This window comes from Bacillus infantis NRRL B-14911, assembly GCF_000473245.1.
GTDB classification, from domain to species: domain Bacteria; phylum Bacillota; class Bacilli; order Bacillales; family Cytobacillaceae; genus Bacillus_AB; species Bacillus_AB infantis.
Map to the genome: position 1 here is coordinate 4,719,244 of NC_022524.1, position 114,699 is coordinate 4,833,942.

Below are 114,699 nucleotides of genomic sequence, written 5' to 3' on the forward strand. Positions count from 1 at the left end.
ACATTGTCAAAGGGGTTTACTATTTTCGGTGACTCTGCATCTCTTTTGCCAGCATTAAATCGTTCTCTATACTGGGAGGTAAAAACGATGAGTCATTCTCGAAGAAAGGCAGCACTTGTAACAGGTGCAAGCAGTGAAAATGAAATTGGTACAGCAATTTGCCGCAAGCTGGCTTCACAGGATATGGATATATTTTTTACACACTGGCATTCTGATGCTGAGTGGATTGAACAATTTCAGCAGGATATTGCTGATATTGGTGTACGCTGCGAGGCACTAAAGGTGGATCTGACAGATGCAAATGCGGCATTGGCCATCTATGAAGAAGCTGCAGGCCGACTGGGCTCTCCGTCCATCTTGGTTAACAATGCCGCTCATTCTGTTAATAATGATTATAAATCGTTAGATGCAAGCACACTTGACCTTCATTACTCGGTCAATATGAGGTCCACCTTTCTTCTGTGTGCTGAGTTTGCCCGCCGGTTTAAAGACTCAGGTTCACCGTCTGGCCGCATCATCAACATGACATCCGGTCAGGATATAGCCCCAATGCCAGGGGAACTGGCTTATGCAGCGACCAAAGGCGCCATTTCTGCTTTTACGAGATCATTAGCACAGGAGCTTGCACCGCTTCGGATTACCGTTAATGCTATCAATCCAGGTCCAACCGATTCGACGTGGATGACAGACGGTATCAGAAATCACCTCCTGCCTAAATTTCCAATGGGCCGGATTGGCACACCGGATGATACTGCACGTCTTGCTGCCTTCCTGGCAAGCGAAGATGCTGAATGGATCACCGGCCAGATTATCCATTCGGAAGGCGGGTTTATGAGGGGATGATCCTGCAGCTCAAAAAAGGTGCCTGCCCCCCTGTTCCGGGCAATGGCACCTCTTTTTTATCAATCCTTCGCCAAGTCCCTGCGATTTGCTGCCAATGGCGGCTGCTCCATCCATTCGTTTTCAATCATCAGATTTACTCCATCCTCAGATAGCTTGAGGACCTCTCCAGTAAACCGCTCATAATCAATAACCAGATCGCTTCTATTGCTCTCTGAAATGGCTATTCCATAGTTGCCGATTCCGGCATAAATCATCAGGCCAAAGTGGAACATCATTAATTTATCTGAAAATGGCGACTCGGTTGATTCGGTTACTTCCTGGTCAAAGCCCATGGGGACAGGCAATGAACACATCTCCAAGTAGCGGCTCAGAACCTTTATATGTTTCCGGGAAACTTCTTTTCCTCTTAATATATATTTCCGGACCTTATCTGATTTGGCCACCTGGCTGAAGGCTGAAGCCATACAGGTTCCTAAATGATTCGTCTGGATATTTGCATGAAGATTCGTCACCTCTGACCCGGTGAGGGATTCCCTCCTCCCCAGCCCTTCCAGAATAAAGGACTGCTTATGAACAAACTCCGTTTTTTCCGGATATGGAATGCTTGGCGGGCGCACACTCAGTCCCTTTTTCAATAATAGCTCATTGGCCTCGGTCTTTAATTCGATTGTTGAGGTTAAGCACTTGGAATAGAATGAATGAATATCAGACCGCCATGTATTCTGCAGCACCCGGCCATAAGTGGCAAGACCGCCCTTTGCCATATTGTGTATGTAGCGCAAATAAAAAACGTCGGAAAACAATCGCTTCGCCTCTAAATTCACATCTTCCTCCGTAAATCCCTGCGGAATCCGGATGCCTTCTTCTGTAAAGATCCCTCTTATGATCTCCACATGCTGCTGTGACAAATCCAAAGCATGGGAACCAAGCTTTTGGATATCTTCATCTTCAATATGACGAAGAAAATACTTTAATACACAAACCGCCATACTGTCTGCCATGAAAGAAGCCCATAAATAACTCAATTCTGCGGCGGTTAGCTTCATATGATTATGATGAGTCTCCATGCCTTTTCCTCCTATTTAAGTCCATAAGGGTTATTATCTCCTGAATAAGGAGAAATATGTTTGAACACATACCTAAGGGCTAGGGGGAACAGTTCCCTTGTCCTTCCTTCTAAAAGCAAGCTCCTCCCAAGTATAAAAGACTTGGAGCCAGACACCATCTCACTTTGAAATTCATAGCCTACTAACGTAATCTGCCCTCTAGGAGTGATGTACATGTACTTTCATGATCCTTATTCTCACCGTTTCATCGTTGGCCATAGGCATAGTGTAAGATATCCATATCCCCATCATGCTGTCAGGCAAAAGACTTTTTCCAAAGAAGAAGCAGCTGCCATCGCTTTGCTGCTGGGAATCGATTTTACTAAGAGCAGGTTTGATTTAAATGAATTTTGGCTTGGTGTAAATACAGAGCTTGAGCACGGTAAGATCTCCAGCCAAACGAATGTAACAGGTGATGACCCTCTCATCACAGGAAAAATTGCCCTCGCACACCTTAACGAGTTTCCTGATTACTACAAACGGCTAAAGGTGCTGGAGAAAGAAGCGAAGGCTTATTGGAATAAATGAGGTGCATTCCCCCACTTTCTTAAGTATCTTGGGACAGCGGGACAGGTCGCCTCACTCTTTTCTTCTATACACAGCTAAAACAAGAATAATCACCGCGCCGGCCGCAAAGCCTGCCAGGACACCCAGTGGAAATTCCCCGTTTATAAGATATACAATGAGTCCTCCAACTAAAGCCCCCACTATGATAAATATCAATCGCAAAGACATGGTTTTCACCCTTGCACCCTCCTTATTAAAAAAATGCCTGACTCCATAAGCACAGCTTGTATGCGTTTGGAGTCAGGCACCTTTTTTTTAATGCTTATTCAACAATCCAGCCAATAACCCTTTACCCAAAGCGCCTTTCCTGGCTCTTCCTTCATTCTTCCACCAGTAGGCCCTCTCCGGATTCTTAAGGACTTCCTTCACTTCGCTCTGATGCTCAACAACCGGTGCAGAACCGCGAAGCGATCTTCCTGCCGTCTCCCTGACAAACAGGGTGACCACAATGATGCCGAACAGGCACATGCCCATCAGGTAATAAGCTGGCACCATATTATTGCCGGTTACGCTCACCAGCCATGCGACCAGCAGCGGTGTTGTGCCTCCGAACAGCGACGTTGCTGTATTATACGTGATTGCCAGTGCCCCGTAGCGCACTTTCGTATAAAATAACGACGGGAGTGTTGCCGGCAGTGAGCCCTGCATAGTCGTCAGCAGCAGGCCGAGGATCAGCAATCCAAGGAAAGCGCCCATGGTGCTGCCCGATCGGACGAGCATGAAAGCAGGGATGCTCAGGACAACCGCGCCAATCAGGCCGGCTTTCAGAATGCGGTTCCGTCCGAATTTGTCGCTCAAATGCCCCATTGCCAATACCATCGGGATCATGACGATCATCACAAGAACAAGCATCAGGAGCCCTTTCCCTTCACTGTACCCGAGCTCTTCTGACATATAAGACGGCATATAAGTCAGAACGGTATAACTCATAACATTGTAGAAAATAACAATCGCCGTACAAGTCAATAATGCTCTCCAATGTCCGGCAAAAATCTCTTTTAGCGTAACACTTTCATTCTTTTTCTCTTCAATCGATTCATTCATCGCCTCAAAAGCCGGCGTTTCACCTAAATGATTACGGAAATAGAAGCCGATGATTCCAAGCGGAGCGGCAATGAAGAACGGAATTCTCCAGCCCCATGCCGTCATCGCCTCGCTGCCAAGCATAAAGGTCAGCAGCGTAACAAGGCCGGCGCCGGCAATAAAGCCGACCAGTGTTCCAACCTCAAGGCCGCTGGCCATGAAGCTGCGTTTTTTATCAGGAGTTGTTTCGGTTATGTAGGTCATAGCCCCGGCATATTCCCCGCCGGTTGAAAAACCTTGCACAAGCCTTGCTGATAATAGTAAAATTTGAGCTGTGATCCCAATCGCTGCAAAGCCCGGGATCAAGCCGATGCTGAGCGTGGAAGCCGCCATCAGGATCATCGTAATGGCCAGCACATTCTTCCTGCCTATCCGGTCACCAAGCATCCCGAAGAACATACCGCCGAGCGGACGAGCAATAAATGCCACCGCAAACGTGGCAAACGCGTATATTAATTGAAAAGATGGGTCAATCTCCGGAAAAAACACCCTGCCCATCGTAACTGCCAAAAATGAATAGATACCAAAATCAAACCACTCCATCGCATTCCCGATGGATGTCCCCATCATGGACTTCTTCGCCATCGAACTGTCCACAACAGTAATATCTTTTGCCTCTAGTGTCTCTCGCTGTTTCTTCACATTTCCCCCTCCTAAATACTATCTAACTAACTAGCTTAGTTGGTTTTTCCCTTTATTTGGGGGTTAAAACATAAAGCAAGAAATCCGTTGTGGGCGCCGTGGATTGAAGTAGTTAATAATTAATAAAAAGGACAAACGACTGGGTTCATCCTCGGCTCAATTTAAGAACTTTTTTAAAGAAAAGCCTATTATTAATCCTGGAGCAGCACATAACATCGGAAACCAAACTGAGCCCAATAATACACCGAATAATTTCGCATCTGCTGAATACATAATTCCTACTGTAACTAAATACGCTGAGGACACAAACGGAAGATAGGAGTAAGGTTCTCTCCCCCCTCCTGCCCCTTTAAAGGCATCCCACATTGCGAAAAAGTATAGGCATGGGTAAAACATAAGCCAGGAATAATTGGTTTCCGCTATTGCACCTTCTATATTGCCAATAAAACTTAAACGGATTATCTCATTGAAGTTAGCCATCACATTGATCAAAACTTCTAATGCTATAAGTAAAAAACCTTTTACAAGCTGCCCGTTTAATACTTGGGCAAAACCGGGCAAGGCTATACTCCATAATATACTCTCGACGACTTTATCTTTCTTATTCATTTATCTTCTATTTTTTGCCAGGTCTTCATGATCTGTTGCTAGAGGAGGCTGTTCCATCCACCCATTTTCTATTAATATGTTCATGCCGTCTTCAGCTAACACTCCAATTCCTGTTATCATTCTTGCGTAATCAGCTGCAAGATCCCTTCGCTGGCTGATTGCCATTGCCTCGCCATAATAACCGATGGCAGAAGAGATGAGCGATGCTATATGATACATCATAAGCTTATCGGAAAAAGGAGGGATCGTTGAATCGGTTACCTCAGACTCAAATGTCCTGGGAACATGCAGGTTATCTTCAGTCATCATGGAAGATAAGATTTTAAAGTGGTCGTTGCAGAGCGCCCTCGCCCTTTCCATGAACTTTTTAACATCTTTCGATCTGGCAACTTGACTGAATCCTAATTCCAGAACAATCTTTGTCATGGTTTTCTGCAGATTGAGATAGGTACCGCTTACTTCCACTGCACTTATAGGTCTTCGTTTTCCTAACCAGCCTGTCATAAAACTTTGCTTCTTAACGAATTCGACTTTCTGATGGTTGTTAAAAGCAGGCGGTTTGCTGATTATCCCTTTATCTACAAGGGTCTTGGTAGCCCGGTCATACAATTCCAAGGTTTCAGAAATCACACCAATAAAATATTTCCGCTGCTCCTCTGCCACAATATTGCCGATTGCCCCTGCGTATCTGGTCAATCCATGAACAGCCATAATATGCAGATAAACAATCATATAGGTGTCTGTAAATAAAGCGGGTGCTTCCACTGTAACATCTTCATCAGTAAAACCCTTAGGTGTTGGATAATTTTCTTTTTTAAGAAATCCTTCAACCTTTTGCATATGCCTTTCCGTTAATTCAAGGGCATACTGCAGTACCTGAGTAATGTCTTTATCTTGTACATGATTAAGAAAATAACGAAACACACAGTGAGATAAGCTGTCATTTATATATTGACTCCAAAGGTTTGCCAGTTCCGATGAACTTAGTCTCGTGCTATGATCACTGGTTTCCACAGTCCATACCCCCTGCAAGATTTTATCTAAGGTAGTTTATCCCTATGAAAAATGTCTATACATGAACATCCCTTGAAACAGCTTCTTCAATATCCTCATCGAATCAGTAAAAACGGGCTCTTAAACGAGAATTGTTACCATTATCCAGACGTTTTTGGGGATCATACTCTCCACCAAATAAAAGAGGCTGATACATTCAAAGTATCAGCCCTATTTTACCCAGTTGGTAGAACAAGTAAGAAGTTGGTAGATTATTGAGTCAAATGGTTAAATTAATCTCATAGTTGGTAGATTACTGGGCCAATTAATCGAATTCCTGGCTTTGACACTCTGGAAGGGCCTTAAATTGGTCAGGCACCGCCCTTTTCTTACTCCAACTGGCGTTTAAATACCTTACTGGCAATAAAATAAGCAATGATCATAATGCCAAGGCACCAGGCAAGTGCTGTCCAGATACCGCTGCCGACAGCCCCATTATAGAAGAGGGCACGAACTGAATTGACGATGGAAGTCACTGGCTGGTTCTCAGCAAATACCCGAACAACTTTAGGCATGGTTTCAGTGGGAACAAAAGCCGAACTGATAAATGGGAGAAATATCAACGGGTAGGAGTATGCTGTAGCCCCTTCCATTGAATCGGCAGTCAACCCCGGAATTACCGCCAGCCATGTCAGCGCCAGCGTAAACAGCAGGAGAATCCCACCCGCCGCGAGCCAATCGAAGATATTAGCATCCGGACGAAAGCCCATTATGAATGCGACGAGGATTACCACCACAATAGCAAGTGCATTGGAAACAAGCGAGGTCAGCACATGAGCCCACAATATAGATGAGCGCTTAATGGGCATGGTAACGAAACGGGCCATCAGCCCGCTCTTTACATCATTAAAGAGCCTCAAGGATGTGTAAGCGACGCCGGACGCGATCGTGATCAGCAAGATTCCAGGCAGTAAATAATTCACGTAGTTCTCCGTGCCCGTTTCAATAGCACCGCCAAATACGTAAACAAACAGCAGCATCATCGTAATCGGCGTAATGGCTACCGTGACGATTGTGTCCGGGCTGCGCAAGATATTGCGCATTAATCGTCCCAGCAGTACCCCAGTTTTATTTTTCATTTCCATCTCCTCCTTTTTTGCCGATAATTGCAAGGAATATCTCCTCTAATGTCGGCTGCTTCTCAATGTATTCTACTTTTGCCTGCGGAAACATCTCCTTGAGTTCAACAAGGGTGCCCGTGGTGATGATCTTCCCGTCATGCAGGATGGCAATGCGGTCGGCCAGCTGTTCGGCTTCCTCCAGGTACTGGGTCGTCAGTAATATAGTCGTACCATTGCCGGCTAGCTCTTTGACAATATTCCAGACTTCAATCCGGGCTTCAGGATCAAGCCCTGTGGTAGGTTCGTCGAGAAAAATGACTTCTGGCTTCCCAATCAGGCTCATGGCGAGATCGAGCCGGCGCTTCATCCCGCCTGAATACTTTTCTGCCCGGCGGCTGGCCGCTTCTGTCAGACTGAATCGGGAAAGCAGATTGTCGGAGACTTCAGCTGGATTGGATACTCCCCGGAGCTTGGCAATCATCATTAAATTTTCCCGCCCGGTCAGCATGCCGTCTATTGCGGCGAACTGCCCGGTCAGACTGATACTCTGGCGGACGTGCTCCGGCTGGCGCTGAACATCAAAACCACCAATAACTGCTTTACCATCATCTGCCTTCAATAACGTCGAGAGAATATTTACAGTAGTTGTTTTGCCCGCCCCATTGGAACCCAACAATGCAAAGATCTCGCCGCGCCTCACCTCAAATTCCACCCCCTTTAAAACTTCCTTGTCTTTGAAGGATTTTGTTAACCCTCTTACAGAAATCGCTTTATGGTTCATATAGATTCCTCCTTTTTATTTGCAGCAAAAACCGATGTCCGAGAAACAATCTGTTTTCTGCCTTCGGACAAAAAGACACAGGGCTTTGATCACATAATCTTATTCGCTACTCTGTTATACCGATTATCAGTATTACTTACTACCCACTTAAAAAAATACTGAATAGCAGCAGTCAATCAGACCTGGCTATTCAGCAGGTTTCTAATTCAATTGTTAGATTATTGCCTATCCGCGGCCGATGGTATCATTCAGCTTCTTACGATATTTGTCATTCCAGGTTTTCTCATCCTTCACCAGCTCATCACAGAAAGCAGCAACATCCTCGCCCGTCAGATCAGTGACTTTCTTGCCTTCCGCTGCCCCTTCCTCAAAAAGGTCCAGGATGCCGGTGAAGATGCGATTCGTGCCTTTCCAATCAGTCGGACCGCCTCCAGCCGTCCACATATATTTCTGGATCGCTTTATACGCGGCAGAGTACTCGCTTGGAAGTGCCTTCGCACGCGCCTCCATCGCTTTCCATTCCCGCTTGTCATCCAGGCTGCCGATGATTTTTTCAAAAATACTCATTTCGCATTCTCCTTTTTGATTTGTTTAGTTTTCAGTTCGTCAATTTTGCCCGAGACAAAGGCCCATTTTTCCCAAAAGGCTTTGAGTTTTTCCCGGCCAGCTGCGTTTAGGGTGTAGAACTTTCTCGGCGGTCCCACAGTGGAGGGCTTTTTCTCGATATCCACCAGATTGTTTTTCTCCAGCCGCATGGTAATGGTGTACACAGTCCCTTCAACCACATCAGTGAAGCCGAGCTGCCGGAGCTGCTGCGTGATTTCATAACCATATGTTTCGCCGCGGCTGATGATCTCAAGCACACAGCCCTCAAGCACTCCTTTCAGCATTTCCGTGATATTTTCCAATTCTTTTACCCCCGTCTATATCTCACTTGTATATTTAGTACTCTGTATAACCGGTATTCAGTAATACTTATTACTAACTATATAGTAATACCGAGTAGCGTTGTCTGTCAAGTACGTTAAAGCTGTTTGCTGCCCATTTTTGCAAAAAAGAAAAAAGCCGCCTTGCTGGCAGCTGATCGAGAATACTTTATTCATTTAAGGATGCAAATCTTTGTTGCGGATATCGACATCAATTAGAAAACAGCATCCACTGCCCTTCGGAAACAACTTCTACTGCTCCGTCAACCACTTTGATGGCCGTTTGATCATCCATTGCATAAGCTGACCCCTTCATCCCGGCGGCCCATTTCTCTGCGGCAGCCATGGTGTTTCCCGGAAGCATCTCGTGGTCCAGATGCGGAAACATTGCAAATTCGACCAGTCCAAGCGCGGCATCACCACCGTCGGGCGGAGTCCAGCCTACAAAGTATTCCCCGATGTTAGGTGCCATCACCATGCTTCCGGCACTCATCCCAACATAGACTGACTGCAGGGACGGCAAAAGGTCTGCCAGTCCTGACTGCTGCATCCAGTGGCTAAGGTAGAGGGCGTCCCCTCCTGACACCAGCAGGACGTCCGTCTCCCTGACAAGCGGCACCCAGCGGTCTTCATCGATGCTTGGGAGAGCTGTGAGCTCCAGCACACCGATCGACTTCCAGCCCAGATCGACCATGGAATTACCGGGACTTCCGCTGATGAACTCCCAGGCTTTGACACCGGGGCCGACCCAGGGGTGCCCATACATGGCGGTTGGGATGCATAAGGCCGTTGAGTCAGCGACCGGTTTGCCCAGCATATCGACAAGTGCATCGTTTATGCTCTTATTATTAACGCCGCCAGAAGTAAGCAGAAACTTCATAACATCGCTCCTTGCGGTTTAATTTCAGGAAACCCCCCACCATTAGTAGTCCTTAGCCGCAGCAGAAATCTGCCACATCACACCAAATTTATCACTAACCTGCCCATATAAAGGGCTCCAAAAAGTCTCCTGGAGCGGCATGTCCACTTTCCCGCCATCCTGAAGCTTAGCGAATATCCCCTTCGTCTGCTCTAATTCATCTACGATAAGAGCAATCGTCACCTGGGAACCAATTTGGTAAGGCTGGCCAGGAAATGTGTCAGAAAGCATTAAATCCATATTCCCTGCCTTCAGGTGAGCGTTCAGTACTCGGTCCTTTACTTCAGGCGGGGAAGGGAATTCCGGGTTGTCAGGCATATCGCCAAACGTCTGGACGGAAACCACTTCTGCATTTAAAGCATCTTTGTAAAAACTCACTGCCTCTTGACCATTCCCGTTCATTACTAAGTACGGATACATCGACTTAATCATCCTCACACCTCTTCACCTAAATTTAATTGGCAGAATCACCATTCTTATATTTCAATAGGCTGCTGAAAATACCTTCCTAAAAATTGTTCATTTTAAGAAAGGTATTTCTCCCAAAGCAAATGCTCTATATCTTCCACTCCGCTCACTTCTTTCCTGAACCATTCCATATTTCCAGCAAACTTCGACGAACAAGAAAATTCAATTCTTGCTGCACGATTTCCCTGGATACATCTGATTGTCCCTCTGTAACCGGGCGGCTCCTTCAGACTTTCCTTGTATGTCCCGACACAGGTTACCATTTCATATTGATAGTCGATAGCAAGTGAATCAAAATACTTCTTAGATACAACCTCTTTTATTTGCCTGTATGTAAACTCATCCAATCCCCATCGGATTACACTGTCACCATCAGGAAGCTCTACCTTCAATTTAAGGTATCTTCCAATGTGGTCCTTTGACACATCAAGAATCTGAAAGTTATCTAAGTTCATAAGCAGGGCCGTACCTCCTTCTGCATAATGATTGTTTAAATGGGAAAAATATACTTTCTACTTATTTATTGTCAGCCCAGCCATTGCTGATTGTATGCCACGATTCCAAGTATCGCCCCAACACCTGCACCCAATGCTAAACCGATCCCTGCCCACATAACTTCTGTTTTCTTTTTATTAGGATCCAACCCAACTTCCTATCTTTATTTACTTTAGGTAAAAATCAGAATACATTTTCACCAGAACTATAGCGGAGGTGTATCTTACGCATCAAGCCATAACTGAATATATTCCTGGATGATCCGATTCTTATCCCAATTCTTTTGGAAAAAAGGAAAGATTTCATTTTGATAGACAGCCAAGCCAAATAATGGCGCAATTCTTTGAACGTTCAGGTACTCTTTGCGCAGGTCTTCCTCTAAACCCCACTCTGCCCAGCAGCTTAAGTACGCTTCAAGCAATTCATCCGCGAACTCTTCAGAAAAAAGTTCGGCTGCCTCATTTAAAAACACAGTGACGCTTAAGAAAGGATGTGACAAAGAGCTGTCTGACCAGTCATAGATAATGGGCAGCCCTTCCTCCAGTATGACGTTTCCTCCAAAAAAGTCTCCGTGCTCCAGCGACAATGGCACCAGCGGAGTTTGTAGCATGCTGCAAATCAAGTTTGCTTCAGAGGTACTTTCCGCCAGCCTTGAAAATTGGCCATCTGAAATGGTGCCGTCTTTTAAAAGTGATTCAACAGCCGTCCTTAGCCCGCTAATCACAACAGAGGCAAGCGGACGAACAGGGATACCTGCTTCCCTAAGCCGCCCTGCCTCTTTGACAGACAGCTTTTGAACCCCGGCCAGGGCAAGGAGCGCCTCCCTCCAATCCTGCTCTTTTCCAGCTCTGCCTAGAAGCTCTCCCTGTATCTCCTTTATAAGCAGCCAGCCTTCGCTGTCATCTGCAGCAATTACGGCCGGAATATATTTTATGCCGGCTTCCCAAAGAAATGTGCTGACGTTCACTTCATGCCTGAAGATCTTTGGCACCGCTTTAAAATAATAATTTTCCTCACCGGTGATTATTTTAAAAAGAACTGAACGTTCCCAGCTTCTGATCTGCTGGAAGTCTATTCTCTCAGTCCGCAGCTTGTTTCTGACCCACCGCTCCATTCCCTCCCGCCAGTCCGGAGAAAACCATGGTACAGAGCGGTCTGCCTGGAGGCTCTTCCATTCGTTTAAAAAATGAGCGTCCTTTGCAGAAAGCAGACTGGCTGCTTCGTGATAAGAAGCCCAGTAAATATCATTTTCCAAGCCTGATTCAAGGATGGACACTGAGTAGACCCTCATACCCCCTTCATCATGGACACACTGCAGGACATTGGCCTTAACCCCAAACTTCTCCTGTAAAAAAGCAGCAATCTCCCCCGTCTCTGCCAGATGTGTCCGGTTAGGACTGAAGCAGGGCAAGGCGAGCCCATGTTTAAAGGTTTCGAGCAATAACCGATCCTGCCAGAAGGCAATTATTTTGTATTGCATATGTTCACTCCCTGCATTTATCGAGCCAAGGGGACAGGTCCCTTGGCCCAGATCCACTAAAAGAAGGATTTTCCCAGCTTTCAGTACCATCTACAAACCTGGGACAGGCCCCTAATTTAGAGTGCTTTTTGAAAAAAGGCTACTTCTCTTGAACCGTTTTATCAGTACTATCGTGTATTTTTTTCAGCGTATTATTGATGTTATTCAGGCTCAACAATATAAAACCAAGCATGATAAAAGTTACAATCTCCCGCGTGAAAAAAGACACAACTCCTAAAATCACGAAATATAAACTATACAACCAGTTGCTCATTAGAAAGCCTCCTCATTTTTGAGCCGAGGGGACAGGTCCCTTGGCTCATCCCACAGACCTGCACCATATCTCCTATTGTAATGATTCCTCAGCTTATTAAAGACGCTGCTCCTCAATCAAATCAATATTCCTCTTATGTATGGCATAATCCTGAATTTGCTTTCCTATGTCTGCATAGAGCTGAATATCTCCAAGCCGCGATAATGCTATCCACTTTACGCCCGTCTGATTAGGGTCTGGCTGTTCTGGAAGCCTTGCAGCCGAGCCGCTCAGTTTAGTACATTCAAACATCATCGCCAGGGTATGGACTGGCCCATATTTTTCGCCATTCAAATGCGGTGCATATTCATAGACAAAGGCCAATGGGCCGACCTCCACTTCTATGCACGCTTCTTCTTTAGCTTCTCTTTTAACAGCATCTGTTATAGTCTCGCCAGGCTCCACACCTCCTGCAGGAAAATCATACAAGATACCCCTGTTTGGATCGCTATATTCTGTCAGCAGAATTTTGTCCTGCTCGATAATGACTGCACCTGCTTTAACTCTTATATGATAGGACAATCTCTCTGTCTCCTTCCCTTAAACTACCGCACTTCCCCTTGAAAGACATAGGGAGCTGACTGACCCAGCAAATACCTGATCCCATTTTTATGATATGGCATCATTTCATCAGCAGTTTCTAAACTTACCCATCTTACTTCTGCTATCGTTTCAGTATCTTGTATACTGATCTCGCCGCTTATGACTCTTGCTTTGAATGTAATGAAAACGGCATGATGATCATGATTTTTCATCATCGCTTCATTTACAGAAATTATGTCATCAACCTCAATCGTCAGGCCTGTTTCTTCTTTTGCTTCCCGAATAGCTGCCTGTGATAAGGTTTCCCCTGCTTCAACCGAACCGCCCGGCAGAGACCAATTATCATATTTAAAATTCCTAACAACCAATACCTTCTCCTGTTTTTCATCAAAGATAAGTGAATAGACTACATCTACTCTTTTCATGAACACACTCCTTTTTTCTGCCTTACATACCTTCTCTAACACGCAGAACAATTCCTTTTTTTACCAGCTGGCTCCTCTTTCTGGATAAAAGCACAAAGTATGTTATACTTATTATCAATTATTTAAATATGTTGGGAACTACGAGACTTTACTTAGTCACCTCCCCCCATAGTGGAAGGAGGCTGAGACTATATGTCTTTAGATCACATGAGAACAATGTTAACTACCATACAGGAATACCCTAACTGTGAAATTTCATTAACTTTCAATGATGACAACCAGCAGCCGGTATTGTATGTATGCTATAAAGAAAACCTATTTGAAGTCACACATGCCCATACACAGGCTGTTGACACATTTTATACGATAGAATCAACACTCAAAGCGATTGACAAAGAATTGAATTCTGAATTGCAAAAAAACCTCTGATTCAGAGGTTTTTTTGTTTGCCTGCGGGTCGGATAGCCAGTTTTCCTTGTACCCGCCCTTTATAAATGGAACAGTAAAACTGTCCCATTATCTCTTTTTTATATACCCAAAACAATGAAAGCCCTGCCTCTCTTTCATCCTTACGGCTCCGTGTCCGTGCCAGTGTGAATCAGGATTTGCCAAAAACTTTAGGGACAATTTTATCGAGTTGTATGGAGATACTTTATCGTAGAAATATGAATGATTGAAATGGATGACGGCAGAAATAACAAAAGAGGTTAATTTTCTAATGGTGAGTTGGAGAAGTTGAGTGTCTTGGCAGCCTTACTTTGGTTAAGGATATTTTAAGGCTGCTTTAACAGAAACTTTTTATTTGGTTTTCAGTGATTCCTTTCATTAATCCCAGTTCACTGATCAAAATTTCATGTGCGTTATTCAACATTTGTCTTTCGCTTGTGTTAAGTGCTTTTTCTTTCTTCATACGCATTAAATCGCGTACAACTTCCGTACATTCCTGAATTTTCCCTGTTTTTATTTTATCCGTATTCACTTTAAATCGCTGCTTCCAGGGCAGTAATCTATCTGTTTCCCCATTCTGGAAAATATTCATAAGTTGCTTTAATGCAATGATGTCAGTAACAGGACGTATACCTGAATTCACTATCTTACCTGCAGGAATCATAACTTCCATATTGCCGACCAACATTTTTATGACATAATATTGTTGTTTTTCCCCTAAAACTTCCTTTTCTTCTATCGCTTTAATGATCCCTACCCCATGCATCGGATAAACAACATTATCGTCAATTTGAAACAAATAATCCCCTCCATATCGCAACTTCCTTAATCTTAACACACATGTATATTTTAATCAAATTTTTAATAATACCACAAATTATTTTTCACTGTCAATAACTTACCCTTCTAAAATTAAAAAAAGCCAAGGGGACAGGTCCCTTGGCCCATTCCTTTAAAACAGGGACAGCAGACCTGCCCTTATGCCTATAAGCAGGGAGCAGCTTTTACTCAAACTGTATACTTAAATAAAAGCTCTCCATTCTGAGGATCTATTTCGTTCATATCCTCAAAACCGATACTTTTGTATAAACGATAAGCTGTCCTGTTTTCTTCTTTGATACTTAAGTAGATAACATTTACATCATATTGTCTTGAAGCGATATCAATCAGTTTTAACATCGCCAATTTCCCCAGGCCTTTGCCCTGATATCTTTCATCGATCATGATTCTGTCAATCCATGTATCTTTGTTGGGTCCAAAAGAGCCGTACATGGCAAAACCAATCACTTCTTCATCACTATATATAACCACTGGCTGCCATTCACTGTATGTACCTGCTTCTTCCAAACACTCATCAACAGTTTCAATGAATTTTTCCTGTCCGGGCTTTAGTTTGATCTTCCTGACTTCACATTCATTGGAAGCATCCATTTTTCTGATATGCACAATACTCATGAGTTAAGCTGAACCTCCACTCTTGGTAAAAAAAGCTCCCCTGGCTGCTGCTTAAATTCCGTTATTACAATAACATTTTGAGTGAAAGAAAAATGGTTAAAAGTGATATGGCTGTAATAGCATAAGCAAACGTGGATTTTTTGTTGTCTTTGAAGGCCTGGATGCCCAGAATGATCAGATTTAACGACAGTAAGATATAGGCGATGTATATCAGCTCTCTGTATCTATCATTGCTCAATGCGAATAAGACTAATAACACCCCTGGAAAAACGAGCATGGCCCTTAATTTTTTCTCCATCGTATCTCCCCCTCTTAAGATGCCCTTACTATAATATACCAATATTGACCAGACACCTGTACCTTTTCTGAAACAAGAAAAGCCGCCTGGATGGCAGCTGCTTCTGCTTTCAAGTATTCAGACCGGATCAAAATGACTGTATGTAAAGAAGTGTGATTCGTCACATATTCCTCTCGCTATATTTGACACCAATGCCATCTAACCATTCTCTAAGCTTCATTCTGGGCATATATTCTTTTAATGTATAGATAAACGTGTCATTTTCACTTTCAAACTCCAGCTGTTCGGGCTTGCCATTATCAAGGACGATGACAACCTGATTAATATCATTCCAGAGAGTTACTTCTTCTTTAAATCCCTCCAGCGGTGCAGTGTGAATCCCTGTAGAATCAATATAGGTGTATGTATGAAGGGCACCAAATATAAGCATAAATGCAATCAATATGGCAAGCCCACCAATAGCCTTTATCCACAACTTCTCAAGCAAGAAAAGCAGAACACCTGCTGTTATAAGCAGACCGCCCACTATATTCACCATATAGGCTTTACTCGGCGTATCCTGAAAATAAACAGTATCCGGGAATATATTTATTTTTTGATAAAACATCAAGACTAAAAAGCCCAGAGGAAGCCAACCTAATGCAAAGATTAACCCTAAAGTAAATATCTTCGGCCTGTTTGAAAATTTAATTTCCAACTATATCCCCCCTAAAAATGAAAATCGCAGACAGAAAAGCTCCCGTCCTAACATGGCGATTAGTATGTATGGGCTCTTATATATGAATATACGAATGAGGCAAGGCCAAAGTAACAGTATTTGGTAAAAACAGTCGAGTTTACGTTAGTAGTTTAACTGGCTGCCATAGTAAAGAATGTTAGCCTATACATGAAAGGTGTGTTATGGTTTTAATGAAGGACAAGAAACTTTTCTTAGTCACTCTTTATTAAGGGGGCGAAATTTGAAAAAAATCAATGTATTCTTAGATGACTATAGGAAACCGCCGGATGGATTCGTATATGTGAATACAATTGTGGAATGTTTAGAACTTCTCCGCACCTATGAAATTGGCCATTTATCACTGGACCATGACCTGGAAAGCAAAAGAGAAAACGGTATGCTTCTGGTCAATATTATGGTCAGGGAAAAACTCTCTGCAGACCATATAACCGTTCATTCAGCAAATGCGGTTGGCGGAAAAGCTATGTATAAATGCCTTAAGCTGGCACAAAGCAGCCATATTTACTCCTATGACACGACCCTCTCTTTAAGACCCCTGCCCTTGGATTCCTATACTCCCATGATGCTGAAACATTACCAGTAATATAGATTGGCCAAGGGATATGATTCTCTTGGCTTATTATTTTTTCCAGATATTTATGGCATAAAATTCCCAGACATTACATCATTTCAAGCAATAACGTAATGAGGAGAGACTGTCCAAAACAGATGACTATGTCATTTTGCCAATACGTTTTAGCAAACAAGCTCCAGTTGCCGCCAACTAAACTAAACAGCCTTGCAAACATGAAGGTGAAGATCCATATGCTCATGAATGTAATGAGTAAACCCATTCTATCCCTCCTATAGGTCGCGGATTGCAGTTGGTTTTGAAGATTGCACCAGCTGTCTTAATCTCTTACATCTACAATCTGCTCCCTCATCTGAACGATCCGGTAATACCCCCTGCAGAACACTGCGCCTTTCGGCTTGATTGCTATTAAGAAAGAATTAATGATATCTGCAGCTGAAATGATGAAATTAATCCAGCTTACAAATAAGAGAAGCGTTTGCATTTCTCTTGCTACGAAAAGAGCCACTATGGCTGGCACCACTGACAACCCTATAAACGGCAGGCTCATAAAGACCAGGAATCTTTTTTTTGATAGTATGGTATTGGTATTCAGCCAAAAAAATGTTCCGCTGAATGTCAGGCTTATATCACCTTCTTTATATACGGTGATAATGTGCAGAAGTTCATGAACAATAAAGACAGCAATTCCAATTAGAATGAGCATATAAAGGGGTAATTCAGTAAACAGCCCTCCCATGAGGCCAGGCACCAAAAACATAACAATCTGAAGTAAATAAGCAAATTTCATAAAATGTTCCCGGAACCAGCTGTTCTGTATGAAAGGGGTCCATTCAGAGGAGTTCATATGTAATTGGGGCAAGTGGCGGAACCAATGAATCATAGGGGTGCTCCTTTAATTTTTCAGGTTGTCTTCGCAAAAAAAGAGGGTCAATATAGCCTTCCTGCCAAGTTATAAGGATCCATTTCCCAAGTCTCATAAGGAACGATATTCTTCGCTTTCATCGCATCCAGTGTCCGTGATTTCATGTGAGGCCGGGTTATGTATTGGCCAATATTATGTTCATTTAAAAGCACAAACCTGGCTTCGCTTATCTCTTCAGGCGGGATTTTGATATCCCCTTTGATGTGCCATGCTTTAAAAACAACAGATAATATCTGCTTGGTCGAATTATAATAAACACCTGTGATGCCAACGGGCTTGATATGCAGTCCGGTTTCCTCAAGAACTTCCCTTACGACTGCCTGATCAAGCGGCTCCCCAAGCTCCACCTGGCCCCCGGGCATTTCCCAGGTATCCTTTCTCCATTGGACCTTAACCAGCAGCACTTCATTCTTTTCGTTTTCAATAAGCGCCGAAACCGCAATAATGTGTTTAGGTATTGTGTGCATATCAGGTGCTCCTATAGTTGATTTATATATAGATTCTGGAAGGAGTATGATAATTCCTTTTTTATCCAAAAGGATGTTTATGTAAAAAAGAAAAAGCTGCATCAATGCAAAAAAGACGGCAATCCTTCCTGGTACTGCACCTTTATAAAACTAGAACAGCCGCCTTGGCTGGCAGCTGTTCTAAAAACCGCTTAAGAGCAACCCTCAAATGTCTTACTACTCCTTACCAAGCGACAATAGGCTTTTTAAATTATCATCTATAAATTTATTATCGCGACTGTTGATTCCGCGCCCTGCAAAATGGCCCCACATTGACTCGATAGGCTTATAAACAGCATTGGGTAAAAGGCTTGCTTCGTATTTATTATCGGCTGCTGTACAGAATAGGTCTGTGCTTCCTGGCATGACGCAGGCAAGCGCTTTAATGCTTCGGAGTGCCAGGTCAAAGTCTCCATTATAAGCTGGATTTGCACTAATATCTGCATACTGCCCCGTCCATAGCATCGCCAGAACATTATGCGGATCCATCTTCATAAAGCTGTCTTCCCATACGCCAGCTATAAAATCCTCCAATGAGTCAAACCCCATCTCACGATAAAGTGCCTCTCTGTAATATGCCTGTGATAATCCCCACCCTCCATATACATGGCCAGCAGCCCGCATTTCTGCAGAAGTCAGCTCGTTTAGTTTACTAGAATCAAAGCCAACTGCGGCCATGAGCGAAGCTTTCATCCCGTCCAGGACCATAAACGTATGCGGCCAAGTTTTTGCACTTCCGCAGAATGGTGCAATTCGTTCCACCATATCAGGGTAGCTTGCGCCCCACTGGTAAGACTGAAGGCCTCCCATTGACCATCCAAGCACAAGAGCAATTTTTTGTATGCCAAATTTCTCGGTGACCAGCCGATGCTGCAATGTAACATTGTCATAAATGGTTACCTGCGGAAAAGAAGACCGGTCAAACGGTGCCGGCGTATTGCTGGGAGAAGAAGATAATCCATTTCCCAGCAGGTTTGGAACAATAATGAAATATTTCCGCGGATCCAGAGCCATGCCCTCTCCTATCAGCCATTCATTCTGAACATGCTGGTCGCCAAAAGCAGTTGGATAGACAATGACATTGTCTTTCTTTTCATTTAATTCCCCGTAAGTTTTATACGCAAGAAATGCGTTCGGCAGCGTAACTCCTGATTGCAGGGTCACGTCCCCCAAATTATAAATTTCATAATCCATTATCTTTCCGCTCCCTTCACTATGAAACCCCAATATTTTTGAAAAGGATTTCTTGTGGCTAGTATAATCCTGTGATAACCTCAAGAAAAGTGAACGAAATTCACAGTAGTGTTCAAAAATATTGAAAGTAAAAGGAGGCAGTAAGATGGAATTGCGCCAATTGAACACATTCCGTACGGTTGCTTCAACATTGAATTTCAGCCGTGCTGCTGAAACACTGAACTACGTCCCCTCCAATGTTACGATGCAGATAAAAGCATTGGAGGACGAGTTGGGTGTCCGCCTTTTTGACAGGCTGGGCAAGCAGCTGGTTCTCACCACTGCAGGAGAAAAATTTTTGACTCATATCCAAAGCGTCCTGGAAAAACTGGATGAAGCCCGTAGTGCCGTTCACGACAATGAAAATCTAACAGGTACGCTTACGATAAGTGCAAACGAGGTACTTTGCGCCTATCGGCTTCCCGTTGTCTTCCAGCTGTTTCGTTCACGATATCCGGGAGTCCGCATCATCTTCCGCTCCGTTTCCAACCTTGAGCTCAAGCAAACACTCTTCGATGGTGCAGCAGATGTCGTCTTTATGCTGGATGAAACCATCCTCTCAACAGGACTTGAAGTGGAGCCTTTGGCGGAAGAGACATTCCTATTCCTCGTCGAACCGAATCATCGTCTTGCGAAACAGTCTGTCCTGCAGGAAGAAGATTTTCATGGCGAAGTGTTTCTGGTTAATGAAAAGGGCTGTACCTACCGGAATATGTTCGACCGGTCATTTGAGAAAAAAGGCATTGATAGTATTACATATCTGGAATTTCAAAATGCCGAAGCTATTAAACAATGCGCTATCACAGGACTCGGCATAGCCTTTCTTCCTGAAGTCACGGTAAAGGCAGAGATTGAACGCGGAGATCTTGTAGCCCTTCCATGGGAAGTTCCCGGCCTGCACGTGTATACACAGATGCTCTGGCATAAAGACAAATGGCTTTCGCCCATCATACAAGCTTTCATAGAAGCTGTAAGGGAAGTCATGCCACTAAAGCCGGATAGTGAAACTGTTTAACCATAAAAAGCATAAGGAAGGCAGCAGTCCGCCTTCCTTATGCTCTGCATAGGTTTTTGCATGAACGAGACACCCTGCTTCTATTCCTCAGTCAGCCTGTCCCCTCACTCAAACACCTGCCGCAGTTCAATCTGCCCTTCCCCATATCCCTGCGGGTCCGGCATCTTCTTGGCCCAATCAATGGCTTCTTCCTTCGACTTCACATCAATCAGAATGAACCCGGCAATCAGTTCATTCGTCTCTGCAAACGGACCTTCTGTTATCACCGGCTCTTCCCCCGGTTTCGGATATGAGATGCGCATTCCATCTGAACTAGGATACAGTCCTTTCGCCATAACCCTTACGCCTGCCTTAACTAATTCCTCATTGTACTTCGTCATGGCTTCCATGAGTTCAGGGCTGGGAAGATTACGTCCTTCCGAATTCTTTGAGGCTTTGACAATGAGCATGAATAGCATAGAATTTCCTCCTTCTTTCCTCAATTTTATATCTGTTTTTAATTTCAACTCCATTAAAACCTAACTATTCATCCAGCTCCCCTGCAGCTTCCGCACATAGACCATCTGCCCAATATGGTACGCATTGTGTGTGGACAGATTCCCAATGATAGCCCACCATTCCGCCGATTCAGGGAAACCTTCCACTTCACTTTCTAGCTTTTCCTGGGAGAGAAGATTCTGCCACTGCAAGAGAACCTCTAATAGCCGCTCCTTTAAATCACTGAAGGTTATATTTTCCGGCAATACAAAGCTTTCATCATTTCTGCCAATGGGCGGAACTGCATTGACATGACCCTTTTTATATCTCTTTTGCCAGGTTTCATTCCAATAAAGAAGATGCTGAACCATTTCGGCAATGCTGTTGCTCTCCTCATTGGGCTTCCAAAAGGCATCTTCCTCTGATAAGTCTGCAACTGACTCTGAAAAGGGAACATACCAGCTCGGATCATTCGCATTTGCAGACAGCTGGTCGGCCAGCACATCCATAGCATGAGCCATACTTTCCACACTCCTTTGATAAGATAATGACTTATTCGCTGCGATTACCGGACTTCCTGCCTGATTGATAAAATGAGACTAAAACAGAAGCCCGCTCAGAACACCACGCATTAAATCCCAATAAAATACATAAACAGGAATGTACATAGGAAATAAATGTTAATATATTGAAAAAGGAGGTGGGTGAATGCCTTTATGGATTATACTGCTGGCAATTGGAGCCTTTTTCTTTGGTCTGGGAAAATTGATTGATTTTCACTACAGCAGGACAGGTCGCAAAATAAATACCTCAGCGTTAAAGGAAAGTACGAAGGATAATTTAGGCGGAAGCATTTATTTTCAATAAAAGCCGAGAGCCAGTATAGACATCACACCATTAAGAAAGAATTACGAAGAAAACCAATGTCCTCTCTGAGTCATAGTTACTTTGAAGGTCCGAAAGATACTTGGAGAGGAAATCTCTGTGGTAAGAAGAGAGGCTCAACGATGACTCGTTTATCAGATAACATCCTTTATCTTTTTCACGCTTATGAAAAGCAACAAGAGATCGAGCTATATTAATACTGTAAGAAAACCCCAATATATAACCCTTTGCTTCAGGCATATTACTCATTTTAATTTCCTCAAAAACTTCCATTATGATTAATTGTTCAACCGGCTCCCCTAACTCCAGTTAGGCTGGGCATATAAAAAAACCCTTATTTTTTCAAACCAAATATTTCTTATTAAAATTAACAGTTATGGACCGATAGTACCTTTAGGATATTTCTAAAATTGAGATTGAATAAGGAGAAGGTACATTTGGGAAGAATGAAAAAATTCGAATTTAAATTAGGGACAAAAATAAACCTAATTGTCATATCCATCATATTTGTTTTATCTGCAGTTATTGGATTTGTTGTAAAACAAGAGGTTACAAAGGGAGTCCAAGAATTTGCAACCGAGAAAGCAAAAGGAGATCTGAGGTTAGCTTATAGGTATATCAATAATATACATCCTGGAGATTGGGAAGTTCGGGGAAATAAACTTTATAAAGGTTCTGCTTTATTAAATGATAACTACGAAATAGTAGATGAGATTGCGGAAGATACAGGAGATACCGTCACAATATTCCTCGGTGATACCCGTATAACGACAAATGTAATGATAGATGGCGAACGTGCCATTGGCACAAGAGCGTCCCCTGAAGTGGTTAATACTGTGATTAAAAATAAGACAAATTACTACGGCCAGGCAAATGTAGCCGGCAATACGTATCAAACAGCTTATATGCCTTTACAGGCTGCTTCAGGGGAAGTCGTCGGAATTTTCTATGTTGGTGCCTCTGAAGAAAAAATAAATGAAATACTTTCTTCTGTTTTGTCAAAGCTCCTATTTGCTTTATTGGTTATGGCTGTTTTAGCTTCTATAATCGTCTATTGGTTTACCCATAAGATGAAAAAGAGACTTGCCAATATTGCAAATGCCCTTGAAATGGCGGGCAAAGGCGAGTTTACTGCGAAGATTAATGACCGCTCAAGAGATGAACTGGGCTCTTTATCTGCAAGCTACAACCAGATGTCTGAAAATCTTAAAACGATGGTTCATGAGGTTATTTTTACAACTGAACAGCTGGCATCTTCATCTGAACAGCTGACTGCAAGCTCTGAACAAACAAGTATCGCAACAGAGACCATAACAGAATCGATTCAGCAAGTAGCTAACGGCGCGGAACATTCTACAACAAGTGTGCAAGAGAGCTCATTGGCTCTGGATGAAGTCGCTAAAGGAATTCACTCCATTGCCGAAAATGCTTCTGTGGTTTCCGAAGTAAGTGTTCGGGCAGTTGAAAAAGCCAAAGAAGGCGGAGTGTTTGTCAGCAATACGGTTAAGCAGATCAATCGAATTAATCGCTCTGTTGCAGCTAGTGGAGAAATCATAAAATCACTAGAACACAGATCTCAGGAAATAGAAGAAATAACGAAAGCAATCACAGATATTGCGAATCAAACTAATTTACTGGCATTAAACGCAGCAATAGAAGCAGCCAGAGCTGGGGAGCATGGGAAAGGATTTGCCGTAGTAGCAGATGAAGTCAGGAAACTGGCGGAACAATCCCAGCAATCTTCCTCACAGATTTCAGCGCTCATTAAGACGATACAAGAAGACATGGAGCAGTCCAACGGGTCTATAGAACAGGTTTCTGTTTATGTAAAAGAAGGATTAGCCATTGTTAACCAGACAAGTGATAACTTCAAGGAAATTCTTGATTATATGGGAAGATTAACAGAAGAAACCAACGATATGGCAGCCACTTCTGAACAAATATCGGCAAGTACACAAGAAGTATCAGCAACAGTGGCTGGCATAATTAACATATCAGAAAAAACCTCGATGCATTCACAGAATGTAGCAGCGTCAGCAGAGGAACAACTTGCATCAATGGAAGAAATAGCTGCATCCGCCTCAGCACTGTCTAATCTGGCGGACGATTTGAAAGAGTTAGTCAGCAAATTTAAAATCTAACTCCTTTACGATATAAACCTGCAGCGAAATAGGTACCTGACCCCACATTTGGTAAAGCCATAAAATATGCGGGGTCTACCACTATTCCTCAACAGAAATTAAAGATTCATTCAGCACCAATAGTGGGATTAGTCCCAGATCCTGATTCTCGGGACCCCTGCGGTTCTTAAATAATCTAATAACTGCCCAGTATGAACGGATTCGTGATAAGCTACCCGCAATAGCATGTCACCTAAGTCTCTTATGTACCCTGACTCTGAGCGGTCAATTTTAACATTTTCCAAGTCTTCCTCAGAAAATGATTTTATATTATCTATAAATTCTCTTCTGTGAGTTTCTGCAAAATCCAATTCATTTTGTACCGATATGAACGGGCGGTTTTCGTACGGTGAATCATAAGCGGTTAAACTTCCTCTATTTTTGATAGCCAAGTGATAGTAGTGTTCACTTTCTAATACGTGCCGAATCATTTCCAGACAACTCAATGCTTCATTATCAGGCTTCCAAAAGAGTTTCTCATCAGGAATAGTAGTCCAGACTTTAATGCTTCTTCTTCTGACTTCGTTTAAGTTTAAAATGACTAAATCGATTGAATTCATACAAAATCCTCCTCACATTTTTATCAATTATACACGAATACACGTTCGTGTTGGAGAAAAAGAAGAAATCTTTAGATAACTAATGAGAATATTTAAATGGAGTTTCATTGTAGCTATCTCTGTAAGGAACTGCTTCAGCCAAATTGACGGCCACAGCATTTTTAGCAGCAAAATAAAGGACCCTAATATTGAAGCTAGGGTCCTGATTGTTTTTATTATTCTGGCCGCTCAATCGTAAAAACTTCCCCAATCCTGGCATAATCATTCCCAGCCAGTCTGCTGACGGCAGCAAGCCCCTTCTGGTCGATACGTCCCTTGTCATATAGATCTTCTTCTATATGGAATTGTACAACCTTGCCGATGATAAAGTCGGTACCAGGTAAGTCTGTACCGCCTAACTCCAGGGCATGTTCCAGCACGCACTCCATCCGGATTTTTGCTTCCTTTACGCCAGGTACTGCTATTTTTTCGCTTGCCTCTGCTGTAAAACCTGCTGCCTCTATTTCGCTCTGGTCAGGAGGAAGGCTGGCCGCTGTCTGATTGACCTTTTCGACATTGAGCTCATCAACGATGTGAACCACAAATTCCTTTGACTCGAGAATGTTTCTGGCTGTATCCTTCTGCCTTCCCTGCGCACGCTGGATGGATAGGGATATCATGGGCGGGTTGGCCGAGACAATGTTGAAATAGCTGAATGGTGCACCGTTCACCACACCATCCTTTGAGAGGGTAGTCACAAAAGCAATGGGCCTCGGGATGATGCTGCCGATGAGAAATTTGTAATTTTCTCTTTCCGGCAGGCTGGCAGGATCGATGGAAAGCATTTGAATCATTCCTTTGCAAGTTAATCTAATTCTCTTACACTAATCGGGATTAGACTATGTTCTAACTGCTCTCTGAACTGCTCATACTTCTCGGGAAGCATCAGCTTCTCTCCCATTGTAGCCTGTGATTCATCATGTGCAAAGCCTGGAGGATCTGTCGCTATCTCAAATAAAATTTCTCCATGCTCCCTGAAGTAAATCGCGTTAAAATAATTTCGGTCTTTTACTGGGGTGACAGCATATCCTTTCTCAGCAATATAATTTCTCCAGCTCAGCTGATCTTCGTCATCACTTGCCCGCCAGGCGATATGGTGCACCGTTCCGACACCCATCTGGCCGCGGCCGGCCGGAGTCAATTTCAGGTCGATGATATTGCCGATATCAGCGGAAGAGCGGAAGCGGGCAATATCCTCTTCCACACCAACTCTTTCAAGCCCCATAACATTCTCCAGGAGGTCAGCAGTTTTTGCAGGCTCCGCCGATAACAGCGTCGCGCCCCCAAAGCCCTTGATCGCCACTTCAGGAGTAATGCCGCCGAATTCCCATGCGTTCGCTTCCCCTTCTTCTCTTTCCACAATTTCAAGATGCAGCCCATGAGGGTCATCAAATGCCAAGTATTGCTCACCAAAGCGCTCGATTTTCGTAAAAGGAACTTCAAACTTCTGGAGCCTCTCTGCCCAGAACCTCATGGCACCCTTTGGAACCATATATGATGTCACACCAACCTGACCATCCCCAATAACCCCTTGGCGGGCACCGGCCCATGGGAAGAAGGTGATGATAGTCCCAGGTTTCCCGCCTTCATCTCCAAAATAAAGATGATATGTGCCCGGATCGTCAAAATTCACTGTCTGTTTGACCAGGCGCAAGCCCAGCACCCCTGCGTAAAAATCTAGATTCTCCTGCGGATGCCCTACAATCGCCGTAATATGATGAATACCCATTATCTCTTTTTTCATATATATTCTCCTTTCGTTTTGAGCCAGTGGGACAGGTCCCTCGTCCCACTTGGGCCAAGGTACCTGTCCCCTTGGCTCTGCCGCCGTATAACTTCTGAGCACATCGACCAATCGGCTTGACAGGATCTGCTCAACCTTTATACCCTTTTTTATATTTAGAATATATACAGGTGCATTAAGCTGCACCTGTATATAATAGGCTCTGCCGCTTAGCGGATTGTGGAAAGAGCTGTGGACCAAGGGATCAGTTGATCCAGCATTTGATTGACTGAATCCTCTTGTACTTCTTTTGGTTTGAACTGATTGCCATTTTCAAAGTCTGTGAATAAAGACAGTGCCGGATGTACGCGGACGTCAGCTACTGACAATTCACCCAGAATGCCGCGCAAGTGTTCTGCAGCTCGCGCCCCGCCTACTGAACCGTAAGAAACGATTCCGGCTGCTTTATTGTTCCACTCAACACGCAGGTAATCCAGTGCATTTTTCAGTGCGCCTGTGATAGAGTGGTTGTATTCCTGCACAATGAAAATGAATCCGTCCTGGGCGGCAACGATTTCTGACCATGCAGCAGCCCCAGAAGCATCTGCGCCCGCTTCGCCAAGCAATGGAAGCTTGTAGTCAGCGATATCAATGATGGTATAGTTCGCGTCACCGCGCTTGTCAGCTACTTCTTTCACCCACGCACCTACTTGCGGGCTTACCCGTCCTTCACGTGTAGAACCTAGAATGATACCAATGTTTAATTTTGTCATTGTTTCTTCCTCCTCTTTTTTTGTTCCAAATAGTTTATTTAGAAAACCCATAGAATAGCTCCCCTTCCAACATATCTCCAGAGCCTGGGGGACAGGTACCTCGGCTCATTTGGGCCAATATGTCTGTCCCCTTGGCTCAACATATCTCGAATTCGAGATATGTTTTCAAAAAAAAATTAAATGCGTTCTGCCCTGCAGCCGATTTTTTTCATTAAATCAATCGTTTGATTGACTTCATCCGCACTTAACTCATCAAACACTTCACCCATTTTGCTTTCATGCCGGGGAAAGACATGATCCATCAAAGCCTTCCCCTCAGCTGTCAGCACCGCATATATGACCCGGCGGTCTTCTGGGCACCCCTGGCGCCTCACATAATTTTTCTGCTCTAATTTATCCACCACGTAGGTAATGCTGCTGCTCGAGATCAAAACTTTCCTGCCAATCATCTGAATAGGCTGATCACCCTTATGGTATAAGAGCTCAAGAACAGAGAATTCCGTAGGATTCAAGTCGTAGTTGGCTGCATCTTTGCGAATCGCTTCTTGTATAGCTTGGGAAGCACGTAGTATGACCGTTACAGCTTTCAACTTATCATTCATACGTTTTTCTCCTTAACCGGCAGCTCTTCCATTTCAACTCTTAATTATGCTGCTGGATTTACTTCTAGTTCCACTTTGATTTTAATATCCTTGCCTACAAGTACGCCTCCAGTTTCAAGTGCTGCGTTCCAAGTCAGGCCGAATTCTTCACGGTTGATTTTTGCTGCTGCTTCAAAGCCGTATACTTCAACGCCCCAAGGGTTTGTTCCTTTGCCGCCGTATTCTACATCAAAAGTGACCGGCTTTGTCACGCCCTTGATAGTTAAATCGCCTGTTACTTTAAAATCATCGCCGTCTTTTACGATGTTTGTTGATTTGAAATCAATCGTCGGGTAGTTTTCAACATCAAAGAAATCAGCTGACTTCAGGTGGTTCTCACGGTCCTCGCTGCGTGTATTAATGCTTGCAACATCGAATGTGAATGCGATTGAAGCTGTTGTCAGATCTGTTAAATCTGCTGCTTCCACATCTGCTGTATAAGAATCAAAAGAACCCTTCACCTTTGAAACCATCATGTGCTTCACTTCAAAACCTACTGCTGAATGCGATTGATCTACTGTCCACTTTGCCATTTAAAATCTCCTCCAAAATATAATTTTTATTTATCTCGAATTCGAGACATGTTGTCAAAAAAATAAGCTGCGATGTTTATTCCGAAATAAATTATCTTTAATTCGAGATAAATTTATCATATATTGGGAATGGAAGTCAACAACTATTTAAAAGATTTTTTTTTGAGCCATGGGGACAGGTACCTTGGCCCATTTTTAAGGAGAGAGCCAAGGGACCTGTCCCCTTGGCCCACTGTTAGCGCTGAGAAGGCCAGGTTCCTTGCATCTTCCTTAATTGAATAATCTGCCCGGTATGGTAAGCATCGTGCAGCATGATGTCTAAGAGTTTTTCTTCAAGGTCATTTTGTTCAAGCCTTTCAGGCGTAATCCGGATGATTGCTTTCCTTACGCTGTGATGGGCCAGTTCTGCCCGTTCTATGACTGCTTTCCATACCTTTTCATCATTTACTTGGCCGGTGAGAGCAAAAGTTTCATCACCATCAAGATTTCGAGTCCACTCCCGTCCCGCTAGATTCGCCGCAAGTCTCTCTTTGTAATAGATAAGATGGTTTACATTCTCCCATATGGATTTTACCGCAGCCCCTTCCGGCTTCCAGCTGGCCTGTTCAGCGGATAGCCCTTCTATGGCAGGCTTCAATGGCGCATACCAGTTCTCCTTGTTGAAGGTAGTATCAAGCATCCTTAACAGAAATTCAGTTCGGTTCATTCCTGTCCTCCTTTTAAAGGCTGATTCAGTATAGAATTTCACCAAAACGTTAATAAGTCCTGCTTAAATAGCAGACAAGGCGAAAGGTCACTTCCCTTGCTCCTCTTCATTTTCTTTTTTCTTTTCTGACATCAAGTAAGCAAATGTCACCCCTACCGCAATAAGGGAAGCAATCACAGAATAGCGGAATATAGTAAAGAAGTATTCTGCGTATGGCGTTTCGATAGTTGAAGTGTATCCCTCCAAATTGGTTCTTTCATCTACCCTTTTCATAAAAGCCACCAATATAAAAAATGGAATAATAAATGAATAGATTCCTGTTTTCACTAAGATTTTTTCCATGGAAATCCCCTCTCTTTTGTTCTTTATTTCTCCCTAAGCTGACCATCCGGCACCCCGGCCGGCATAAAATTGTGATCACCTTTTGGCCCAGCAGCAGCCATGAACTTTAAGGCAGGCTGCTTCTTAATCCGGCTGCCTGCTTTCAATCTCAACATTCTGTTCAGCAAGCAGCGAATAAAAGGCGCTTCTCTTCACATTAAATTCACTTTGCAGGTCAAATTTATGTGTCCCGGCATCTTTTATATGAAACTCTAATCTATAGGGAACTCCGTGTTTGCTTATTTGTGTGACTTTTTGAATGCTGTCCCATTCAAAGTTCTGTTCGCGGGCAAAAGGCGCCTTTACCTTTAACCCCTCCTCGGTCAGATAAGAATGGGTTTGAAAAGACTGCCAAAGGAAGAAGACTGCAATCGCAGATAAGAGGATATTGGATAGAATCAGCAGAGGCTAAAACTTTGAATCGGCTATACTTAAAAGTAAAGCCAGAATAACAAAGAGGATGGAAGATCCGATGATAAACAGGAGATATGCTGTCTTAGGTATACTGAAAAACAGATGATAATCAGGCTGAAAATAAAACTTCTGAATTGCATTAACGCCTAAAACACTGATTGGCAAACAACTGACGGCTAATATCAGGCCGAGAGCAAAAAACTTCGGCTTTAAATCTTTTCCTTGTATAACTTCCAAAAAAACCACCCGCCTTTTTTCTTTTGACTAATTTATACGGACACAAGCTCTAAAGGTTTCCAATTTTTGGGTCATTTATTTTTCGGTATAAAAAAAAGCCGCCTTGCTGGCAGCAAATGGACAACCCGTAATTTCACCTTTTTTCGCTATCATAATTGCAATCGTCACCCATTGTTCTTCCTTGATTACCAAACAGGCCAATAGCAACAGCTACCCCGATTTCTACAGCATTATCTCTGCTAACCAGCTTATACACTCGCCCGTAAACCTGTTGGGACCTAATGGCCAATCGAATGCAGGATCTGTCTAATATTCATAAGCTCCAACGCAATCATTACACTGGATAAGGCGATAACTGCCAAACAAATTACTTTTATGAGATTGTAAAGTTTATCACTCAATAAATTCTCTCCCTTCTTTAGACTAGATGCCACATGGATAGGGTTTCTCGGTTCTCAGCAAAATGGGCCACGGGACCTGTCCCCTTGGCTCATTAATACATATCCTTCTGAGTAAAGTTCCAGAATGCCACAGCCAGGCAGGCAGCCGTCCATACGGCAAGGATGATCAATGAAAATGGCAGTGTCATTCCTTCTATCGGCGGTGCCTGGCCTTCCAGATAGTTGATCAGATCAAAGTTCAGGTTCACCAGATACTTGGAGCTTGTCCAGCTCGACCCGATGGAACTCAACAGGGTGCCGGCGATTAACACCGCCATCATCGCGCCTATTCCAGTCGCTGTGTTTTTCACGAGCACAGAGATCATGAGGCTGATGGTTCCAACCACAGCAGTTACCACCCAGGCAAGCCCGACTGTCATGAGCAAGTACTCCCACATCGGCAGGGTATGGATGAATTCTGTTGAAAATTCGCCAGTGGCCGAAACCTGGAATCCGGTTAATATTGGGGCTGTCCATCCGTCATAGCCAAGTATGAGTCCTGACACGGCATAACAGACAATCACCGTTGCCGCCATAAGCAGTGATGTATACAGCAAAACGGTCAGCCATTTGGCCATCAGGATTTTCCACCGTCTGACAGGCCGGGACAGCAAGGTTTTGATGGTGCCGTCATTGTACTCCCCGCTCACGATATCAGCCATGATGATAATAATGAATAATGGCAGGACAAGTGTAAGTCCCTGTGAGAAGAAGATTCGTATAAACGTAGGGGCCCCGGGATAGTTCGGGTTGATATCATTGTCGAGATAATATTGCTTTTGCTTGAGGTCAAATTCCAGGAACTCCCTGAACTCGTCCTGGATTCCGCTTGATGCCAGCCGGTTTTGCCGGTCGACAATCTCCTGCTGCAGGTCCACCCTCCAGTCCAGAGTGCCCTGCTTTTCAATTTTCTCCTGTATCTCCCGGTATTGTGCGTATGTAAACATGGAGACCAGAATGATCAAAATAAGTATGACAACCGGCAAGCGTTTTTTGGAGGCGATTTTCATTACTTCATTGCGGACCAGGCCCGCCATATTCGGATTAGACAATATGATCGCCTCCTGTCAAACTAATAAATAGGTCTTCCAATGTCTGCACTTTTCTTTCGATTGTCCATACCTCAATACCAGCTTTCAATAAGGCTTCATTCAGAATGAAAGTTTTACTTTCGTCCATAAGCGTGTGGATTGTATGGTCATCGTACAGCTCTGCAGCCTGGACATGGGGAGACTCATTCAAAATGGCGAGCGCCCGGAAAGAATCACTGACTCTCCAGTCCACACCTGATGACAGGGAATTGACCAGATCGCTTACGCTGCCGGTCTTTACAATCTTCCCGTGGCTCATTATCGCCACACGATCGGCCAGCAGTTCAATCTCACTTAAAATATGACTCGATACAAGAACGGAAAGACCTGTTTCATCGACCAGCTTCCTGATGAATGTGCGAAGATCTTTTATTCCCATAGGGTCCAAGCCATTTGTAGGCTCATCCAGTATAAGCACATCAGGACGGCCTAACAGGGCTTGTGCAATTCCCAGGCGCTGCCGCATACCCAGCGAATAGGTCCGCACCTGATCATCAACCCTTGCTGTCAGATCAACCAGGTCAATGACTTCCTGTATCCGTTCTTCATCGACTCCAGGCAGCATCCGCGCAAAGATCTGCAGGTTTTCGCGGCCGCTTAAATACTTATACAGCTCAGGATTTTCGACGATGGAACCGAGGCGCTGCATCGCCTTCACAAATTGCTTTCCGACATCAAAGCCGCAGATCTCAACCTTCCCGGACGTTGGCTTGATGAGTCCGACAAGCATCCGGATGGTAGTCGTTTTTCCGGCGCCATTTGGACCCAGGAACCCAAATACTTCCCCCGGATAAATCTCAAATGATATTTGATCAATAATCGTCTTCTTTCCTATGATTTTCGTTACATTTTCCAATCTAACAGTTGGTTTTACGCTCATAGCATCACCCTAAGTTCTATTTTAGCGAAAAAATCAGGCAGTGACTCTTTTGAATACTCAATAAAGGAAAAGATTGATACAATCAAGATAGAAGGAGAGGTCAAACGATGAAAAAATGGAAATGGCCGCTGTTTATCACACTATCCCTTGGCTTGACAGTTCTGTTTGGCTACGGCCTTGTCAGCGCCTATATGGATATTACCAATCCTCCCCAGGCGCAGATATTGGCGAAATCAGAAGAAGCGCCTGCTACCCCGGGCGACACTTATATTGCACTCGGAGATTCATTAACAAGAGGTGTTGGCTCATCAAAAGGTGAAGGCTTTGTCTCGCTGACCGGGAATCAGCTCAAAGAGAATAACCTCGTTGAACGCTATCAGAACCTTGGCATAAGAGGCGCCAGAATCGAGGACCTGCTGGAGCAGCTGGAACAAAAGGAAGTCCAGAGAACGCTTAAAGAGGCCAAAATCATTACTATTACAATCGGGGGAAACAACCTGTTTAACAGCGGGGAAATCTTCAGCAATTATTCAGAAGAGACCGCGCTCGGCATCCTGGAAACCGAAATCCCCAACCTGGAAAAAGTCTTTAAAAACATTCGCGAAATCAATCCCGATGCCGTCACCCTCTATACGGGGCTGTATAATCCATTCAAGCAATCACCAGACGGAGAATCATTCGATTCTATCATACAAAAATGGAATGAATCAGCCCGCACACTGGGCTTGAAATACGGCATTCAAGTCGTCGATACCTTCAATCTCGTCATTGATGCCAAACGCGACCTGTCCAGCGATGTCTTCCATCCGAATGACACTACTTATCAGCAGATAGCAGATAGTACGTATCTTATCATTGAAAAAAGCATTGTTGAATGAGCCAGGGGGACAGGTCCCATGGCCCAGCTTCACAAAGGGCCAAGGGACCTGTCCCCTTGGTTTTTTATTAACTCTATAGATTGTAAATCTCCGTAGCCTGCGGTTGGGAAAAGTTCAACCAGCCTTATTAGCAATTCTTTTGTTGATAGATCTTTATGTTTATAAAATACTTTACTACTGCATTGTCACGTTCAGCATTTCTGAGTATATGTTTATCGCTTGATACATAACCGGAATAAGTTCGCCAGATGGTTTAGTATGCCGGATTAGCACCTCATTGTATGCCGAATAATATGGACCTAAATTCAGTTCAATCTGATCGACCTTAAATTCATCCTCACGGAAACAACAGGGCCACAGGGACAGGTCCCGCGGCTCAAATGAAAAAAGATCCAAGGGACCTGTCCCCTTGGCTCATGTTTTAGGAAATGTAAATCCTTCACCGAACACATCCCGCACATCATGCACCACGACGAAGGCTTTTTCATCGATCTGCTGGATCATCTTCTTGAGAAGGAAGAGCTCCTGCTTGTTTATGACCACGTAGAGTATGTCCTTGGATTCTTTGGAGTAGTGGCCCCGTGCATTAATGATGGTGGCTCCCCGGTCCATTTCGGCGCTGACTCTTTCAGCAATGCTCTCAGTATAGGGGGAGATGATGGTGACGGCTTTCCGGGTGTCAAAGCCGTCGATTAGATAATCAAGAATTTTGGTGCTGATGTAGATGGAGATCCCGGTGTACATGGTATTCTCAATCCCAATGACAAAGGCCGATCCGAGAACAACGAGAATGTCGAACACGAACATGGTCGTGCTCACGGCCCAGCCGAATCGCTGGTTGAGCATGCGGGCAACAATGGTCGACCCGCCCGTCGTACCGCCGGATCGGAGCACGATTCCAAGGCCGATGCCAATGAATACACCAGCGAATACCGTACCCAGCATGATATCCAGCGAGCGCCCCATATCTTCTGTGAAGTGCAGGAATACAGATGTAAAGAAGATGGCAAGCAAGGTGTACCACGTCACCCGCTTATTAAGCACTTTATAGCCGATGGCAAGCAGAATCCCGTTCATCACAAAGTTCGTGTAGCCCGGGGACCAGTCCAATACATAAAAGAGGGTCATGGAGATCCCCGTCACGCCGCCCTCGCCCAGCTCATTTGGGATTGCGAACAGATTCACCCCAAGTGCAAAGAACAGGGATCCGATAATAATCAAGATAATTTCTTTTGCTGTCGAGTTCATACGATCACTCCGTTCCTTTAGAATACCAGAATACTATAGCATAAAGGAAAGGCCGCGGTGGAGCCAAGGGGACAGGTCCCTTGGCCCATCCTCAAAAAGAGCCAAGGGACCTGTCCCCCTGGCTCTTCTTATTTTGGTGTTCAAGTAATATACTGTTATCACAAATCTAAAATAAGAGGTGTATCCGTATGAGTGACAAAAAAGCTGTCTTAGATCACGGACCTTTTTTTCATGGCACGAAAGCAGCCTTAAAAATTGGAGATTTATTAGAACCGCAGCACATATCAAATTACCAGGATAAAAAATCAAATTATATATACTTTACTGCAACATTGGATGCTGCCAAATGGGGCGCTGAATTAGCAGCATCCTCTTCAAAAGAAAGAATTTATATTGTAGAACCATTAGGTGAGTTTGAAAATGATCCAAACTTAACTGACAAAAGATTTCCCGGCAATCCGACTCGCTCTTACAGGTCTAAATCCCCTTTGAAAATAACAGCAGAACTAAGCACATGGGAAAGACATTCCGACGAAGAAATAAATCATATGCTAGCCTCTTTAAAAAAGCTGCGTGAACAAGGAAAAGCTGTTATTTACGATTAAAACAAAGGCCACGGGGACAGGTCCCGTGGCCAAGCTTCAAAAAGAGCCATGGGGTCTGTCCCCGTGGTTCTCCACCATAAAGGTAATAACGACAAATAATAAAAATGCCAGCAGGAGCAGTGTGCCGCCCACGATGAAAAAGACCATGACAAATGTTTCATTCAGCTGAAAGGGATTTAAGTTGTACATCCACATGCCTGCGGTCAATCCCAATGCTCCCGCCATTCCCAGCATACTATGGATGGCTACCAGCTTTTTATATTTAATCTTATAAGCTTTATAGAATATTCCCCATGCGAATACGGAAAGCCAGCCGACCAGCAGAATGTGCGCATGGACCGGCCTGAGGGCATAATCCATCTGACCTGCCATATGAGACCCCAAATAAGTGCCAATGACGCCAAAGATGGCAGCAAATCGAATTAACCGCAGACTCCAGATTTGTTCCATTTTCCTCTCCCCCACTATGCTTTTTTATATAACTGGAAGGGTGATTGTGAAAACCGTCCCCTCACCAGGCTTGCTCGCAACACTGATTTTCCCATCATGCAGGTCGATGATCTGCTTGACGATCGAGAGACCGAGGCCGGTCCCTCCTTTCTTCCTCGCTGAATCAACACGATAAAAACGGTCAAAGATCTGATCCATCTCTTTCTCCGACATCCCTGCCCCCGTGTCTTTAAATGTAATCACAAGGTCTGTTTCTCTTTTCTCCAAACCAATCCACATGCTGTCTCCCGGACTGCTGTACTTGATGGCATTGGTCATGAGATTATCCCATACATTCGTCATCAGCTCGGCATCATATTTGAATACACAATGTTCGAGATTATACGAGACTTCTATTTCTTTTTCCTCTATCAGCCATTGATACCTGCGGATTGCCTGTTTAATCTGCTTATCTGCCCGCACCTCTGATACCTTCATAGGGTACGCGTTTTGATCCAAAGAGGTCATAATCAATAATTGTTTGGTCAAATGAGAAAGCCGCTTTGATTCATCATTGATGATCTCCAAATACTGTACCCGTTCAGTCTCATTCACATCTAACTTCAAAAGTTCGGCATATCCCTGAATATTCATAAGCGGTGACTGGAAATCATGGGATACATTGCTGATGAAGGATTTCCGGGCTTCATCATTATGCTGTAATTGCCTCTGCATGGTGGTGAAGCTTTGTGCAAGCTGGCCAATTTCATCCCGGCGATTGATCGTCAGGTCATAATGGAAGTTTTCACGGGTCAACTCTTTGACCGCCTCTGTCAGCTGTGTAATCGGCTGGATCAGATGCTTGGCAAACCAAATCATTCCGATGATGCTGACGACCGAAACAGCCAGAATGAACCAGGCAAGAATCATATGGATATCAGAGAAAAGCAGTTTGTTATTTGGGCGGATAAACAATGCGAACTGCTGGCCATCAGAAGTAAACGGCACCCCGACCGTATTCCCTACATCATTAGAAAAGTGGCCCATCATAAAGGATTGGCTGGAATCGTCACTCATCCCGTGATAAATCTCTTTTTTATCCAATACTTTCCGGGCTTCCCCTGGAAGATCTGTCTTCGAAAACGCCTCTCCAAAAAACTGTTTTTCCCCTTCCTCATTCAACACGAGCACTTGATATCCCAGCTTCCCTACCGATTCCAAATAGGATATCAGGGCAGTTTGGTGGCCTGGCATTCCTTCGATGCTCGAGACGATCTCCTCTGCAATCTCGACATTCTGGCTGTCGATCTTCTGCTTGGTCGTGGCCGTGTATACCCAGTTTGCCAGGAAGAAACCGGTGATAATACTGATAGCCAGGATCGAGAGGGCAGCAGCGACAAACTTCCGGTACAGCGTCCTCATCCGATAGCCTCCAGCTTATAGCCAATCCCTCTCACGGTTTGAATCTCAACCGTCGCCCCATGTTTCCTGAGGCGATCCCGGATCCGATTGATATGGGTATTCAGTGTTTGTTCGCTTCCTTCATAATCAATTCCCCATACCTGCTCAATCAATAAGGCCCGCGGGGCAATCTTTGGAATGCGGGAAGCAAGAATGCTCAGCAATTCAAATTCTTTCAGCGGAAAAAGAATCGTCTCCTGATTGATCATCACCTCAAAGTTCTTGCGATCCAGCACCATATTCCCCGCCTTGATCACTGTTTCCATTGCCCGCTCCATCCTCCGCAGGACAACAGCTACACGATACAACAGCTCCTTCACCTCGAAGGGCTTAACAATATAATCTTCCGATCCGGACAAGAAGCCCCGCTCCTTATCATCCAGCTGTCCCTTTGCCGTCAAAAGAATCACAGGTATATCATAATCCTCTGACAAAATCTTCGTCAGTTCGAACCCGTCCATTCCCGGCATCATCACATCGACCACCGCTAAATCAACGTTCATCCCTTCTAATATCTTCAAAGCTTCTTCTCCATCATTCGCTTTGACTACCTGGTACCCTTTCCGGCTCAAATGGATGGAAACAAGCTTTTGAATATAGACATCATCATCTACAACCATGATTTTCATGAACGGACCTCCTATTGGCGAATACGGCGGACTGCCTTCGCCATTGTGCTATTGATTATTATGAGAGGTCTGATGATCTTTCTCAAATGCTAATATCAAAGCTGGCAGCAGCACTCCCCGAACCAGGAAAGTATCCATCAGGATACCGACTGCGACCATGAAGCCAAATACGAATAAATCAGCAATCGGCATCGTTGTCAGGGCCGCAAAGGTGGCAGCCAGGATAATACCAGCAGATGAAATCACTCCGCCCGTATTGGTCATGGCAATTTCCAGGGCCTTTTTTACACCATGGGCCTTTCTTTCCTCCATAAAACGGGAAACAAGAATGATATTATAATCCACTCCCAATGCCACCAGGAAGATAAAGGCATAAACAGGCACGCGGGTGCTTATCGCATCGAAACCGAACAGAACATCTACCAGGAAGCTTCCAAGACCCAATGCAGAAACATATGACAGCAGGATAGTCCCCACCATATAAATAGGCATTTTAATAGAACGGGTAAGGGCTATTAGGAGACCCAGAATTAAGACCGTTTCAAGGATCATGATCATCACAATATCTTTATTATTTACATTTCTCTCATCAACCAGCTTTGCCGTAACTCCTCCATAATACGCTTCCCCGTCAATAGAAAGATTCCGGAGCATTTCTGGTGATGACTCCTGGAGATTCTCCATAAAATCAATTGCCTCTCTTGAATAGGGATTCATCGATAAAGCCACACTCAACTTTAAAGCATTGCCATCCTCAGTTTGTCCATCCTTCCGGACTGATGCGATGCCGTCCAGACTTTCCAATTCTGCTTTGATTTCGTCCGTCTTTTCCTTCGACAGGGACTCACTGCTTTCAATGAGCAAAGTAGAAGGAGCAAGCTCTCCCTTATCAAACTGGGACTCCACAATTTCATATCCGACTCGGGACGGCAAATCTTCAGGGAACTTCTTCACTGTATCGAATTCAAACTCAATGTTCATCACATTGATTGCTGTCACAACCAGGAAAATCCCTGTCAAACCGCCGCTAATCCATGGTTTTCTGACCACCAGCCTTGCAATCGATTTCCAAAACGTGTGTTTCAGACCCTTTTTATCCCCATATTTCGGCACCTTCGGCCAAAACGCCTTACGTCCAAATAGGGTAAATAACGCAGGTACAAGCGTAATGGAAGCAAGCATAATAAAGAACATGGCCAGCCCGAATACCGGGGCAAAGTTCTGATAATCACGGAAATTAGCGAAAAATAAGACCAGCATGGCGGCCATCACTGTACCGCCCGCGAAAAAGACTGGCTCACCCGTAGCGCGCATGGCATTTTTCATCGCCGTATATTTACTCTCCACTTCATTAAGCCCTTCACGATAACGGGAAAACACAAATAAAGAATAATCAATAACAGCCGCGAAGAGCAGGATGCTCATAATGGAAGTCGTCGAGTTATTGATTTCCAGCCCGGCAGCCCCCATCAGTGCAACACTCTGATTTACCACCTGGTAGACGATGATCGTAGCCAGAAGCGGGATGAACGCCAGCAGCGGCGAACGATAAATGACAATCAGCAGCACCAATACAATCACAATCGTTGCTAGCAGCAACACGACATCTGCCTGTTCAAACAGCTTCGTTGTATCTCCTGCAATTCCCGCTGGCCCTGTAATATAGAATTTTGTGCTTTCTAATGTATCCGCAATTTCATTGCCGATTTTTGATGCTCTATCGTTAATTTCTGAATAATCCTTGCTTCCAAGACCTTTTTCCAATTCCATCGGGACAATTACCGTTGATTCATCTACGGAAATGAACCCTTCCAATGCCTGGGGAGGAAGCTTGCTGATATCAACGATTCGATCAATCCCTTTAATATCTTCTGCAAGAATTCCTTTCACAATCTCATTGACTTCATCTAATTGAATATCACCGGATTTATTATGAAAAACTAGGATTCCTGGGGTTCCCTGCTCATTTGGAAATAACTCCTCTATCTTATTCTCAGCAATTATCGATGCCGCCTCATCAGGGAGTGATTGAAAATTACTCACTTTATAGTCGCCAAGCTTTGGCCCGGCACTTAAAGCTATCATCAGCACCAGCCAGACTATGATTGTGATCCACATCCCCCGTTTTGTTGATACCCAGTCTGTAATAGGGGTCAGCCATCTTTTCATTACATAGCCTCCTTTTTATTATTTGCTCCCCATTATAAATTTCTAATATAAATTCAATATCAACTTTTGTTTACAAAAAAGGCGCCTGGCCCCTCATACTTCAAAGAGGGACCAGGCACCTTTTTATAAAATTACTCTTCAAGCTAAATACGGAGATCGAAACTCCTCAACAAACAGCCCCGCCTCCAGGACATTCCTCCGGGCTTGGGGGCAATCCTTATTCGTACCAATAAACATATAATAGTCATAACCAAAATGAACAAAAAACTCTTTTCTGAAGCTTAATTTACACCAGACAGCTTCCCTCAAGGTTAACCTCGCCATTTCCGTGATTTCTTCTTTCCGGACGGCTTTCCCTATCCAGATATCTGAGAGGAAAAGCAGTTTCTCCTGGACCGCTGCCGCTTCCGTCCACATCTCAAGAGCATTAACATAAAGTCTGTCCACGCCCGCCTCATCCATAAAAGCAGTGATGGCTTGAATGTAGTTTGTTTCAGTACGCAAGTATTCCTCTTCACCGACCTTGGTGCCTACCTCTGAAAAGCTAGTCCATTCGCTGTCATCGAGATAATTGCCGTATGCATCCCTTTTTTGAGGATCATATTTTGTCACTCTATAATAATTCACTATGCACCTTCCTAACGTTGGGGTATGGGGAAAGTGCCAAGGGTTCAGGTCCCCTGGCCCTACTTCAAAAAGTGAGCCAAGGGACCTGTCCCCCTGGCTCCTTCAATCTTGTATGGTGATGCCGGGACATCGCTTTTTTAACTCAGCAATAAACTCCCTTTTCTCTTTTGGCGAAATTTTTATGCTTCCGAAGGCTGTTGTTTTGTTGAAAATTTCAAGGGCATCCCTCGATGACAGTATTCTGTAGCCAGTGAAAATATCATTTGCAGGAGATACCTTTATTATATTTTCGTAAGAAATCCTGCTTCTAAACGGCCCGCCTTTTATAAATAAGCAATCTTTATAGAAAATATATTTAACCGAAAAAGCAGTCCATAAAATAAAACCCGTCACTATCAGGAATGTTGAAGCAAGTATCAGAACCGCTGGCAATTGAGTGCCGCCTTCAATGAATAATGGGAAGAATGAGACAAAAGCAATCACGAGCACCGCAGCCAGAATTAAATTAGTAAAGTAAGCATCTATTTTTGAATGAAAAACCATAAAAAGCACCTCCCATAAATAAATATCTTATTATATACGTTTTAATAAAATGAAAGTTTCAGACTTGGTGGGTGACCCAAGAGGCCGGGGGGAGAGGCCGGGGGGACAGGTCCAGTGGCCCAGCCTTAAAAGTGAGCCAAGGGACCTGTCCCCTTGGCCCAAGGAGGCAGCGGGCCCACCCGGCAGCCCAGCCCACCCCCGGCCCCTATCTTCCATCCGCCACGATATGGATGTCTATGTTGGATGTTTCTCTCATGATCATGTTGACGATGGATCCTTTTTTGATTTCCTCCCATCGGGTCCTGGCTGACTGGCCTAAGAGTATTTGGGTGACATTCAGTTTTTTTGCTACTTCAATGATGACAGCTGCAGGTTTTCTGCTGCGTTTCTCTTCTAATATTATTGTCGCGTTAAACTGTTCTGCGAGCATTTGCCATTCTTTTATTTTCTGCTCATTAACCGGACTGCTATCACTGCGTTTTTCTGCGGTTACATTCAGGATGTATAGTTCAGCTTTCATCCTATGGGCCATCCGCCAGCCCCGCCTTATTAATTTTTCGGCAGTGGGGCCGTATTGGACGCAGACAAGTATTTTCTCGTTCACACCGATAGGGCCGTTTTCGAGGCTGCCGCTGATCTGCTCGATCCTTTCATCAACATCGTTGGCAATCTCCCTTAGAGACAATTCACGCAGGGCTGATAGATTATTAATCGTAAAGAAATGGGACAGGCTTTGTTCGATTTTCTCTGGTGCATAAATCTTTCCGTCCGAGAGTCTCTTCCGCAATGTTTCCGGCGGGATATCAATCAGCTGAATTTCATAGGCCTTTTGCACAAAGGTGTCCGGGACCCGCTCTCTTACCTTAACCCCTGTAATTTGCTGGACGATATCATTGACGCTCTCGAGATGCTGAATATTCACGGCAGAAAAAACATCAATCCCGGCATCGAGGATAAGGGAAACATCCATATACCTTTTTGGATTTTCAGATCCGGGGATGTTAGCATGAGCCAGCTCATCGACAATGACAAGATCTGGTTTCCGTTCTATGATGGCCTCTACATTCAGTTCATAAAACTTCTTCCCCTTATAGGGAATAATTTTTATAGGAACCTGTTCAAGGTCTTTGATTTGCTCCTCAGTCTCTATACGGCCATGGGTCTCTATGAAGCCAATGACCACATCTTTGCCCTCTTTCTTCAAATCTGAAGCATCTTGCAGCATTTTATAAGATTTGCCGACTCCAGGGGCTGCCCCTACATATAATTTAAGTTTTCCGCGGCTGGATTCAGTGATTTCATGAAGAATCTCTTCAGGTGTTCTTCTTCTAAAATAAGGATGATTTTGTTTCATTCCCGTCACCTCGATTCAAGATCCGCATACGCAAAAGGCACCCTAACCAATATGATTAGGGAGCTTTTTCACTACTGCAATAATTTTTCCAAATCCAGATTCAGCATCAGGACATTGACACGTTCTTCTCCAAACAAGCCCAGCTCTTTGCCTTGAGTGTTTTCTTTGATCAATTTTGTTAACTGGTCTTTTGATAGCCCAGTTTCATCCATAATTCTATTAACCTGGGCCAGCGCTCCCTCTACTGAGATATGGGGATCAAGCCCTGAACCTGAGTCAGTAACCAGATCGACCGGCACCTCACTGATTGGCGTATCAGGGTTAGCTGTTTTCCAGGCTTCTATTGATTCTTCCACCCGCTGGAGCAGATCCCCATTAGAAGGGGCATAGTTATTGGAACCGGATCCTGCCCCGTTATATTCAATAGCTGATACCCTTCCATGGAAGTATTTCGGATCTGTAAAATTTTGTCCGATCAATTCAGATCCAACCACTTCATTTTGTTCGTTATAAATCAAGCTCCCATCTGCTTGATCCGGCATGATGGCCTGTGCCATTCCAGTTGTCGCAATAGGATATATCAGGCCGGCGAGGATCATGATGGTAAAGCTGGACCTGATGATTGGACCCGCAATCTTTTGTTTGTTTTCCATCAGTAGCTTCCTTCTTTCATATAAAATTTAGATAAAAATTGAGACGAGCATATCTATTAGCTTGATTCCGATGAACGGTACAAGGACACCGCCCAGTCCATATATGGTTAAGTTTCGTTTCAATAAGCTGTTGGAGCTCATCGGTTTGTATGCGACCCCTTTCATAGCAAGAGGAATCAACAATGGAATGATGACTGCATTGAAGATCAAGGCCGAAAGGATGGCAGACAATGGCGTTGACAGCCCCATGATGTTCAAAGCAGACATCTCGGGAATGGCCAGCATGAACATGGCCGGGATGATGGCAAAATATTTCGCGATATCATTGGCGATACTGAACGTCGTCAGTGCTCCGCGGGTCATAAGCAATTGCTTTCCTATGGAAACCACTTCAATGATCTTGGTTGGATTGGAATCGAGATCCACCATATTGGCGGCTTCTTTGGCTGCTGTTGTACCGCTGTTCATCGCAAGGCCCACATCTGCCTGGGCCAGCGCAGGTGCATCATTGGTGCCGTCGCCTGTCATGGCCACTAGCTTCCCTTGGGATTGCTCATACTTTATCACTTCAATCTTATCTTCCGGTTTACACTCAGCGATGAACTCATCCACACCCGCTTCCTTCGCTATGGTGGCAGTGGTCAGAGGATTATCGCCAGTTGCCATGATTGTTTTAATGCCCATCTTCCGTAGCTGGTCAAAGCGTTCTTTCATTCCAGGCTTCACTGTGTCCTTCAGATAAATCAGGCCAAAGATTTTTCCTTCCATCGCAACGGCCAAAGGTGTACCGCCTTCACGGGCAATTTCCTTTGCTTCTTCATCCAGATCAGCCGGAATCTTTCCTCCCTGGGCCCTTACCCAGCTTTTGACTGAATCGACTGCCCCTTTCCTCACCTGGCGGCCATCCTTCAGATCGATCCCGCTCATTCTGGTCTCTGCCCTGAACTCAATGACCTGGCCTTCTGCAGCCACCGAACCATCGAGTCTGCTGCCTTTTTCCTTCAGCAATTCTATGGTGGAGCGCCCTTCAGGTGTTTCATCATGCAGGGAGCTGATCCCTGTCCAGTAGTGGAGCTCTTCTAAAGAAGCATCTCCCACTGGGATGAAATTGCTCGCCATCCGGTTCCCAAATGTAATCGTACCTGTCTTATCCAGAATAATTGTATTGATGTCCCCTGCAGCTTCTACTGCTTTCCCTGACATGGCAAGAACATTGAACTGGGTAACACGGTCCATCCCCGCAATGCCGATTGCCGACAGCAGTCCCCCGATCGTCGTCGGGATCAGGCAGACAAGCAGTGAAATCAGTACAGGTATTGCAAGCGAGAACCCAAGGTAATTCGTGAAAAATGGAAGTGTGACAACCACGATCATGAAAATTAACGTCAAGCTTGTGAGCACAGTGTTCAAAGCAATTTCGTTAGGCGTTTTCTGGCGTTCTGCTCCTTCTACTAATGAAATCATCCGATCTAAGAAAGACTCGCCAGGATTGCTGGTGATTTTCACTATAATCTGGTCACTGACCACCCTTGTTCCGCCCGTAACAGAATTGAAATCACCGCCAGCTTCCTTGATGACAGGAGCCGATTCACCCGTGATGGCTGATTCATCCACAGACGCCAGGCCTTCGATGACCTCACCGTCGCCGGGAATCATTTCACCCTGTGAAACCACGACTATGTCGCCTTTCTTGAGAGATGTTGAAGCCGTTTTTACTGTTTTTCCATTGGCTTGCAAAAGGTTTGCTGTAATTTCCTGTTTCGATTTTTTCAAAGAATCAGCCTGCGCTTTTCCGCGTCCTTCAGCGAGTGCTTCAGCAAAATTTGCAGATAATACAGTAAACAGTAGGATCAGGGCCACGGTGATATTGAACCACGGTTCAACCTCGCTTCTGCCAAAGGCATCAGGCGTAAAGCATAAGATCAGTGTAATGATGAAACCGATCTCCACCACGAACATAATCGGATTCTTCACCATTTTTCTCGGGTCAAGCTTCGTAAAAGACTCCTTAAGCGCCTGAACCACCATCGCTTTATCCATCATTTTATTTTCATCCTTATTGTCTTTATGGTTAGGCTGCTGGGGAACATGGGGCTGAAAAGATTTTTTGTCCTCTTTGCCATGCAGCCCTGCAGCTTGATTTGCTTCTTTTAACACATGATTAGCCATGATTATTCACTCCCACCTACAATGTCAGATATTCTGCGACTGGCCCCAATACAAGTGCCGGGAAGAATGTCAGTGCACCTACAATAAAGAAAGTACCGACCAGAATCACTCCGAAAAGAGGGGTATCTGTGCGGAAAGTCCCGATTGTCTCGGGAACAATCTTCTTCGATGATAGTGAACCAGCGACAGCCAGCATGGTGACAAGCCCAAAGAATCTTCCTGCATACATGACGATGCCTGTTGAAATATTCCAAAATGGTGTTGCATCCCCAAGCCCTTCAAAACCGGATCCGTTATTGGCAGCGGAAGAGGTATATTCATACACAACCTGTGAGATTCCATGGAAGCCGCTGTTTGAGATGGCTCCGGCACCAAGCGGCGTATACAAGGCAATTGCAGATGCACCCAGTATCAAAAGAGGATGCATAAGCATTGTTAAGGCGATGAGCTTCATTTCCCGCCCTTCTATTTTCTTGCCCAGGAATTCAGGTGTACGGCCCACCATCAGCCCTGAGAGGAATACGGCAATCATGGCATACATGATTACATTGATGAATCCTGCTCCAACCCCGCCGAATACTGTATTTAAGAGCATGTTGGAAAGGGCCAGCATTCCGCCTATAGGTGTCAGCGTATCATGCATCGTGTTGACGGCACCTGTTTCAGAGGCTGTTGTGACAAGCGCATAGAAGATGGATTGGCCTGTGCCGAACCGGACTTCCTTCCCTTCCATGCTGCCTTGATCTGTATTAATTCCCAGTGCATTCAATGCAGGATTGCCTTGATATTCATAGAACAGGGCAGTGCCAAGGAATACAGTGAAGACCATCAGCATTGATACAAACAAGACACGTCCCTGTTTGGCATTTCCGAGCATTTTTCCATATGCAAACGGCAAAGCAGTCGGCAATAGGAACATCAGCAATATTTGAATGATGTTGCTGATAGCATTCGGATTTTCAAACGGATGAGCTGAATTGACTCCAAAAAAACCGCCGCCATTATTGCCAAGTTCTTTGATGGATAAAAATGTCCCGACAGGTCCGCGCGCGATCTCCTGGGCAGTCCCCTCGATCGTATTGACTGTTACAGTAGGCTCCAATGTCTGCGGAACCCCCAATGCGACCAGAATTAATCCTGACACAATGGCGATTGGCATCAAAACACGCGTAATCGCTCTGAATAAATCAACAAGGAAGTTTCCAATTTCTTTTCCAGACAGCGCCCTGACAAATGCGATGGCAGCTGCCAAAGCCGTTCCCGGCGCCGCAAACATCATAAACAGAATTCCAATCATCTGCCCGAGATAGGAAAGGCCCGACTCACCGCTGTAATGCTGCAGATTGGTGTTGGTCATAAAGCTGATGGCTGTGTTAAAGGCCAAGGTTGGATCCATGCCAGGATTCCCGCTCGGATTCAAAGGCAGGATGCCCTGCAGCCGGAAAACCATATAGACTAGGAGAATCATAAATCCATTGGCTAAAACAAGCGTCATGGCATACTGCTTCCATGTTTGGTTTATCTTTTTGATACCGCTGATTTTAAAGAGAATGTTTTCGATCGGGCCGAACACTTTATCCAGCCCTGTTTGGCTATAATCAAAAGCCTTTGCCAGATAGATGCCGGCAGGCTTTGCTATCAGAATCACCGCCGCCATAGTGACAATGATTGAAAGAATCGTCGTAATCACCTTTTTTTACCCCCAAGTAGTTAAAATTTCTCCGGATTAAGTAATACATAGAATAAGTACAATGTAGTAAACGCCGTAATGCCAAGCAGCAGAACCATTATTTATTTTCACTTCCTTGCTCTACGGCTTCAGCGGACCAACTGGCAAGTCCGAGCATTAAAGCCGGCAGGATGATGAAAAGGCTGACCATGATAATGTCCGACATTTTGATAACCTCCTGATTTCTAACTTAATAGACATGAAATATTGCTGCTTTTGGAATACACCACATATTTTGCTCCATATGTGCAATAAAGGCGCATTGGATAGCCATGAACCGTGGCAGCGACAATGATAGGTGCACAAGTGCTGTTCCTGATGACCTTCAGCAGGGTGCATGTTTCTGCAATCTCACTTTCAAAGACAATCACCTTCATGAACCGTCCCTGGAGAATCAAGTACTCATCTTTGAGGCCGAACTCCACCACACGCTGATGGCCCCTGCTTTTTAAAGCTCTGATCACTTGAGGATCAGATGAAACAAGGCAGCATGAATGCGAATCGCTCAAATGGCTTTGTACCCGCAGGAGCACTTCTTCATTTGGAATGCAGACAAGTATGGCATCCTCTGTTTGAGGCAGTGTCAACACAGTTACCTCCCTTCTTTTTTAAAGCCCTGATTTACTCGTTGCTCAGAGATCATCAAAAAGCATTATCATGCCTGAAAAGTTGTGAAAGCGTTTGTTCTCAGCTGAAATACTGGAAATAAAAACCATATTCTGAATACAAAAAGAGACCAATGATTACTTCTCCCCCAATATGAATCCAAGAGCACAGATCATCCGCATCTTTGTCCAGATGCAAAAAACTGCATAGAAAAATCTCTTGTTCATTTGGAGAAAAAGCACCCATTGGTCTACTTAACACCCAGCCGGCTGGCATCAGCCCTCTATGTGTTCTGTCTTCCATGTTCACTTTTTCAAGATAGGCATAATAAAAAGACCTTCTTATCACTCAAGCTGCCCTGTCCGTTGTTTGACACAACAAAAAGGGCCCCCTGAAAAGGCGGTCTCTATGACCTCCTTCGCTTTAGCCGACGAAGTTAGCTGACGGGTAGGATGGCGAAAGAGTTTGAATCTCATCCCTTCTGCAATAGCAGAATTAACCCCTGTTGATTGGTTCCTCCGTTCTCGTTTCCGAGACTAGGCCGAATATTGAGTTGTTTGATTGCTGTTTACGAAAGCAATCGTACTCCTGCTCAAGGAAAATGTAAATCTTAAAAAAATGCCATATTTGGCTGTTTTTTTTGATATTGAGGATTTTTCTTTAGTTTTTCTCTTAAATGCTGACTAATTAGCTGTTTTTCGATGTTTTTTGAAATTCATATTTTTATTGACTTTAGCAGTGCCTCTCACTAACATAAACCTTGAAATTCGCTATAACTTTGAAAATCTCAGGGAGGAACTGGAATTGCAATCTTCTAAACGACGATTAGAGGCTGAATTAAGTGAAGCATTCATCAAGCTGCAAAGGGAGCTGATCGGCCGCGGGCCGCAGGAGACCAGGACATATATTGTGGAGGATATGGTCATTGCCAGATTCAAAGGTGTCCTGACCGTGGAAGAAAAGCACCTGGTTGAACATGAAACCGGCAGGCAGCTTGTCAAAAAGATGCGGCAGGTTCTAAGAGAAATGTACAGCACGAACATTGAGGAGATAGTCGAAAAACATACCAAATGCAAAGTCCTTTCAAGCCACAGTGACATCAGCACCAAAATGGGAGAACGCATGGAAGTGTTTGTGCTCGATAGAAACCTGGAAAAATGCCTTGAGTAAAAAAGTTGTATTTCTTTAAAAAAGAGAGCATTTTCGAGAAAAGTGGATTTTTCTAAAGAAATTCAATCCTAATTTCTTATTTTCCGGGTTTTTCCTTTATGCGAGTGGAGATTATCATAAATCCTAATTCTGACCTGATCCGCTGAATCCATACAGAACGGAGGACCCAACTGATTATTCCAGAATAATTATGGGGTGAAGCCGAAAGGCCGGGGGACTTCTGCCTTCCGAACCCGTCAGCTAACTTCGTAAGCGTTGCAGGAGAGAGGAGCGATATCCATCCAGCCTGATTACAATTAAATAGCACTGAAACGCTGAATCTTATTGAGCGGGGGAACCAACTTTTGACTGCATGCTGCAGTCTTGGGGTGAAGCCATGAATGGCAGGGAGACTCTTACCTTCCTAATCCGACAGCTAACTCCGTAAGCGTTGTTTAAGAGAGTGATCGTTGCCATACAAGCACACGTTTGTTTACCTGTGCCTAAGCTGCGGAGAATACTCTCCGCAGCTTTTTTAATTTTAGTAAAAGGGGATCGTGCCGATGACTCAGGTATCAGAGCAAAACAAAAATTATATTAAAATAAAAGAAGCCCAGAAAAAATATCATATAGAACTTCTTCATCTTCAATTTGTTGATTTAGAAGGAGCCCTTAAGCATGTGACCATTACCTTTGATCAGCTGGACGATGCCTTAGAGGGGAAAATCATGTTCGATGGCTCCTCCATACAAGGTTTCAGCCCTATCAACCAATCAGACTTATACCTTAAGCCGGACATAAACACTTTTTCCGTCATTCCATGGTCGATAGAAGAAGGATATAGTGAAGCCAGGCTTTTGTGCAGCGTGGCCAATCCTGATGGCACCCCATTCGAGGGTGACCCCCGCAATGTACTGAAGAGGACGGTAGAGAAAGCGGCAAGCTATGATTATTCAATCAGCATCGGTCCGGAACTGGAATTCTTTTTATTTGGGATGGATGAGAGTGGCAATCCTACGACAGTTCCTCAGGATAGCGGAGGATATTTCGAACCGGCCCATGACCTGGGTGAAAAAGTCCGCCTGGAAATCTACCGGACCTTAAAGGCCATGGGATTCAAGATTGAGGCCTCCCACCATGAGGTCGCAATGGGCCAGCATGAAATTAACTTTAAGTTCATGGATGTCCTGGCATCAGCCGACAATGCCACCACATATAAATGGATCGTGAAAAATATCGCCAAAAACTTCAACCTGCACGCCTCCTTCATGCCGAAGCCAGTCCAGGGATTGAACGGTTCCGGCATGCATGTGAATATTTCACTGTTTAAAGACGGGCAGAATGTATTTTTTAACGAAAATGATCCAAACGGACTCTCGGAAGATACTTATTATTTCATAAACGGCCTGATGAAAAACATTGCGACTCTTACAGCCATCACCAATCCGACAGTCAATTCCTATAAGAGGCTTGTCCCGGGGTTTGAAGCGCCTTGCTATATGGCCTGGTCCACATGCAACCGGTCGACCCTGATCAGAATTCCCTCATCACGGGGAGCCGCAACCAGAGTGGAAGCACGCCATCCCGATCCATGTGCAAACCCTTACCTGGCTTTTTCGGTGATTGCAGAAGCAGGGCTGGAAGGAATCCGATTAAAGCAAAGGCCTGCCGATCCCATTAATGAAGACATATACAGCATGCCCGAATCCAAAAGAGAATTACTCCGGATCAGCCACTTACCGGACAATCTGGAAACAGCACTCGATTTATTGGCAGACAGCCCTCTCGCAAGAAAAATTCTCGGCGATCACATTTTCAGGAAGTTCATTTCTCTAAAAAGAGCTGAGTGGAAGGAATACCGGAACACAGTGCACGACTGGGAGCTTAAGAGGTATCAGATGAAGTTTTGAAGATGTGGGGCCGGGGGGTCAGACCCCTTGGCCCAGTCTCAAAAAGAGCCAGGGGGTCTGGCCCCGTGGCTCTTTTTATGTAAAAAATTGGTGATTACGAGACTCCAATTGATTAAAATAAAAGATAGATTGAGAGCGGGGAGGAATCTGATATTAAATCGCTGATTGGGAGAATAATCTCAGCAACAGGCATACTGTTTTTCATTTCTTTGCCACTTACCATCTTTTTGGTCCTATTTTTGACTGTTATGTCCACAGACGCAGATGAAAAAGGGGCTATAACATTTAGCCTCCTGCTGCCGGCTGCCTATATCATCCTTGTTTTAATTTACATAGTCCTAGTTTCCCTTAAGCAATTTCTTTGGAACAAGTATCAGATAGGACAGAGAATACTTAATAACTGGGAAAAGTACAAAATTGTGATTATTATAGCAGGCATTATTTTAATCATGCTATTCCGCGGTCCTCTGATCGCTATTCTTAGTATATGGTTCATTGATTGGGTTTCTGAAAAAATGAAGAATTGGAAAGCATCTACGGTCTGGTTCTTTGCCCTTGCTCCATTCATATTGCTTATTATTTATATTTTATTGATTGTAGGCATGGTTGGTTAAAAAGGCCGGGGGGTCAGACCCCTTGGCTCTTCGTCCTATCTTCCCAATACATTCCGCTGATCCTTCCTGACGGCTAAAAATAAAGCTGCAAACCAACCTATCAAACTCCACCCTAAGAATATATTTATGAAGTATATTACTACTCTGTTAGACTTATTTTTTCTCTTGGCTATGATGCTAGGGATAAAATAAAAAACTACCCCAATAAGTAAAGGTATAATTTCCATTAAAACTCTTCCCCTTCAGTTTGTTTGAGTCCGCAGATACCGTGGGGACAGGCCCCTTGGCTCAACTTCAAAATGAGCCAAGGGGCCTGTCCCCCTGGTTCTTACCCAGCAGCTATTACAATATAAACTCCATTTTTCTGCTCTTCGTTGTCATCCCAATAGACCTGTAAAATTCAATGGCAGATGCATTTTCCTCAGATACTCCCAGTTCAATACTATCAACTTGGAGGCTTCTCCCAAGATCGAAAATGTATTCAGTAAGTTTTTTTCCGATACCTTTCTTTCTTTGTGCTTCAGCAACACATAAACTCTTTATATATAATATCTTCCTCGCCTTAACAAAAGTATTTTCCTTTACTTCTTCTTCCTTTGCCACTGTAACACCGACAATTTTATTAGATATCACAGCCACAAAAATATGGTGTTTTCCATCGATTAATTGGCTTTGAAAAAAACCCCTTTCGACTGGAGCCAAATTTTCTTTGTACAAATCGGGTCTTACATCAACATGGAATTCATGAACCTGTCTAAATAAAGGCAGCAATGACTCATAATCACTTTGATTGGCATTTCGAATTTGTATATCCATATTTCTCTACCTTTCATTGATTTTCTAAAGGTAACCAGCCCTATTGTTGTTTAAGAAAAGCCACTTGGGATTTCGCAGCTGTTCGGAGATATATGCACTCTTAGGGCGGGTTTGAACAGGCCCCTCGGTTCTTATCTATGCCCCTCTTTACGCGCCTGTATATATCCATAATAACCACAGGTGCCATTCTGGGATAAGTCTTTCACTTCAAAACCGCAGGTCTCATAGAATTTGAAATTGTTTGCTGAAGTATGTGCAAACCAATCTCCATGAGGAAGCTTCTGTACACATAGTTCAACAAGTTTTTTTCCTATGCCCCTTCCGCGATATTCTGATAGAACAGCCAAATCCATTATATTTGCAACCATGATCTGGTCAGAAATCACTCGTACCATTGCAATTATTCTGTTCTGATCCCAAACTGTAAATGCCCAGGTTGAGTTTTGGAATATCAAAGTAAACTTCTCTTTCTGCCAGGATGGCGTATTCCTTGCCCATCCGGCATCTTCAAAGAGAGCTTCAACTCCATCAGCTGGAACACCCTCAGTACCTTCCCGAATTACCAATCCATTGAAATATTGATACATATGTATTCCCCCTTTATAAGGCTTAACCTGATTTATTCTCGATGCTGTCTGAAATTCCCTTTATTTTTAAGTGCGCCAGGGGGACAGACCCCTTGGCCCACTCTCAAAAAGAGCCAAGGGACCTGTCCCCCTGGCTCACAATGGAAATGAATTGCCACAATGTGTAAAATACAGAAAAAGAGATTAAAAGGAGTTTTTCTATGAGACTATTAGTGCGCGGTGAGAGAGCAAAGCTTGATGACTTTAGTTCTTCTAAACAGCTGGAGGTTGCAGTTGAGGTTCAGTCCGGGATGGAGGTTGATGTTACATGCTTCGGCCTGGATGGAGATAAGAAGCTTTCGGATGACAGATATATGATTTTTTATAATCAGCTTCAGTCACCAGCCGGTGAGATCAGCATGAAGGCCCACAGCAGCGGCTCGGGTACATATGAAATCAATCTGGACAAGCTGCATCCGTCCGTAAAGAATCTAGTTTTTACGTCGGCAATCGACGGAGAAGGTACCATGTCGTTGGTTTCATCCGGTACCCTCACTGTGAAAGCGGACGGACAGCCCATTTTGCAGTACAGCTTCACAGGCAGCGATTTTCAAAATGAAAAAGCAATCATAATTGGCGAATTATACTTGAAGGATATTTGGCGGATAGCCTCGGTGGGAAAAGGCTTTGATGGAGGCCTGGCAGCACTCCTTCAGCATTTTGGCGGAGAAGTGGCCGAAGACGAAAGCGGCCCGGCACAGCAGTCTGCTCCAGGAATAGCACCAGCCCAGCCCCAATTACAACAAACAGCGCAAACCCAGCCTGCTCCGACACAGCAGCCGGCCAACAGCAAAAAAGTCATGCTGGAAAAGAAGATGGAGCAGAAGGCGCCAAAAATTCTCGACCTTTCGAAAAAAGTGAAGGTGTCCCTCGAAAAGGCAGGCCTTCAGGATCATAGCGCCAAGGTGGCATTATGCCTTGATATTTCCGGCTCCATGGCAGGCCTGTACCGTTCAGGGAAGATCCAGGAATTTGCCGAGCGGATTTTGGCACTTGGCACAAGGTTCGATGACGATGGCTCGATTGATATCTTCCTGTTCGGCCAAAATGCCCATCATGCCGATGAGCTGACCATTGATAATTTTGATGGCTTTGTAAAAAGGCTGAACCAGGCTTATCCGCTAGAAGGCGGTACTTATTACGGGAAGGTAATGAAAGAAATTCGCCAGCATTATTTCGGATCTGCGGGAAAACGCTCCAGTCCGGAAGCCCGTAATATGCCTGTATACGTCATGTTTGTAACTGATGGGGCTACCTTTGATGAACGTGAAACGCGGAATCACATCCAGAACTCCTCCTACGAACCGATTTTCTGGCAATTCATGGCCATCGGCAAATCCAACCGCGACGCAAGTAAAAAGAAAGGAAGGCGCGGATTCTTCAAGGCCATGTTCCAATCTGATTTCACCTTCCTCGAAGAACTGGACAACATGGACGGCCGCTACCTCGACAACGCCGACTTCTTCAGCGTCGAAGACCCGAAGGCGATAGCGGAAGAAGAGCTTTATGACTTGCTGATGCAGGAGTATCCGGAATGGGTGAAGAAGGCCAGGAGCGGGGGGTTGATTCGATGAGCCAGGGGGACAGGTCCCTTGGCTCATCTCTCGAAAAGACGTTAATTTTCAGTGCCTTACAAAAAGTTCCTGATCCCACATACTTGTAAGCTTAAGCACATGCCGGGATCAGGCACCTTTTCCAATTGTGCCTATTCAGGAGATTATATTTGTATCCTGTTTATTGAATTATTAATAAAGTATGCCGGCAATACTACAGCAAAAATAAAATTACTATCTAGAAGAGCCACAGGGACAGGTCCCATGGCCCAGTTTCAAAAAGAGCCAAGGGACCTGTCCCCATGGCTCAAAGCTTTCCCGCTATTCCTCAATCCCTTTTCTGCCAAGCACAATTTCTTTCATTTCCTCTGTCCCAAAAGCACCCAAATTCAATACATTTTCATCCGGCCAATAAACGAAGTTAAAAGACGAACCATCCATAAGGTGGATCCTCAAAAACACTCTATTATCACTGTTAATTTTCTTGTGAGCTTTATCATAACCTGCATATTTCAGTGAAAGGAATTCTTCAACGAAATCAACTGTTTCCTGCTCTGTAAAATCAGATACATGACTCCCATCATAGTCGCTTTCAAGGCTCATCTTCTTCACCTTGCCTTCTATATCTAATAGTTCTGAGATTGTCTTCGCTTTCTTGTTTTCACTGACTTGATAAACTTTATTGCCCGCAAGCACTCTGAAATCAGATCTGTACCCGGCAATTTCAAAAATTTCTGTCCCAACAGGAAGAAATGCAGCATCACCATTTCTCAGCTTATGATTGGAACAGGCGTTGTCTGCTAACATATACCTGACTTCGCCTATTTTTTGCCCTTTTTCCGGAGCTTCTCCTTCCGATAACCCTTCATCTTCACCCTCGTATTTAATGCCATTTATCATCACTACATCTACCCAGGATATCTCTGCATCCGGACATCCGCCGACTGCATTCTTGAAGCTAGAACACGCAGATAATACGAAAACCAGTAAAATGAACAAAACGCTAAGCTTTTTGGCCAAACAACCACCCCTTTAACGATACGTTGCCTTTATTAATACAGAAAAACCTACCGCATCCCCTTTAGTCTGAATACAAACTTTCACCATCAACTTTTAATATTGTAAAATAAGGAACCAGCAGTGAACCTAAAAAGGCCAGCAGAATTCCACCGCCGAGGTCTAAATAAATGTTGTCAAAGGGAGCTATGATACCGGCAAAAATAGTCAATGGCCCTATTACAAAAAAAGTATTTACCAGCCTTCCCCCCAATGTTACATAGTTTTCAGAGCCACAGTTGTCACATATTACTGGCTGGTTTACTTCTCTCCATAAAATACGATATTTTTTCCGCCAGTTGAATGGAGCATGGCATTTCTTACAGTTTTGCAAATAGCTAACACCCATTCTTTAACCTCCACTATCCATCTGCAATTCCTTCTGAGCGCTCGAAGCTGTTGTGAGCCAGGGGGTCAGGTCCCATGGCCTGACTTGAGCCAAGGGGACAGGTCCCTAGACCCAACCTCAAAAAGAGCCAAGGGACCTGTCCCCTTGGCTCTTATCTATGCGAGTCATGAATAGGATTGAACAGATCTTCTTCGGCATTCCTGACAACGGAGAAATGCTCTACATTGTAATGGCCATGCAAGGTCTTGTTATGGTGCTTGATGATCTGTTCGGCCGGCAGCACGTCACTGTCCGCTGTTGAATGGCCATCCCCCACTAAAGTGACATCAAATCCGCTGACTGTGGCCGTCCTGACCGCAGTGTCAATGCATACTGCGTAGCACAGCCCATAATCACAAGATGCTCAATTTCTTGGGAACGCAAATGCTCTAAGAGCCCTGTCCCATGGAAAGAATTAGTGGCCGTCTTATTGAAAGTTACCGCATCCTCAGGAACTTCAATTCCATTATGGACCTGAAATCCTTCTCCTTCCCCACCTGCAATATCAAGGTCTCTGACAAATACAGCCGGAATATCCTTTTCCCTTGCTTTGCCAATAACCAGATTGATATTTCGGATCAGCTGCTCTTTATTAAAAACCGGACTGCTCTCACCATGACTTCCATCAATCAATGCCTGCTGGGCATCAATCACCAATAATGTCTGCTTCAAAATGATTTCCCCTTTCAACTATAAAATGCTGTTGGCTAATTAACTGCTTCTTCTATCTCCCTTATAACCATCCATCTCCGTTAATCAGGCCCCAATTTTCAATTGGTAAACAACCTTGCCAGTACCTCTCCATCCTTCACAATCAACTGTTCATAAAACACGACTGCATTTTCGTTATTTCTTAGTCTGATGACCCTGTTCTCAAACCTCTTCTCCGCACCCCGAAAGTGCCGGATCGATTGTCTCATGCCGTCTACCGCTGCTCGCTTCGTAAAAAAGACTGGTTTTTCATTCCCGCCATTGAAAAAGGCCACATAATAATCATCGGCCATCTTTTCTGCCAGGGATGTATCCCCTGAGTTCATAGCATGGCTCCAGACGCGAATAAATTCATCATGCATTTTGGTGAATTCGTCTAAGCGATTATAGACTTCAAGCATTGTCATCCTCACTTTCATTTCCCGCTTAAAGCTCTATTTCGGCAGGGAGAGGTGGATTTCCTTCTTGGAGCCGGTGAATGAAAAGAACCTGTCCCCAATTTGGGTACAGGCACCTTTTTTAAGTATGTAAAGGCCGTAAGCAGCCTACTGATTCAAAATAAAGATCGATAAATCTCCCCAATAATCCCCTTCATCTGATGAACCCCCGAGTCCGTATTCATCATGATGACAAGGCCGGCCCCCTTATATGGATAAGCAGCCATCATACATTGAAAGCCGACTCCCCATCCAAGAGAGGAGATTTCAAGCTCTTTATCCGATCCGTCTAAAAACACACCCAGACCTGCCCAGTCTTTGCCTTGCTGCTGGATTATTTCCTTTGCTTTCTCTGCAGAGAGACCTATTTTGCTCTCCCCATTTATTGCATTCATCAACTCAATAACCAGCCCGGCTAATTCAGCAGGGGCTGTCCATAGCCCAGATGCCGCTGGATATGGATAAACAGAGTACTTTTCCTCAATCAACTGTCCATTTTTGTCATGTCCGCAAGCATAATTCTTACCCGAAATCATCCTTGGAAAAGAGCTGTTCTCCATTTTTAATGGCTCAAAAATCAACTCATATGCGAGCTCCTCAAATGATCTTCCAGTCACATCTTCAATCAGCAGCTGCACAATGCAATAGCCGGCATCTGAGTAATGAAATTCACTCCCTGGCACATATGCCGCCTCTATGGGGACACTGCAATATGCTGTTTTTCCTTCCAGCAGCTCAGCCATTGAGGATGCTTCGTTTCTAAAACCCAACTCCATAAAACTTCCCGCCGGATCCACCACTCCTGATTGATGGCTGAGCAGCTGGCGCAGGGTGACCTTTTTTTCCACAGTGACCCTATTATCAGGAACCTTCCAGCTTTGCAGCCTGTGATTGATATCCTCATCCAAATGAAGAACCCCTCGTTCCGCTAACACCATCACCAGCATTCCTGTCAGGAACTTGCTTATTGAGCAGGCATTGAATATAGATTCTGCCTGCACAGCATTGTCAGTTCCCGCTTCCAACAGCCCATATTGGTCCAGCCTGCTGATCTGGCCATTTTCAATCAGCGCCAGACTCAGCCCCTTTACCTGATAATAATCCATCCGTTCCTTTACGTTGATGAGATTATGTCCCATTCCGCACCCCTGTTTTTTTAACATCATTATACCATTTAGTGGAAAGTACTTTCTCTTACCATATAAAAAAAAGCCTGTCCCCCTCATTGGTAACAGGCTTTTAGCAGTGTGATAAAGACAAACGGATAACCTCCTCTTAAGGCAGTGCCGCGCCAGCTTTCAAGATTCTACCGGCTAAAACGCATCTTCTCAATTAAATGTTGTAAAGCATACAATAAATACGCTTTATAGTGGATATAGAGAAAGAACTGGAAATAGCTGATACGAGTTAGGCGGACAATCTTTACCTTCTTGAGAAATGGCAGGAAAACCCATGCGAAAACCACATGAAAAAGAGCATTTAGCAGGATGAATTTTTTAAAATTGCCGTATGAATATTTAAGGATCCACAGAGAAACTGGCATATAAGGACCTATATCAAATGGCAATTCATCCCTTATAAATGATTTAGGCTGATCATAAAATTTCCACCACTTTTTGTGACGTCCATAAAGATGGTTCGTTATCTCAAATATACTGATGATCGCGCCTGCAATTCCATATCGCTTGAAGCTGCGCTTACCGATAAACAGCAGCGAAAACCAAGGGATCATAATGATCGATAAATTAAATACCACATGCCGCCTCGATAACATAAATGAACTTCACCTCACCCTGAACGGTTCCTATCTTTATAAGGTATCCAGATAAGAGGAAAAAATCCAGTTACTGATTGCAAAAGGACTTCTCGATGCAAAATTGCTCTTACCACCAAAATTGCCCAGCAGGATTGTTTCACATGGAACATAAAAATCAGGGGAAAAACCAGGGGGACAGACCCCCTGGCCCATTCTTAAAAAGAGCCAAGGGACCCGTCTCCCTGGTTCCTCAAAACCCCAGCCAATTCCTCCAGTCTTCCCCGGGATTCAACTAGATATCGCATTCCTTCTTTCCGCAGGTATCCCTGTTCACAGAACTGGGCGAGTACATGCAGCAGGTGCCGATAGGAAACTCCGAGGAAGTCGCAGACGGTTACATGCTTCTCTTTATACAAATCCCCGTCCGCTGTTTGCAGGATGAAGTCTGCAAGGCGGTTTTCGAGCGGGAAGGCGAGGCTTTGGGAGTATTTAGCAGCCATATTGGTGGCTTTGAGGCTGAGGAATTTGGTGAGTTCACGCAGGAATAGCGTGTCCTCGAGCATTTGATTACGGTATTGGGTTAGGGGAATGGCAAAGCAGATGGTGCGGGTGGAGGCCTGGATGCCTTTTGTGTAGTAGACCTCATGCAAAAGCTCCATCTCGCCGATATAGTCATGAGTGTTAATGAAATTGATGAGAGAGACTTTGCCGTTTTGATAGGTGATGTAAATTTTGGCTTTTCCTTCGATAACATAAAAGAGGTAATCAGGGCGCATACCTTCGCGTATGATCCATTCATCGCGCTGGTATTCGTGGACTTCGATGCCTTCTTCGATAGGAAATGAGAAAAGATGGGCAATGCTGTGCTTCTCAAGGTGACGCTGCTTTTCTTTCTGCTGAACTTTTTTCATTTTGCATCCCCGCTTCCTTTTTCTCTCAAAACAACCTCAAAATATGAGATATCTCATATTATTTTACTTTTCCTCTTGGTATGATGCAATCATTGGAGGAATGAACGATGAATTCACAACGCTGGATGAGTAGACAATTTTTTAGTTTCTTTTTTACCTGGGGGATCTTTCTTCCCTATTGGACCGGATGGATGATCCATACAAAGGGAATGACGGTTGGCCAGGCTAGCCTGATAATGAGCCTGGGGCTTGTAGTGCGCGGCTTGTCAACACTGTTTGCCTTCCCCTATCTGTCAGGGAAATTCAGCAGCAAGGTATTGATCAATGGAATGGGCATCGGGACTTTCGTTATCCTGCTGCTTTGCATCCCGGCTGATTCGTATTCGACTTTGCTTGCTGCAGTTCTTTTTCTGCACTTCTTTTATCCGACCCTGATGCCGGCGATGGACACGGCTGCCGGTGTGCTTGTGCAGCATAAGCAGCTGAAGAATTACGGGAAGAGCCGCTCATGGGGATCTCTGGGGTTCATTATCAGCGGTCTGATCCTGACGATGTTCACTGGCCGGTTCGGGGACGGCTTCATTCTTTGGGGGCTGCTATTCGGTGTATTTATGCTAACCTGCCTGGGGATGATGCAGGCTCCTGATGTGCTCTCTCAGAAGCCAAAGGCGGACGCCAGGAGCAGAGGCTCGCTGCTGAGGCCATTCAAGGCCCAGCACTTCGGGATTGTGCTCGTGATCGTCATCCTGCTGCAGGCGGCACATGCCTCTTATTACAACTATGGCTACATTTTTCTGCAGGAAATCGACGCGCCTAAATACATGATCGGAGCGATCCTGAATATTGGGGTCGTCGCAGAAATCCTGTTCTTCCTTGTCGCCGACCGCGTCTTCCGCAATGTTTCACCCGGTTCCCTGCTGGCACTAGCGGCTCTCGGCAGCACCGTTCGCTGGATCCTTGTGTTCGCCTTCCCGAATGTAGCGATGTTCTCAGTGTCGCAGCTGCTGCACGCTCTCTCCTTCGCCATGGGGCATTATGCATTCATGAAATACATGATCCAGTACATCCCGCCGAAGGATGTCCCGATCGCCCAGGGCATCTACTCTGCGCTCGCCCTCAGCTGGAGCACGGCAGTATTCACCATCTTTGGAGGATACCTGTATGAGATTGAGCCAAGATATGCCTTCCTCGGGATGCTGGTGTGTACGGTGCCTTCGCTGATTGTGGCGCTGGTTTATCGGAGGATGGCGCACCGGAAAGATGTGGCTGCTGGACAATTAGCTGGTTAATCCTGCTTTATCGGTTATCGAAAACGTGGCATGTGCCAAACAAAAGCCTTAGGACCTCATACTTCCTAAGGCTATTTCATTTCAATTTAGCCATCTCAGAAGAAGTTGAAAACCAGCCAGCACGTTCTCTCGTCTAATAGTGTGAGAATGTAAAAAGGTTTCATCGGAGGAAAAAATGAAAAAGGCACTCAAGATTGTTTTTAGCGTAAGCTTCATAGTTTACTTATTTGTGTTAACATCCATATTATTCTTAGGTTCGAGGGGATTTGCCTGGGACGGCATGTCATTAACAGACTATATAAGGCAGTCTTCAAATTTCATTCCCTTCAAAACAATCAGCATGTATTTTCAAGTCTTATCGGATGGAAGGATGAACATAGATATACCTATTAAAAACCTTCTTGGCAATTTTGTTTTGTTAATGCCAATGGGTGTTTATCTTCCTTTCTTTACAAAGAAAATGAATAGCATAATCCTGTTTACAGTCTCCATGACGGCCATGCTTATAACGATAGAAATCATACAGGTTATTACGAGAAGAGGAAGCTTTGATATCGATGATTATATTCTGAATATGCTTGGTGCTTTGATAGGATTTGGCCTTTGGAAATCAAAATTTGTTGGGAGGATATCAAGATAGCCCGGGCTAAATGTTGCTTGCTGCGAAACCCCTAGGCTGTACTTTCTTATACATTTAACAGCCATATTGCTGTAAAAGAGGCATAATGTAAAAAAGCTCGGATGCCCTCGCATCCAAGCTTTTTTCCTGCCTATAATCAAACTGACTTAGGCGCTAATTCCACTGCCTGTCTCATCGCCTCCACCAGGCTCTTCTCGTCAGCGATTCCTTTGCCGGCGATATCGAAGGCTGTGCCATGGTCGACGCTTGTCCGTATGATTGGCAGCCCGACGGTGATGTTCACGCCGGCATCAAGGCCGAGAACCTTCACAGGACCGTGGCCCTGATCGTGGTACATGGCAACGACGATATCGAAATCGCCGCGTACAGCACGGAAGAACAGTGTGTCAGCAGGGAGCGGGCCAATAGCATTGATTCCTTCCGCCTGTGCTTTTTCAACACCTGGGATGACCTTTTCTTCTTCTTCGCCATAGCCGAACAATCCATTTTCACCGGCATGCGGATTGATTCCGCAGACAGCGATCTTCGGTGAATCGATGCCCGCCTTTGTCAATGTTTCGTGCGCTAGCTTGATGACGTGGTAGACACGCTCAGGATTAATCATTTTCACCGCATCCAGTATGCCGACATGTGTGGTGACATGAATGACTTTCAGATTAGGCGCGGAAAGCATCATAGAGTAATCCTGAGTGTTTGTCAGGTCTGCCAGAATTTCTGTATGGCCGGGATATTTGTGTCCGCCTTTTTGCATCGCTTCCTTGTTCAAAGGAGCTGTACAGATGGCAGCGATTTTCTTTTGCTCCGCAAGCTCAATCGCTGTCCGGACGAATTCAAATGCAGCATGTCCCGCTTCAGGTGATACCTGCCCTACAGGAAGGTCGGCCGGCAATAGATCCAGGTCCAGGCAATAGACAGTGCCCAGCTGGTAGTCCAGCCCTTCCAAATCCTGTTCGTTCACTGTTTCGATCGTTAATTGGCTGTCCACAAAGCCTTTAGCACGTTCAAGGATTTTACGGTCCCCAATGACAAGCGGGTTGCAGATCTGGTAGATTTCTTGATCTGCCAGCGTTTTTAGGATAATTTCCGGTCCGACTCCCGCTGCGTCTCCCATTGTGATGCCTACTGTTGGTTTATTTTGATTCACATTTCTCAACCCTTTCAATCATATAATTTACCGCATTCATTAAAGAATCTTCCTTGCCGAATCCGCCGGCCTTCGTTACAGCCCAGTAGTTACGGGCGCCGCTTTTGATCCTGCCAAACGGCAGTCCCGGCTCCACTTCGGAGAGAAGCTCCATTTCACTTACACCCAGCTCCTGGCATACAGCTTTTGCTGTATCCCCGCCAGTTAAAATCAGGCCGTCAATCTTACCTGCCTTCTCCAGGAAGATGCGGGCTGCTTTCCCAAGACCAGAGGCAATCCTTTCACTGACTTGGTTGGCGGTAAGATTCTCCGCAGCTCCCGCATCCTTCGCCAGCATCCGATTTTCTTCCGAAGAATTGACGTATAGGATAAACTGGCTGTCTTCCTCTGCATTTCCTGCTTCTTTCAAAAGGCTGTCAATATTAAGGCTATCTTTTACTAAATCAACAGGATTTACTTCGATAAAATAGCTTCTCTCAGCCCGCTGCAGACTCTCAAGCTGGCTTTTCGTCACTTGGGATAAGCTTCCCGAGACAATTAATGTCTGCCGGATTGAGATTTCTTCTCTTTGCTGCCCGATAACTGGATCAAGCTGCAATGCTTCCGGAAGATAGTCAATCAATCCACCTGAACCGGCCCAGACAGTTTTCTTCTCTAAGCTGGCAAAGATCCTGGCAATCCGCTCCAGGTCGGCCTCCGTTTCCGCATCGCAGACAAACCAGGCAATTCCTGAACGGAGCTCTTTTTCAATAAAAGAAAAGACTTCATCCTTCGGTCCCCTCAACAGGGAAGCATTCAGCAGAATGATTTTATCCTTGACGGTCTCCTTTAGCAGATCAGGTATATAGCTTTCAATTACAGGCGTCTTCGGATCACGCCCGAACTCCGTTTCTGTAATAAGCTGCCCGTCTACATAATGTTTCCCGTTAAGCGTCGTTCGGTTCAGCTTCGGGAATGCAGGTGCAACCACTACCGCCTCCGGCTGGTACACATCAGCCAGTGACGCCAGCTCGGACGCAATATTACCTCTCAGGGTGGAATCGACCTTTTTATAGACATGATTAAACCCTTGCTGAAAAAGAAGAGAAGCAGCTTTTGACACTGCTTCGTATGCGGCTTCTTCCGTTTTCCCGCGGCTGTCGGTATCAACTATCAGCACATCTGTATGAGAGTGGACATTGATGTCGATATCCATAACAACGGTGGAATTGAATCCTTTTTTCGCCAATTGAACACCTGAGTCATTTGAGCCGGTCAGATCATCAGCGATAATTCCCATTTTTGTTTGCATTGCAGTCACACCCTTAGTTGCTGGAATTTCTTCTATTTTTCTATAATCATTGAAAGTTTTATCGGTTAACCTCTTTGCTGAAATCATACCCTTTTTTCTCCATTCGCTTCACGAGGAAGGCGATATACAATGGCAGAAGGATTGCGGTTGTTACTGTGGAAGCTGCGACCTGAACTGTCGCCAGATCAGCATACTGGGAAAAGCTTGCGCTTGCTGCTGCAATCGCAGCCGGTGTTGCCACCGCATTCCCTGCTGTTGACCCTTCCGCTGCCCCAACGATTGGATTCCATTTCAATGCCTTGAAAACGAAGTAGCCGGCAGTACCTGTTACAAACACAGTCAGGAAGCCGAGAACAACACCTGTCAAACCGCCATTAACGATAGCGCCGAAATCGATTCCCATACCAAGCGCGAAGGCGAAGAAAGGAATCAGCATAGAGCTGCCTTTATCAAGGAAAGTGCGCATCTCATCATCCAGGTTTCCAAGCACCATTCCGACCACGATCGGAAGAAGAACGGCGATGAAGGATTGGAAAGAGAACATTCCATTTACAAAGCCCATGGCACCGAAGATGGATAAGGCAACCATTGTCAGGAACGGACCATCATTCAAAGCCAAAAGTGAGTAGGCCGCACGGTCTTCTTTGCTGCCGTATTGTCCTACAAGGGCAACGAACAGACCGCCGTTGCTGTTTGTCATCGCGGCGATGACAGCAATTGGAGCAAGTCCAAGGAATAATCCGTTATCACCGGCAAACATATAAGCGATCAAACCTGCGACTGCACCAACTGCCCACTTGGTTGCAAGCAGTGTGGCACCTTTTCCGACGGAAACCCCGAAGGATTTTACATTAATCTGAGCCCCTGTACATAAGAGGAACAATGCGATCAGCGTGCTGGCACCGTTTACAAATAATGCTTCAGTAAAGTTGCCGATTCTGAGTAGATTTGGAGCAAATGTATTTATAGTGGCAGCAAGCAACAGTGGAACAACCATCATGCCGCCGGGAATTCTTTCTAGACCTGCCTTTATTCTCATAGTATAGCATCCCCTTTATCATTGTTGAAATTTAAAACAAACTGAAATCGTTTACAAACTTATAGTAATCGTTTTCATTGTATTTCGCAATGGATTTCACGAAAAAAGTGATGCGTTTTTAGATATAATCTATAAATCGTTGCATTTTCAAACAATTATATATAAAAAAACAGGCTTAATTAATCCTTAAGCCTGCGCCACAAGGTGGAACGGTTAATCCCGAGTCGCTTTGCCACCTTAGTTTGATTGAAGTTTTCCTGAATCATGCATTCCTGGATGATTCTTTTTTCGATTTGTTCTAGTGTGCCTTCCAAGAAATCCCCCGGCAGGATTGCTTCTTCATTCTGTTTCTGTTCCAACAACCCATTGATTGTTTCTTTTTGCAGCACATAGCCGTTTTCGTTCTCGGCCGCATCGAAGATTACACTCTTCAGCTCAGAAATATTGCCTGGCCATCCGTAGGTTTCGAGCAGCTGAAAGGCGTCTTCCTTTATCTTGATCGGAGATGTGCCACGCTCCTGATGGGACTCGGCGATGAAGTAAGCCGTAATCGACCTGATATCTTCCTTGCGGTTCCGGAGAGCAGGCAGATAGATACGTGTTCCACTTTCGTCAAACAGCCAGCTATGAAAAGAAGAATCCTCCTCTTCATGGGAGATAATAATGGTCTTCCCGCTCCCGCTCCAATCTTGTGCCCGTTCAATCAGGTTCTTCACCTGGGCAGGCTCGAGATTCTTGGTGTCTGTAATATAGACGGTCGATATATCCCCATCGAGCTGGATATTGCCGAGGGCCGCTTCAGCAGCATCAACCATCAGCAGCAGGCCTTGCCCCTGCTGTTTCTGATGATGGATATAGCGGGCCATGTCCCGTTTGCCTGTCCCTTTTTCGCCAATCAAATTCCATTTGTTCTTCTTTATATGATTTGCGACATTCTGCAGGCAATCCCGCATAAGCTTGCTTTCATGAATGATCAAAGGGGACTGGGCAACAGATTCAAGCCGCCCCGAACTGTCCGGCCGTTCTTTTTGAAGCTTGCTGAAGGTGAGGAGATCATACCGCGTCCCTTGAACCATCAATGGCGAAGATTGCACCTTTATTTTGTCCCCTGCTTCGCCTTCAATGATTGAGGAGCTAATCTCTCCATCCTGCTGCTGGGATATGATGGACTGGGGATTGAACGGAAGCGATGAATAATCAATCGTTTCCCATTGTTCAAATACAGTCTTCTTATCATCATCCAATATAAGGAAATCGCTGCTCATTTTTCCGAGTACAGCTTTGAGCATTTCAATCTCTGCCTGCTTCTTTTGAAATAATGCCGTAACACTGCTTGCCCTTTGGAAAGCATCAAAGATGGCTTCCTTCCCGGACTGGATCAGGATACCTTCCAGACCATGATGATCGGCCACATTGACGGTGACCACATCCCCCATGATGACCCTGAAGCCCTGTTCCTTTAATTGAGGTACGAGCATATCCACTTCTTCCGCCTGATCAACCGTATACACCTCTGTCGGAATCTCTAAAATATCCGTGATCGTCTTCGCCCCAAGAGTGATATTCGAAAAGCCCACGATCGCTTTTTTCCCTGGAAAATCATTGGCGAGCGTCAGCACCCTAAGCATATCGTAGCCGGAAATATGTACATCGATGACCGGGAGATTGGTGTATCTTTCAATCTTCTTGGCTGTCCCTCCGCGGCTGATGATGACATGATATCCATCCCGCTCTGCCTGTGAAGCGATCGGGACCGCCTCCTCAAGGTTCGCCACCTTTACATCCACATCCACCCCTGCTTCCACCCTGCACTGCTCTATCAAATACGACATGGCCTGATAGGGGGCAATAAATAATATTCTCATACTCATTTCCATCACCCGTTCTTTTATATCTTTCATACATAGCATACCATGAGGGAAATCGCAACGATTAGCCGTAAAAGCAAAAGAGCTGCAGCACTCCCCCCTGGAAGGCTGCAGCTCTTTCTTTATTCAGCGGTTGTGCCGGTTTCAACACTGGCTGGTTCTCCATCCAGGAACGCCTGGATGGCTTCTGTATTTTGTTCAAAGTCGATATCGAGCGCCAGCCCGATTCCGTCATATCTTTCATTGGTATATGAGTTTTCAACAGGAACGGTCAGAGTCTCCACTGTCTCCGGCTGCTTCAGGGCAAGGCTCTTCATTAAGCCGAGAAGGTCTGCACCCTTAAGGTTTGTCTGAATATAGGGCTGCACGGTGCCGAGCATCTTAGGCAGTTTAAGGACGCCATTAGCACTCAGGAGCTGATCCTTCATGGCATTGATGACCTGCTGCTGGCGGCGGACCCGTCCGAAATCAGCTTCGGCATCTTTGCGGAAGCGGGCATATCCAAGCAGTTCCTGCCCATTCAGCCTTTGGAGCCCAGGCTCGAGGGAGACACCGATATTAGCGGACATCTGCTTCTCTACATCGATTTCAATCCCTTCCGGAGCAAGAGCATCAACCACTTTTTCAAACCCTTTAAAGTCGATCAGGGCATAATATTCAATATCCAGGTCAAAATCATTTTTCAGCGTTTCGCGGAGCAGGTCCGGTCCGCCCAGATAAAATGCAGTGTTGAGTTTGTAATTTTTATAGCCTGGGATTTCTGTGTAGATATCCCTCATGACGGAAATAACCTTGGCCGTTCCTTCCTTCGGGTCATATTGTGCGACCATGATAGAGTCTGTGCGTGACTTTTCTTCATCCGGACGTGCATCGACTCCAAGCAAAAGGACGTTGATCTTATCATCAAGGCTTTTCACCCCATTGAACTCAATATCCTCTTCTTTTTGCTTCGCCTTCACCGGGTCAGCCATGTCCACACCCGCCTGGTATTGGTAGGCGAAATAGCCGCCGGCTGCCACAATCAGCAGCAGCAGAACAGTGAATACTTTCCATCCGCGTTTTTTCTTTTTATTGCGTGCTAGTCTGCTCATGTTATCTCCAATCCTTTATATAGTCTTTGTTTTTTTCATCGGAAGGGCGTTCATGGCCCAATGGATCACCACGGCATCGTCTAAATATCCGACCGGAAAGAGGTAATCCGGGATGCAGTCAACAGCGGCAATGAAGTAAAGGAGAGCGCCTCCCATCAGGGCAAGCTCCGTCTTCGTGCCTTTTTTCAAGGAGAATTTCTCGTACATTTCCTGCAGCTGCTGGATAAAGGGTCCCATGCCTGCCACTTTTTTGACCTTCTCATCAAACTGGCTGAGAATCCTCCCGGTCCCTTCCCCTGTCTGTGAAAGCTCTTCATATTTTGCAAGCTCTTCTTTCACATCTTCAAGACGGAATTCCCCGTCCATCAGGTGGGCCGTTTTGAGGATATCCTGAATCTGGCCAATCGAGTCATTGCGCTCTGGCGCGGGGCCGAGCGGATAGCCAGCGGCCTCATATAATCTGGAGATCGGAACGTTCAAATGCTCGGCAAACCGCTGCAGATGCTCAGGGGTCGCCTTGCGCTTTCCGTTGACGATCTTCGAGATCACTGCTGGATCGATCCCCGCCAGCTGGCCCAGCTTTCTCATCGAAAGTGAGCGCTCTTTCAGCAGCCCCTTCAGAAGCCCGCCAATTTCCTTGCTATTCTCTGCCATGCTCTCTTTCCTTTCTAGCTATATCACTTCTATCAATATTACAGAGAGTGTTGACGTTTTGTCAACATTCCTCAGAAGGGAATGCTTGGTTAGGGCATTATCTGTTTGCGAGGGGATTTTTTTAACTGGCAGAAGGAATTTCCAGACGCTTATTTGCGAGTCTCGGGAGATATTTGCGACTCCTGGAATATATTTGAAACTTTACCTTTTTATTTGCGACTTTCACCATATATTTGCAACCTGCCCATCTTGCGGGCACAAAAAAAGAGACCGTTCCGCACGGCCTCCCTCCCACTAATTCGCACTTACCCAACAATCCTAGTCCCATGAATCTCTCGAATATCCAGCTCTGCCGCAATCTCAGGAAGATTTTCATCCGTAATCCCGCCGCCCGGCATGATCGTAATCCGGCCTGCAGCGTGTTCCATATACTCCTGAAGACGCGGCAGATTCTCAAGGATTCCAGACTCAGATGGCCCGCCATGCGTCAGAACCCGGTTCACACCATGCTCCGCCAGCCAGTCTATGGCCTGCAGCTGCCTGTCATGCCGGATATGGTCAAACGCCATATGAAAGACAGTCTCCAGCCCTTCTGCAAGCTCCAATAAAACCTTCATAGCCCCTTCATCAATCCAGCCATCCTCCGTCAGGCAGCCGAACACCACGCCATCTGCGCCGAGCTGCTTAAGATGAATAATGTCTTCCTTCATAACCTCGATTTCTTCCACTCTGTAGACAAAATCTCCGCCCCGCGGCCTCACCATCGCCATGACTCCCGCATTATGCCTGCGGCAATAGTCGATTGCCTTCACGGCAACACCATGGCTGACGGTTGTCCCTCCGACCGAAAGATTATCGCACAGCTCCACGCGTTGGGCGCCTTTACTGATCTTCTCGGGAATCAGTGTCAGATTTTCTACACACACTTCCTTCAGCATCTTCTCATCCTTTCGGCTTAAAGCATGTCCCTTAAATTAGTTTGGATTGAATCGGGCAGCATTTGAAAAAACAGCCCCTCAAATAGGATATCCAATACGCCTGCTGCAATTAATAGAAGCAGCAGGATCACCAGCCATCTCTTTTTCGCCATCTTCCTCCCCCTATCCTATAAAACCATTCACAAAGTACATGAGCGTTTCTTGTTCTTCATTGGTAAGCGGCCGGCCGTAAAACGCTTCAAGACCTTTTTTCATCTTGTCCTGATCGCCTTCGTACGCTGCCACTAAGTGGGACAGAGTCCGGAGCAGGCTCGCCTCCGCCTGGTATTCTTCTTTTGTAATAGGCTTCCAGTGGGAGATGATATACGTATCCGCATTGAACATCTCAATTTTATCAAGCATGTCGAGTGTTGCCTTGGCCGTAAAACGCCAGGTTGGCGCATACATCTTCGGCGCAGTCGCATCGGCCAGAAAGGCGATCCGCTCTTCTTTTATATAAATAATGACCGAATCAGGGGCGTGGTCTCCGCCCACCTGCTTCAGGACGCAGGTGATGCCGCCAAGGTCGATCGTCATTTCATCCTTGAATGTTATGTCCGGCAGGCTGATCCGGATAGGCCGTTCCTGCTGCGGGAATTCTTCCTTGATCGCATCCGCACAGAACTGGATCTCAATTCCCTCCTCAACCCGCTCGTCCAGTGATCGGTCATCCCACTTAAATGGGACCAGTTTTTCCATCTCCACCCTTGTATCAACAGAGGCAATCGACGGAATATCCAGGGATTCAAGCCCAAAGATATGGTCCCAATGCCAATGGGTAATGGCTGCCACAGTTGGCTCCGGCCTACCCGCTTCTTTTAATTTTCCCAAAAATAGCTTTGCGTGTGCCGCAGAATTGCCGGCATCTATCATTAAGGTATGCTTATCCCCCGAGACAGCCATCAGGATCGGCCTGTCTGTCGGGCCGACAGGCGTTAAATATGAAATCCTGTCTGACCAGAGAACCAATTCTTGCTCCATCATTCAATCTCCTTTGGCTGATTTCTATGCCCTTTCTTTATAGCATAATTCAGGGAGATAATCATGGCCATCTTAATGTACTTCTTTAACCGCAGGCACTTCTGCCTTCTTCCCTCTGTAAAAATAGACTACATACAGCAGAAGGAACCACACAGGCGTCAGCAGGAGCGCCGGCCTTGTTTCTTCGGCAATCAGCATGATCAGGAGGATCATCGCAAACAATGCGAGAACGAGATAATTCACTAATGGAGTGAACGGCGCCTTAAAAGCAGATTCCGCATGCAGCTCAGGGCGCGTTCTTTTATACTTCAGATGGCAGATCAGGATGACGCCCCATACCCAGATGAAGCAGATTGCGCTGATGGTGGTCACAATGGCAAACGCCTGTCCTGGCAAGAGCTTGCTTAAAAGAGCCCCCACTGATACGACCAGGGCAGACAGCCACAGAGCGTTGGCCGGTACATGCTGCTTATTCAGCCTGTTCAGACGTGCCGGTGCCTGATTGTTTTTGCTTAGGCTGAACAGAATCCGGCTCGTTGAGAACAGCCCGCTGTTGCAGGCAGATGCAGCTGAAGTCAGGACGACGAAATTGATGATTCCAGCTGCAACCGGGATCCCGATGAGGCTGAAGGTTTTCACAAAGGGACTTTCTGCTGCATTCAGGTCCGTCCATGGATTGATCGACAAAAGGACGATCAAGGCGCCTACATAGAAAAACAGGATGCGGAGCGGGATCTTATTGATGGCAGCCGGGATATTTTTCTGCGGGCTGCTCGTTTCCGCTGCCGAAACGCCAACGAGTTCCACGCCAACGAAGGCAAAGACTACCATCTGGAAGGAAAATAAGAATCCTGCCGCCCCGTTCGGGAATGCTCCGCCATGTTCCCAGAGATTGCTCAGCGAAACGGTTCCCGCATCGGTCTTAAATCCGGTGATCAGCAGGAAGATGCCGACTGCGATCAGCCCAAGGATCGTAATTACTTTTATTAGGGCAAACCAGAACTCCAGCTCCCCGAACAGCTTGACCGTCAGCAGGTTGAATCCGAGCAGGATAATCAGGGAGATGATGGCCGGCACCCATTGCGGGATGTCGAACCAGTATTGAACATAGACGCCGACTGCGATTACATCGGCCATCGCGGTCATGATCCAGCAGAACCAATAGGTCCAGCCTGTCACAAAAGCTGCCCGCGGTCCAAGATAATCTTCGGCGATATCTGTGAAAGATTGATAGCCTGCTTTTGATAAGAGCAGCTCCCCAAGTGCCCTCATGACAAAAAACAAGGCGGTTCCGACGAGCAGATATGCAAGGATGATGGACGGGCCGGCCTGCTGGATTGCTTTTCCGGACCCAAGGAACAACCCTGTCCCAATCGTGCCGCCAATCGCGATCAACTGTACATGCCGATTGGCTAAATCTCTTTTTAACTCCTGCTGTGCCATTCCTGATTCCTCCTCTTAAAATGGGGTCTGACCCCTTAGATGTGAACTATTGAACACAAAGTTTTACTGCAATAAAAAAAGAGACTGGGGAATCCCCAATCTCCTGATCATCAGAATAACGAATATAAAGGCAAGTCATAAAGCATGCCAAATGTATATCCAATACTCTTCTGTCCTTTTGCCTGAGATGGTGAACCCTTCGGCGCCGCGGAAACCCGCGGTCTCTCCAGAAGCTGCTCCTGCCACAGCACGACCCATGGCATTCATAGCTTGGTATGAAATTATACAGCAATATTTTTTATATAATAGTAGCGAACGGGTCGTTTGTCAACCGTTCCGTTTTCCTTCTCTAACAAAAAGAAAAAGGCGCCTCCCCGGGGAAGCACCTCTTGTACCATTATTTAGACAGATTCAAAGCCTTTTCGGAAACATAGAAATCTTTTCCGTTAAAGACCGTGACGCCATCGAGTTTTTTCGTGACAATCCTGTTGTTCTGTACGATATGAGCGATATTTTTGTTCACAGGCAGTTCGATCTTTGTCTTGCTTTTTTCTGCGATAAAGACCGGGTTGTTCGCATCTGTTACATCAATGCGGGTCTTGTAGCCTTTTTTCTCAAACGACTCTTTCGCATTGACGAACAGCTTGTCTGTAACGGATTTCAGGTTGAAGCCCATATGCTTTGCCATTGCTTTAGCAATATCAGTGTTATCGATCAATCCAAAAGGCCTTGATGGTCCATATGCGTACAAGAATACATCCTCGCCGGTATGCCCGCCAGTGGAGAAGCCGATATTCGCGCGGTTTGCGAGCATTTTGGCCATATCAGACTGCAGGTTTGCGGACGCCTTCAATTTATCGAGTTCTTCTTTTGTCAGATTATCCAATCCGTACAGGCCGGCCACTTTTTCCATGTTTGAGCGGTCTGCTTTCAGTTGGCTTAAAGCCCCTTCAAGTGTCATGGACGCTTTTTTCAGCGGGTCGATATAAGCTGATACAGGAATTTCCGGGTAATTGCTGTTTGTGTTGACGTTCCCCATTGTGATTCCGCTGTTTCCGTGGTCACTGACTGCGATGACCATTGTGTTGCCGTCTTTTTTCGCAAAATCGAGGGCTTCTTTCACTGCATCATCAAATGCCAGTACATCACTAAGAATTCCGACGGTGTCATTGGCATGCGCTGCCCAGTCCACCTTGCTTCCTTCAACAAACAGGAAGAAGCCTTCTTTGTTCTTGTCCAGCGTTGTGATCGCTTTTTTCGTCATATCAGCCAGAGAAGGCTGGCTGCTCTTAGCAGCCTTTCGGTCAAAGTCATAGGCCATTGCGGAAGGCGCAAATGAGCCCCAGATTTTATTTGATTTCGATTTTAGGAGGGCTTCCTTTGTCTCGACAAACTGGTAGCCGTTTTGGCTGATCACATTCAATAGATTCTCGCCATCAACGCGGGCATTCTTGGTTGTTCCTGGTGCCAGAGATTCTTTGCCTCCGCCAAGGACTACATCAATGCCCTGGTATACCTGCTGCTCGGCAATGTCCTGATAATTGCTGCGGTGCGCCGCATGTGATGAAAATCCTGCAGGCGTTGCATGCTGAATTTCAGATGTGGAAATGATTCCTGTCGACTTTCCAGCCAGCTTTGCCCCCTCGAGCACATTGGCCACCGGTCTATGGGCATCCTTCTCGCTGACTGGAGAGACACCCGGTGTATTCACCAGTGCAGGCAGAAGCCCGATTACCTTGTCATTGCTTTTATTGCCTGTCGCTAAAGCCGTTGCAGCAGGTGCAGAATCCGTGATTGCCGATTCTGCGGAATGGGTGCGCACCCCCCCGATGAGGATCTCATCCATCGCCAGATTCCCGCCTTTGTACCATCTCGCCAGGTTAGTGGCCCCTGCGCTTGTCCCGTCCATGACCATCATAATGACATTGGCAGGCTCTTTCTTCTTGTTGTCCTTTGCCTCAGCCAGGTGATTGTTTACAGCAAATCCCAGAGAAGAAAACGCAACAGCCGCAGCCACAGAAATCCCGGCAACCTTATTCCTCAAATGATTCTTCATTTCAAATCCCCCTTTAATTGATAGTTTCTAATTATCAGCATAATGAGGATGTATTAATTTTCTTGTGATATTCTGTTAAGTGATTGTAAATTGCAGGAAACAGGACATATGGCATGTTTTATCCTTTGTTAAAAGTAAGATTTTATTAGGATATTCTGCTCAAGTTCCGAGCTGAAGTGAGCAGTGCCTAATGATTTCCTCATAACTCCTTTTAGAATATGCTCCTTGCAAGCAGGATAATTAACCAACCCTTCATCTGCCCCTAATTTGTGGTAAATTCATCCATATATGATAAAAAAGAAAGGGAATATAATGATAAACAAACAGCTTTATAACTTATACGAAAAACATTATCCAGGCATGCTCTCTTCTCTTGAAGGAAACAATCTCAGCAACCCTCTTCTTCTGAAAATAAACGATGAGGAACAATATCAAAAAGCCGACTTAAAAGTAATGTTCTTGGGCCAGGAAACGAATACATGGGAAGGCAGCCTGGGCTCTAAATCCATAGAGGAGCTGCTGGGGACCTACTCCAGGTTTTTTGGCGAGGGGAAGTGCTTCCGCTATGGAGGGCCTTTTTGGAACACGGTAAAAGATTATACCGGGGATATAAAAGAAGCTTACCCGGACAAGCGTGTTGAGATAGTCTGGAATAATCTTATCAAGCTAGGAAAGGAAAACAGCAAAGGCGCTCCCAAGAAGAGTCTGGTAGCTATTCAAAAGGAAGCATTCCCTGTGATCAGGGAAGAATTGGAGATCCTGAAGCCTGACGTGGTTCTATTTTTCACAGGACCGCGATATGACCAATACCTGAAAGCCGAGTGGCCGAATTTGACCTATCATCCACTCGCTCATGAACCTGCTGGAAAACTAGCAAGGTTAAAGGGAGGATCTTTGCATCCCCAGGCTTTTCGCACCTATCATCCTAATTATCTTTACAGGGCAGGCAAACCGTTTTACAACTCTGTAAAAAAGTCCATCATCAGCAGCATTTCAATTACACCAAAAGTATTTCCTTGAAAAAACAGGTAATTCTCTTCAGACAGGGAATATATTGGTGAAGAATTGAAGCAAGGAGGAATGAAGATGTTTCAGACATTGGATGGTTTTTTAAAGCTATGGAACTATGAAGTACATACAACACAGAAGGTCCTCGACCAGCTGACAGATGAATCCCTGTCCCAGGAGGTCACAGCCCAGAACTGGACACTGGGAAGGATTGCCTGGCATACGGCAACAGCAATCGGTGTAATGGCCTCTCAAACCGGCCTGGCTTTTGAGGCACCCGCCAAAGACTATCCGGTCCCCCAATCAGCCAAATTCATTTCTGATATCTACCAAAAAGCGAGCAGCGCTCTCGCTCATGCAGTCAAGGAGCAGTGGACAGATAAAACTCTCAGCGAAGAAAAAGACTTCTTCGGCCAAAGAATGTCAAACGGCCAGCTGTTATTCTTCATCATCCAGCACCAAATTCACCATCGCGGACAAATGACCATCCTTATGCGCCAGGCCGGGTTAACGGTTCCCGGTGTTTATGGCCCAGCCAAAGAGGAATGGGCCATGATGGGGATGGAAGCTCCGCAGATGTGATGATGAAAAGAATTCTGCTGCTTTTCCCATTCGTTTTGATAATTTTCGCAGCTTCCGCCCAGGCATTAAGCTGGGCCTACCCTTTCGTCGTCTGGGATGGAAATGTTTATGAAGTGACAGATGAAAACGTGCCGGAAAGCCTAATCGGAGAGAATATTGGCGAAGTAGAAACCCGCCCTGATGACATGACGGGAAAATACTACGGGAATGCTTCCAATGAATATCAGATTGGTACAAATTATTTTGAGATAAAGGATCTGCCAACTGACGAGGGCATAGCTGTTGAAATTGCGGACAATGAATGGCGAAAAGCAGTCTTTGCCCATGAGGCTCCTTCTCATTGGATGGATCTGGTTCCTTATGTTCTCCTCACCCTTCTATTGCTGGCAGCTGCCATCGCTATTGCTTTTTACCTTAAGAAACGGAAATAGAACAGGTGCCTTCCCCGCTGATATGCAATACGGGGCCAGGCACCTGTTTTTATTCCTTTTTAGGCAATAATTCGTTCACATTTTTGCCATAAATTCCTCTTAAGATTAGCCTTGTACCCAATTTGGCTAAAGGAGAGAAATGTATGAACTTTTTAAAAAGGTCTTTTTTAAGCGTGAAAGCCAGGAAAGGTAAAAGCCTGCTGCAAATTTTTGTTTTCACGGTCATTTGCGTCCTGGTTCTGGCCGGCCTATCCATTCAGACTGCCGCCAAAAAATCGGGCGATCTTGCCCGGCAGAAGCTTGGCGCCAACGTCACCCTGCAGGTCGATATGGAAAAGATGCGCGAGCAGATGCAGTCCCAGCAGACGAACGGAGAACGCATGCGATTCCAGTCTGCCCCGATTCCTGCAGAAGCAGCAGAAGAACTGACCTCATATGAACAAATCAAAGGCTATAATTTCTATTCTTCTACTACTGCCCTTGCTTCAAGCTTTGAACCAATCACAAATAATGAGTCAGGAACAACAGAAGAAGGCACCACAGAATCAGCTGCTCCGGGCGGCAGGATGGGCGGCGGGATGGCCCAGGGAGACGTCAGCCTTCAGGGAGTAGGCTTTACTGATTCCACTGCGGAATTCATGGACGGCACTGCTTCAATCATCGAGGGTGAACATATTACGGAAGACGACCTGGGAAAAAACGTTGTTCTCATTGAACAGACTCTTGCAGAGGAAAACGGACTGAAGGTGGGCGACTCCATTACAGTGGCCAATCCAAGAGATGATTCGGCCACACTCGAGCTCCAAATCAAAGGTATCTATCAAACAGCTTCCACAGGCTCTGACCAGGGCATGGACTTTACTGCCATGATTCCATATAACAAGCTTTATGTGCCTTATACCAATGCTGCTGCACTTAAAGGCAGCGGCTATGAGGGGACCATTGACAGTGCCACTTACTATATTGATGATCCTGCTGATATGGAAAGCTTTGTCGCACAGGCGATAAAGGAGAGCAGCATTGATTTTGAAACCTTTAAACTTGATGCAAATGATCAGCTGTACCAGCAGATGGTGGGGCCAATCGAGAACGTAGCAAGCTTTTCAAATAATATTGTTTATCTTGTCTCTATTGCAGGTGCCATCATTTTGGGGCTGATTGTGATGATGTCGATTCGTGAACGCAAATATGAGATGGGCGTCCTTTTGGCAATTGGTGAACGGCGCTGGAAAATGGCCGGCCAGTTCATCGCTGAGATTCTTCTCGTTGCGGCGCTTTCCCTCGGAATTGCTACTCTCAGCGGCAATATCGTGGCCAAAGAAGTGAGCGACCAGCTATTGAATCAGGAATTGCAGTCAGCTGCGGAAACCTCAGAACCTGAATCCTTCCGCGGCGGGGGGATGCGCTTTGGCGGCGGAATGCCGGGTATGCCTGAAGCTCAATCAGAGCAGGCTGAAACCATTCAGGAATTGGACGTAAGCGTCACAGCAGAAGATCTTGCCATGCTTGCAATGATTGGCATTCTGATTGCAGCCCTGTCTGCCCTGCTGCCATCCTTAACGGTTTTGCGTCTTCAGCCTAAAACGATATTGAGCAGACAGGATTAAAGGATGGAGGAGACAAAATGACTTTACTCAAATTTGAAAATATTAGTTATTGGTACAAACAAGAGAATAAAAAGCATATGATCCTTAACAATATCAATGTCAGCTTTGAGAGGGGGGCTTTTTACACAATCATCGGCCCATCCGGTTCAGGAAAAACGACGTTCCTTGCGCTCGCCAGCGCCCTGGATGTTCCCAAAGAGGGAGCGGTAGTATATGAGGGGAAGGATATAAAGAAAATCGGGCTAACGAAATTCCGCAATAAGTATGTATCCATTGTTTTTCAATCTTACAATCTGCTTCCCTATATGACAGGGCTTCAAAACGTGATGACGGCAATGGAAATCACAGGGGCAAGCCATAAGAATAAAAAAGAATTCGCATTGAATATGCTGGAGCGTGTCGGCATATCCAGCAGGCAGGCACACCAGAAAGTGCTGACACTAAGCGGCGGCCAGCAGCAGCGTGTCTCGATTGCCCGGGCACTCTGCTGCGAAGCTGATCTGATTGTGGCCGATGAACCGACAGGAAATCTGGATGAAAACACAGCAAACGAAATTGTGAACCTGCTGAAGGACTTGGCTCATAACGAAGGGAAATGTGTGATTGTTGTAACCCATGACCAGAATATTGCTGAGAAATCTGACATTACGATCAAGCTATCAAAGGGGAAGATTACTTTGAACAAAAGAGAATATGCTGAAACCCTGGTCTGATTGCTGCTGAAAAAATAGGAAAGGTGCCTGGCCCACGCTGCTTTACAGCTCAGAATGGGTCAGGCACCTATATTTATTCTTTCTCCCCCTGCTCTAACACCACTAGCAAGTCTCCCTCATTTAGTACAGGCTTTTCGCTGAAGGTGAAAAAAACAAGGCTGCCGTTCTTTCTTTTTACGCATAGCGGAATTCTGTCTGTTTCCATTTCTTCTTTTTCCACTGTCTGCTTGCTGTCAATTTCAATTGTCTTCAGTTTATAGCCGATATTGACCATTCTGTTCAGCTCAGTAAAGGTCGCTTCTTCTCCAAACAGCAGATGTGCTTTGAACGCGGTGGAGATTTCCTTATGCTCGGTTTTCCTTTCTGCTGTCGGCAGCGAGAAGGTATGGTTATATCCGAATTCAGGAAGATAGGTTTGGCAAACAAGCGCGTTATAGGCTGCATTCCCTTTCATAGCCAGGAGGAAATTATAAGGGCTTTTGTCGATTTCGAAATCGCTGTGCTCGGAAAGAATCTCCCCCTGATAGGTCGGAATCTCCAGCTTTTTTGCAAGGAAGAGGCGGTCAGCGGACGTGTCTGTGATCAGGGCGGAAACGTTTATCTCCTTCAAATGCTTAGCGAAGGCAATCGCGAAACTGCTCGCCCCCACCATCAGGACGCCTGAAGACTCCGGATTTGCCAATTTCAGCTTCCGGGCAATCGGACCGATGGAAAAGCCATGGGCGCACACCGTAATAAAAACAAGGGCCAAGGTGAGCGGCGTTAGTATCGTTGCATTTGAATAGCCATCTTCTATTAATAAAGCGGCAAAATACCCTGAAACCGTCAAGGCAACGATTCCCCTTGGCGCAATCCAGCTCACGAGTGTTTTTTCCTGCAGTGTCAGCTCTGTTCCGATTGTGGAAAGCCAGATAGACACCGGCCTGATAAGAAACAGCATAGTGATGACAAATAAAATGATCGGCCACGTGAAAACGTCCATAATGGTCTCTCTTGTCAAAGAGGCCGTCAATAATATAAAGACAGTGGAAGTCAGCATAACCGAAATGTTCTCCATAAAATGGCCGATGCTTCCGATTGAATGGACATGCTTCTTCGTCCGGGCAAGCGTCAGTCCCATGACTGTTACAGCCAGCATCCCAGTCTCATGCATGATCCCTTCGCCAAGCGTGAAGCAAATCAGGACAAAGCAAAAGATCAGCGGTGATTTCAAGTATTCAGGGAACAATCCTCTGCTCACCAGGAAGCTGACAAGCAGCCCTATTACAAGACCGATTAAAGTCGCCAGGAGGGCCTCGATAAAAAACGGAATGAAATCTTTAAACTGAAAAGGTCCATCCAAGGTAATTTTGATAATTTCATAAGCAAATAAGGCCAGTAAAGGACCAATTGGATCTACAATGATTCCTTCCCACTTCAGAACCGAAGAGACGCGGGCAGACAATTTTGCCTGCCTGAGCAATGGGATGATGACTGTAGGCCCGGTCACTACAAATAATCCGCCGATGATAAAGGAAATTTCAAGATCCAGCCCGGCAATATAGTGGGCTGCTAAAGAACCGCCGATCCAGGCAATGAGTGCTCCAAGTGTTACAATGCGAAAAACAGACTTGGAAATGCCTTTCAGCTCGCGTATATCAAGGCTCGTACTGCCCTCAAATAAGATCAGTGCAACAGCAAGAGAGATAATCGGGCTGTACAGCTCCCCCAGCCCTTCCTGCGGATTGACAAGGCCGAATATCGGACCAATTAAAAGCCCGGCAACCGTCATGATTACGATGGATGGCCACTGAATCCGCCACGCCAGCCACTGCGAAAACATACCGAGTACAATCACAATAACTATGCTCATTAAAGTAAATTCTGGTTGAATCTCAATCACCTTCTCCAATTGGCATATTTTTCACTTATCACATACCGGAAAGTTTACCAAATTATTGGGCGGTATAGAAATAGATTGGCTTCAGATATTGATCCTTGGCGCTTTTCAAATAGAAAAACATGATGGCCTTTACTTCTAATTGCAGAAGGGTAAAATCCGGAAAGAGGAGGTTTTAATGTGGATTACAGATAAGTTCAGCAATCATCTGATTGAGCTGCCAGCCAGCTCGGTGTCTCCATATGTGATATGTCAGCAAAATCATATTAGATATCACTAAAATTTAAGTAAAATGATGCATGGCCCCAATGGCTTCAAGCTTTAGGAAAAATCGGGACCAGTCACCAAGTACAGTGTATACTCCCCGCAGATTGCAAAGGGCAAAACCGCTGAATCTCACCTCAGCTATCGTCAGCTCGCTTCTTACCTCCCCTCATTCAGGCTTCATAAGATGCCTTCAACAGCAAAATGCCCTATCTGATCGTAGGGCATTCTAAGCTATTTCCGCTTCGCCATTTCTGCTCTATTCGGTGCCAGCGGAGGCTGTTCGAGCCACTTATTTTTCACCATAATATCAAACCAGTTTTTTGTGACCACCAGGTTCTGCAGAATGGTTGCTTCGTACGTAGTGACCAGGTCGGTTCTCATTGCAGAAGCCAGGCCAGCACCATGGTAATTTTGGGCGGCTTGAAATAAGAATCCCATATGATACATGATTAATTTATCGGAAAAAGGCGATTCCGATGATACAGTAACTTCTGTTTCCCAGGACTTTGGCACCGGCAGATTATCCGCCTGCATGATCTTAGAAAGAGATTTGATCTGGCCATCGGCAGTCTTCTCAGAACTGGTTAAGAACTTTCTTACCTCTTCTGACTGGGCAATTTGACTGAAAGCAATCGAAAGAGTTTTGGCCATAATGCTCTTTTTGATGTTCAAAGAAATACTGATGACCTCCGGTGCCGAAAGCGTTCTGCCATTGCCGAAAAAACCATCCTTAAAATCCTTGTTTGTGACATACTTAGGCTGTCCTTCTGGATAAAACAACGGGTCCCTTTGGAAAAGTCCTTTCTCAAGCAATAAATCAACAGTTTGATGATACATTTGTTTCCCATGTTCATCACATTCGCCGTAAAATAACCTTAAGTCTTTCCTTACCGAAATGCCTAATGATGTGATGTGCCCCAGCAGTCCATGTGTAGTCATGATATTTAAATAATTCAGGCAGAATGTGTCTGTAAACAACCTCTGCTTACCTGGGTACAGGTCGGTCTCACTAAACCCAATAGGAACAGGAAACCCCTCATTCTCAATAAACGCCTTAATTTGTGCCTTTTGCCGTGCAGATATCATGATCGCTTCATTAAAAATGCTTTTGATTTCTTCATCCTCAATAATCGAGTACATATATCTATTTACAATATCAACCGCAGTTCCATTTATATACTCTCCCCATAAGGACCCGATTTCAGAAGATGTCAGTTTGAGATTTTCCTTATCCATATCCAATCACCTCGCAAATATTATGTCCTTTTTTTAGAAAGTCATCATATATGAAGGGTGATTTTTTACAATGCAAAAAAGCAAGACCGTTTCAACGGCCTTGCTGGTCGGATTATTTCAAATATGCCTTCAACGTCTCTTGAAGCGTCCCCTTTGTTTCAGCATCCTTCTCAAAGCGGATACCGGCACGGACCATCTTTTTGACAAGATCCGGCCTCAGCCCGGTAAGAATGGCCTTTGAACCCATCATGCCCACTCCTGCCAGGACCTTTTCAAAATCATCCATCACATCTTTTTCCATCATGGCGATGCCTGACAGGTCAATAACAAGTGTCTGGATCCTTGTAGCTGCAATTTCATTTAGAACCTTCTCTTCTATTATTTCAACTCTGTACGTATCCATCGAGCCAATCAGAGGCAGGACAGAAACCGTTTCACTGACCGGTATGATAGGTACAGATAGATGTTCAACCGTTTCCCTCTGTTTAAGAAGCATTGTATCTTTATATTTTGAGTAGCTTAAGAAGAAATTGTTAAGAAACTGGTCAATCTGGTCATTCACCGCTTTTTCCAGCTCAAAAAAATCAGAAGCTGGAATCTTCTCATCTCTTTCCTCATTAAGGCTGCCGATAATGTGCCAAGTTGTTCTTCTTATGGCCTGGACCCATTCCAGTTTCAAAGAAAGAGTTAAAGAATGCCCTGCCCAGGCAACCCCTTCTTCCTGAGCAAATGCGATAAGGTCGCTTTCATTGTGGTCAACAATAAAGTAAATTAACTTCCTCGCATTTTTTAGAAGGTCAATATTCCCCTTATTTAAAATCTCATTGATCTTCCCAGAAACATTCACTGCTTCAGACAGCAATTTGTTTTCAAACTCTTCCCCGTGGTTGTTAATAAATTGCACTAACTCATCCTTCAAGATTCGTTTGATACTCATTACTACATCCCCCTACTATGTGCTATATGAATAAAAAACATTTACTTATACCCGGATATTATAACAGTTAAACCAGTTTTTATAGGTTTTTTGAAGCGGAGGGTCGGGTCCCTTGCATCAGGATGGCCAGAGGACCTTTTCCCCCGGCCTACCCTCAGCCTATCTTTGCGAGTTTCCAGGCATTTTTGCGAGTTTCCCTTTTGGAGGGTCAGATAGAACCCCTAGCTTACTCTCAGCGGCTCTTCTCTTCCACCCGGCCGCCTCTTCTCCTCAGCAGGCTCTTTTTTCAGCGCAATAAATAAAATCATCCCAATAATACAGGCCGTACCCACCCACTGAAAAACACCAAAAGGCTCCTTCAGCCAAAATACGGTTGTCAGAACAGCCGCAAGCGGCTCGACGCTGCCCAAAAGGCTGGTTTCCTTCGGCTGCAGGCTTTGCAGGCTTTCTATATAAAACCAAAAGGCAATCATCGTCCCAAAAAGGACCACAAAGGCTAAATACACATAAACTTCTCCCGTAAAGCTCAGAATGTCCATTCGCCAGGGAGGATGGACAAAGCTCAGCGCGAGCCCGCCAATCACCATTGCCCACCCGACAATGACAAGGGAATCGTATTCCTTAAGCAGCGGCACAGCATACAGCGTATAAAAGGCCAAAGCCGCCCCGGACAAAACTCCCCATACGACCGCTGGCACCGGCACAGATAAATGCGAGATGGAGCCGTTCGTCAGCAAGAAGAAGCTTCCGAACAAAGCCAAAGCGATGGTCAGCAAATCTCCCCGCGTCAGCACCGTTTGTTTGCGGAGGACCAGGTATAAGATGATCATCACAGGGGCCAAATACTGCAGAAGCGTTGCCACCGCAGCATTTCCATGCTCAATCGATGCCATATAGGTGTATTGGACAGCAAGCATTCCGAGCAGACCAAAAATAATCAAACGAAGAGCCGAACTCTTCTTTTTCCACACACCAAGGATCTGGGCACGATCTTTTGCAAAGTATTGGACGGCTAAAAGCAAAACCCCTGCAATGAGCAGCCGGACGGTCACCAGCCAATCCACATCAATCTGAAAATCCTGAAAAAGCTTCTTGGCCGCTGTACCGCCAATTCCCCAAAACATCGCGCCCGTCATAACAAGAAGTATTCCCTTACGCCTGTCCATGCTTGATTCTCCACCTTTCAAAGGCCATGGGGACAGGTCCTCTGGCCCAAAATGGGCCAAGGGACCTGTCCCCCCGGCCCAACTCCGTCTTAATAACCCAGCCTATAAACAATCTCCCCATCAATCACCCGGCCGTCAGCCTCAAATCCAAGCTTTTCATACATTTCCTTCGCCCGGTCGTTCTCCGGCTCAAAGCTTAAATAGATCACTTGGTGGTCCTTGTCCTCCTTAATCAGCTCAATCAGCTTCTCCATCGCCGCTTTCCCATAGCCTTTGGACTGATATTTGGCGTCAATCATCAATCGGTAGATCCAATATTCCTTATCGTCAAAATCCATGCAGTACATCGTAAATCCTACCAGCTTTTCCTCATGGTAGATTGCCAGGCAGTTGCACTCTGGAAATGCCTTCGCCTGTGCCAGCGAGAACAGATTCGTTGCGACAAATGACTTTTGCTCTTCAGCTACCTTTAAATCAATCACATCAAAAAAATTATGTCTGTCTACTTCTTTTAAAAAAATCATCATATCTCCCTGCATTTATGTATTTTGCTTTGTTCCGCTGACAAACTCTTGTATGACCCGCTTATGCTCATCCTCCCGCTCCGTAAAATCCCCGTTTGTATATTCATCTATCACACACCGCCAAAACCCTTGGGCGGGCTTGTTTTTCTCGATCTGGAAAATCTCCCACCTGCCTTTATGCAGCCCAAAGATATCCTTCGCCACCTGCTTCCCAAGGCCTTCCCGGCGGTATTTTTTTAAAATAAAAAACTCGTTGATGGAAAGAGCCTGGCTGTCTTCTGTCACCAGCACAAAACCGGCATAGCGCTCATCCAGCTTAATTATATAGGGGAAATGGCCCTCTTCCGTCCAATAGCCGCTCAGCGGATACTCGCTGAATCTTCCATTCTCTTCGACATATGCATCGATAAACTCGGAAAAGTCATAAATATAAAACTGCAATAAATTCTGGAGCGCTTCCTCATGCTCCGCTCCTGCTTTGATGATTTCGTATTCCATCCCTTTGCACTCCTCTGGCCGGCATCTTCTGTATATTCACCGCTCCATAAGCGAAATCCTGCTATACAAAAAAGATAAGCCAGGGGGACAGGTCCCATGGCCCAAAACGGGCCACGGGACCTGTCCCCCCGGCTCTTTTACACTTTCAATGTCCGCTTCAAAAATTCCCTGGTCCGCTCCTGATCAGGGTTATTGAAGATCTGTTCAGGACTTCCTTCTTCCGCAATGACTCCTTTGTCCATAAAGACGACGCGGTCGGATACTTCTTTAGCGAATTCCATTTCATGGGTAACGATCAGCATCGTTTGACCGGAACCGGCCAGTTCCTTCATGACTTTCAGGACTTCTCCCACCATCTCCGGGTCAAGGGCCGATGTCGGCTCATCGAACAGCATCACATCAGGCTCCATGGACAGTGCCCGCGCAATGGCGACACGCTGCTTTTGCCCGCCTGACAACTGCCTTGGCTTGGCATTGACATATTGATCCATGCCCACCACTTTCAAATATTTCATGGCGACTTTTTCCGCTTCTTCCTTAGAGCGTTTCAGCACCTTGACCTGGCCAACCACACAATTATTCAGGACATTATGATTATTGAAGAGGTTGAATTGCTGGAACACCATCCCTAAGTTCTGGCGGTAAGCAAAAATATCATGCTTATCGTCGAGGATGTTCTCGCCATTATAGATAATCTGGCCGCCGCTTGGCTTCTCCAGCAGGTTAATGCAGCGAAGGAGGGTCGATTTCCCGGATCCCGAGGAGCCGATAATCGTGACCACCTCTCCTTTTCTGACTGAAAAATCAATGTCCTTCAATACCAGATTTGTGCCGAAGGATTTGCTTAAGTGCTGAACTTCAATGACTTTTTCCATAGCCGCTCCCCCTTCCCTTACAGATTATTTTCACCTTTGCCCAGCAAATCGAAATTGTCAGGGCCGTCTAATTTCCGTTCAAAATAACGCAGGATTCTTGTAACAATGAATGTCATGACAAAATAAATCACGCATGCCACAAAGAATGACTCAAAGTATCTAAAATTATTCCCTGCTACTGATTTGGTCATAAAGTATAGTTCCGATACTGATATAACATTAAGGACAGATGTGTCTTTGATATTGATGACAAAGTGGTTGCCTGTTGCCGGCAAGATATTGCGGATGACCTGCGGGAGCACGACATTCCACATCGTCTGATAATGATTCATCCCGATGGCCTGGGCTGCTTCAAACTGCCCTTTATCAATGGAAACAATTCCGCCTCGGACGATTTCAGCCATATAGGCCCCTGTATTGATGGATACAACAATGATGGCCGCTGCCAGGACATTGATGTCAACGCCGAATGCCAAAGCAGATCCATAATAAATGACCATCGCCTGGACGATCATTGGTGTTCCGCGGAAAAATTCGATATATACTGAAAGGACGAAATTAATCACCTTCAGCAAGATTTTTTTGGGTCCGCGCTCTGGTGCCGGGATGGTCCGGACCACTCCCGCCAATAAGCCAATGCCGGCTCCGATGATAGTTCCGATCAAGGAAATAAGAAGCGTGATCCCAGCTCCCCGAAGGAACATCGGCCAGTTTTCAGAGATGATTCTAACGATCCAATCGAAGCTCATCTTTCTCCCCCTCTATATTCATCATAAAACCGACTGTAAGCTTACAGCCGGCTCTATGCGTTTCTTATTGTGCTGCTGGTTGGTTCTGGATGGCTTCATCCATGATAGTGGTACGCTCTTCTTCTGAAATGCCTTTTAAAATCTCGTTGATTTTCTCTGTGAGTTCACTGCCCTTTTCAAGCCCGACAGCGATTGCTGTATCATCTTCGGAAGTTTCGAATCCTTCCTCAAAATCAACCATCGCAAAATTGTCATTGGCAGCAGAAGCACTGACTGCCTCAGGACGCTCAGACACGTATCCATCAATGATTCCGGATTCCAATGCAACCCTCATCGCAGGGAAATTGTCCATCGCTGTTTCTTTGGACACACCATCGATCTGGTCAATCACGGAATAGTGGAATGTATTCAATTGAGCTGTGATTTTAGCTCCGTTAAAGTCATTGAGGCTAGTCGCGTTTTCGTATTTTCCGCCTTTTTTCACGACCATAACTAGCTGGGAGTTATAGTAGTTCTCAGAGAAATCGATCGTCTCTTTGCGCTCTGCCGTTGGCGACATCCCCGCAATGATGGCATCGATCTTGCCTGACGTCAGCGCCGGCACAAGGCCATCCCATTCTGTCTTAACGATTTCTAATTCCTTGCCAAGCCCGTCAGCGATCTTCTTTGCAATTTCAACATCATAGCCGCCCGCATATTCAGCAGAGCCTTTGATTTTTACACCGCCATTGGAATCATCTTTCTGCGTCCAGTTGAACGGAGCGTAGCCTGCCTCCAGGCCAACCTTGAACGTATCACTTTCCGATGACCCTGAATCTGAACCTGAACTTGTGCTTGATCCGCAGCCGGCCAGCAAAAGGACTGCCGAAAGCATACCCGCTAAAAATAATGAAGCTTTTTTCATGTTTTCTCCCCCTATATTTGTATGATGAGAACAAAATAAAAACGACCTAAGATTAACTTAGGTCGTTATATACATATGCCCATAAGTCCTCTTTTTTTCCCTAAATGAGATAGCACAACTCAATAAGCCGGGAAGCCCATTGAGACAGTCCTGCAGCTCTTAACTGCAGACCCAGCAGGCAATACTGAGATATATGTGCCCGCTTCGGCGATATTTCCTTCTCCCTAGCATCATCGCTTCTCAAGCTCCGCTAAAGACTGTTAAACACCGCGCCTCTACCTCACTGGTAAAGTGAGGTCTTATTTAATTTTCTCTAATAGTCTACAACTATATAAATAATCTGTCAATCCTTCGTCCTGGGCACTATGTCAGGTATGATTTTCCTGGAGGTACCAATTCAAGCAGGTATTATTGCCGCAGATGATAGCTTCCCATTTGCTGGACCGGATGATGTGCTCTATATCAGTCTCTTTGGCCAGAAACAGTGTGATGAAAGAATCTATTACACTCATAAAAGCGTAATCCATCTGCTGATCGGTGATGATCAGCTCCGCATTTGAAAGCCCGAGAATCCCTAAAGGAGCAGCTTCCTTTAACGGCATGGAACCTTCTGTCAACGGGATGGGGCTGGAATAATAAATGCTTTCCGCCTGCTTTGACCCAAGAACATTCAACAGACTCCCCAACAGAAATACAGATGTCTGGTCCTCTGGCGGCAAATAAAGGTCCGGATCCATATAATTATCCAGAGCTTCGGCTAAATCCTTCCGTGCATACTCTTTCCTCAATCCCACAATCGCCGTCTGCAGGGCGAGTGCCAGTTCATCAAGTGAATTCAGCCCGCTGTCCTTCATCACCTTTTGCCATGGTACAGGCTGGCCTTTTTCCAGGGCCTCTTCTCCACTTAAAAAAACGTCCTCTGAATCAGGCTGTGCCGCTGTCCAGCCGGCAGGCATCCTGACAAAGGGATGAAGCAGGATCGCACAGGACCTGAACGGTGCCGGGAGCTGTCCGAGAATTGGGGAACAGTGATCCAGCCATAAGTAATTTAACATAGACTGCCACCTCGCTTTTATTCGTTCACTTATTAAACGAAGGAGCGAGGAAAAGGTAACACAAAATGGTGACAGGCCAGGGGGACAGGTCCCTTGGCCCAAACGGGCCAGAGGACCTGTCCCCCCGGCTCAATTTTTCCTTAGCTGAACCTGGTCAATTCATTATTTACCAGGTTCCGCTTTCCGGCCAGCTGGCCATCGGGGTCCAGTCCCCAGACAGAAATCAGGACTCTGTCACTGGAAGGGAAGAACCTGAGTTCAAATAAATCAAAGTTGGCATAATAGGTTCTTGTGATGGTGGAGCCCGGTGAGCTTTCCGGCGCAAGCGGGTTCAGCTCCAGCACATAGAGATTCTGGGTGTCAGTCAGATAATAGCCCTCGATCCTGACCGTTTCTTCCGTGTCACTGACGTTCTCAATTACAACATACAGCTGGCTAATCGGCCGGTCTGCTGAGGGCAGGTTGGCAATCGGCCCGGTAGTAACGAACGGCACTCCAGGCGGCACCCGCAGGAAAGGAATGAACTCAACCGGGCCCGGCCCTCCGATGTCATCCCCGCCAGGTGTGTTCGGCCCGGCAGGTCCCCAGTAATTGTTTTCCGCATTGACAGTTACAGCAGAGGCGTTGAATAACCCCCACTCTTCATTGCCGCTGAATGTATTAAGCTGAATCACTGGCGGTGTCACTGCAGTAGCCTCGACGAAGATGCCAATTCTGTTTTCTAGAATCTCGTTCCTTGTCACCACTTGTTCTGCCGGGCTTCCGAGCCTCATTCCGGCATCAGTGGCCCCTTTAACGGCATTTTCCGCGATTTCTACCCGGCCTCTTACTTCCGGGCTTGTCGCGATGCCTCTCTTCACATTGGCAGCACCTCCCTCAGGTGCCTCAATTCTATTCCCCCGTACAAGGACATTTGCCGTTTCTCTTTTCACAGCGACCGCAGTACTTTCTTCACTCAGGGCTTGAATATTGTAAACCCGGTTACCCTCAAGGGTTACGTCATTGGCAAGCTGCTGCTGAGAGGTGCCCTCAATAGAAATGCCAATGGCCGGTGCAGAGGCACTCGCATGCCTGATCTCAGAGATTTCATTATCAGCTGCCCGAAGCCTTTCTATCGCACTCGTCCTGATTCCATATGTCCCTTCAATTGCCTGCCGGGCCGGTGTTCCAATTTCCCTGATGATGTTTCCGAGAATCTCCACATCACTCGGCGCAACAGCCTGGTCTATTAATCGGGTCCTGACTCCAACAGCTTCCGCGGAACCGCTGTAAAGCGGATTTGTGATCGTAAAGCCCTCAAGAACCACATTGGCTGCAGAAATCTCCACCACAATATTACGCTCTTCTTCACTGTTTCCATTCAAAAACGTCACTTCAGGCCCTCCACTGGATCTTACTGTCAGCGGTTTATCAATCCTGATCAGTGTCGGACCTGTAATATCTGGTTCCTCATAGGTACCAGGGTTCACAGTAATAATATCTCCAGGCTCAGCTCCATCAATAAAATCCTGAATGCGCTGGCCCGGATTTACGATGAATTCAGTCATAATATTTCATCCTCCTTCCTTATAAAATATGCAAGGAGAGGGGGAGTGCTTGGACAAGGCACTATTAATTGCTTGTCTGTTAAAGAGTGCGACTGTAAAAACGGGTTCTGGTCCGACTGCTATTGCTAGAAAAAGAGACATATCCAGGGATATGCCTCTATTATGTACATCCACTTTCAATCCGTTAAATTTCCATTGCATTTTGCACGTAAAGCAGCTGAACCCCTCAAACTTCTAAAGTGGCGCAGACAGAAAAAGAGCCGGGATCATCCCCGGCTCTCGCCTCATTAATCTAAGTCTTCGATTGAATCAGCTTCCACGTAAGAAGGAACGACAAGTCCTGTTTTCGCGCCTTCAAGGTTTTCACCAAGGCGTTCCATATCGTCGCCATACTGATCAAGATAGTCTTTATGTGTCAGCGGCAGCCAGCCGGAAACGGTCGCATCTGCGTCGCCATTGGCCACAGCTGTAAACATTGGGCCTGCATCCAATTGAACCATTTCCACATTATAGCCGATGCTTTCGAGCACTTTCGCTACTACATTGGTGCTTGCAATCTCAGAATCCCACGCCACATAAGAAAGTGAGATATCTTCCCCGCTTACTTCCTCTGCGCCGTTTGTCCACTCGGCTACTTTATCGCTATTGTCTTTCACCCATGTGTCAGCAGCTTCGGCAGGATCTGTCCCTTCCTGGATTGCAACCATGACTTCACCGATATCATCATTTGTCCAGAAAAATTGGTCAAGCACTTTGTAAGCACTTGGCTGGTCTTCTTCCAGGCCTTTGCGTGTGAAGGTTTCGATTTTCTCTGCTTCACCGTAGATCCCTTTAGGGTCTTCCAGATATTTCAGATCATACTTAGCGAACATCCAGTGCGGCGTCCAGCCAGTTACGATGATAGGCTCTTCATCTTTGATGGCGTTGTCCAGCTCAGCAGCCATAGCAGCCGAAGAAGATTCAACCAGTGTATAGTCTTCCAGATTATCATACTCTTCCAATGCTTTATTGGTTGCCGACATGATTCCGGCACCAGGCTCGATGCCAGTGATTTTGTAATCCACTCCATCACCGATCGTGCTGCCTTCCTCTGAATCTTGAGAATCATTTCCGCAGGCAGCCAATCCGACAGACAATGCAAGGATTGAAGCCAACCCGGCCATACGCAATTTTTTCATTGTGATACTTCCCCCTTAGTTTTTAGTGATTCTTATATTTTGAGAAATCCGGTCAAGCACGATCGCCAGGATGACGATGGCGAGACCAGCTTCAAAACCTGTACCGACTTTCAGCTGGGTCACGGCACGGTACACATCTGCACCCAGTCCCGGCGCACCTACAAGGGATGCGATAACAACCATGGATAGAGCAAGCATGATGCTTTGGTTGATTCCGGCCATGATGGTGTTCATTGCCAATGGCAGCTGAACCTTGAATAACTTCTGGCTTGGCGTTGAGCCAAATGCGTCAGATGCTTCTACAAGATCCTCCGGCACCTGGCGAATTCCGAGATTGGTCAATCGGATCGTTGGCGGCATCGAGAAGATGACGGAAGCAATGATACCTGGTACGACCCCGATCCCAAAGAAAATGATGGCCGGGATCAAATATACAAAGGCCGGCATCGTCTGCATAAAGTCAAGGATCGGCGTAAGGATGCTTTGCGCACGGTCGCTTTGTGAAATCCAGATTCCAATAGGAATTCCTATGATGATCGATATAATGACCGATGCCAGGACAAGGGCAAGCGTATCGATCGTTCCATCCCAATAGCCGAGATTATCAATCAGCAATAAACCTATAGCGGTAAATAATGCTATCGTCCAGCGGCTTACCCACCAGGCCAAGCCTGCAAAAATCAAAATCAGCAGCAGTGCCGGTATCGATTCCAATACCATGACAAAGAATTCAACAACTGCTCCGATTCCATCTGTCAGGATGTCAAAGAACGGGCCCAGAATGTCTTTGATCCAGCTGACCGCACTATCTACCCAGCTGGCTAACGGAAGCTTCGGCAAAAATGTCATATGCTTTCCACCTCATTTCCCTGAACATCTGCATTCAGATCAGACTCCAGCCCTGCAAGTGCACCAAGTACAGCGCCCCTTACAATGACTCCCTTGAGCCGTCCTTCCTCATTGATGACAGGCAGCGGCAGTACAGCCGTAGCCACCTGCTCGAACAAGTCTACGAGAAGGGTCTCCGGTTTAATGGAATCGAGATCAGTAATGAGGATCTCTTCTAGGGTCTGCTGGTTCTTGACGGCAGCTGAAGCAGCTTCGATTGTGACGGTGCCGAGGAGCTTCTGCTTGCTGTCAACAACGAACAGATGGGATATCCCTTCATTTTTCATGACCTTCACAGCCACACGCGGACCGCGGTCGATGCGCACCATTTCAGGGCGTTTCATGACATGCTCTGCCGTTAGGACCTTCGAGAGGTCAACGTCTTCAACAAACCGCTCCACATATTCATTGGCAGGGTTTGTCATGATTTCTTCAGGCGTACCGATCTGGACGATGTTCCCATCCTTCATCAGAGCAATTCGGTCGCCGATGCGGAGAGCTTCATCAAGATCATGGGTGATGAAAACGATCGTTTTCTCCATCTTTTCCTGCAGTTCAAGCAATTCGTTCTGCATATCTTTGCGGATCAATGGATCGAGCGCACTGAACGCTTCATCCATCAGCAGGATGTCAGGGTCATTCGCAAGGGCACGGGCCAGGCCTACACGCTGCTGCATACCGCCGCTCAGTTCGCTCGGATAGCTGTTTTCATATCCTTTAAGGCCGACAAGCTCTAATGACTCCATTGCCTTCTGTCTGCATGCGGACTTTTCTGCTCCTTGGATTTCAAGGCCGTATTCAGTATTTTCGAGAACAGTTCGGTGAGGGAATAATGCGAAGCGCTGGAATACCATGCTCAGTTTCTTCCGTCTTACTTCCCGCAGCTCTTGGGGGTTGAGCTTAACGATGTTCTTTCCATCAATATGTACTTCTCCATCGGTTGGGTCGATCAGCCGATTCAGCATCCGGACCAATGTGGATTTTCCGCTCCCGGATAATCCCATAATGACGAATATCTCCCCGGCATACACATCGAAGCTCGCTTTATTGACACCGACAGTCATTCCAGTCTTTTCAAGTATCTCCCGCTTTGATTTCCCCTCATTCAGGAGTCTGACTCCCTGATGGGGCGATTTACCAAAGACTTTCGTAACGTTTTGGACGCTTATTTTCTTTTCAGCCATAAATCCACCTCTAAACTTTGTTTATACATGACGATTTCTGTCGAATCGAACTGTTTTTCCAGCGTACTTAAAAAGTATAAGGGACTTTAGTTGCATACAACAAACCTATAAATCCATCAAATTCCATCAATAAAGTACGTACAGTTTGAACTGTACGTACTAAATTATCTTATTCTTAGATTTCTTCTGATATGCTCCCTTTTCCTCAACTTGCATTTACTTTACTTTAGTGGGTTCAAACTTTAAAATGAATCAAGATGAATGGATTAGCATAATTATCCTCTCATTTGTGACTAGAATGGTGGTGTATCATGCATAACGAAGAATTGGTCGCACAGGCACGGGAGAGAGTCATTGAATCTGTCGCGAGAAACATGCATTTATACGGAGTTCCCGCCTCTATCGGGCGTATCTATGGAACCCTCTATTTTGAAAATAAACCCATGACATTGGATGAATTGAAGGAAGAGCTCGAAATGAGCAAAACCAGTATGTCCACTGGTGTCAGGACCCTGCTGGAATTAAATATGGTTGAAAAGGTCTGGCGAAAAGGAGAAAGAAAAGATTTATACCAGGTCAAAGGGGATTGGTACCAGAATTTCATCGATCGCTTTTGTACGCAATGGAGAAAAGGAACCCAGATGAACCTGGATGCCTCGCTTAGATCACTTAAGGACCTCGAAGAAGTCCTATCACATACAGAAGATGATGAAACGGTAAAGAAAGCCGAAAACCATCTTCAAAAGATCACTTACGCCATTGAATACTATACCTGGCTCAACAAAGTCATCGATCTTTTTGAATCAAGGGAGATCTTTGAACTGACAAAGTCTGAGGATGAAAAAAAGGAAGAGTAGATGCTCTCCAAAAAGGTGCCTGCCCCCTGATGGGGCAGGCACCTTTTTGGATTAGGGGATCAGCGGCAGGCACTGGCTGGTTCAAGCCCTTTTCTGGAGCTGGATACACAGCTGGCGATAGGCATCTGATTCGTAGTCCATCCCTTTTTCATGGTAGGTTTTCGCCAGCCATTGCAGAGGTCTCGGATCAGCGGGCTTCAGCTCCATTTCCCAGCTGAAGCATTCAATCGCTTTATCCAGCTGGCTCAGTTCAAAATACAGCTCCCCAAGCTGCTGCATATCATCGGGATCTTCATAAAGCTTTTGCATCATATCAATTTTTTCAACTATCGCCAGCTTCTTATTCTTGTCTTTTAATGGCTTCAGCCAATTTTGGATATATGGCAGCTCATGAGTATTCAGCAGCGATATGACAAACTTTTTAAGGAGCTTGTCAGCTTTTTCAGGGAATCTGCTGATATATCGCTTGATGAGGGGATACAGCAGTTCAGGCTGGACAGGCTGAGTGTCCGGCTCCCACTCTTCCAGCATTTCCCCAACGGCATATATCTGAGAGTCATCCAGCTGAAAAGCATTGGTTTTCATCAGTTTGAAAACTTTATCAGCAGCATGGTTTTGTATATATTTTTCTAATAGATCCTTTTGCAATGGAAGGAAGGCAGGCAATTGAAAAGATAAGGACTCTTGAATGTGGAGGGAATCTATTTCTGTATGCTGAGCTAGCAATCTTAAAAGATGGGCATAGCAGTCAGGTGAAGGTGACGCTATGAGTTTTTGTATGGATAAGGCGATGAGGTCCATCCAGCGGGACTCTTTTTCCAGCCGGTCAATAAGCTGCTGGAAGCATACTTCGTCCTCCCTCTGGGAATAGAGTGTTTTTTCTGCAAAGATGGGATCTTTGGCAAACAGTTTCTCAGGCTTTTCACTGTACTGCCAGGCATATTTACTGAAGATCATATCATTGCTATGCGAAACAGCCAGACTCGTTTTTGGGGCAAACTCCATGATCAGGCGGATCATCTGATAGCCTGAAAAATAGTCTCCATTGCGGCGGTATTCATAATAGACGGATTTAATTTCATTGAACAGATCCCTTTTGGGTATCAGTGATTCGAAAAAGGTAAGAATAAATGACTTTTCCTGGGGGGTGTATTGCCTTTCCAGCTTTTTTAGCAGCTGCTTAAAGCTGATGCATTGGCAAGGGTGATTAGAAGAAAGCAGTATTTTGATAAGCGGGTGGGGACTTTCGAAGACTATGCCTTTTTTAAAGGCGTGTTCAATGTAAGAATGGCGGCGGAGTTTCGTGGTTTTCACCGCTGAGAGGAAATGATATTTATAAAAGATAAGATAATAAACTTCATTCTTTTCACTGAACGCTTCAATTATCTGACCTTGCAGATAGAATGCTGCCCGCTCCGCTTTTAGACTGATCTGTTTTTTATGATCATAAAGCAAGAATTGATCCTGTCTCATTTCAAATCCCCCCTTATTTCTCCTGTAAACAATAACTGATCTGTATAAAATAACCCTCTATCAGTATTTTAGCATACGTATGCGCCACACCCTAACTTCGGGTCCTGGCATCCAAGTTCCTTCTTCCAAGACTGGAGCCCCATTGCCAGGTGCCCGCTGCCATTTTTCCGGGCCTCATCTGATGATTGGTCATTGCATAGATGCTAAGTGCTGCTTGGAAGCAAAATAAAAAACCTGCAGTGCAGGCCTATTTTTCCAGACGCAAGTCTTTCTTTCCTTCATCTATAAATTTCGGTTTTTGAAACACACTATTGCCGTCCTGCCGGCTTTTCTTTTGATACTCACTGAATCCGGAGATCTCTTTTTCTTCCCATATCCAACGTGTTTTCTTTTCTCCGCCGCTAACATAATACATATTATGGTTGATGCTGTTGCCTTCACTTTTCCTGAAAGGGCTGCTGATCAAAAGTCCCGATTCACCCGCAACCATGATATTATTCTTGATTGTATTATGTTTTGTATTGTATTGAATGAGCACTTGCCCGCCATCCTGATATTCCCTGTCATTCTTATACAGTACATTATCAGTAATGCTGGATTTAACCGTATTGCCTCTTTCCTCGTCATACCCGCCTATGGCAATGCCGGCACTTCTATTTTCAAAGATTATATTTTTGCGGATACTTATCCCGCTTGTCGACTTCCCTTTATGTTCACTGGCTGCTTCGATGCCGATATCATTCTGATAGACCCGGTTCTCCTCAATTGTTATATCCTTTCCTCCATCCACATAAATGCCGCCGGCTGTATAATGGGGGCCATATGCAGGGTTGCCGTAGCTCGATATCCCGCAGACGGTATTATGGCTGACAAGTCCATTCCTGGCCTGGTCATAAGCCTCCCGGGGCGATGTTCCTTCAAATCCGATCATATCAATTCCGATGTTATTACTCTGCCTGACGATATTTTTGGTCACTTTAAAATGGCTCACATTCCCGTTTAATACAATTGCTTCACTCCAGCCAAGCTTTAAGTCCTCTACGAGGTTCTCCGAAATCTCTATATCTTCAATTGCTTCCGGCGCCTTTGTTCCATAGACTGCAATCCCGTGGGCATTGCCGTTATCATGTAGCGTCTCAATATGGTGAACATGATTCCGCAAAATCCGGATACCCTTTCCGCTGCCGCTGACAGAGATGCCGATCGGCACCACATCTTCTTCCGCTGTTTTATAGTTTCTGACTTCAAACCCGTCAATCGTAATATAACTTTTATTATGGATGGATATCAGACCTTGGTTGTCCCCGTTTGCCTTAAGGCTTGTTCCGTCCAATACTGCTTTCTCTTTTTTATATGACTTAATCATAATAGGCGCATTCTTGGATCCGGATTCCCTGATAACAACCTGCTCCTTATAAATACCTTCTCTAACATAAACGACAGTTCCCGGCTCTGCTGAATCAACTGCCTTTTGTATGGTTTTTAAAGGCTTTTGCTTGCTTCCCGAATTTTTGTCGCTGCCGTCCGGCGACACATATAGAACTTTTTTCGGGGAAGTCCCTGTCTCCGTTTCATTGATGAACATTCCGATGGCCAAAAAAACCAGGATCAGCACCAGCCCTGCAACCCACTTATTCAATACTATTTCACTCCCGTCAGCTTCACTCCAGCCAGTCCCTTTTTAAGAAGAGGCATGGCAGCCTAGAAAATCAGCCTATTGCTATTTTCATCCTGCTTCATAATATCGGCAAAAACCTCATCCATTTCAATAGAAAAAAATTAAGCATAAACCGCCGGCTGCCGCTTTATGCATCCCTTCATCATAACTAGAAGCCCAACAGCGCATGCTATGGGTGCAAGCTGCCTTTTGAAAAATCCTAAAAGCACAGCAAAGTCACAGGAATCCTGAATCAACTGTGCCTGCTATACAATGTTCCTCCCAGTTTTCTGAATTCTAAATATTCTATTGACATCATCATCCATACCATATAAATTAATGATAGTGATAATTATTATCAATTACGTTCAGAGAAGGAAGGAAAAACAAGATGAATGCCAAACGAAGATTTTCTATTTTTACAACATTCCTGATCGCCTTGCTGACTTTTGCATTAGCTGGCTGTTCAGATGATCAATCAAATGGAAACTCAGAATCTGCCGGGAATTCCAACACAGATAAGGCTGAATCCGAAGAAGCTTCTGCTGAGTATCCAATCGTAATCAAACATGCTTTTGGCGAAACTACTATAGAAGAAAAACCTGAGCGCGTTGCTACGATTGCATGGTCGAACCATGACGTCGCTCTTGCTCTAGGCGTTGTGCCTGTAGGCTTCTCTGCTGCAAACTATGGTGTTCAGGATGACAGCGGGATGCTGCCTTGGACAGCGGATGCACTGAAAGAACTTGATGCCGATACCCCTGTTATTTTCCAGGATACTGACGGCCTTGATTTCGAAGCCATTGCTGATGTAAGCCCTGATGTGATCCTTGCGGCATACTCAGGCATCACTCAGGAAGAATATGATACACTAAGCGAAATTGCCCCAGTTGTTGCCTATCAGACAAGCCCTTGGGTGGCCTCATGGCGCGAGCAAGTAACCTATAATTCAATGGGCTTGGGCATGGAAGAAGAAGGCAAGCAGCTGATTGCCGATACAGAAAAACTGATTGCAGATAAAGTGAGCGAACATCCGGAGGTCAAAGGGAAGAAGGCTGCATTCGTAAGCTTTGATGCTTCTGATTTGTCCAAGTTTTATATCTACTCTCCAGCAGATCCGCGCGGTGCATTCCTTTCTGAGCTGGAGATGGAATATCCTGAAAGTCTCACAAGCCAAATGACTGATCCAAACAGCTTCTATATCGAAGTAAGTGCCGAAAATGCAGATATGCTGAACGATGCTGAAATTATCGTATCTTATGGAAATGATGAAACTCTTGCAGCCCTGCAGGCTGATCCTATCCTTGGAAAAATCCCTGCAGTAGAAAGAGGCTCTGTTGTCATCATCGGAGATAACACTCCGCTTGCAGCAGCAGGTACACCGAGCCCGCTCTCGATTGAATATTCCATTGACGAGTATCTGACATTGCTTTCAGAAGCTGCAGGCAAAGTTCAGTAAAATGAATCATACTTCCGTTTCAGAAAATAAGCAGCTGCATCTGCCGAAGCATTTCATCATGGTGCTGGTCCTTTCTATGGTCCTGCTCGGCTTATGCGTATTGGCTTCACTTGCTTTTGGATCCCGCATTGTGGGATGGAATGATCTGATGGACGGCTTATTCCATCCGGAAGCAGAGAGCCATGGAGCAAATGTGGTGCGCCAAAGAATTGCCAGGACTGTATTCAGCTTAATGTGCGGAGCGGCATTAGGAGTTTCCGGTGCCCTCATGCAGTCGGTCACCCGCAATCCAATTGCAGACCCAAGCATATTGGGAGTCAACACAGGGGCAGCCTTATTCGTTGTCTGCGGAATTTCCTTTTTGGATATAGGCAGTGCTGGCCAGTATATCTGGCTTGCATTGGCTGGTGCATTCATAACTGCCATTTTTGTATTCGGAATTGGTTCAATGGGGAGTGGCGGTGCCACGCCCCTTAAGCTCGTTTTAGCGGGTGCTGCCACAAGTGCTGCGTTATCATCCCTTGTGATGGCGGTTATGATTCCCCGCTCCAACGTGATGGATCAGTTCAGATTCTGGCAGGTGGGCAGTGTTGGGGCAGGAAATTGGAACTCTGTCTCCATTTTCATACCCTTTCTTATTATTGGACTGCTGATTGCCGTCTTCACAGCTCCAGGACTGAATGCACTGGCACTAGGTGATGAAGCCGCCAAGGGGCTGGGAGTCCGGACAGGAACCCTCAGGCTTTCCGCTGCCTTTGGCGGCGTCCTTTTATGCGGTGCGGCGACAGCGCTGGCAGGCCCCATCGGCTTTATCGGCCTGTTGGCCACACACCTGATCAGGCTCGTCATCGGCCCGGATCTGCGGTTTGTCATCCCGATGTCTGCTCTTTCAGGCGCAGCCATCTTAACCATAGCAGATGTGTGCGGCCGGGTACTGGGAAGTCCGGGAGAGCTTGAAGTCGGTGTTGTTACAGCCTTTATCGGGGCTCCTATATTGATCTTAATTACTATGAAAGCGAAAATGCGTGCGTTATGATGAATGAATCCATGAATCTTATTATGATGGGCAGACTAAAGAGACGACGCCGGTTTGTCCTTGTCACTTCGCTTCTTGCCATGATCGCCTTCTCCCTCTGCGGGACCATGCTTATGCTGGGAAACACGATTTATCCTGTTTCAGATGTCATCAGCGTGCTGATGGGCGAAAAAGTAAAAGGCGCTTCATTTGCAGTGGGCACCATACGCTTCCCGAGAATGATTGCAGGTGTTTTTACAGGGTTTGCTTTTGGCGCTGCGGGACATGTCTTCCAAACGATGCTCCGCAATCCCCTGGCAAACCCGAATGTGATCGGCATAACAGCCGGATCCAGCGCCGCTGCGGTTTTTTGCATCACCGTCCTCCACGCGAGCGATACCTTTGTTTCCATCGCATCAATTATCGGCGGGCTTACTGCAGTGGCTGTTATTTTTCTATTATCAAAAGGTTCTTCTTTCTCAATAGGCAGATTAATCCTGATCGGGATCGGCATCCAGGCCATGCTTGATGCTGCCGTATCCTACTTATTGCTGATTGGCCAGCAGAATGACCTCCCTGCTGCCATGAGATGGCTGACAGGGAGCCTGAACGGGGCGAAAATGGAAGATCTTTATCCGCTCATGATTACAGTCCTGATCTTTGCCCCCATCATCATGATGCTCGGGAAAAGGCTGGATATGCTGGAGCTTGGGGAACAGGCAGCCACCTCACTCGGGGTAGATACCAATAAGACGCGATTGATGCTCATCATCAGTTCAGTGCTGATCATTGCATTAGCTACCGCGGCCACAGGACCGATCGCATTCATCGCGTTCCTTTCCGGGCCCATTGCCAAGAGGCTGGTGGGGGTTGGATTCTCTAGCATCGTCCCGGCAGGCCTTGTCGGCATCATTTTAGTACTGGCAGGAGACCTTATCGGACAGTTCGCATTCGATGCCAGATATCCTGTAGGTGTGATCACAGGCATTATCGGTGCCCCATATTTGATCTACCTGCTGATCCGAATGAATCGAAAGGGTGATTTATAATGAAACCGACACATGATTTCCGGGCTGAAGGAGTCACTGCCGGATATGATCAGAAAACCATCCTGCATGATATAAGCATCAGCATTCCCAGCAGCCAAATAAGCATCATCATCGGTGCCAACGGCTGCGGTAAATCGACCCTGCTCAAAACAATGGCAAGGCTGATCAAACCTGATTCCGGGCAGGTTACCCTGGGAGGTAAGCCCATTCATAAAATTCCGCCAAAACAGCTGGCCCGGGTCCTCGGGCTTCTTCCTCAAACACCGATTGTTCCTGAGGGAATAACGGTTGCAGACCTGGTTGGACGCGGAAGATTCCCGCACCAGTCTTTTCTGAAAGGCTGGACTAAGAAGGATTATGAAGCTGTTGCTGAAGCAATGGAGCTGATGAAGATCACTGAATTTGCCGACCGCCATATCGATGAACTCTCAGGCGGCCAAAGACAGCGTGTCTGGATTGCCATGGCGCTGGCACAGCAGACTGACATCCTGTTCCTGGATGAGCCGACAACCTACTTGGATATCACCTACCAGGTCGAGATCCTCGACCTGCTGACAGACCTTAACCGGAAGCACGGAACGACAATCGTCATGGTCCTTCATGATATCAACCTGTCTGCCCGTTATGCAGACCATATTTTTGCTCTCGATAAAGGAAAGCTTGTGGCAGAGGGAGCGCCATCAGAGGTTATTACAAGCAAATTGATCGAAGATATTTTCGGCCTTCACTGTACGGTTGTAGAAGACCCTGTTGCAGGATGCCCATCTGTAGTGCCTATAGGGCGCCATCATGTAAAAAGGGAATTTGCCTATAATTGATTTGCCGAAAAATCAAAAGGGTCTGGTCCCAGCTTTACTAAGCTGGGACCAGGCCCTTTTTGGTCTCTATTTAAAATTCTTCCTTTTCAATTGGATGTGAGGCCTCATAAATCAGTACATCCAGCTCTTCTGTGTAAGCTGCTGCCTGTTCCTCTGACCAGCTGAATTCTTTTTTCATGAACATGATCACAGCATCCTTATGTTCCCGGACCCACCCGATGTCAAAGAAGAGGGCCCCTGTCCTTCTGATGAAGAAGTCGACAGGCTTGTAGGCCATTTCGTAGTCAATGCTGTATCTTAAGCCCGCGTAGACGACTGGATCAAGATTTTCTGCCAAAGCCTTTTCTTTGCCGTTTTTATAGATATCAAAGACGATGTCCACGTTGGAGCCATAGCGCTGAACAAGCTTCCTTGCTGCTTCTTCGGTCAAGCCCAGCTCTTTTCCTTCGCTCACTTTGTTTGTCATAAATGACTTAAATCCTTCAGAACCGCCCACATCGCCGCCGGATATTGGCAGGTGCATCGTGGCTGTTTTAGGATAGTCTGCTTCATCTTCTTCACCCAGCTGCTTTGCCACTAGATCGACGATGCTTTCCGCCATTTTCCGGTAGCCTGTCAGTTTGCCGCCGGCGATGGAAATGAATCCGGAATGCGACACAAAGATTTCGTCCTTGCGCGAGATTTCAGAAGGTGATTTCCCGTCTTCATGAATCAGCGGCCTTAATCCCGACCAGCTTGATTCCACATCATCAGCCGTGATCTTCACATCAGGGAACATGAAGTCAATCGCACCAAGGACATAATCCCGGTCTGCCACCGTCATTCTTGGATGGGCAATATTCCCTTTGTAGACCGTATCTGTGGTGCCTACATAAGTCTTGCCTTCACGCGGGATGGCAAAGACCATGCGGCCGTCAGGCGTGTCAAAGTACACGGCCTGTTTCAGCGGAAATCTTTTGCCGTCGAATACAAGATGGATCCCCTTCGTCAGCTGCAGCGATTTGCCTTTTTTGCTATGGTCAATTTCCCTCAGTGTGTCTACCCATGGGCCTGCTGCATTGACGATTTTCTTTGCCCGGATTTCCTGTACCGTTCCATCGGTCAGATCTTCCGCTTTCACACCTGCCACTGCACTGTTTTCATAGACAAGATCAGTGACTTTCATATAATTGAGTGCAAGCGCCCCTTTTTCAACCGCTCTTTTCATGACTTCAAGAGTCAGGCGGGCATCATCTGTTTTATATTCAACATAATAGCCTGCGCCATTCATCCCCTCGCGCTTTAACAGCGGTTCCCGCTTCAGGGCTTCTTCCGGCTTCATCATTTTTCTTCTTTCGTCCTTTTTGACACCGGCAAGGAAGTCATATACCCTCAGGCCGATATTCGTTGTGAATGGTCCGAAAGTGCCTCCCTTATAGAACGGAAGCAGCATCCATTCCGGTGTGGTGACATGCGGCCCGTTCTCATACACAATGGCCCGCTCTTTGCCGACTTCTGCGACAACCCCAATTTCAAATTGCTTCAAGTAGCGCAGTCCGCCGTGGACAAGCTTTGTGCTTCTGCTGGATGTACCGGCAGCAAAGTCCTGCATTTCAACGACAGCCACCTTCATCCCTCTCAGGGCGGCATCCAGCGCGATTCCAGCGCCTGTAATCCCGCCGCCGATGACAAGAAGGTCCAATGGCCCCTTCTGTATTTTTCCCTTTATATCATGTCTTTGTAAGTTGGTGAATTTCATCAAATCAGTCCCTTCAGGATCATCATATTCATGTTTCAGCCCGGCTCCAGCCTATGAGGAGCTGTCTTGTTTTTTTAAGCTCTATAAGTCCCATACCCGAAAAACAAAAAAAGAGACCACAAATCAGCCCTGCTTTTCGTTGCCGAAAAATAGAGCGATGTGGTCTCTCGAGTTCTCCATCCAAATATATTAACTTGTTTTTAGTATACCATAATAAAGCTGAAAATTAAAGCATTCCAATCGTTTTGTGGAACATTATGGAAATTGACTTCATTTATACTCACGGGTGGCCGCCACAGCTTTTTTCCAGCCTTTATAGAGTTCTTCGCGCGTCTCTTCGGCCATTTCTGCCGTGAAAGTGCGGTCCTTTTTCCAGTGTGCTGTGATTTCCTCTTTTTTGGACCAGTAGCCTACAGCCAGGCCGGCTAGGAAAGCAGCCCCCAGTGCGGTCGTTTCATTGACAACCGGGCGGTCTACAGGGGCGCCGAGGATGTCGCTCTGGAATTGCATCAGGAAGTTATTTTTGACCACACCGCCGTCTACCCGCAGGGATTTCACCTCTGTACCGGAATCTGCAGCCATGCTGTCCAGCACATCTCTTGTCTGATAGGCGAGCGATTCCAGGGTCGCCCGGATAAAATGCTCTTTTGTCGTCCCCCTGGTCAGGCCGAAAACCGCACCGCGGGCATCGCTGTCCCAATACGGTGTCCCCAGTCCGACAAAGGCAGGGACCACATAGACGCCTTCTGTAGAATCGACCCTCAGTGCATACTGCTCGCTGGCTGAAGCACTGTCGATCATCCTCATGCCGTCGCGCAGCCATTGGATGGCCGACCCCGCTACAAAGATGCTGCCTTCAAGTGCATATTCAACTTTCCCATCCACGCCCCATGCAAGCGTCGTAAGCAGCCCATGGCTCGATTTAACAGGTTCTTCACCGGTATTCATCAGCATAAAGCAGCCGGTTCCGTAAGTGTTCTTCGCCATCCCTTTTTCAAAGCAGGCCTGGCCGAACAGAGCGGCCTGCTGATCGCCGGCGATGCCCGCAATCGGGACATTATGCCCGAAGAAGTGATAGTCCACTGTATGGGCATACACTTCAGAAGATGGGCGGACTTCAGGAAGCATGCTTTTTGGTACAGTCAGGATGTCAAGAAGCTCTTCATCCCACTTCAAATCATAAATATTGTACATCAAGGTCCGGGAGGCATTGGAATAATCAGTCACATGAACCTTCCCCCCGGAAAGCTTATATACCAGCCAAGTATCAATGGTGCCAAACAGCAGATCGCCGTTTTCTGCCTTCTCTCTTGCACCTTCCACATGATCAAGAATCCACTTTACTTTTGTACCTGAAAAATAAGGGTCCAGAAGAAGGCCGGTTTTACTATTGAACAGATCATTATATCCCTGCTCCCGCAGGTCGCGGCAAATAGGCTCTGTCTGACGGGACTGCCAGACGATGGCATGGTAAACGGGCTTCCCCGTGTGCTTATCCCAGACAACCGCGGTTTCACGCTGATTCGTGATGCCGATGCCCGCTATTTCCTCCGGTCCCACATCAGCCTTCCGCAGGACGGATGCCATACAGGCAAGGATCGAGGTCCAGATTTCGCTGGCATCATGCTCTACCCACCCTGGCTTTGGAAAAAATTGCTCAAATTCCTGCTGAGCCGTTTCCACAATCTCACCGTTTTTATCGAATAATATGGCACGGGAACTGGTTGTGCCCTGATCAAGTGCCAAGATGTATTTCCCCATAGATATTCCTCCCTCCGCTTGATAAAAAAGAGCGGGGGGCAGATAGGCCCCTTGCTCTCTATATATTTTGCAGACTATTAAAAGATCGTGTAAAGCGCTGTGTTTGCCAGTGTGATCAGTGTCATCAGCAAAGTATTGATGAAGGCGCCCACATAGACATTTCCTGTTTTCCTATAGAAGTAGCGGTTAAACAGCGCCGCTACGAGAAGGGCTGGCACCAGGCCAATTACAATGATGGAAGAAAGCGATTCGCCCGGATAGCCGGCCGTTCCAGTCGTAAACAACAGGCCGTAATGGTAGGCCAGGTAAAGAACAAGCCCGCCGATGAAATGGAAGACAGAAATGAGATAGCCTTTCCATCCATTATACTTCACAGTCGCTGTATTCATGTTGACGGACAGGCCGACAACAAAGTAGTAGATCAGGAATAATGGTGCATATTTCAGCAGTGCTGCCAGATGCTGGCCTTCGAATGTTTTTACAGCGAATGTCCAAATGCGGAAGTCTACCTGGAAAAGGGCATCCATCAGATAAAGAACCCCGTAGCCGATCGCAACAGCCCCAATGGCAGTGACAAGCGAAGCAATAACTGACTTGACGCTTGCTTTCACGCCATAATTCTTAATGGCAGCACCTTCAGGTTTTTTCGCAACATAATGGTAGCCGACCATCATCATCAGTGTGATGATTGCCACATTGATCGCCCAATACAGAACTGGATTCACAGTCGGGGCGCCAAAAAGCTCTGTTGTGGCAAGCATTTTATCCTGCAGCCTTAGATAGATATATTGAATCACACTTAGAACGAGCATGATAGCAGAAACTGTCTTGATGCTGCGCTCTGATTTTTTCACAAAAGAAGAAATCAGGACAATGGCAGACAGGGCAATGAAAATCATACTGATCTGTCTTAGTAATCTCATTCCGTAGACATCTCCTCCATATAGTGCGGAGAAGAATAAGGCAGGGAAAAGCCCCCCGACTACGATCAGGATCAAACCTGCCAGCTTCGCGCCGTTTGTCTTTGGAGCAGGAAGCGGCTCTGGCCTGCCGGTATAGATGCTGTTAAGGAACGGCAGCCTTGATAATAAGGACACAACTGGCACAAACAGCAGGAAGAATCCGATCAGGGCGACAAAAGAGAACCACTCTTTAAACATCCATGTCTGCCCATCACTATCCACTGTTAATGAACCATTATAGCCGGCAAATGCCCTATCATAAAAATCGATGGCATCTCCTGTAGACGTTTTGGAGAAATGATTCCAAGGATGTGTCTCATTTGGCTGATAAATGATTCTTTCTCCGCCGTTCACCTTATACACTTTCCCAGCCTCAGGCTTTTCCGGGTTGCCCAGGAAGCTCATGCCTTCTTCTGTTGCAGCATAGTTTTTCTTCACTACAGGCGTACCGGCAGCTGCTGCTTCTGCATCAAAAAAGAATTCATCATACTGTCCGGCAATTTTTCCGGAAGGCCTGGGCCCATAAGAGTTGTTGATATCTTCTATAGTATAGCCGAGAGACTTCAGCCATTGATAGTCAGACCCCATTGTAAGGGAGCTGTAGATTTTCCTGATGCCGCTTTCCTGGAAATCCACTTCATCCAGCATGACGGCATGGGTGGAAGAGAAACCGCCCATACTGTGGCCGGAAACTGCAATGATGCCATTGCCGTTTTCATCTTTCAGGACATAATCCTGATCATACATATACTGGACAGCATCATAGATCGCATGCGGCCAGAAGGAGAAGAATGGAACCGGCTTTTCCATTGTGCCTGTTGAATGGCCATGGTCATACTGATCCAAGGCGAGGACTACGTAACCTCTCTTTGACATTTCGATAGCCTGTGCATCCTGCATTTCTGCAGAGTTCAGGTAGCCGTGCGTAGCCACGATGGCTGGCCTTGCTTCCTGATCTGCACCATCCGGCTTATACAGAAGACCTGAAAGCTCCCCTCTTGGTGTATCAAAATAAATGCGTGAGACATCCACATCCCCGCTCGAGCTATTAAACTGGGAAGCACCAAAGCTTCCAGCAAGAATTAACAGCAAAGAAATCACTAATAAGACGACCGGCTTCTTTACTCTATTCATCTCATATCCCCCTTTTAACCTATTGATATTCAAGATATATTGCCTAAATAACCAGATCGGAAAGACAAAAAAGACACATTAAACACCCCTGAATCCTGAATTCAAGGCATTTAATGTGTCTCCTCATCTCGTCACGGGTTATTAACTTATCCCTAGTGTAAATTCAAATGAAAACGTTGTCAACATAATTCGACAATTTTCTGAACAATGTTCTATTTTAAAATAAGGAAAAAGGCCCTGTCACCATAAATCCCGATTGGAGGTGGTGACGGCAGATGCTCCGTTATTCAAAGCACTTTGTATATCCTCTTCGGTACGGATGAGTCCCCCTGCAATCAGCGGAATATCTGTTTTCTCATGAATTTCTTCCATGATGCCCGGGATGATGCCGGGCAGAACCTCGATATAATCCGGTTTGACTTTGCGGCTGATCCTGACATTATGCTCCAGTACATGGCTGTCCAGTGCAAACAGTCTTTGAATCGCAATGACATTGTGCTTTTTCGCCAAAGAAATGACATTAACCCTGGTAGAGACGATGCCGTCCACCTTCACGTTATTGATCAGATATTCAATCCCATACTCGTCCACCTTCAGCCCTTGAACGAGATCCGCATGCACAAACACCTTCTTCCCGCTCTGCTTCGCATACTTGACCACACTTTCGATCTGCGACAGGCGCGTCTCCAGAAGAATGATATGCTCATGATCCCTCTTCAATACATGCTCAAAATCTTTCATATTTCGAATAGCCGGGATTATGCCAGTAAACAATAGATCACATCCAGTTTATGTTAGTAGAAGTCTGTTAGGTACATTCTGCGGGTTTGGGCAGGATTTAGCAATAGCCTAACACCTGACATATCTCCTCTTAAAGCCAAGCCGTCCTCTATCTACTTCTTTCTGCAGATTTTCGTATGGATTCAGCAGACTGTTCTTTTTATTTTCCCGCTTCATTTCTACCACACCAACTTCCTGTGCGGTCCCGAGCGCCTTTTCATGCTGCGGCAAATAGGAAAGCCCGACAGTGTATATGAAGTTGCTCATAGAAGATTTCGTTCTTTCCGGCGCGTCATGGATAGACTTTTTCGCAAGATCAAGCATACTGGAGATCTTCTCTTCCTCAAATTCATGGTCCTTCCGGTTCCCCAGCAGCCAGCAGTAGCAGCTCCAGCCTGCAGACATCTTCAGCTCGTCACCGCTGGCAATCCATTTGTCTGCAACCTCCTGAGCGATCTCTGACTCTGACAAAGTGACTGCCACTACATAGTCTGAGATCATATAAAAATACGCAGAATCGATCCAGCGGTCATAATCAGCCTCCATCATACCATTCGGATCTGCAATGATGCCGGCAAAATACATGGCATCATAGTTTCCTGTCGAGTAGAGTTCTTCGGCTAATTTCTGATCGATCTTTATTTTCTTCGCCATCGGCTTCATAGCCCCAGTCGCGACTCCAAAGAGAGGCTCATGGGCGCCATTGGACAGGTATATTTTCTTTGTCCGTTCCTTGCCTAGGGCTTCAAGCTCCTGCATGACTGTTTCGAAATCCATCTTCCGCACTTCCTTCCATGAGCTATTTATTTATAGCTCTATTTTATCATTCCTGCACAGCTTATAATCCGGGTAAAAATAAAATACGAGGCAAAACCTCTCCCTTACTGGCAGGCTTTACCTCGTTCCTATTTATTAAACCTTTGACCTTGTTAATCGGGCAGCAGCCTGCATGAACGGCCTTTATCCCGGTTCAATGGAGTTGCTCTTCAAATGATGATCATCAGCAGTCCAAAACCGATAATCCAGATCATCGGAACAGAATTAAAGATGATGGCAAGCCTTTTATTGCGCCCGCGAAGCACCCAGCCCAGAATGGAACACACAATAACAGCCACAGGATACAGCCCGATGCCTATGACAAACGCACTGTTTCCAAGGGCGATCCCACTGTCAAAACTCATAAATGACAAGCCCCAGATAGGAAACCAGGGAATAAGGCAAATAACATAAATGAGCTGGCTGATGATCAGAAATATCTTCATTATGTTCCCCCTTGCAGCGGCTATGCGCATGTCCGCAGTATGATCTGTGCTATATAAATCAGCCTATTCCTCGTGAGGATTTCTTAGCACTAAAAACCAGCCATTCCATTCTACTAGCTTAATGGGCATTTGCCTATAATAAAGAAAATTAAAGCCGTACCTTCTTCAATCCCAAAAAAAGCACAATAAAAAGAGGCTTCCCGATTGTCCAATCAACATTTGGAAAGCCTCTAAGCTTTATAATTTCTTTTAATTGTCATTCATAAACCTCTGCAGAAAATCGATTATCTCTCTCATTGTAAGAACGCTGAGATGCCATTCATGAATCGTCTAATTCACAAGCTGGTATGACGCCGCAAATGAACAGAATTCAAAGCTGTTTCCCCTGTTTCCCCTCAATCGGCCGGTCAAAGACAAATACAGTCATGGCGATATCTTCTTTAATATTAATATCGGAAAACAGCCTGATCACTCTGGCGTCCATCAGGTTTTCAAATTTTAATTGGACTTCCGGCTTTTTGTAGATTTCTTTTACAAATCTTGTTCTCGTTTCATGGACCATATCTTCCCCTTGTGCCGAAGTGATCATGAACTTTTCCACATTGGTCAGATTCCCTCTCATTTCACTGACAGCCCAGGAGCCAATGAACTTGGTGGTTATTTCTTTAGGCCCATTTCCAACGTATTCTTTTCGGATTTCACGGACAAGCATACTGAATTGATGCTCCAGATTCTTTGCCATGATCTGTCCCTCCTATTGATACACATAGTTTGTTATAAAAAAGGAAACCCATTCATTATAAAATGAATGGGCCAGGATTCAGGCTTATTCTTTTAAGCCTTCCCCCATACCTTTTAATAGATTGAATCCAAATCCGAGCACACGGTTGATGTCAGGATCTTTTAAGGCCTTCATTAAGTCAAAAATCCCGATTTTGCTATCCTCTTTTAATCCCTGCTCAGCCTTTTTCATTCCTGCTATCAAGCTTTTTGACAGCTTGGCTGTTGTCTCTGGATCAAGCTGGGTGAGGATGCCTCCTGCTGCCATTGCGTTATTGATCATGTTTGTGACAGGCTCGCGTGTGAGCTGGCCGATTGCAGCATGTGCAGCATGCTCTTTTGCTTTCAGAAGGCTTCCGGCAGCATCCAGTATCCCGCTGTCATGCAATTCCTGCAAGAGAGCCAATGTCTCAAGCAGGGAATCTTTATTTTCCGCAATCCCGGAGAGAAGATTCTCCAGGGATTGCTGCTTCAATTGTTCTTCTGTCAGTTCTGTCTTTTGAATGATGCTAATCGGTTTTGCCATCAGGCATTCCTCCTGTCATAGGTACCAGGGAAGACATGTTCGTTGACAGTGCTGAGCGGTACATAATCACCGCGTTCCCACTTGCGGTAGATTTCAAGACCCATTTGCGGTGTGCGTGTCGCATAGCGGGGATTGTACTTCGGAAGAGGATTCTCTCCATTCAGCTGGAGGATCTCCATCCGCACCTTCACTTGCTTGTAAGCAGGTGTATGTGTCACAACGTCAACCGCACCGCCAGTCAGGAGGTTGACCGCACTTTCATGGCTTGAAGAGTGCATTGGCACATAGACCGTTTTTCCAACAACGCGATCGGTTACAAGGACAGGCAGCTTGATCGCACCATATGGCGAGATCAGGCGTACTATCGAGCCTTCTTCTACGCCGCGTTCTTTTGCAAGTTCAGGCGATACTTCAACGAACACTTTAGGGAATTTGTAGTTCAGTCCCTCTGATTTATGAGTCATGTTTCCTTCATGGAAATGTTCGAGCAGTCGTCCATTATCCAGTGATAGATCGAACTCATCCGGGAATACAGCAGGCGGTACATAGTCAAACAATCCGAAGCGTGCTTTTTTATCAGGGAAGTTAAAGCCGTCCTGGAAAAGAAGCGGTGTGTTCGATCCATCCTGAGATCCCCAGTGGAAGCTGTTCCAGCCTTCAAGAACATCATAGCTGCACTGGCTGAAGAATGGAGTCAGGCTTGCCATTTCGTCAAAAATCTCGCTTGGGTGAGAGTAGTTCCAGTCATAGCCCATCTTTTTAGCCAGCTGAGTAAGGATCCACCAGTCCGGTTTGCTGTTGCCCATAGGCTCTAATGCTTTGTATAGACGCTGAACGCGGCGTTCAGTATTTGTAAATGTCCCATCTTTTTCAAGAGAAGGAGCACCCGGCAGTATCACATCAGCGAATTGGGCTGTTGTTGTCAGGAAGATTTCCTGCACCACAAGGAAGTCCAGCTTCGCAAGCATTGCCTGTGTATGGTTAGAGTCAGCATCAACCCATGCCATATCCTCACCGGCAACAAACATTGCCTTCAGATTGCCTTTATCCACTTCACCGAGCATTTCAATATTATCTAGCCCTGGATTTTCAGGCAGTTCCACGCCCCAGGCTTTCTCGAATTTCTCACGTAATTCTTTATTTGTCACAGACTGATAGCCAGGGAAAATATTAGGCATCGTTCCCATATCGGCAGCACCCTGTACGTTATTATGTCCGCGCAATGGATAGGCACCAGCATTCGGACGCATCATGTTTCCAGTTGCCAGAAGAAGGTTCGCAATGGCAACAGAAGTGTGGGAGCCGGCGATATTCTGTGTTACACCCATTCCCCAGCAGACGACTGTTCCATCTGCGTCACGGATCATTTCAGCCATTTCTTTTAATGTTGCAACAGAAATGCCTGTAATGCTTTCAGCTTCTTCAAGTGTATAAGACTCGATCATGCTCAAGAACTCATCATACTGATTCACATGTTCTGTGATGAATTTCGCATCATGCCAGCCTTGGTCAATCATATACTTTGTGACAGCGGAAAGCCATACAAAGTCAGTACCCTGCTTTGGACGTACAAACAAGTCGGCACGGTCACCCATTTCATGCCTGCGCACATCCACTGTGATCAGTTTCTGGCCATGTAGCTTCTGCGCACGCTTGATGCGTGTCGCAAGGACCGGATGTCCTTCTGCCGGAGCACAGCCTACCAGGATGACAAGCCCTGCACCTGCAATATCCTGGATCGTTCCAGAGTCGCCGCCGATGCCTCCTGTCTGCTGCAGTCCCCATGACGCAGGAGACTGGCAGTAGCGGGAACAGTTGTCGACATTATGTGTGCCGAACACCTGGCGGGCCATCTTCTGAATCAGGTAGTTTTCTTCATTTGTGATCTTAGATGAAGAAATGAAACCTAATGCATCGCTTCCGTAAGTATCTTTGATTTCTCCGAGGTTTTTGGCCACAACAGAAAGAGCTTCATCCCAGCTCGCTTCCACAAACACATCGCCTTTACGGATCAATGGTGAAGTGATACGTTCCTGGGAATTGACAAAGTCCCAGCCAAACTTGCCTTTTACACAAGTAGAAACGCTGTTGACCGGCGCATTCTCTGATGGTTCAATTTTAAGGATTTCACGGTCTTTTGTCCAAACTTCAAATGAACAGCCGACACCGCAGAAAGTACAAACCGTTTTTGTTTTCTCGATCTTTGTTTCACGCATGGCTGCTTCTACTTCTGAAACGGCCATGATTGTTTGATAATCCGGCTCAACTGCTTTTACAAGGTCGATCATAGGAGTAAGCAGGTCATCAGACATGCTTGTCATGAAGCCAGCGTTTCCAAGCATTGATTTTTCCATCAATGCGTTACAAGGACAAACAGATACACATTGTCCGCAGGAAACACAAGAGGATTCATTGATGCTTTTTCCTCCGTCCCATAATACGCGCGGCTGCCCTGTTTCCCAATCAATGGTCAGCGTTTCATTTACCTGAAGATCCTGGCATGTTTCCACACAGCGGCCGCACAGAATACATTGGTCAGGGTCATAGCGGTAAAACGGATGAGACATATCGACTTCATAGCCCTTAGAACGATGCGGACGCGTCTGGTGCTCAATCCCCATCATTTCTGCTGTGTTATGTACACGGCAGTTGCCATTGTTATTGTCACATACAGTGCAGTACAGCAGATGGTTTTCTAAAATACGGTCCATTGCTTCCTCTTGGGCGCCTTTGGCGATTTCAGACGAGGTGGCAATGTCCATGCCGTCTTCCACAACTGTAGAGCATGCACGCATCAGATTGCCATTCACTTCACACATACAAGTATCACAGCTCTGTACCGGTCCAAGAACCTCGGAATAGCATATATGCGGATGTTCGATTTCCTGCTGCATGAGATAATCTAAAATACGAGTTCCTTCTTCAACCTGGTGTGCTGTTCCGTTGATCAGAACATTCACTTTTTCCCCCACGGTAAAGCCTCCTTAGTAAAAAAACAAATCTATCCAAAAAACAAGAGTAATTATCAGCTGGCTTTCTTAATACTTGATTTTGCTCTCATAGATGATTGAAGAGAATCTTTATGAACCATCCAGTAAGCCAATGCTACGAAGACTCCTCCGCCAATGGCATTTCCAATGGCAACCGGTACAAAGTTTGCAGCATAATCAGCCCATGTGAAGCTCCCTGCAAAGATGGCTGCAGGAATGATAAACATATTGGCTACAACGTGCTGGAAGCCGATGGCAACAAATGCCATGATCGGGAACCAGATCGCAAGAATCTTACCGCCGATATCATCAGCTCCGAAAGCAAGCCAGATGCCTAAACAAACGAGCCAGTTACAGCCAACAGCGGATATTAGAGTCGGCCAGAATGCCTGATCTATTTTTGCTCCCGCAACTGCTATAGTTTTAGTCAGGAATGCACCTGTTTCCGTCATTCCAACAACATGTCCAAAGAAATAAGCTACAAAGATTGAACCAATAAAATTACTAACCAAAACCAGCAGCCAATTCCTGCCCAGCTGCTTAAACGTCGCGCGCTTCGCCATCACAGCCAGCGGCAGTGCCATCATATTGCCTGTCAGCAATTCTCCGCCGGCAATAATGATCAGCATCAACCCTACCGGGAACACGGCTCCGCCAATAAGCGAGCTGAAAGTGCCCCATTCATGCGGCAGGTCAGCAACAACCCGGATATATAATAAGAAACCTAAAGAAATAAAAGCTCCACCTAAAAATCCTAAAATGAGTGTGTGCGCCGGCCGCATGGTAGCCTTCTTCACCCCAGCTTCAACCGCCATTTCGGCGATCTGCTGTGAACTATGAAATGCCATATTTCTTCCCCCAATTATTGTCTTTATGGTCCACAATACATAAGGCATAAGGCTGCCTCTTAGGACCATCTCTCTAGAACCAGCCTGCCGTATTAAAGGGCATATGAACGAGAACACAAAAAAAGCCCACTATAAAAAGGCCCCATGCATTTGCATGTACCGTTTTACAGTGGGCTGAAAGCTTAGCATTATGTAATACCAGCAAACCTTCCCGCTTCATACGAAATGAAAGAACAGGATGTACAGTCAATGTTAATTAACTAACATCAATGAACGTTTCATCCTCTATAACTTTTTAATTCTATCATAGATTCTTCGATTTGCGAATAGTTCTTGAACTTTTTTACAGGGGATACTGTC

The 114,699-nt window shown here is 45.6% G+C and carries 120 protein-coding genes, 2 pseudogenes and 5 riboswitches; of the genes and pseudogenes, 24 read left to right on the forward strand and 98 right to left on the reverse strand.

Annotated elements, in window-relative coordinates; translation table 11 throughout:
- Window positions 1-87 precede the first annotated feature (87 nt).
- A complete protein-coding gene (locus N288_RS23350) occupies window positions 88-843 on the forward strand; it encodes an SDR family oxidoreductase (RefSeq protein ID WP_009794550.1) in 756 nt (251 codons plus the stop codon).
- A 59-nt stretch (window positions 844-902) separates the two neighbouring features.
- Here the strand turns inward: N288_RS23350 and N288_RS23355 are convergent, their stop codons facing one another.
- The gene (locus N288_RS23355; protein ID WP_022544581.1) at window positions 903-1,910 is read right to left on the reverse strand and encodes a DUF3231 family protein; all 1,008 of its coding nucleotides are present in this window, start codon (window positions 1,908-1,910) and stop codon (window positions 903-905) included.
- 213 nt (window positions 1,911-2,123) lie between these two features.
- On the opposite strand from N288_RS23355, the gene N288_RS23360 reads away from it, so the two are divergent.
- On the forward strand, window positions 2,124-2,477 hold the full coding sequence (locus tag N288_RS23360) for a DUF5661 family protein (RefSeq protein ID WP_009794553.1): 354 nt from the start codon (window positions 2,124-2,126) through the stop codon (window positions 2,475-2,477).
- 51 nt (window positions 2,478-2,528) lie between these two features.
- Here the strand turns inward: N288_RS23360 and N288_RS25305 are convergent, their stop codons facing one another.
- From N288_RS25305 to N288_RS23425, 14 genes are all read right to left on the reverse strand, one after another.
- Window positions 2,529-2,693 (reverse strand): hypothetical protein, encoded by a 165-nt coding sequence (locus N288_RS25305; RefSeq protein ID WP_022544582.1) that lies wholly within the window; start codon window positions 2,691-2,693, stop codon window positions 2,529-2,531.
- A 78-nt stretch (window positions 2,694-2,771) separates the two neighbouring features.
- Window positions 2,772-4,184, reverse strand: coding sequence for an MFS transporter (locus tag N288_RS23365; protein ID WP_009794555.1), 1,413 nt, complete (start codon window positions 4,182-4,184; stop codon window positions 2,772-2,774).
- A gap of 213 nt (window positions 4,185-4,397) precedes the next feature.
- Window positions 4,398-4,850, reverse strand: a complete 453-nt coding sequence (locus tag N288_RS23370; protein WP_009794556.1) for a hypothetical protein — start codon at window positions 4,848-4,850, stop codon at window positions 4,398-4,400.
- Window positions 4,851-5,864, reverse strand: coding sequence for a DUF3231 family protein (locus tag N288_RS23375; protein ID WP_035402856.1), 1,014 nt, complete (start codon window positions 5,862-5,864; stop codon window positions 4,851-4,853).
- 368 nt (window positions 5,865-6,232) lie between these two features.
- Complete coding sequence (locus N288_RS23380; RefSeq protein WP_009794558.1) at window positions 6,233-6,982, reverse strand: ABC transporter permease; 750 nt, start codon at window positions 6,980-6,982, stop codon at window positions 6,233-6,235.
- Window positions 6,972-7,745 carry an ABC transporter ATP-binding protein gene (locus N288_RS23385; protein WP_009794559.1) on the reverse strand — a complete coding sequence of 258 codons (774 nt, stop codon included), beginning with the start codon at window positions 7,743-7,745 and terminating at the stop codon, window positions 6,972-6,974. Before N288_RS23385 ends, N288_RS23380 begins: the two co-directional genes overlap by 11 nt.
- Window positions 7,746-7,970: 225 nt before the next feature.
- Window positions 7,971-8,312, reverse strand: coding sequence for a DUF1048 domain-containing protein (locus N288_RS23390; RefSeq protein WP_009794560.1), 342 nt, complete (start codon window positions 8,310-8,312; stop codon window positions 7,971-7,973).
- Window positions 8,309-8,653, reverse strand: a complete 345-nt coding sequence (locus N288_RS23395; protein ID WP_009794561.1) for a PadR family transcriptional regulator — start codon at window positions 8,651-8,653, stop codon at window positions 8,309-8,311. Before N288_RS23395 ends, N288_RS23390 begins: the two co-directional genes overlap by 4 nt.
- Before the next feature lie 229 nt (window positions 8,654-8,882).
- On the reverse strand, window positions 8,883-9,551 hold the full coding sequence (locus N288_RS23400; RefSeq protein WP_009794563.1) for a Type 1 glutamine amidotransferase-like domain-containing protein: 669 nt from the start codon (window positions 9,549-9,551) through the stop codon (window positions 8,883-8,885).
- 42 nt (window positions 9,552-9,593) lie between these two features.
- Window positions 9,594-10,022, reverse strand: coding sequence for a VOC family protein (locus tag N288_RS23405; RefSeq protein ID WP_009794564.1), 429 nt, complete (start codon window positions 10,020-10,022; stop codon window positions 9,594-9,596).
- 92 nt (window positions 10,023-10,114) lie between these two features.
- Window positions 10,115-10,513: a hypothetical protein gene (locus N288_RS23410; RefSeq protein WP_009794565.1), complete on the reverse strand. Its 399-nt coding sequence runs from the start codon at window positions 10,511-10,513 to the stop codon at window positions 10,115-10,117.
- 263 nt (window positions 10,514-10,776) lie between these two features.
- A complete protein-coding gene (locus N288_RS23415) occupies window positions 10,777-12,033 on the reverse strand; it encodes an aminoglycoside phosphotransferase family protein (RefSeq protein ID WP_157638554.1) in 1,257 nt (418 codons plus the stop codon).
- Window positions 12,034-12,442: 409 nt separating this feature from the next.
- A complete protein-coding gene (locus N288_RS23420) occupies window positions 12,443-12,907 on the reverse strand; it encodes an NUDIX domain-containing protein (protein WP_009794569.1) in 465 nt (154 codons plus the stop codon).
- A gap of 23 nt (window positions 12,908-12,930) precedes the next feature.
- Complete coding sequence (locus N288_RS23425) at window positions 12,931-13,353, reverse strand: NUDIX hydrolase (RefSeq protein ID WP_022544584.1); 423 nt, start codon at window positions 13,351-13,353, stop codon at window positions 12,931-12,933.
- 192 nt (window positions 13,354-13,545) lie between these two features.
- Here N288_RS23425 and N288_RS23430 point away from each other — a divergent pair, with 192 nt between their 5' ends.
- Window positions 13,546-13,782, forward strand: coding sequence for a hypothetical protein (locus tag N288_RS23430; RefSeq protein ID WP_022544585.1), 237 nt, complete (start codon window positions 13,546-13,548; stop codon window positions 13,780-13,782).
- 355 nt (window positions 13,783-14,137) lie between these two features.
- Here the strand turns inward: N288_RS23430 and N288_RS23435 are convergent, their stop codons facing one another.
- The 4 genes from N288_RS23435 to N288_RS23450 all read right to left on the reverse strand — a co-directional run bounded on the left by N288_RS23435 (window position 14,138) and on the right by N288_RS23450 (window position 16,250).
- The gene (locus N288_RS23435; protein ID WP_022544586.1) at window positions 14,138-14,599 is read right to left on the reverse strand and encodes a CarD family transcriptional regulator; all 462 of its coding nucleotides are present in this window, start codon (window positions 14,597-14,599) and stop codon (window positions 14,138-14,140) included.
- Window positions 14,600-14,808: 209 nt separating this feature from the next.
- Window positions 14,809-15,255 carry a GNAT family N-acetyltransferase gene (locus N288_RS23440; RefSeq protein WP_009794573.1) on the reverse strand — a complete coding sequence of 149 codons (447 nt, stop codon included), beginning with the start codon at window positions 15,253-15,255 and terminating at the stop codon, window positions 14,809-14,811.
- 64 nt (window positions 15,256-15,319) lie between these two features.
- Complete coding sequence (locus tag N288_RS23445; protein ID WP_009794574.1) at window positions 15,320-15,553, reverse strand: hypothetical protein; 234 nt, start codon at window positions 15,551-15,553, stop codon at window positions 15,320-15,322.
- A 160-nt stretch (window positions 15,554-15,713) separates the two neighbouring features.
- Complete coding sequence (locus tag N288_RS23450) at window positions 15,714-16,250, reverse strand: HPP family protein (RefSeq protein WP_009794576.1); 537 nt, start codon at window positions 16,248-16,250, stop codon at window positions 15,714-15,716.
- 262 nt (window positions 16,251-16,512) lie between these two features.
- On the opposite strand from N288_RS23450, the gene N288_RS23455 reads away from it, so the two are divergent.
- Window positions 16,513-16,875, forward strand: a complete 363-nt coding sequence (locus N288_RS23455) for a cyclic-phosphate processing receiver domain-containing protein (RefSeq protein WP_009794577.1) — start codon at window positions 16,513-16,515, stop codon at window positions 16,873-16,875.
- 76 nt (window positions 16,876-16,951) lie between these two features.
- On the opposite strand, the gene N288_RS25310 is transcribed toward N288_RS23455, so the two are convergent.
- The 4 genes from N288_RS25310 to N288_RS23470 all read right to left on the reverse strand — a co-directional run bounded on the left by N288_RS25310 (window position 16,952) and on the right by N288_RS23470 (window position 19,488).
- Window positions 16,952-17,125: a hypothetical protein gene (locus N288_RS25310; protein WP_009794578.1), complete on the reverse strand. Its 174-nt coding sequence runs from the start codon at window positions 17,123-17,125 to the stop codon at window positions 16,952-16,954.
- A 57-nt stretch (window positions 17,126-17,182) separates the two neighbouring features.
- The gene (locus tag N288_RS23460) at window positions 17,183-17,746 is read right to left on the reverse strand and encodes a DUF3267 domain-containing protein (RefSeq protein ID WP_022544588.1); all 564 of its coding nucleotides are present in this window, start codon (window positions 17,744-17,746) and stop codon (window positions 17,183-17,185) included.
- A 47-nt stretch (window positions 17,747-17,793) separates the two neighbouring features.
- On the reverse strand, window positions 17,794-18,255 hold the full coding sequence (locus N288_RS23465) for an NUDIX hydrolase (protein ID WP_035402953.1): 462 nt from the start codon (window positions 18,253-18,255) through the stop codon (window positions 17,794-17,796).
- A 216-nt stretch (window positions 18,256-18,471) separates the two neighbouring features.
- Window positions 18,472-19,488 carry an alpha/beta fold hydrolase gene (locus tag N288_RS23470; protein WP_009794581.1) on the reverse strand — a complete coding sequence of 339 codons (1,017 nt, stop codon included), beginning with the start codon at window positions 19,486-19,488 and terminating at the stop codon, window positions 18,472-18,474.
- A 145-nt stretch (window positions 19,489-19,633) separates the two neighbouring features.
- Between N288_RS23470 and N288_RS23475 the strand changes: the two genes are divergently transcribed.
- On the forward strand, window positions 19,634-20,542 hold the full coding sequence (locus N288_RS23475) for a LysR family transcriptional regulator (RefSeq protein ID WP_022544589.1): 909 nt from the start codon (window positions 19,634-19,636) through the stop codon (window positions 20,540-20,542).
- 104 nt (window positions 20,543-20,646) lie between these two features.
- On the opposite strand, the gene N288_RS23480 is transcribed toward N288_RS23475, so the two are convergent.
- Both N288_RS23480 and N288_RS23485 read right to left on the reverse strand, forming a co-directional pair.
- A complete protein-coding gene (locus N288_RS23480; RefSeq protein WP_022544590.1) occupies window positions 20,647-21,000 on the reverse strand; it encodes a YciI family protein in 354 nt (117 codons plus the stop codon).
- 60 nt (window positions 21,001-21,060) lie between these two features.
- The gene (locus N288_RS23485; RefSeq protein ID WP_009794584.1) at window positions 21,061-21,540 is read right to left on the reverse strand and encodes a DinB family protein; all 480 of its coding nucleotides are present in this window, start codon (window positions 21,538-21,540) and stop codon (window positions 21,061-21,063) included.
- Window positions 21,541-21,727: 187 nt separating this feature from the next.
- Here N288_RS23485 and N288_RS25315 point away from each other — a divergent pair, with 187 nt between their 5' ends.
- The gene (locus tag N288_RS25315) at window positions 21,728-21,886 is read left to right on the forward strand and encodes a hypothetical protein (protein ID WP_009794585.1); all 159 of its coding nucleotides are present in this window, start codon (window positions 21,728-21,730) and stop codon (window positions 21,884-21,886) included.
- 464 nt (window positions 21,887-22,350) lie between these two features.
- Window positions 22,351-24,045, forward strand: coding sequence for a methyl-accepting chemotaxis protein (locus N288_RS23495; RefSeq protein WP_009794586.1), 1,695 nt, complete (start codon window positions 22,351-22,353; stop codon window positions 24,043-24,045).
- Between the two features lie 128 nt (window positions 24,046-24,173).
- Here the strand turns inward: N288_RS23495 and N288_RS23500 are convergent, their stop codons facing one another.
- The 11 genes from N288_RS23500 to N288_RS23550 all read right to left on the reverse strand — a co-directional run bounded on the left by N288_RS23500 (window position 24,174) and on the right by N288_RS23550 (window position 32,502).
- Window positions 24,174-24,644, reverse strand: a complete 471-nt coding sequence (locus tag N288_RS23500) for a DinB family protein (RefSeq protein WP_009794587.1) — start codon at window positions 24,642-24,644, stop codon at window positions 24,174-24,176.
- Window positions 24,645-24,859: 215 nt separating this feature from the next.
- On the reverse strand, window positions 24,860-25,468 hold the full coding sequence (locus tag N288_RS23505; RefSeq protein ID WP_009794589.1) for a flavin reductase family protein: 609 nt from the start codon (window positions 25,466-25,468) through the stop codon (window positions 24,860-24,862).
- 20 nt (window positions 25,469-25,488) lie between these two features.
- On the reverse strand, window positions 25,489-26,427 hold the full coding sequence (locus N288_RS23510; protein WP_009794590.1) for a ring-cleaving dioxygenase: 939 nt from the start codon (window positions 26,425-26,427) through the stop codon (window positions 25,489-25,491).
- Between the two features lie 209 nt (window positions 26,428-26,636).
- Window positions 26,637-27,230 (reverse strand): NADPH-dependent FMN reductase, encoded by a 594-nt coding sequence (locus N288_RS23515; RefSeq protein WP_009794591.1) that lies wholly within the window; start codon window positions 27,228-27,230, stop codon window positions 26,637-26,639.
- Between the two features lie 125 nt (window positions 27,231-27,355).
- Window positions 27,356-27,781 (reverse strand): MarR family winged helix-turn-helix transcriptional regulator, encoded by a 426-nt coding sequence (locus N288_RS23520; protein WP_009794592.1) that lies wholly within the window; start codon window positions 27,779-27,781, stop codon window positions 27,356-27,358.
- A 44-nt stretch (window positions 27,782-27,825) separates the two neighbouring features.
- Window positions 27,826-28,353: a YceI family protein gene (locus tag N288_RS23525; RefSeq protein ID WP_009794593.1), complete on the reverse strand. Its 528-nt coding sequence runs from the start codon at window positions 28,351-28,353 to the stop codon at window positions 27,826-27,828.
- A gap of 235 nt (window positions 28,354-28,588) precedes the next feature.
- On the reverse strand, window positions 28,589-29,059 hold the full coding sequence (locus N288_RS23530) for a DinB family protein (protein ID WP_022544593.1): 471 nt from the start codon (window positions 29,057-29,059) through the stop codon (window positions 28,589-28,591).
- 87 nt (window positions 29,060-29,146) lie between these two features.
- A complete protein-coding gene (locus tag N288_RS23535; RefSeq protein ID WP_009794595.1) occupies window positions 29,147-29,401 on the reverse strand; it encodes a hypothetical protein in 255 nt (84 codons plus the stop codon).
- A gap of 447 nt (window positions 29,402-29,848) precedes the next feature.
- On the reverse strand, window positions 29,849-30,091 hold the full coding sequence (locus N288_RS25450; RefSeq protein ID WP_022544595.1) for a hypothetical protein: 243 nt from the start codon (window positions 30,089-30,091) through the stop codon (window positions 29,849-29,851).
- A 493-nt stretch (window positions 30,092-30,584) separates the two neighbouring features.
- Window positions 30,585-31,583: an ABC transporter permease gene (locus N288_RS23545; protein WP_022544597.1), complete on the reverse strand. Its 999-nt coding sequence runs from the start codon at window positions 31,581-31,583 to the stop codon at window positions 30,585-30,587.
- Window positions 31,576-32,502 carry an ABC transporter ATP-binding protein gene (locus N288_RS23550; RefSeq protein ID WP_022544598.1) on the reverse strand — a complete coding sequence of 309 codons (927 nt, stop codon included), beginning with the start codon at window positions 32,500-32,502 and terminating at the stop codon, window positions 31,576-31,578. Before N288_RS23550 ends, N288_RS23545 begins: the two co-directional genes overlap by 8 nt.
- Before the next feature lie 107 nt (window positions 32,503-32,609).
- Here N288_RS23550 and N288_RS23555 point away from each other — a divergent pair, with 107 nt between their 5' ends.
- Window positions 32,610-33,380, forward strand: a complete 771-nt coding sequence (locus tag N288_RS23555) for an SGNH/GDSL hydrolase family protein (RefSeq protein WP_009794601.1) — start codon at window positions 32,610-32,612, stop codon at window positions 33,378-33,380.
- Window positions 33,381-33,409: 29 nt separating this feature from the next.
- Here the strand turns inward: N288_RS23555 and N288_RS25600 are convergent.
- Window positions 33,410-33,725, reverse strand: a pseudogene (locus tag N288_RS25600) (hypothetical protein); the annotation flags it as partial.
- A gap of 69 nt (window positions 33,726-33,794) precedes the next feature.
- On the reverse strand, window positions 33,795-34,628 hold the full coding sequence (locus tag N288_RS23565; protein WP_009794602.1) for a YitT family protein: 834 nt from the start codon (window positions 34,626-34,628) through the stop codon (window positions 33,795-33,797).
- A 188-nt stretch (window positions 34,629-34,816) separates the two neighbouring features.
- On the opposite strand from N288_RS23565, the gene arr reads away from it, so the two are divergent.
- A complete protein-coding gene (gene arr / locus N288_RS23570; RefSeq protein ID WP_009794603.1) occupies window positions 34,817-35,233 on the forward strand; it encodes an NAD(+)--rifampin ADP-ribosyltransferase in 417 nt (138 codons plus the stop codon).
- A gap of 36 nt (window positions 35,234-35,269) precedes the next feature.
- Here the strand turns inward: arr and N288_RS23575 are convergent, their stop codons facing one another.
- The 13 genes from N288_RS23575 to N288_RS23625 form a co-directional block, all read right to left on the reverse strand.
- On the reverse strand, window positions 35,270-35,683 hold the full coding sequence (locus N288_RS23575; RefSeq protein WP_022544600.1) for a hypothetical protein: 414 nt from the start codon (window positions 35,681-35,683) through the stop codon (window positions 35,270-35,272).
- Between the two features lie 24 nt (window positions 35,684-35,707).
- Window positions 35,708-37,084 carry a sensor histidine kinase gene (locus tag N288_RS23580; protein ID WP_009794605.1) on the reverse strand — a complete coding sequence of 459 codons (1,377 nt, stop codon included), beginning with the start codon at window positions 37,082-37,084 and terminating at the stop codon, window positions 35,708-35,710.
- On the reverse strand, window positions 37,081-37,752 hold the full coding sequence (locus tag N288_RS23585; protein WP_009794606.1) for a response regulator transcription factor: 672 nt from the start codon (window positions 37,750-37,752) through the stop codon (window positions 37,081-37,083). The genes N288_RS23580 and N288_RS23585 overlap by 4 nt, the downstream gene beginning before the upstream one ends.
- Window positions 37,753-37,800: 48 nt before the next feature.
- Complete coding sequence (locus N288_RS23590; protein WP_009794607.1) at window positions 37,801-39,921, reverse strand: MMPL family transporter; 2,121 nt, start codon at window positions 39,919-39,921, stop codon at window positions 37,801-37,803.
- Between the two features lie 138 nt (window positions 39,922-40,059).
- Entirely contained in the window at window positions 40,060-40,548 is a 489-nt protein-coding gene (locus tag N288_RS23595; RefSeq protein ID WP_022544601.1) for a hypothetical protein, read from the reverse strand.
- A 102-nt stretch (window positions 40,549-40,650) separates the two neighbouring features.
- Window positions 40,651-41,091: a PH domain-containing protein gene (locus tag N288_RS23600; protein ID WP_009794609.1), complete on the reverse strand. Its 441-nt coding sequence runs from the start codon at window positions 41,089-41,091 to the stop codon at window positions 40,651-40,653.
- 205 nt (window positions 41,092-41,296) lie between these two features.
- Window positions 41,297-42,445: a KdpD-like non-kinase potassium sensor gene (kdpDN, locus tag N288_RS23605; RefSeq protein ID WP_009794610.1), complete on the reverse strand. Its 1,149-nt coding sequence runs from the start codon at window positions 42,443-42,445 to the stop codon at window positions 41,297-41,299.
- Between the two features lie 71 nt (window positions 42,446-42,516).
- The gene (gene kdpC / locus N288_RS23610; RefSeq protein ID WP_009794611.1) at window positions 42,517-43,098 is read right to left on the reverse strand and encodes a potassium-transporting ATPase subunit KdpC; all 582 of its coding nucleotides are present in this window, start codon (window positions 43,096-43,098) and stop codon (window positions 42,517-42,519) included.
- Window positions 43,099-43,125: 27 nt separating this feature from the next.
- Window positions 43,126-45,267, reverse strand: a complete 2,142-nt coding sequence (kdpB, locus tag N288_RS23615; protein ID WP_009794612.1) for a potassium-transporting ATPase subunit KdpB — start codon at window positions 45,265-45,267, stop codon at window positions 43,126-43,128.
- A gap of 16 nt (window positions 45,268-45,283) precedes the next feature.
- On the reverse strand, window positions 45,284-46,945 hold the full coding sequence (gene kdpA, locus N288_RS23620; protein ID WP_374703154.1) for a potassium-transporting ATPase subunit KdpA: 1,662 nt from the start codon (window positions 46,943-46,945) through the stop codon (window positions 45,284-45,286).
- 32 nt (window positions 46,946-46,977) lie between these two features.
- On the reverse strand, window positions 46,978-47,055 hold the full coding sequence (locus N288_RS25920) for a potassium-transporting ATPase subunit F (RefSeq protein WP_083783119.1): 78 nt from the start codon (window positions 47,053-47,055) through the stop codon (window positions 46,978-46,980).
- Window positions 47,055-47,162 (reverse strand): hypothetical protein, encoded by a 108-nt coding sequence (locus N288_RS25925; RefSeq protein ID WP_009794614.1) that lies wholly within the window; start codon window positions 47,160-47,162, stop codon window positions 47,055-47,057. Before N288_RS25925 ends, N288_RS25920 begins: the two co-directional genes overlap by 1 nt.
- Before the next feature lie 19 nt (window positions 47,163-47,181).
- Window positions 47,182-47,583 (reverse strand): hypothetical protein, encoded by a 402-nt coding sequence (locus tag N288_RS23625; protein ID WP_009794615.1) that lies wholly within the window; start codon window positions 47,581-47,583, stop codon window positions 47,182-47,184.
- 429 nt (window positions 47,584-48,012) lie between these two features.
- Window positions 48,013-48,155: riboswitch (cyclic di-AMP (ydaO/yuaA leader) on the reverse strand.
- 212 nt (window positions 48,156-48,367) lie between these two features.
- On the opposite strand from N288_RS23625, the gene N288_RS23630 reads away from it, so the two are divergent.
- Both N288_RS23630 and glnA read left to right on the forward strand, forming a co-directional pair.
- Window positions 48,368-48,772, forward strand: coding sequence for a Na-translocating system protein MpsC family protein (locus tag N288_RS23630; protein ID WP_374703153.1), 405 nt, complete (start codon window positions 48,368-48,370; stop codon window positions 48,770-48,772).
- A gap of 130 nt (window positions 48,773-48,902) precedes the next feature.
- A riboswitch (cyclic di-AMP (ydaO/yuaA leader) is annotated at window positions 48,903-49,042 on the forward strand.
- A 32-nt stretch (window positions 49,043-49,074) separates the two neighbouring features.
- Window positions 49,075-49,218: riboswitch (cyclic di-AMP (ydaO/yuaA leader) on the forward strand.
- A gap of 96 nt (window positions 49,219-49,314) precedes the next feature.
- Window positions 49,315-50,661, forward strand: a complete 1,347-nt coding sequence (glnA, locus tag N288_RS23635; protein ID WP_009794619.1) for a type I glutamate--ammonia ligase — start codon at window positions 49,315-49,317, stop codon at window positions 50,659-50,661.
- A 649-nt stretch (window positions 50,662-51,310) separates the two neighbouring features.
- On the opposite strand, the gene N288_RS23645 is transcribed toward glnA, so the two are convergent.
- The 3 genes from N288_RS23645 to N288_RS23655 form a co-directional block, all read right to left on the reverse strand.
- Window positions 51,311-51,502: a superinfection immunity protein gene (locus N288_RS23645; RefSeq protein WP_009794622.1), complete on the reverse strand. Its 192-nt coding sequence runs from the start codon at window positions 51,500-51,502 to the stop codon at window positions 51,311-51,313.
- 115 nt (window positions 51,503-51,617) lie between these two features.
- Window positions 51,618-52,091, reverse strand: a complete 474-nt coding sequence (locus tag N288_RS23650; RefSeq protein WP_009794623.1) for a GNAT family N-acetyltransferase — start codon at window positions 52,089-52,091, stop codon at window positions 51,618-51,620.
- Window positions 52,092-52,222: 131 nt separating this feature from the next.
- Window positions 52,223-52,678, reverse strand: a complete 456-nt coding sequence (locus N288_RS23655) for a GNAT family N-acetyltransferase (RefSeq protein WP_009794624.1) — start codon at window positions 52,676-52,678, stop codon at window positions 52,223-52,225.
- A gap of 200 nt (window positions 52,679-52,878) precedes the next feature.
- On the opposite strand from N288_RS23655, the gene N288_RS23660 reads away from it, so the two are divergent.
- Window positions 52,879-54,291, forward strand: a complete 1,413-nt coding sequence (locus N288_RS23660; protein ID WP_022544606.1) for a VWA domain-containing protein — start codon at window positions 52,879-52,881, stop codon at window positions 54,289-54,291.
- Window positions 54,292-54,591: 300 nt separating this feature from the next.
- Here N288_RS23660 and N288_RS23665 read toward each other — a convergent pair whose 3' ends face one another.
- From N288_RS23665 to yeiL, 7 genes and pseudogenes are all read right to left on the reverse strand, one after another.
- The gene (locus N288_RS23665) at window positions 54,592-55,290 is read right to left on the reverse strand and encodes a hypothetical protein (protein WP_009794626.1); all 699 of its coding nucleotides are present in this window, start codon (window positions 55,288-55,290) and stop codon (window positions 54,592-54,594) included.
- A 61-nt stretch (window positions 55,291-55,351) separates the two neighbouring features.
- A complete protein-coding gene (locus N288_RS23670) occupies window positions 55,352-55,675 on the reverse strand; it encodes a TIGR04104 family putative zinc finger protein (protein ID WP_022544607.1) in 324 nt (107 codons plus the stop codon).
- 151 nt (window positions 55,676-55,826) lie between these two features.
- A pseudogene (locus N288_RS23675) lies at window positions 55,827-56,386 on the reverse strand (cysteine hydrolase family protein).
- 98 nt (window positions 56,387-56,484) lie between these two features.
- Complete coding sequence (locus N288_RS23680; protein WP_009794630.1) at window positions 56,485-56,844, reverse strand: hypothetical protein; 360 nt, start codon at window positions 56,842-56,844, stop codon at window positions 56,485-56,487.
- Between the two features lie 134 nt (window positions 56,845-56,978).
- A complete protein-coding gene (locus N288_RS23685; protein ID WP_022544610.1) occupies window positions 56,979-58,001 on the reverse strand; it encodes a serine hydrolase domain-containing protein in 1,023 nt (340 codons plus the stop codon).
- 167 nt (window positions 58,002-58,168) lie between these two features.
- On the reverse strand, window positions 58,169-58,636 hold the full coding sequence (locus N288_RS23690; RefSeq protein WP_022544611.1) for a hypothetical protein: 468 nt from the start codon (window positions 58,634-58,636) through the stop codon (window positions 58,169-58,171).
- Window positions 58,637-58,833: 197 nt separating this feature from the next.
- Window positions 58,834-59,529 (reverse strand): transcriptional regulator YeiL, encoded by a 696-nt coding sequence (yeiL, locus tag N288_RS23695; RefSeq protein WP_009794633.1) that lies wholly within the window; start codon window positions 59,527-59,529, stop codon window positions 58,834-58,836.
- 107 nt (window positions 59,530-59,636) lie between these two features.
- Between yeiL and N288_RS23700 the strand changes: the two genes are divergently transcribed.
- Both N288_RS23700 and N288_RS23705 read left to right on the forward strand, forming a co-directional pair.
- Complete coding sequence (locus N288_RS23700; protein WP_035402865.1) at window positions 59,637-60,818, forward strand: MFS transporter; 1,182 nt, start codon at window positions 59,637-59,639, stop codon at window positions 60,816-60,818.
- 175 nt (window positions 60,819-60,993) lie between these two features.
- Window positions 60,994-61,458, forward strand: coding sequence for a VanZ family protein (locus tag N288_RS23705; RefSeq protein ID WP_009794635.1), 465 nt, complete (start codon window positions 60,994-60,996; stop codon window positions 61,456-61,458).
- Between the two features lie 136 nt (window positions 61,459-61,594).
- Here N288_RS23705 and pdxA read toward each other — a convergent pair whose 3' ends face one another.
- The 11 genes from pdxA to N288_RS23755 all read right to left on the reverse strand — a co-directional run bounded on the left by pdxA (window position 61,595) and on the right by N288_RS23755 (window position 74,002).
- Entirely contained in the window at window positions 61,595-62,569 is a 975-nt protein-coding gene (gene pdxA / locus N288_RS23710; protein WP_009794636.1) for a 4-hydroxythreonine-4-phosphate dehydrogenase PdxA, read from the reverse strand.
- A 19-nt stretch (window positions 62,570-62,588) separates the two neighbouring features.
- Window positions 62,589-63,893, reverse strand: coding sequence for a four-carbon acid sugar kinase family protein (locus tag N288_RS23715; protein ID WP_035402956.1), 1,305 nt, complete (start codon window positions 63,891-63,893; stop codon window positions 62,589-62,591).
- 58 nt (window positions 63,894-63,951) lie between these two features.
- On the reverse strand, window positions 63,952-64,932 hold the full coding sequence (locus tag N288_RS23720; protein ID WP_009794638.1) for a 2-keto-3-deoxygluconate permease: 981 nt from the start codon (window positions 64,930-64,932) through the stop codon (window positions 63,952-63,954).
- 179 nt (window positions 64,933-65,111) lie between these two features.
- Window positions 65,112-66,803, reverse strand: a complete 1,692-nt coding sequence (locus N288_RS23725; protein WP_035402958.1) for a sigma-54-dependent transcriptional regulator — start codon at window positions 66,801-66,803, stop codon at window positions 65,112-65,114.
- A 119-nt stretch (window positions 66,804-66,922) separates the two neighbouring features.
- Window positions 66,923-67,891, reverse strand: a complete 969-nt coding sequence (locus N288_RS23730; RefSeq protein ID WP_009794640.1) for an LCP family protein — start codon at window positions 67,889-67,891, stop codon at window positions 66,923-66,925.
- A 15-nt stretch (window positions 67,892-67,906) separates the two neighbouring features.
- A complete protein-coding gene (locus N288_RS23735; RefSeq protein ID WP_009794641.1) occupies window positions 67,907-68,545 on the reverse strand; it encodes a helix-turn-helix domain-containing protein in 639 nt (212 codons plus the stop codon).
- A gap of 305 nt (window positions 68,546-68,850) precedes the next feature.
- The gene (locus N288_RS23740; RefSeq protein ID WP_009794642.1) at window positions 68,851-69,483 is read right to left on the reverse strand and encodes a copper homeostasis protein CutC; all 633 of its coding nucleotides are present in this window, start codon (window positions 69,481-69,483) and stop codon (window positions 68,851-68,853) included.
- 17 nt (window positions 69,484-69,500) lie between these two features.
- Window positions 69,501-69,635, reverse strand: coding sequence for a hypothetical protein (locus N288_RS25750; protein ID WP_009794643.1), 135 nt, complete (start codon window positions 69,633-69,635; stop codon window positions 69,501-69,503).
- 10 nt (window positions 69,636-69,645) lie between these two features.
- Window positions 69,646-70,506 (reverse strand): MBL fold metallo-hydrolase, encoded by an 861-nt coding sequence (locus N288_RS23745; RefSeq protein WP_009794644.1) that lies wholly within the window; start codon window positions 70,504-70,506, stop codon window positions 69,646-69,648.
- Window positions 70,507-70,575: 69 nt separating this feature from the next.
- A complete protein-coding gene (locus tag N288_RS23750; protein ID WP_009794646.1) occupies window positions 70,576-71,946 on the reverse strand; it encodes an amino acid permease in 1,371 nt (456 codons plus the stop codon).
- Window positions 71,947-72,106: 160 nt separating this feature from the next.
- A riboswitch (glycine riboswitch) is annotated at window positions 72,107-72,186 on the reverse strand.
- Window positions 72,187-72,343: 157 nt separating this feature from the next.
- On the reverse strand, window positions 72,344-74,002 hold the full coding sequence (locus N288_RS23755; protein WP_009794649.1) for an alkaline phosphatase: 1,659 nt from the start codon (window positions 74,000-74,002) through the stop codon (window positions 72,344-72,346).
- A gap of 312 nt (window positions 74,003-74,314) precedes the next feature.
- Between N288_RS23755 and N288_RS23760 the strand changes: the two genes are divergently transcribed.
- The 5 genes from N288_RS23760 (at window position 74,315) to N288_RS23780 (ending at window position 78,343) form a co-directional block, all read left to right on the forward strand.
- On the forward strand, window positions 74,315-75,022 hold the full coding sequence (locus N288_RS23760) for a uracil-DNA glycosylase family protein (RefSeq protein ID WP_022544614.1): 708 nt from the start codon (window positions 74,315-74,317) through the stop codon (window positions 75,020-75,022).
- Between the two features lie 66 nt (window positions 75,023-75,088).
- Window positions 75,089-75,592, forward strand: coding sequence for a DinB family protein (locus N288_RS23765; RefSeq protein ID WP_009794651.1), 504 nt, complete (start codon window positions 75,089-75,091; stop codon window positions 75,590-75,592).
- Window positions 75,592-76,023, forward strand: a complete 432-nt coding sequence (locus N288_RS23770) for a hypothetical protein (protein WP_009794652.1) — start codon at window positions 75,592-75,594, stop codon at window positions 76,021-76,023. The genes N288_RS23765 and N288_RS23770 overlap by 1 nt, the downstream gene beginning before the upstream one ends.
- Window positions 76,024-76,166: 143 nt before the next feature.
- The gene (locus tag N288_RS23775) at window positions 76,167-77,630 is read left to right on the forward strand and encodes an ABC transporter permease (protein WP_009794653.1); all 1,464 of its coding nucleotides are present in this window, start codon (window positions 76,167-76,169) and stop codon (window positions 77,628-77,630) included.
- Between the two features lie 17 nt (window positions 77,631-77,647).
- The gene (locus N288_RS23780) at window positions 77,648-78,343 is read left to right on the forward strand and encodes an ABC transporter ATP-binding protein (RefSeq protein ID WP_009794654.1); all 696 of its coding nucleotides are present in this window, start codon (window positions 77,648-77,650) and stop codon (window positions 78,341-78,343) included.
- Between the two features lie 73 nt (window positions 78,344-78,416).
- On the opposite strand, the gene N288_RS23785 is transcribed toward N288_RS23780, so the two are convergent.
- The 14 genes from N288_RS23785 to proV all read right to left on the reverse strand — a co-directional run bounded on the left by N288_RS23785 (window position 78,417) and on the right by proV (window position 93,230).
- Window positions 78,417-80,195 (reverse strand): cation:proton antiporter, encoded by a 1,779-nt coding sequence (locus N288_RS23785; protein WP_022544615.1) that lies wholly within the window; start codon window positions 80,193-80,195, stop codon window positions 78,417-78,419.
- Between the two features lie 525 nt (window positions 80,196-80,720).
- Window positions 80,721-81,725 carry a DUF3231 family protein gene (locus N288_RS23790; protein WP_009794656.1) on the reverse strand — a complete coding sequence of 335 codons (1,005 nt, stop codon included), beginning with the start codon at window positions 81,723-81,725 and terminating at the stop codon, window positions 80,721-80,723.
- Between the two features lie 112 nt (window positions 81,726-81,837).
- A complete protein-coding gene (locus N288_RS23795) occupies window positions 81,838-82,662 on the reverse strand; it encodes an STAS domain-containing protein (protein ID WP_022544616.1) in 825 nt (274 codons plus the stop codon).
- Between the two features lie 221 nt (window positions 82,663-82,883).
- Complete coding sequence (locus tag N288_RS23800; RefSeq protein ID WP_035402966.1) at window positions 82,884-83,828, reverse strand: DMT family transporter; 945 nt, start codon at window positions 83,826-83,828, stop codon at window positions 82,884-82,886.
- A gap of 89 nt (window positions 83,829-83,917) precedes the next feature.
- Entirely contained in the window at window positions 83,918-84,355 is a 438-nt protein-coding gene (locus N288_RS23805; protein ID WP_232217706.1) for a GNAT family N-acetyltransferase, read from the reverse strand.
- Window positions 84,356-84,367: 12 nt separating this feature from the next.
- Window positions 84,368-84,850 (reverse strand): GNAT family N-acetyltransferase, encoded by a 483-nt coding sequence (locus N288_RS23810; RefSeq protein WP_009794660.1) that lies wholly within the window; start codon window positions 84,848-84,850, stop codon window positions 84,368-84,370.
- A gap of 137 nt (window positions 84,851-84,987) precedes the next feature.
- On the reverse strand, window positions 84,988-85,725 hold the full coding sequence (locus tag N288_RS23815) for an amino acid ABC transporter ATP-binding protein (protein ID WP_009794661.1): 738 nt from the start codon (window positions 85,723-85,725) through the stop codon (window positions 84,988-84,990).
- 17 nt (window positions 85,726-85,742) lie between these two features.
- Complete coding sequence (locus tag N288_RS23820) at window positions 85,743-86,474, reverse strand: amino acid ABC transporter permease (RefSeq protein WP_009794662.1); 732 nt, start codon at window positions 86,472-86,474, stop codon at window positions 85,743-85,745.
- A 64-nt stretch (window positions 86,475-86,538) separates the two neighbouring features.
- Window positions 86,539-87,378, reverse strand: a complete 840-nt coding sequence (locus N288_RS23825) for a transporter substrate-binding domain-containing protein (RefSeq protein WP_009794663.1) — start codon at window positions 87,376-87,378, stop codon at window positions 86,539-86,541.
- A gap of 102 nt (window positions 87,379-87,480) precedes the next feature.
- Window positions 87,481-87,664, reverse strand: a riboswitch (Lysine riboswitch).
- Between the two features lie 82 nt (window positions 87,665-87,746).
- Window positions 87,747-88,433, reverse strand: coding sequence for a DUF2711 domain-containing protein (locus N288_RS23830; protein WP_009794664.1), 687 nt, complete (start codon window positions 88,431-88,433; stop codon window positions 87,747-87,749).
- Between the two features lie 140 nt (window positions 88,434-88,573).
- A complete protein-coding gene (locus tag N288_RS24450; protein WP_009794665.1) occupies window positions 88,574-89,980 on the reverse strand; it encodes a right-handed parallel beta-helix repeat-containing protein in 1,407 nt (468 codons plus the stop codon).
- A 287-nt stretch (window positions 89,981-90,267) separates the two neighbouring features.
- Entirely contained in the window at window positions 90,268-91,158 is an 891-nt protein-coding gene (locus N288_RS23840; protein WP_009794666.1) for a glycine betaine ABC transporter substrate-binding protein, read from the reverse strand.
- Between the two features lie 15 nt (window positions 91,159-91,173).
- A complete protein-coding gene (locus N288_RS23845; RefSeq protein ID WP_009794667.1) occupies window positions 91,174-92,007 on the reverse strand; it encodes an ABC transporter permease in 834 nt (277 codons plus the stop codon).
- Complete coding sequence (gene proV, locus N288_RS23850; protein WP_009794668.1) at window positions 92,004-93,230, reverse strand: glycine betaine/L-proline ABC transporter ATP-binding protein ProV; 1,227 nt, start codon at window positions 93,228-93,230, stop codon at window positions 92,004-92,006. Before proV ends, N288_RS23845 begins: the two co-directional genes overlap by 4 nt.
- Before the next feature lie 311 nt (window positions 93,231-93,541).
- On the opposite strand from proV, the gene N288_RS23855 reads away from it, so the two are divergent.
- Entirely contained in the window at window positions 93,542-94,087 is a 546-nt protein-coding gene (locus tag N288_RS23855; RefSeq protein ID WP_009794669.1) for a GbsR/MarR family transcriptional regulator, read from the forward strand.
- A gap of 81 nt (window positions 94,088-94,168) precedes the next feature.
- Here the strand turns inward: N288_RS23855 and N288_RS23860 are convergent, their stop codons facing one another.
- Window positions 94,169-95,560: a hypothetical protein gene (locus N288_RS23860; protein ID WP_009794670.1), complete on the reverse strand. Its 1,392-nt coding sequence runs from the start codon at window positions 95,558-95,560 to the stop codon at window positions 94,169-94,171.
- A gap of 247 nt (window positions 95,561-95,807) precedes the next feature.
- Entirely contained in the window at window positions 95,808-97,199 is a 1,392-nt protein-coding gene (locus N288_RS23865; RefSeq protein WP_009794671.1) for a right-handed parallel beta-helix repeat-containing protein, read from the reverse strand.
- Between the two features lie 409 nt (window positions 97,200-97,608).
- On the opposite strand from N288_RS23865, the gene N288_RS23870 reads away from it, so the two are divergent.
- The 4 genes from N288_RS23870 to N288_RS23885 are packed head-to-tail and all read left to right on the forward strand — an operon-like array spanning window position 97,609 to window position 101,558.
- Complete coding sequence (locus N288_RS23870) at window positions 97,609-98,676, forward strand: iron-siderophore ABC transporter substrate-binding protein (RefSeq protein ID WP_009794673.1); 1,068 nt, start codon at window positions 97,609-97,611, stop codon at window positions 98,674-98,676.
- A 1-nt stretch (window position 98,677) separates the two neighbouring features.
- Window positions 98,678-99,712 carry a FecCD family ABC transporter permease gene (locus tag N288_RS23875; protein ID WP_009794674.1) on the forward strand — a complete coding sequence of 345 codons (1,035 nt, stop codon included), beginning with the start codon at window positions 98,678-98,680 and terminating at the stop codon, window positions 99,710-99,712.
- The gene (locus N288_RS23880; protein ID WP_009794675.1) at window positions 99,709-100,740 is read left to right on the forward strand and encodes a FecCD family ABC transporter permease; all 1,032 of its coding nucleotides are present in this window, start codon (window positions 99,709-99,711) and stop codon (window positions 100,738-100,740) included. The genes N288_RS23875 and N288_RS23880 overlap by 4 nt, the downstream gene beginning before the upstream one ends.
- Window positions 100,740-101,558, forward strand: a complete 819-nt coding sequence (locus N288_RS23885) for an ABC transporter ATP-binding protein (RefSeq protein ID WP_009794676.1) — start codon at window positions 100,740-100,742, stop codon at window positions 101,556-101,558. Before N288_RS23880 ends, N288_RS23885 begins: the two co-directional genes overlap by 1 nt.
- Window positions 101,559-101,628: 70 nt before the next feature.
- On the opposite strand, the gene N288_RS23890 is transcribed toward N288_RS23885, so the two are convergent.
- From N288_RS23890 to N288_RS23935, 10 genes are all read right to left on the reverse strand, one after another.
- Window positions 101,629-103,296, reverse strand: coding sequence for a glycerol-3-phosphate dehydrogenase/oxidase (locus N288_RS23890; protein ID WP_009794677.1), 1,668 nt, complete (start codon window positions 103,294-103,296; stop codon window positions 101,629-101,631).
- A 270-nt stretch (window positions 103,297-103,566) separates the two neighbouring features.
- Window positions 103,567-105,057 (reverse strand): glycerol kinase GlpK, encoded by a 1,491-nt coding sequence (gene glpK / locus N288_RS23895; protein WP_009794678.1) that lies wholly within the window; start codon window positions 105,055-105,057, stop codon window positions 103,567-103,569.
- A 77-nt stretch (window positions 105,058-105,134) separates the two neighbouring features.
- On the reverse strand, window positions 105,135-107,153 hold the full coding sequence (locus N288_RS23900; RefSeq protein ID WP_009794679.1) for an alpha/beta fold hydrolase: 2,019 nt from the start codon (window positions 107,151-107,153) through the stop codon (window positions 105,135-105,137).
- Window positions 107,154-107,393: 240 nt separating this feature from the next.
- On the reverse strand, window positions 107,394-107,927 hold the full coding sequence (locus N288_RS23905) for a glycerol-3-phosphate responsive antiterminator (RefSeq protein WP_022544619.1): 534 nt from the start codon (window positions 107,925-107,927) through the stop codon (window positions 107,394-107,396).
- 75 nt (window positions 107,928-108,002) lie between these two features.
- Window positions 108,003-108,710 carry a DNA alkylation repair protein gene (locus tag N288_RS23910; RefSeq protein ID WP_009794681.1) on the reverse strand — a complete coding sequence of 236 codons (708 nt, stop codon included), beginning with the start codon at window positions 108,708-108,710 and terminating at the stop codon, window positions 108,003-108,005.
- Window positions 108,711-108,919: 209 nt separating this feature from the next.
- Complete coding sequence (locus tag N288_RS23915; protein ID WP_022544620.1) at window positions 108,920-109,195, reverse strand: hypothetical protein; 276 nt, start codon at window positions 109,193-109,195, stop codon at window positions 108,920-108,922.
- A gap of 370 nt (window positions 109,196-109,565) precedes the next feature.
- The gene (locus tag N288_RS23920; protein WP_009794683.1) at window positions 109,566-109,937 is read right to left on the reverse strand and encodes a Na-translocating system protein MpsC family protein; all 372 of its coding nucleotides are present in this window, start codon (window positions 109,935-109,937) and stop codon (window positions 109,566-109,568) included.
- An 84-nt stretch (window positions 109,938-110,021) separates the two neighbouring features.
- A complete protein-coding gene (locus tag N288_RS23925; RefSeq protein WP_009794684.1) occupies window positions 110,022-110,501 on the reverse strand; it encodes a helical membrane plugin domain-containing protein in 480 nt (159 codons plus the stop codon).
- Complete coding sequence (gene fdhF, locus N288_RS23930; RefSeq protein WP_009794685.1) at window positions 110,501-113,473, reverse strand: formate dehydrogenase subunit alpha; 2,973 nt, start codon at window positions 113,471-113,473, stop codon at window positions 110,501-110,503. Before fdhF ends, N288_RS23925 begins: the two co-directional genes overlap by 1 nt.
- Window positions 113,474-113,526: 53 nt before the next feature.
- Window positions 113,527-114,339: a formate/nitrite transporter family protein gene (locus tag N288_RS23935; RefSeq protein ID WP_035402980.1), complete on the reverse strand. Its 813-nt coding sequence runs from the start codon at window positions 114,337-114,339 to the stop codon at window positions 113,527-113,529.
- Window positions 114,340-114,699 lie beyond the last annotated feature (360 nt).

Bases quoted from the DNA above. Each gene is read 5' to 3' on its own strand.
- N288_RS23350 (WP_009794550.1), top strand. From the start codon at position 88: ATGAGTCATTCTCGAAGAAAGGCAGCACTTGTAACAGGTGCAAGCAGT.
- N288_RS23355 (WP_022544581.1), bottom strand. From the start codon at position 1,910: ATGGAGACTCATCATAATCATATGAAGCTAACCGCCGCAGAATTGAGT.
- N288_RS23360 (WP_009794553.1), top strand. From the start codon at position 2,124: ATGTACTTTCATGATCCTTATTCTCACCGTTTCATCGTTGGCCATAGG.
- N288_RS23365 (WP_009794555.1), bottom strand. From the start codon at position 4,184: ATGGCGAAGAAGTCCATGATGGGGACATCCATCGGGAATGCGATGGAG.
- N288_RS23370 (WP_009794556.1), bottom strand. From the start codon at position 4,850: ATGAATAAGAAAGATAAAGTCGTCGAGAGTATATTATGGAGTATAGCC.
- N288_RS23380 (WP_009794558.1), bottom strand. From the start codon at position 6,982: ATGAAAAATAAAACTGGGGTACTGCTGGGACGATTAATGCGCAATATC.
- N288_RS23385 (WP_009794559.1), bottom strand. From the start codon at position 7,745: ATGAACCATAAAGCGATTTCTGTAAGAGGGTTAACAAAATCCTTCAAA.
- N288_RS23390 (WP_009794560.1), bottom strand. From the start codon at position 8,312: ATGAGTATTTTTGAAAAAATCATCGGCAGCCTGGATGACAAGCGGGAA.
- N288_RS23400 (WP_009794563.1), bottom strand. From the start codon at position 9,551: ATGAAGTTTCTGCTTACTTCTGGCGGCGTTAATAATAAGAGCATAAAC.
- N288_RS23405 (WP_009794564.1), bottom strand. From the start codon at position 10,022: ATGATTAAGTCGATGTATCCGTACTTAGTAATGAACGGGAATGGTCAA.
- N288_RS23410 (WP_009794565.1), bottom strand. From the start codon at position 10,513: ATGAACTTAGATAACTTTCAGATTCTTGATGTGTCAAAGGACCACATT.
- N288_RS23415 (WP_157638554.1), bottom strand. From the start codon at position 12,033: ATGCAATACAAAATAATTGCCTTCTGGCAGGATCGGTTATTGCTCGAA.
- N288_RS23425 (WP_022544584.1), bottom strand. From the start codon at position 13,353: ATGAAAAGAGTAGATGTAGTCTATTCACTTATCTTTGATGAAAAACAG.
- N288_RS23430 (WP_022544585.1), top strand. From the start codon at position 13,546: ATGTCTTTAGATCACATGAGAACAATGTTAACTACCATACAGGAATAC.
- N288_RS23440 (WP_009794573.1), bottom strand. From the start codon at position 15,255: ATGAGTATTGTGCATATCAGAAAAATGGATGCTTCCAATGAATGTGAA.
- N288_RS23445 (WP_009794574.1), bottom strand. From the start codon at position 15,553: ATGGAGAAAAAATTAAGGGCCATGCTCGTTTTTCCAGGGGTGTTATTA.
- N288_RS25310 (WP_009794578.1), bottom strand. From the start codon at position 17,125: ATGGGTTTACTCATTACATTCATGAGCATATGGATCTTCACCTTCATG.
- N288_RS23460 (WP_022544588.1), bottom strand. From the start codon at position 17,746: ATGATTCATTGGTTCCGCCACTTGCCCCAATTACATATGAACTCCTCT.
- N288_RS23465 (WP_035402953.1), bottom strand. From the start codon at position 18,255: ATGCACACAATACCTAAACACATTATTGCGGTTTCGGCGCTTATTGAA.
- N288_RS23470 (WP_009794581.1), bottom strand. From the start codon at position 19,488: ATGGATTATGAAATTTATAATTTGGGGGACGTGACCCTGCAATCAGGA.
- N288_RS23475 (WP_022544589.1), top strand. From the start codon at position 19,634: ATGGAATTGCGCCAATTGAACACATTCCGTACGGTTGCTTCAACATTG.
- N288_RS23480 (WP_022544590.1), bottom strand. From the start codon at position 21,000: ATGCTATTCATGCTCATTGTCAAAGCCTCAAAGAATTCGGAAGGACGT.
- N288_RS23485 (WP_009794584.1), bottom strand. From the start codon at position 21,540: ATGGCTCATGCTATGGATGTGCTGGCCGACCAGCTGTCTGCAAATGCG.
- N288_RS25315 (WP_009794585.1), top strand. From the start codon at position 21,728: ATGCCTTTATGGATTATACTGCTGGCAATTGGAGCCTTTTTCTTTGGT.
- N288_RS23495 (WP_009794586.1), top strand. From the start codon at position 22,351: ATGAAAAAATTCGAATTTAAATTAGGGACAAAAATAAACCTAATTGTC.
- N288_RS23500 (WP_009794587.1), bottom strand. From the start codon at position 24,644: ATGAATTCAATCGATTTAGTCATTTTAAACTTAAACGAAGTCAGAAGA.
- N288_RS23505 (WP_009794589.1), bottom strand. From the start codon at position 25,468: ATGCTTTCCATCGATCCTGCCAGCCTGCCGGAAAGAGAAAATTACAAA.
- N288_RS23510 (WP_009794590.1), bottom strand. From the start codon at position 26,427: ATGAAAAAAGAGATAATGGGTATTCATCATATTACGGCGATTGTAGGG.
- N288_RS23515 (WP_009794591.1), bottom strand. From the start codon at position 27,230: ATGGGTTTTCTAAATAAACTATTTGGAACAAAAAAAGAGGAGGAAGAA.
- N288_RS23520 (WP_009794592.1), bottom strand. From the start codon at position 27,781: ATGAATGATAAGTTGAAAGCTGTAACGGTCATACTACGTGCTTCCCAA.
- N288_RS23525 (WP_009794593.1), bottom strand. From the start codon at position 28,353: ATGGCAAAGTGGACAGTAGATCAATCGCATTCAGCAGTAGGTTTTGAA.
- N288_RS23530 (WP_022544593.1), bottom strand. From the start codon at position 29,059: ATGAACCGAACTGAATTTCTGTTAAGGATGCTTGATACTACCTTCAAC.
- N288_RS23535 (WP_009794595.1), bottom strand. From the start codon at position 29,401: ATGGAAAAAATCTTAGTGAAAACAGGAATCTATTCATTTATTATTCCA.
- N288_RS23550 (WP_022544598.1), bottom strand. From the start codon at position 32,502: ATGAGCGTAAAACCAACTGTTAGATTGGAAAATGTAACGAAAATCATA.
- N288_RS23555 (WP_009794601.1), top strand. From the start codon at position 32,610: ATGAAAAAATGGAAATGGCCGCTGTTTATCACACTATCCCTTGGCTTG.
- N288_RS23565 (WP_009794602.1), bottom strand. From the start codon at position 34,628: ATGAACTCGACAGCAAAAGAAATTATCTTGATTATTATCGGATCCCTG.
- arr (WP_009794603.1), top strand. From the start codon at position 34,817: ATGAGTGACAAAAAAGCTGTCTTAGATCACGGACCTTTTTTTCATGGC.
- N288_RS23575 (WP_022544600.1), bottom strand. From the start codon at position 35,683: ATGGAACAAATCTGGAGTCTGCGGTTAATTCGATTTGCTGCCATCTTT.
- N288_RS23580 (WP_009794605.1), bottom strand. From the start codon at position 37,084: ATGAGGACGCTGTACCGGAAGTTTGTCGCTGCTGCCCTCTCGATCCTG.
- N288_RS23585 (WP_009794606.1), bottom strand. From the start codon at position 37,752: ATGAAAATCATGGTTGTAGATGATGATGTCTATATTCAAAAGCTTGTT.
- N288_RS23590 (WP_009794607.1), bottom strand. From the start codon at position 39,921: ATGAAAAGATGGCTGACCCCTATTACAGACTGGGTATCAACAAAACGG.
- N288_RS23600 (WP_009794609.1), bottom strand. From the start codon at position 41,091: ATGGTTTTTCATTCAAAAATAGATGCTTACTTTACTAATTTAATTCTG.
- kdpDN (WP_009794610.1), bottom strand. From the start codon at position 42,445: ATGAAACAAAATCATCCTTATTTTAGAAGAAGAACACCTGAAGAGATT.
- kdpC (WP_009794611.1), bottom strand. From the start codon at position 43,098: ATGGAAAACAAACAAAAGATTGCGGGTCCAATCATCAGGTCCAGCTTT.
- kdpB (WP_009794612.1), bottom strand. From the start codon at position 45,267: ATGGCTAATCATGTGTTAAAAGAAGCAAATCAAGCTGCAGGGCTGCAT.
- N288_RS25920 (WP_083783119.1), bottom strand. From the start codon at position 47,055: ATGGTTCTGCTGCTTGGCATTACGGCGTTTACTACATTGTACTTATTC.
- N288_RS25925 (WP_009794614.1), bottom strand. From the start codon at position 47,162: ATGTCGGACATTATCATGGTCAGCCTTTTCATCATCCTGCCGGCTTTA.
- glnA (WP_009794619.1), top strand. From the start codon at position 49,315: ATGACTCAGGTATCAGAGCAAAACAAAAATTATATTAAAATAAAAGAA.
- N288_RS23645 (WP_009794622.1), bottom strand. From the start codon at position 51,502: ATGGAAATTATACCTTTACTTATTGGGGTAGTTTTTTATTTTATCCCT.
- N288_RS23650 (WP_009794623.1), bottom strand. From the start codon at position 52,091: ATGGATATACAAATTCGAAATGCCAATCAAAGTGATTATGAGTCATTG.
- N288_RS23655 (WP_009794624.1), bottom strand. From the start codon at position 52,678: ATGTATCAATATTTCAATGGATTGGTAATTCGGGAAGGTACTGAGGGT.
- N288_RS23660 (WP_022544606.1), top strand. From the start codon at position 52,879: ATGAGACTATTAGTGCGCGGTGAGAGAGCAAAGCTTGATGACTTTAGT.
- N288_RS23670 (WP_022544607.1), bottom strand. From the start codon at position 55,675: ATGGGTGTTAGCTATTTGCAAAACTGTAAGAAATGCCATGCTCCATTC.
- N288_RS23680 (WP_009794630.1), bottom strand. From the start codon at position 56,844: ATGAAAGTGAGGATGACAATGCTTGAAGTCTATAATCGCTTAGACGAA.
- N288_RS23685 (WP_022544610.1), bottom strand. From the start codon at position 58,001: ATGGGACATAATCTCATCAACGTAAAGGAACGGATGGATTATTATCAG.
- N288_RS23690 (WP_022544611.1), bottom strand. From the start codon at position 58,636: ATGTTATCGAGGCGGCATGTGGTATTTAATTTATCGATCATTATGATC.
- yeiL (WP_009794633.1), bottom strand. From the start codon at position 59,529: ATGAAAAAAGTTCAGCAGAAAGAAAAGCAGCGTCACCTTGAGAAGCAC.
- N288_RS23700 (WP_035402865.1), top strand. From the start codon at position 59,637: ATGAATTCACAACGCTGGATGAGTAGACAATTTTTTAGTTTCTTTTTT.
- N288_RS23705 (WP_009794635.1), top strand. From the start codon at position 60,994: ATGAAAAAGGCACTCAAGATTGTTTTTAGCGTAAGCTTCATAGTTTAC.
- pdxA (WP_009794636.1), bottom strand. From the start codon at position 62,569: ATGGGAGACGCAGCGGGAGTCGGACCGGAAATTATCCTAAAAACGCTG.
- N288_RS23715 (WP_035402956.1), bottom strand. From the start codon at position 63,893: ATGCAAACAAAAATGGGAATTATCGCTGATGATCTGACCGGCTCAAAT.
- N288_RS23720 (WP_009794638.1), bottom strand. From the start codon at position 64,932: ATGAGAATAAAGGCAGGTCTAGAAAGAATTCCCGGCGGCATGATGGTT.
- N288_RS23725 (WP_035402958.1), bottom strand. From the start codon at position 66,803: ATGAGTATGAGAATATTATTTATTGCCCCCTATCAGGCCATGTCGTAT.
- N288_RS23730 (WP_009794640.1), bottom strand. From the start codon at position 67,891: ATGAGCAGACTAGCACGCAATAAAAAGAAAAAACGCGGATGGAAAGTA.
- N288_RS23735 (WP_009794641.1), bottom strand. From the start codon at position 68,545: ATGGCAGAGAATAGCAAGGAAATTGGCGGGCTTCTGAAGGGGCTGCTG.
- N288_RS23740 (WP_009794642.1), bottom strand. From the start codon at position 69,483: ATGCTGAAGGAAGTGTGTGTAGAAAATCTGACACTGATTCCCGAGAAG.
- N288_RS25750 (WP_009794643.1), bottom strand. From the start codon at position 69,635: ATGGCGAAAAAGAGATGGCTGGTGATCCTGCTGCTTCTATTAATTGCA.
- N288_RS23745 (WP_009794644.1), bottom strand. From the start codon at position 70,506: ATGATGGAGCAAGAATTGGTTCTCTGGTCAGACAGGATTTCATATTTA.
- N288_RS23750 (WP_009794646.1), bottom strand. From the start codon at position 71,946: ATGGCACAGCAGGAGTTAAAAAGAGATTTAGCCAATCGGCATGTACAG.
- N288_RS23755 (WP_009794649.1), bottom strand. From the start codon at position 74,002: ATGAAGAATCATTTGAGGAATAAGGTTGCCGGGATTTCTGTGGCTGCG.
- N288_RS23760 (WP_022544614.1), top strand. From the start codon at position 74,315: ATGATAAACAAACAGCTTTATAACTTATACGAAAAACATTATCCAGGC.
- N288_RS23765 (WP_009794651.1), top strand. From the start codon at position 75,089: ATGTTTCAGACATTGGATGGTTTTTTAAAGCTATGGAACTATGAAGTA.
- N288_RS23770 (WP_009794652.1), top strand. From the start codon at position 75,592: ATGATGAAAAGAATTCTGCTGCTTTTCCCATTCGTTTTGATAATTTTC.
- N288_RS23775 (WP_009794653.1), top strand. From the start codon at position 76,167: ATGAACTTTTTAAAAAGGTCTTTTTTAAGCGTGAAAGCCAGGAAAGGT.
- N288_RS23780 (WP_009794654.1), top strand. From the start codon at position 77,648: ATGACTTTACTCAAATTTGAAAATATTAGTTATTGGTACAAACAAGAG.
- N288_RS23785 (WP_022544615.1), bottom strand. From the start codon at position 80,195: ATGAGCATAGTTATTGTGATTGTACTCGGTATGTTTTCGCAGTGGCTG.
- N288_RS23790 (WP_009794656.1), bottom strand. From the start codon at position 81,725: ATGGATAAGGAAAATCTCAAACTGACATCTTCTGAAATCGGGTCCTTA.
- N288_RS23795 (WP_022544616.1), bottom strand. From the start codon at position 82,662: ATGAGTATCAAACGAATCTTGAAGGATGAGTTAGTGCAATTTATTAAC.
- N288_RS23800 (WP_035402966.1), bottom strand. From the start codon at position 83,828: ATGGACAGGCGTAAGGGAATACTTCTTGTTATGACGGGCGCGATGTTT.
- N288_RS23805 (WP_232217706.1), bottom strand. From the start codon at position 84,355: ATGATGATTTTTTTAAAAGAAGTAGACAGACATAATTTTTTTGATGTG.
- N288_RS23810 (WP_009794660.1), bottom strand. From the start codon at position 84,850: ATGGAATACGAAATCATCAAAGCAGGAGCGGAGCATGAGGAAGCGCTC.
- N288_RS23815 (WP_009794661.1), bottom strand. From the start codon at position 85,725: ATGGAAAAAGTCATTGAAGTTCAGCACTTAAGCAAATCCTTCGGCACA.
- N288_RS23820 (WP_009794662.1), bottom strand. From the start codon at position 86,474: ATGAGCTTCGATTGGATCGTTAGAATCATCTCTGAAAACTGGCCGATG.
- N288_RS23825 (WP_009794663.1), bottom strand. From the start codon at position 87,378: ATGAAAAAAGCTTCATTATTTTTAGCGGGTATGCTTTCGGCAGTCCTT.
- N288_RS23830 (WP_009794664.1), bottom strand. From the start codon at position 88,433: ATGTTAAATTACTTATGGCTGGATCACTGTTCCCCAATTCTCGGACAG.
- N288_RS24450 (WP_009794665.1), bottom strand. From the start codon at position 89,980: ATGACTGAATTCATCGTAAATCCGGGCCAGCGCATTCAGGATTTTATT.
- N288_RS23840 (WP_009794666.1), bottom strand. From the start codon at position 91,158: ATGAAAAAATTGCGTATGGCCGGGTTGGCTTCAATCCTTGCATTGTCT.
- N288_RS23845 (WP_009794667.1), bottom strand. From the start codon at position 92,007: ATGACATTTTTGCCGAAGCTTCCGTTAGCCAGCTGGGTAGATAGTGCG.
- proV (WP_009794668.1), bottom strand. From the start codon at position 93,230: ATGGCTGAAAAGAAAATAAGCGTCCAAAACGTTACGAAAGTCTTTGGT.
- N288_RS23855 (WP_009794669.1), top strand. From the start codon at position 93,542: ATGCATAACGAAGAATTGGTCGCACAGGCACGGGAGAGAGTCATTGAA.
- N288_RS23860 (WP_009794670.1), bottom strand. From the start codon at position 95,560: ATGAGACAGGATCAATTCTTGCTTTATGATCATAAAAAACAGATCAGT.
- N288_RS23870 (WP_009794673.1), top strand. From the start codon at position 97,609: ATGAATGCCAAACGAAGATTTTCTATTTTTACAACATTCCTGATCGCC.
- N288_RS23875 (WP_009794674.1), top strand. From the start codon at position 98,678: ATGAATCATACTTCCGTTTCAGAAAATAAGCAGCTGCATCTGCCGAAG.
- N288_RS23880 (WP_009794675.1), top strand. From the start codon at position 99,709: ATGATGAATGAATCCATGAATCTTATTATGATGGGCAGACTAAAGAGA.
- N288_RS23885 (WP_009794676.1), top strand. From the start codon at position 100,740: ATGAAACCGACACATGATTTCCGGGCTGAAGGAGTCACTGCCGGATAT.
- N288_RS23890 (WP_009794677.1), bottom strand. From the start codon at position 103,296: ATGAAATTCACCAACTTACAAAGACATGATATAAAGGGAAAAATACAG.
- glpK (WP_009794678.1), bottom strand. From the start codon at position 105,057: ATGGGGAAATACATCTTGGCACTTGATCAGGGCACAACCAGTTCCCGT.
- N288_RS23900 (WP_009794679.1), bottom strand. From the start codon at position 107,153: ATGAATAGAGTAAAGAAGCCGGTCGTCTTATTAGTGATTTCTTTGCTG.
- N288_RS23910 (WP_009794681.1), bottom strand. From the start codon at position 108,710: ATGGATTTCGAAACAGTCATGCAGGAGCTTGAAGCCCTAGGCAAGGAA.
- N288_RS23915 (WP_022544620.1), bottom strand. From the start codon at position 109,195: ATGAAGATATTTCTGATCATCAGCCAGCTCATTTATGTTATTTGCCTT.
- N288_RS23920 (WP_009794683.1), bottom strand. From the start codon at position 109,937: ATGGCAAAGAATCTGGAGCATCAATTCAGTATGCTTGTCCGTGAAATC.
- N288_RS23925 (WP_009794684.1), bottom strand. From the start codon at position 110,501: ATGGCAAAACCGATTAGCATCATTCAAAAGACAGAACTGACAGAAGAA.
- N288_RS23935 (WP_035402980.1), bottom strand. From the start codon at position 114,339: ATGGCATTTCATAGTTCACAGCAGATCGCCGAAATGGCGGTTGAAGCT.